A 115,343-nucleotide genomic window follows, 5' to 3' on the forward strand; every position below is an offset into this window, starting at 1 on the left:
ACGAGCTTTCATGGATACTTGGTGAAGAACCAAATAGCCTGTTCACTTCTTGTTTACTTGAAGTGCTTCGAGGGGAGCATAAATCGGTCTATACTGAACCTTATATTCGCATGACTGAAGTGGTTCAGCATGTTATGAAGCGTGTTCCTGAAAAAAAGCCAATTCAAAGGCCCTTTGTCAACCTGCAGTTGTACGACGACTTTATATTGAGTTGTGTTCCCGAGCATTTAGGTGAACGTATTGCTCAATCGGAAATAGTTGAAGGAGGCACGGATAAAAGTACTATTAGTGAAGTCGTCACCACCTTTAGAGAGAGTGATACTGCAAAGAACCTCGTATTATTTGTTCATGGGTTTTCGGGAGAAGCCTCTGACACATTTGGTAATATCCCGGAATATTTGATAAACGATCCCTCTATGGACGGCTGGGATCTCCTTCCCTTAGGTTATTCACAAAATGTCCAGCCGGAGAAAGGGAAAAATGTCTGGGCTTCGGTGGAAGATATCAGCAGAATATCAGACTATTTGCAATCGGCGATCGCACACCGTTTTACACAATACCATCGAATTGCTATCATTGGCCATAGTTTAGGTGGTTTAGCTGTTCAGCAAGCCATATTGCAATTGAACGAAGCCAACAGGAACAGGGTTAGCCATGTAATTTTGTTTGCGACACCAAGTAACGGAATAACTGAAAAAGCGCTACAAGGCCTCTGTAATTGCAACATTTCTGAGCTGAACGAAAAGGGTAGTTTTATTCAATCGCTACGCAAAAACTGGGATTCACAATTTGCTGAAAATATACCATTCAAACTTAAGGTGGTATCCGCTACGGATGATGAGTTTGTACAGATAAACAGTGTATTCGATAATTTTCCTGAGGAAACAAGAGTGACCATTGATGGTAATCATTTTTCACTAGTGCAACCAAAGAGTGAGAAGAGTGACAGTTTTAACCTTATCGTTAAGACGTTGTCAAATTCCGAATTCCACCTGATATATACCAACCAGGAAAATATCAATAACGCACTGGGCGAATACGAGGCAGTGGTTCAGAAATTACTTCCCCAGAAGGAAAGCTTAAAGATCAAAGGACTTCGAAATCTAATTTTTGCTTTGGAAGGCCTGGATAGAAGAGAAGAGGTCATTGACCTGTTGCAAAATCACCCACTGGCGAACGATAATTCGGATCTGCTGGGAATAATGGGAGGTAGGTACAAACGTATGTTCTTAAATAGCCTGTCTCATGAAGACGGTTCCAGGGCGATTGATTACTATAGCAAAGGATTAGAAATAGCAGAAGAAAAGGGAGATCACGAACAGATATATTATCTCGCTATCAATCTTGCCTTCCTACACCTTGTTGCCGAAGAGGACAAACAGGAAATGCGCGATTACGCCATGCAGGCATTAGAAGCTGCAAAAGCCGATCCCTTTGATAGCCTATGGAAACAAGCCACATTGGCGGAGGCGAATTTGTATCTGGGTAAATTCGAAGAAGCAAAAGAGTTGTATGGTTCAGCAGCCAAAATGGCGGGGATACGTGAAAAAATATCCATCCACACCAATGCTTATGGAGCTTATACAACCTTGATGAATACTGAAAATGAAGACGACGCATTTATAAAATTCTTAAAGATGAATTTTTTGTCGTAACTTTTTTTTGAAATAAACACCTGACATGTTGAAATTCAATTCTGATAACCTGCCCCAAATGAATTTCAGAAAAGCAGTCAAGAAACCTATACCTGTTGAATGTGTACAAATCGATGAACCTTTCGAAGTGGAAACTATGGAAGGAACATTAAGAGGCAAAAAAGGGGATTGGTTGATGAAAGGAGTAAATGGAGAATTATACCCCTGCGATCGGGAGATCTTTGAAAAGACTTATGATCTACAATAATTAAACTAACTAAAAAATATATGTCAGATAACAAGATTTTCTTCAGCTATTCAAGGGATAACTCCGATTTTGTTCTCGGCCTTGCCAAAGACCTAAGGGATACGGGAGCCAATGTATGGCTCGATCAGTTGGATATTAAACCCGGAACCCGCTGGGACAAGTCGATTGAAACCGCACTTGAGGATTCCGGAACCTTGTTAGTGGTACTTTCTAAATCTTCCGTGGCCTCTCACAATGTAATGGATGAGGTATCCTATGCATTGGAGGAAGGTAAAACTGTGGTCCCCATCTTACTGGAAGAATGTGATGTTCCATTCAGACTACGACGACTTCAGTTTGCAGATTTCACCCAATCACATGAATCCGGCATGCAAACACTTGTCAGGGCATTACATATTGGTGAGGATAGTACGAGTACACCTGCATCCGATACGGTTAAGTCGAGTCCTCCAGAAAAACCAGCTGCTCCTGTCAGTAAGGAGTCGTCATCTTCGAAAAAGAAGAATAGTAAAACGCTACTTTATGTAATCGGGGGAATTCTTGCAGTTATCGTAATTGTATTTTCCACAGGTGTGATCAATCTTGAAGACTCCAGTGACGAACTGAAGTTAAATGGCGTTGAGACGGCGGCGAACGATGAAGAGGCATGGCAGAACGCACAATCCATCAATACAGCTAAGGCCTATCTCGATTATGCCGCAAAGTATAATGAAGATGGTAAATATGTACAGGAAGCGTACGAAGCTATAGATGGTTTGTACAATTCTAAAGGAATTGTTGAGTATTCTGAAGGTTCAGGAAGCGAGAAGGAGAATTTCTTCTATAGATATAAAGGAGGTCTAGATGATGAGAGTGACGCTCCTGAGAAAGGAGGCTATATTATAGCACTGGACGACTGGCCAGTAAATTTGGATCTGTTAGGGACAAATTCCGGAGCTACCGGCAATATTAGAAAGAATCAAATAGCCACTGTTGTCCAGATCCACCTGGTAGAAGATAAGGTATACTGCACGATCAATTATCATCAGGAGTAATGAAATTGCACCTAAACAAATACGAGGGAAAGCAGGCTTACGGTCGTTATCCCCACTAACGCGAGGATCGTGGTCATAACGGTCCAGCTTCTGAAGGTCTGTTTTTCCGTTAGTCCTAAATACTTACTTACCAGCCAGAATCCGCTGTCGTTCACATGTGACATGATAGACGCGCCAGAAGCGATAGCGATCACCAGCAGTGCTTTTTCAATTTCCCCGGTACTTCCAGTTAGCAAGGGGGCTGTGACCCCTGCAGCCGTAATCATGGCTACCGTGGCCGATCCCTGGAGGATACGAACCAAAGCCGCAACCACAAACGCAAAGAACAGGGTGCTTAGTCCCAGTTCTGAAAAGTACTCCGCCATCATATCTCCGGTTCCTGTGGCGATAAGCATTTCTTTAAAAACACCTCCGGCACCTGTGAGCAGTATAATTATGCCGGCAGGACCCATGGATCTAGTGGTGATCTTCAGTAATTTTTCTTTTGAAGTATTCCTGCGAATTCCGAGTAAGTACCAGGCGATTAGGTTGGCGAGGATCAATGCGGTAAAGGGATGCCCTATCATCGACATCCAGTCTTTTATTTTTTCTGAAACTACATCTTCAGCAATAGGGCTGTTCAAGACGGTGTTACAGACGATGAGAAGTATGGGTAAGCCAATGATAGCCGATATCATTCCTACCGAAGGTCTCGATTCGGAATCACTTGTTTCAGCAATCAATTCAGGGGCGGCCACCTGTATCTTTTTTGAAATATATCGAGCGAATAAAGGTCCTGATGCTATAGCCGTTGGAATACCCACAATGGCCCCGAAGACGATCACCCAACCGAGATCGGCGTTAAGGATATCCGCCACTGCTACCGGTCCGGGAGTAGGAGGGATGAAGGCATGAGTTATCGCAAGTCCCGCTAGCAGAGGAATACCGTACATGAGTAAGGACTTGCCTGATTTCCGTTGAAGTGAATAGATTAGAGGAACCAGTATGATGAAAGCAACATCGAAAAACACCGGGATCGCAATTACAAAACCCGTCGCCATCAACGCCCAGGAAGCACCTTTTTCACCAGCTACTTTCAGCATAAAGGATGCAATGGCCTCGGCACCACCCGAATGTTCCAGGATGGCACCGAACATGGCGCCTAATCCAACAACTACGGCCACAAAGCCAAGGGTGTTGCCCATTCCGGTTTGGATGGTCTTTACAATGGTAAGTGGATCCAGCCCGGCAATGATCCCAACCACTATACTAGAGATAAGCAATGCGATAAAGGCCTGAATCCTGAATTTCAGAATTAGGATGAGAAGAACTGCTATTCCCGAGAAAATAGCAATGAGCAGGGTGCTATCCATTATTTTTCCAGTTGGTGGTGTGGTTATCTTCGGAATCGATCCGCCTGTAGGTGTGTCCGCCAAAATAATCCCGCTGCGCCTGAATCAGGTTGGCCGCCGAATCACCCGTGGTCAAACCGAACCAAAATTGCAAGGCCGCATTCATGCAAGGGAGGGCTATACTTTTTTCGGTGGCCGCTACCACCACCGACTTCATCGCGGCTTCCTTTTTGTGCAATTCACTGATTAATTCGGGTTGTGTCCATATAAAAGGATCTTCCGAAAATCGCTTACTCAGCATTTTCATTAGCTCCGACTTTATAATACAACCTTCCGTCCAGGTCCTGGCGATCTCAGCCAGGTCGAGATGCCAGTCGTAGGCTTCCGAGGCGCTGCGCATGAGTTGGAAGCCCTGGTAATGATTGATGAGTCGGGCAAATTGATAGGCATCCTGTAATGCTTTCAGTTCGATAATTGCGGACGACTTCAATCGATCAAAATCAAGTTCTTTCCGCGTGTGTTTCATATTGGACAAGTAGCGAGCAAACAAGGCATTCGACATCAGGTTAGCGGGTGATCCCAGGTCTATTGCCGCTTTACTACTCCAACCACCGGTTCCTTTATTCGAGGCTTTGTCCAGTATCTTATCCAGCAGGTAATCATCACCATCCTTTACTTTCAGTATCTCGGTGGTGATACCAAGCAGGTAACCTGATAGTTCAGTTTGGTTCCAATGAGATAGGATGTCGGCGATCTGCTCACTCTTGTAATCGTCCTTTAGAAGTGCATAGACTTCGGTGAGCAGCTGCATTTCCGCATATTCAATACCGTTGTGTACCATTTTCACAAAATGTCCCGCTCCTCTTGGACCAACTAAGGACAGGCAAGCTTTATCATTGTCATCCTTTGCTGCGATAGCTGACAGGATCGGTTGTACTTTGTTGTAGGCATCCACAGAACCGCCTGCCATCAGGGAGGGTCCATTCAGGGCTCCTTCTGCGCCACCTGAGATCCCTAGTCCGATGAAATCAACACCAAGCTGCTTGCAATATTCGAAACGGCGGTTACTATGCTTAAAGTGGGAATTCCCACCATCGATGATGATATCGTGATTTTTTAGGTTGGGCTGTAGTTTGTACATAACCGAGTCCACCAAGGGCCCGGCAGGGATCATCAGTAAGATCTTTCGCGGTGTTTGAAGTGACTTTACAAAGGCACGGTATTCTGTAAATCCCTGAACAAGGGGCGTGTCAACTTCAGAAATAAAATCCGAAACCACACTTAACTCATCGCCATCCGCTCGATTATAGACAGAGAGTGAAATTCCCTTGTTGAGAATATTCTTCGCCAGGTTTCTTCCCATCACTCCTAGGCCAACAATACCAAACTCGGAGTGTTTAGGGCCAACCGTATGCTTGAGGATCTCTCCAACAAGGTCTTTCGGACCGGGAGTAATATCCAGGTGAATTCCATATTCGGGTAGTTCCAGATCTTTGAATTGCGACCGCAGCATTTCGAACCCCATGTAGTGACCGCTCCGTTCTTTCAATCTCGTTTCAATAAGTTCGAAGGAGCCGTTCAGCACCACCCACTGAACCGCTGAATTCTGCTGTAATATTTTTCGGTATTCTTCCTTTAAGGCAGAACAGGCGAGGACCGCACCGGTTTCGGACCAGCCGTCGATCTCTTCGGCAAGTGTTCCCAGCCAGGGATAACGATCTTCATCTTCAAGAGGAATGCCCGTTGCCATTTTTCGGATGTTGGTATCAGAATGAAACTCATCGGCATCATAGAAGGGTATGGAGAGCTCTTCGGCCAAAAGCTTACCTACGGCAGTTTTTCCGCTGCCACTTACTCCCATTATGATAAATACCGGTTTCATATAATTCTATTCAGGAGTACCAAAAAATGCGCTCTTAACGCCTTTCACTCCGGGTTTTACGCTAAAAATAGAGCCCGCGAGCGGGTACTTCTCCAATTCCTCTTCGGTCATGTCGATGCGAGCGGTTGTGATATAAAGTATATCCAGGTTTTCTCCACCGAAAGCACATGCTGTGACGTTATGGGCAGGAACTTCGATCTTCTCCATCAATTTTCCATTCTCAGGGTTGAAGCGTGCCACCGCATTGCCATTCCATAGGCCTACCCATAGTTTATCTTCCTCATCGATGGCCATTCCGTCTAGTGTACCGTCTTCCTCATCTACTTCAACTACCACTCGTTCGTTGCTGATTGTGGAGGTTTCAAGGTCGAAATCGTATGCCCTGATTTCCGAAGTAGGAGAGTCTATATAATACATCGTCTTGCCATCCTTGCTCCATACTATCCCATTTGAGATGGTAATATTATCCAGCATCTTGGTAGTTGTACCATCGGGTGCCACTTTATATAAGTTGGCGGCCGGTTCCGTCTGCTCCAGGTGCATGGAACCTATCCACAGGTTTCCGTTCGGATCACACTTTCCATCGTTAAACCGATTGGTCGGAACATCTGCTTCCACGTCTGATAAAGGAGTGAGAAGCCGATTTAAAGTATTCAGGATATATATACCGTTATCCAGCGCAACTACGGCGGTAGAGTCGGTTTGAGGAACTACCGTTCCTACGCGAAAGGGTAGGGGGAACTCTCGATTCGATTTATTTGAAGGGTTGTAGATGTTTACTGACTTCCCCAGGATGTCGACCCAGTACAATTCCTGTTTTTCGTGGTTCCATATAGCACCTTCGCCCAGCAGCGCCCTGAATTTGCGTTCGAGCACTACTTCGCTGCGTTCGGTTTTATCTTCGGAAGCAATTTCGCTTTCTCCCTTCTTTGATGAATCGGCGCAGGAAAATAACAATATGGCTACAAAAAATAAGCTGAAGTATTTCATGGAGAATTGATTTATTCAATTGCCCGTGAAGTTACATATTAATCGGAAAATACAGAAGACTTATTCCTCGCTAAAAGCTAAGTTGATGTAGATATTTACAACATTGCGCTCCCGGCCATCATAGATGGTTATGTTGAAATCCATGGTATTGATAATTGCGGAGCCTATAAGCCTTCCGGGCGCTTTAGTGAAAGTGAAGGTAACAGGCTTGCTTACACCTTTAATAGTAAGGTCTCCTTTAACAACGAATTCATTCTGCTGTCCGCGAATCGAATTGCTCTTGAAGTACAGCCTGGGATATTCTTTTTTATGAAAGTATTTCTTCGACCTAAGATGCCGATCCCTGAACCAGTTATCGGTATCCAGTGTTTCCATAAGCACTGAGCCTGAGATTTCAGAATCTTCCATATCGCTTAAGTCAACGGAACCCGTGAATTGGAAGTCGGAAATTGTTCCCTCCAGCTCTTCATCGGTGAAAACAAACTTCACTGTGGCCTCCTCCTCGTTTATGGCTATTTGCTGCGCATTCAGCAGGGAGAGTGGAACTAGCAGTAAGATGAATAGATTTTTCATACTAAGTTGTGTGTCGGAATTTCCTTCGGAAAATAACAAATATCGTTCCGAAACAGAAGGATTTTCCTCTCCTTTATTTTTTCCGAAGATATAAAAGGATCAAAACCGCGATAGAGGAACAAATGGCAAATCCGATGAAGAGGGGTAGGGATGTCTCGCCCACGAATCTCCCTATCCAAGTACTGATGGGCACCGCCATCATGGTAGCTATAAAACCCGTGACCGCAGAACCTATCCCCGCGATGTGTCCAAGGGGTTCCATAGCGAGGGCGCGAAGATTTCCGAAGAGAAAACCCACACAGAAGAATTGTAATCCGAAGAAGGTAAGCAGCACATAGATACTGGGGTTCTCACTTCCGAAGAACAACACTATATACAGCAGGGATGTGGCGAAATAGCCAACCAATGATAGTGATACCAGTCTCTTCATACCGTATTTAAGTACAAAACTACCATTGAGGAAAATAGCGGTACCGATAGCGATAGCTAGTCCGGCAAAAATGTAGGGAAACTCCTCTTTGAGTCCGTACTGCTCCTGGAAGATCTGTTGCGAACTACTGAGATACACCAGGAAAGAACCTACTACAAGCCCCGAAATAAAGGTATATCCCATGGAAACCTTTTGTCGTAGCACTTCCTTAAAGCCGTTTGTAATAAGCGAAACGGAAAAGCGGATCTTGTTTTCTTCTGAAAGTGTCTCTTCCTGTCGTTTCCAGAACCAGAGGGCAACCAGTAAACTGATGACGATCTGAACATAGAAAATGCCTTGCCAGTTATGGAGTTCCAGTACCAGTTTCCCCATGGCCGGTGCCACGATGGGAACCAACAGGAAGACCACGGTCACGAAGGACATGATCCTTGCCATATAATCACCGGAATACTTATCCCGAATGATAGCAATGGCGATAGTCCTTGGCGAGGAGAGTCCTATTCCCTGTAAGATTCGACCTGCGATCATCACTTCAAGAGAAGTGGCGTAAACACATATAAAACTGGATATTATAAAAATGATAAATCCGAAATAGACTACGGGTTTTCGCCCTATGCTGTCGGACATTGGACCGAAGATGAGCGGTCCAATTCCAAGGCCCAGGAAGATCATGGTAATGAGTAATTGATTGTCTATCAATCTGCTTGTACCAATGGCTAATCCAATGATATCGAGGGCCGGTAAAAGGGCGTCTATTGCGAGGGCAACTACCGACATCAACGCAGCCATCAGGGCGATGAATTCGAACTGCGAAGATTTTGGCTTAGACATTTGGCAAAAGTAGTTTATTATTAGTATATTCATTACGTCATAGCGCTCAATCTACTCAGGAATAGACCCATTTTTTCAGAAACCTAACAAACGTCATATTTTATGATGTTGGAGCAACCTAGCTTTAAGGTTTTAAAAGTAAATCGATTCGATAACCAACAATACTAGTATGAAAGTATTCGACAACAAGCACATAAAGAACGTTGTGTTCGTAGGAGCGCACCGTTCTGGCAAAACAACCTTGTCTGAGACCATGCTTTTCGAAGCTGGTCTTTTAAATAGAAGAGGGACCGTAGAGCAACAAAACACAGTATCCGATTACCATGAAATTGAGCACCAACGCGGTGCTTCTGTTTTTGCTACCCCTTTGCATACGGAGTGGCGAAACTACAAGATCAACATTATTGACACTCCGGGACTGGACGATTTCATTGGTGAGATCATCTCTTCCATTCGTGTGGCCGATTCCATCGTGACGGTGATAAATGGTGAACAAGGGGTTGATATAGGAACGGAGATCATCTGGAATTATATTGATCGCTATCACAAACCAACACTGTTTGTGATCAATAAAATTGACGCCGATATCAACTACGAGGATAATGTGAATAGCTTGAGGGGGCTTGTTGGGAATAATGCAACCCTTATACAGTATCCGATCAAAATTGACGGAGCACAGTGCATCATCGATGTACTTAAAATGAAGTGTTATAAGTTTGGTCCCGAAGGAGGAAAGCCTGAAAAGCTCGAGATCCCCGACGACCAGAAAGAACGTGCAGACGAACTCCACAATATCCTGGTTGAGAAAGCAGCGGAGAACGACGAGGAGTTGATGGAGATGTACTTCGAAAAAGGAACCCTTAATGAGAATGAACTTCTGAAGGGAATCAAGCTGGGGATGCTGAACCACGACCTATTCCCGGTATTCTGCGTTTCTGCGCTGAAAGACATGGGAAGTGGCCGTTTGATGGGCTTTATCGATAACGTAGCCCCATCGGCTCAGGACCTGCGCCCCGAACAAAGCGTGGAAGGTGATGAGATCGCCAGAAACCCGGATGCAGATACTACACTGTTTGTATTTAAAACAATGTTCCAGCCCAACCTGGGAAAAGTAACCTTCTTCAAGGTAAAAGCCGGGGAAGTGAAAGTGAACGACAAGTTGTACAACAACCGAACCGGGGAACTGGAAACACTTAACCAGCTATTCATAATGGATGGTAAGGTGAAGCATTCGGTGGAAAAGCTAACCCAGGGAGATATTGGGGCAACCACCAAGTTGAAAACCACGGAAACCAACGATACTCTGAATACCAAGGAAGACGGGCCAACCATTAAGCCTATCAAATTCCCGCAATCCCGTATTGAGAAAACGGCCATGGCGGTGAACAATTCCGAAGATGAAAAACTAAACGAAGCTCTGAAGAAGATCCATTCGCAGGATCCAACACTTCAGATCCGTTACGATAATGAGACCCACCAGACGGTGATCGGTTGCCAGGGAGAATTACACCTGTCTACCATCGCATGGGCGTTGAAAAACATTTACGAAGTAGAACCGAAGTTTGAAATTCCGAAGATATCCTACCGGGAGACCATACAGCGTTCCGCAACCGCCAACTACCGCCATAAAAAGCAGAGTGGGGGAAGTGGACAGTTTGGTGAGGTACATTTAAAAATTGAACCTTTTTACGAAGGAATGGCGGAACCCGAAGGTTTCAATATCCGTGGAAAGGAAGAAATAGACCTTCCATGGGGTGGAAAACTTGTTTTCTATAACTGTATAGTAGGGGGTGTGATCGATACCCGCTATTTACCTTCTATCATGAAAGGAATACAGGAAGTGATGGAAAGTGGTCCGCTTACGAAGTCGCACGCCCGAGACATTCGCGTTATGGTGTACGACGGAAAGATGCACGCGGTGGATTCGAACGATATTTCGTTCAAGATCGCCGGGGCGCATGCCTTTAAGGAAGCCTTTGTGAATGCGAAACCGAAATTGCTGGAGCCCGTTGATGAAGTGACCATCAAGGCGCCGGAGAGTGTGGTAGGTAATGTAATGACCGACCTGCAATCTCGTCGTGCCATGATACAGGGAGTGGATTCCGAAGACAGGTACCAGATACTGAAGGCACTGATCCCAAAGGGAGAGATGAGTAATTTCTCAACCCAGTTGCGTTCATTGACACAGGGAAGAGCGAATTTCACCTCGACCTTCCACAGTTACCAGGCCGTTCCAACGAACATCCAGGCGAAATTGACCAAGGAGTCGATGGAGGAGGATAAGTAGATTGAATGTCCTGTGTCGGATGTAAGGTCACTGAGTGATCCACCGGATTTCGATACAATTCGTTTTCAACGAATCACTCAATCATCGGCGGATCGTATCGAAGTGACAAGAATGCGAAATACTAATAATCTAAAATTCTAATATACTAACATACTAAAGAAAAATAAGAACCCTAATAACTACAGACTATGCAGACAAAAGTGCGTTATTTAAGTGACTTGAAGTTTAATCTTGAGACCTGGAGACGGGAGTTGCGATTCCATTTTGACGAAATGGATACCTTCCAGGAGAAGCTCGAAGAGATCGCTGCAAGGGAATTTGGCATGGATGCCAGGAAATCACTGGAGAACTTCCAGAACCGAATAATGATAGAGAAAGCTGCGATCGCTAAGCTAAAACACCGATGCAAGGACAAGTTGCGAAATCTACACACCGTAGACCTGAATGAAGAAATAGATGGACGTTTACGCCATGAGCAGTCCGATCTTAAGGGAGATATGCGAACGTATATTCAGATGCATTACGACCTTAAGGAAGAAATGATGGATTATTTTGCAGAGTACCTGACAGAATAAACCATACTACTAACCAAATTCAATTTCCGAAGTCACATTCCGCTTCAGGTGGAGTGTGGCTTTGTTATTCCTGTTTACCAAAATAAAAAGTTGAGATGAAAAAAGAACAAGCAGTATTACAACCATATACCATGGCTGACCTGAAGTTACCCAACCGGGTAGTAATGGCGCCAATGACGCGTAGCCGTGCCGACAACCCTGAAAATGCACCCTTTGAAGGTATGCACGATGTATATTATAAACAGCGCGCTTCGGCAGGCCTTATTATTACTGAAGGATCCCAGGTATCCGAAAGGGGAGTGGGGTATGTTCACACCCCGGGCATCTATAGCAAGGAACAGATTGAGGGCTGGAAGAAAGTTACACGGGCCGTACACGAGGCAAATGGAAGAATATTTATCCAGTTATGGCATGTGGGCAGGGTTTCGCATCCCGATTTCCACGGAGGGGAACTGCCCTTGGGGCCGTCGGCTATTAATCCGCATGGGAAATCGTACACCTATGAAGGATTTAAGGAAACCGAAACTCCCAAGGAAATGACGCTGGAAGATATCGAACGAACCAAACAGGAATTCGTTCAGGCGGCAATAAACACGAAGGAAGCAGGATTCGACGGACTCGAGATCCATTCCAGTAATGGGTATTTGTTTCACCAGTTCTTTAGCAGTAGTAGTAATGTACGCACCGACGCCTATGGAGGGAGTATAGAGAACAGGGCGCGTTTCTTTTTTGAAGTACTTGATGCCATGAAAGCCGTATTCCCGGAAAACAGGATTGGTGTAAGATTTAACCCGTCCCTGCACGGTTTGTGGGGGATCATGGTAAATGAAGATACGCTGCCAACCTTTGATTACATCATTGAAAAGCTGGATGCGGAGTACAATTTGGCCTACGTGCATTTGTCGGAACCCTTTACGGATGTGAGCGAAGTACCCCATGCCGAAACTCAGATCGCGAAGCGATACCGACCCAAATACAGGGGGACCCTGATGATCAACACCAATTTCGACCTGGAGAAGGCCAATAAGGTGATTGAAGATGGCGATGCCGATTTGGTAGCCTTTGGAAAGCCGTACATCTCAAATCCCGATCTTGTGGAACGTTTCAGGGAAGGGGTGGAGCTGAGTGAATGGGACCAGAAAACCTTCTATACACAGGGCGCGGAAGGGTACCTGGACTACGAAAGAAAGACCTAAAGTTTAATTGTCGGATGTCGAATATTAATTATTGTTTATTGTTATTCATTATTGTTGGTCGGGATTCGGGAGTTCGAAGAAAGAAGCTTTTTAACCTTTTAAACACCTAAGCTTATAAACTTATTATTGTCCGGTGACGGGTGTTGGATGATGATTGATTATTATTTATTGTTATTTATTATTGTTGGTCAGAAGCAATGAACTTAGTGTGCGCCAGAACGGAACGGGCAGGGAGTCGAAGGGTCGGATGTCGAATATTAATTATTGTTTATTGTTATTCAATATTGTTGGTCGGGATTCGGAAGTCCGAAGACTTATGTCAGTTCGAGTGATCCGCCAAAGGCGGATTGTATCGAGAACCTGTCACGTTATTCCAATAGTCAAACATTCTAAAATACTATCATTCTTATATACTAACTGTCTAATATTCCGTATCTTAGGAATAGTTTTTGATGCTATAAAAGAAAGAAAGGTTATGAGATCAACTAAATATTTAGTTATATTACTGCTTTTACTAACTGCCTGTAGCAGTGCAGATAAGGCAGTGCAGACGGAAGAAGCAATGGCCACCAAGGCTTTTGTGGAGAATAACGACTACGAGGTACAACTGCAATGGGTGCGTCCGTTGGCCACAAGTGAATTATCACAACTGGCAGCCAGTAATTTACTGCCTATGGATAGCAGATCCGGACAGATCAATTTACGAGGAACACAGAACTTTATTAGAAAATACGGTGACAGCTTGTCCATATATTTACCGTATTTCGGAACGAGGCAGATGACGGTGAATATGGCCGACACAAATGGTGCTATAGAATTTGACGGCGTACCTGAGGATTACAGGGTGACGTATAACGAGAAGCGACAGCGGTCTGTGATCAATTTCTCCATGGATGACGGAACAGAGAATTATAATGTTGCCATTACCGTATGGGCGAATAAGAGAGCCCAGGTAAACGTAAACAGCAGTTTCCGGAATTCCATTTTCTACACGGGGAATATGAAGGCCTTAAAACAGGAGTAGATTCTATACTATACTGAGGTAGAGTGGATTTGGAAATATTCTATTTTACATAATATAAATTATAGTACATTAATAGCAAATGGGCGGATACGCCAGTATTTTACATAATTTTAGATATCGACGGTCACGGCTATATCGTCAACAATTATGTAAAAGCCCATTTGCGCCAGGCACAACTCCTTTGTAGCTATAATTCTATATTATATAAAATAGTACAATCTCCTAAATCGCTTATTCTGTATAGCCTATAAAGATTTTTTAAATAATGAATTCTCGAAGATCCGTCGCTATGTACCATAATTTGCCGTTATGTAAAATTGCCGCGCCCAACCGCTAGATTGTTTTGTAAAAGTAAAATGCTGATCGCATTTTCTTTTTCATCCAATTTTCCATCGCTTGGCCACACCATAAAAAGCAATCACTTTTGCTTTCCTTATAAATCTTCCATTATTCAGATTACTTGTGCTGGAAAAAGTTTTGACCACTTTCTTGATTGCGATTCGCAACAGCATAAAATTTTGCCGTTGTAAAAATTTCTATGCCCTTGCTCGTATCTGCTTCTAAATAAAGCTTTTTAGTAATTGTCTCGAAAAATTATGTCAAATAAAAGTTGATATGCTTCAATAATAAGATTCTTTCCTTTCTTTTTCCTTGATGAAAAAGAAACAAAAAATCAAGAAGAAAATAAGCTTCCACGCGCCCTTTGTGTCTATTGGCTTCGCCACCGGGCGCTCCACGCCCCTACTCACAGCCCGGGACCACGGCTCTATAAGTAAGACACAAATTCACGCCAACGCCGGCCCGCATTTTCTTCAGGCCACTGCGCTCGCCTATTGTTTGAATGAATATTATGATGCTTTCTTATTTCTGTTATTAGAGTGCGGATGAATTCCACCGCCTTTCCATTCCCCTGAAATATGCCAATTCTCATAATGATACAGCCATAAACTTATCCAAGGAATTATACAATCTGCGATTAACATCTTTGAATTAAATTCCTGATACTTTGGGAAATACAAGCATAATTCATTTAATGAGTAAATATGGGGGATTTTTTCATTATTAAAGTTTCTTTTCAACACAGGGTTCAGAATATTAACTTTTGGACGTCTACCCAATTTATATCTTAACTTAAAAGAATAACTGACACTTCTTGAAGTAGGTTTTATTATTCCTTTGCAGACAACACAATCTCTTAAAAGCCTAAGGTTGAATTTCGGGTAACTTTTTTTTAGAGCTATATATTGCTCTGACAAAGTATAATTCTTTTGTTTATTCACCTCCGTAAAATGTATTTTCTTTTATTGGTTTCATGGTAGCTGAAGTTGATCCTGCTATAATACCTGTGGTGGTATTTATCCCAATATTTCTAGTTTTCCTTGCTTTTTCTAGTAAATCTACTTGTGAATCTTGAGCTCTCAAGAAGGCTTTTTCACCAAATAACCCTTTTATTGTTTTAGCTTCCTCGATAACTCCATTCTCGTCTTTTAAAATTTTCCATTGTTCATCTAAATGAAGTATAAACTTTCTAAATTGTTCATACAATTCAGGCTCCTTAACATCATCCCATTTGTCGCTGAAATCTTCTTGAGGGTTAACTGGATTCAAAATTTTCAAACGATTTCCGACTAAACCTGCGGCATTAAAATTTTGTTTTATTTTGATAATAATGTTTTCAATAGCGTCAAAAATCGAATCATCGCCTTGATAAAATTCTCCAGCAATAGTCGTTAGTATTATACTCGACGTTGCCATTTTTGGATTTGTTTTGAAATATTCATCTCGATACATCTTAATTAGCTGAACTGCTCTCTGCAAAGGTTTCTTTTTAGAAAACTCATCAGCCGGCAAATCTTCCATAGCGTAGGCCTTTTCTAGTAAAGTAGTTTTCGCAAGATTAGATTTTTCAATAAACCAATTGCCATACCCTCTAGGATTGCTAGATGTCCAATCTCCTAATTCTCTATCTGGCACGACTAATTTATCTTCATCATAGCTAGTTTCTTGACATCCAGGTAGTATATCCATATGAAAATCACCAGCGTAGTTTAATCGAACACATCTATTTTTTAATTCAACTTTATCCTTATATCTATCACTATTTTGAAGAACTCTTTTTAATTGGTTGTAAATATATTGCGGTGTATAGTTCTTCCAATCTATAACAATATGAACAACTATGTCTAAATCAAATTCATTCTTTCCTGTAGGCTTAACGGTTGTTCCAATACGAACTGAGCCTTGTGGGTATATTTCAAAAGTTGCATCTTTAAAAAACTTATCATCTTCATTAAGTAAACTCTCAATGGCACGATAAGCCGATTCCATCCTTTCTTTTCTTGTGTCGTCTAACTGAATTTGTTCAGCTATTCTAGCTAACAAATCATCTAGTTGTGCGCTTCTATTTTTAAATAATATCATTCTTTACTCCATTTTAAATTTAATACCCATTTAGCATGAGGTCCAATATTGTATTCAGTATTTAAATCATCTCCATTATAGCCTAAACTATTTATTTTTTTGGCACTAGCCCATTTAATATATTCAGTATCGCCTTTGGATAAAAGATCTTTTAATTCCATGAGCTGCGGTTCATTTGGTATCAGCTCTAAAACATCATACTGCAAAATCTCCCAGCAATTCCAACCAGATTCAATTGGCGCTCTTTTTAAAGGAGTCTGGACTGATTTTATAAATCTGTATTTGACAAATGGGAAGTTTTTCTTTTTAAGAACTCGTTTGTCTGCTTTACCACCAAGCAATTCCTCATAAAATTCTCTCCAATGAGATATCTCACGATCTTTTTCGCTGTTAAACCAATCAAGAAACTTTAATGCATTTCTTGCTGGAACGAACACAGCCAAATCTCCTTTTTTTAAGCCACCGGTTTTCATTCTCAAATCATCAGTAGCTCCTAATTTTTTTAAAATGCTATAAGTCTCAGGTAACCTTTTATATTTCCCCCCTACGTGTTGATACCAATTCCAATTTGGATTGGCATTTTGTACCAAAAGAAATTTATCATCAACCTTAATTAAATATTGATATGACATTGAAAATCTAATGTATTTTCCAAATAGGCCGATCCAAAAGGAATGCAATGCCAATTTTAGTCTTCTCCTGTTACCGTAAAAGAAATCAAAACCATCTATGACTAAAACGGTAATAAGCAAAATAAATCCACCACCTACAAACTCAGGATGAAGAGATTCATCTATATTAAGCCCGATTATTATAAGAACTAAAGCAACTAGTATTTTTAGAATAAATCTCTTCATGAAAAAAAATTATCCTTTTGGAGGAAAGTTATCGTTACCAAAACTATCTTTCTGCCTAATTTGGCCTTTTTGGTTATGAACTAAAAGTTCTGATTTTTGATTTTTCGCAATATTTCTAGCTACATTAATTGCTTCCTTTTGAGTAGAAGTAACTTTTGTTGCCTTTTGATTCCCTGCTCCTTTAACTGCCCAACCTTTACCATGTGGAACTACGTGTTGATTCTTTTTCATTATTTACATTTTAAATTTTTATTATACTTTCTACAATTCCTTGTATCTTAAATTCCCTTGTTAATATAATTGGCTGATGCTCTTTAGTTGTTGATTTTGGTAACAATACAATATGGTCTCCATTATTTTTAAATTCCTTTATTGTAGCTTCATCATCAATTAAGGCCACTACTCTATCACCATCTTCAGCATTTAGTTCCTTTCTTATTAATACTAAATCTCCATCATCTATATTCGCTTTGTTCATTGAGTCACCCGAAGCTCGAAGAATAAAATACTTTTTACCCCTTCTAATGAGCTTTGTTGAAACAGAAATTTCCGTTTCAATATTTTCTTCAGCAAAAAGAGGAAATCCACAAGCAACATTTCCTACCACTGGTATGCTTACCATTTTTTCATACTCTTCTTCATCTTCAGCAACTTTCAGATTTGTTGGCTGCATTGAATCATATTTTTCTTTAGAAGTACGGCTTTCTAACAATTCAGCAACTGCAACATCTAATATTTTTGCAATCTTGAACAAATCTTCAAGACTTGGTTGTCTCCTATTTTGGACATAAGAGTTAACCATATTGTAACTCTTTTCTAACCTTTCAGCCAACCAAGTTTGCTTAATACCTTTGCTTTCTAAAACTTCCTTTATACGATTCATTTTAATGTATTGATTTACAGAAACAAATTTAACATTTAGTGTTTTAATATCTCATAGAATGAGATATATTTTGTCAACAAAATGATATAACTTGTTAACAAGAATAAAATATATCATCAATAAAATGGGAAAGGCTCTCTTTCGAGAGCCTTTCTTGCGGAGAGTATGGGATTCGAACCCATGGAACCAATTAAGGTTCGGCTGATTATAAATCAGCTGCATTAGACCGCTCTGCCAACTCCGAAAAGATTATTATTCCTTTCGGAAATGTAGAAAACTAAATCTCCGCAAAAGATGTTTATTAATATTTAAACTACTCATCCAATTCTAATTCTTGTGTTACAAAACCACCGTGTTTTAGTTCATTACCATCAAACCATTTACAGCCAACATCATTACCATTAATTTGATATATGGTCATGCTAGGACCTCCTGCTTTTAAGACAACTACATCTCCAACTTTTAATTCATCCATTATTAATAGTTTTATTATTTATATTCCTTGTATGAGTCAAATTCTATACCAATGAAATATTTTTATCTAATCACAATATAGTGTGACATATTGTCAATATTTAATAAAAATAAATGAATAAATGTCATATTTTAAGTTAATTTATGTCATTCTACACACATTCCCCTTCCCTCCTACCTCGGGTCGGGAAAAGAGTGTTCGATTCGATTTTTTAAGAAGATTTTTTAAGAAAACTTTTTGATAAAGATTGTGCAAATCGATTTTGCTTTTACCCAAGCAAAGTTACATAACGCTGAACATTATAGTACATTTATAGCAAATGGGCGTATACGCCAGTATTTTACATAATTGTAGATATCGACGGCGAGGGCTATATCGTCGACAATTATGTAAAAGCCCATTTGCGCCTCACTAATCCAACTGTAGCTATAATTCTATATTATATCAAATAGAGCCTCATGCATAAATTTAATATTCCGGATAACTTATAAGAATCTTTGAAATATTGCATTCCAGGAGTTCCGTCGCTATGTGCAATTTATACATTGATAGGTTCCACAGTATATTCCCTGAATAAGCCTTGATATGTTAATGGATTTCTAGCTACCCTATGGGCATCCCGCCCAGCTGCTAAGGCTAGAATATCAGCATGCCTGTCGTTAATAGCGTGTAGATGTCCCATTTCATGACAGAGTTCATGAATTATTAGATCTGCCATGCGGTTGCCACTACCGTTAAAAAAATCTTCACACATATGGAAGCGAATCACAGGACTGATATATCTAGCACCTCGACTAGCTCCACGCCTGGTATCGGCGCAGATAAAATCTTCTTGCTCGTGAAATACAACTAAAATTCGCCTGTTTTCCAACCATTTACGAAGTTTTGATACACGTCTCGCTATTCTTCTTAGCCTTCCCCGCTTCTGAATACCTATCCATTTTTTAATTTTACCATAATCATGAATGGCTCTTTTCCTTCTGCGCCGTGGTACGTTCATTAATGCGTTAAAGTCTTGTTCAACCAGACGTTGTATTACTAAAGCATGTCTAAATGCTGCTCTAATAATATTCTTTTGATCTTCAGAAAGGCTGTTTGATCGATCCCTAAATACTATTTTTGCCATGGTACTCAATTTTCAATTTTTTACTTTCTACTTTGGTGTCATTAAAATCGTGGTTGATATACCTAAATGATCAGACATAAAACCAATTTTGTCTAAATCTTTAGCATCTGACGGCCGAATGGTAAATGGACGTCTCGGTCGTGTAAAATCAATAGTGAAAGATGTATTCAATCTACGTCCATTCACAAACACATGATCAATGGCGGTGGGTTTATGCTCAGTAATTCTTGTATTCGGTATAACCTTGTCATCACAATACAATGGAAATTCTGGATCTACCACTGGCCTATTTGACATTAAGGGTGATGTGGTTAAATTACTGGTAAATCCCGGGGTGCCATTTCTAGTTTGCCATAAATCCTTAAAACCAAGGACTAAGAGCAAGTCTCGCATTAAATTAAAACCTGTCTTAGCTCCAATTCGAGTTCTACTCACCGTGCCATTAGGAAGAACTCGACGACCAACAGCTAGTTGCAGATGACTAGGAAGTGATCGCGTTACCGACCAACTTAGTACCTCTTCCGCTCTCAGAAGATTACCACGCTGGAAGCGGTCCAGATTAAAATCTCCACATAAAATATTATTATTAAGACCTTCTCGACCTGGCCTCGAATCGTCACCAACAACCTTATTTTTGGTTTCCCAAATAAATTTAATTAACTCAATTATCTGTTTGTTTTTGGCGTCACCAGCTGCGTTCATATGGGTATTGTAGATATTCAGACTGCTAGGTGTTCTTGAAGAGTCACTTGAGATTGGTGTGAATACAGTTAATAAACAGCCTTTATCAGCACGCTTATCGCTTCCCGATTCATATTTAAACTCATAGAAATGACTTTTCCTTATCTCATGTGTTTTAGACAGAGTTAGCAGTCCCGCAGATTTCAACATACTAAATGCATTAATCATCGCTCCCCTTCCTGATTTATGGGCAACATGAGAATTATCTGGCCATTGTTTTAAGAGATCCTTTCTCTCTTCTTTATGCCAAACTTCGGATAAACAGCAAATATCAAAGTTATCTGCAGTAAAACGGCCTATTTCGGTATCTCTATATTCCACAGCTGGTTTTCTTCCTTTACCCGGAATGTCCATTAAATAGGTATTAAACATGAAGAACTTTTGAACAATTTGATCAGGATGATTATGTCGTCTCCATACTTCTGCATAACCATGACCTTCTTCCAATAAGTGCATGTTGAACAAGTCTCTTAAGCCAGTGGCTGGTTCAACTGGATCCATGAAGGCTGCTATATCTCTAAAATTATCTCTCATGACTTATGTAATTAACGACGCTCTAAAGTGTCAATTCGTCTTTTAAGGGTATCTATTTCGCGTTTCATTGCTGAAATAGTATCGACCAGAGAAGTGTGTCCGTATAGTCTGCGCAACTTATTTAGTTCCAGCGCATCTGAAAATAACTTTCCCTTAATTGTTACACCTCCAGGATAATCGCCATTAAAGTTTATGGTTAGTCCGTCATTTGTGTTATGAACCATTGCTCGCCTGTGACCAGATCCTTGTCTCCTTTTGGGACTATCAAGTTTAATATCATGCGCTTGAATGAATAGTTCGTTTCCTTCAAACTGAAGTGTACCCCGCTTTAATAATTTAATATCGCTTTCCATATTTAAAATGTGTTATTAATTAATGAAAATTCTAAAATCGAAATTAATTCATTATAAATCTGACACTTATAACGTACGTAACAATGATCGTAACATTTGTAACATTCAGGAAATACAGCTAAATAAAGCTTCCTTCGAATAGAATAATCACTGTTCGATCACTGTAGTTCGAGTTTTTAGCTTTAGAATAAGTCGCTTTTATAGTAGCAGTCTGTTCGCTCGCCACTTCCCTATCTTGAGATTTAGGAACTTGCGATCCCTTCTAGTTTTGTAAACATTGTTCAATAAGCTTTTGTGATAAATTCTTGAAAAAACGGTAGTAGGACTTTTAACTTTTAACCAAAGCTCAAGTTACATTTCGGCTTTAATCAGGGTAAACTCCTCCCTCCTTCTCCGCCATAGGCGGATTAGGAGGACAAGCCCTCAATATTTAGACTTCTCTCCTAAGAACTTCGAGGGGAGAGCTCCTTAAGACTGTTCGAATATTACTAAGCCCTATCCCCAACACCAACAACGAGATTCCCGGCAGAAAGACCAGGAAGGGAATTACGGAGGGTACAAAAGGCTCATTAAAGACCAGTACAGCAAGCAACAGGCTGCTTACCAGGGCCAGGAGTATGCCGCCCAGGCTTCCTAAGACTCCTAAGAACAGGTATTCCAGGGCCGAGATCTTTAAGATTTGCTTGTTGGTAGCGCCCAGGGTTCGCAATAAAACACTTTCGCGTATGCGCTGGTATTTGCTGGTGCGTACGGAGCCTATCAAGACAATGATGCCGGTAAGTATGCTAAAGAAGGCCATAAAGTTGATGATCCAGGTGATCTTGTCCAGGATGTCTTCTATGATGTTATACACCTGCCGCAGATCGATCACCGACACATTGGGGTATTTGGCAACCAGCTCACGCTGGAAAGCCGCAGAGGTTTCTTCGTTGGGTGCATTGGTGGTCAATACATTAAACTGTGGAGCGTTTTCCAAAACCCCTTTGGGAAATACGATGGAGAAGTTAAGCTGCAGTCGGGCCCAGTCTACCTCCCGTATGCTGCCCACCGTGGTTTCCATCAACACTCCCTGCACATTAAAAACGATGGTATCCCCTACCTTCACCCTGGCGTCTGCCGCGAGGTTGTCGGAAATGGAGATCTTTACCTGTTCATCCGGACCTTGTTCAGGAACCCACTCCCCTCCTACCAGTAATTCAGAAGGAATAAGCGAATCCCTATAAGTTGTCCTGAATTCATGACTCAGTATCCATCTTCTCACCTGTCGTGTGCTGTCCTGCCTTAACGCATTAACCAATTTCCCCTTAATGCTGTGCATACGCATGGTGACCAGTGGGATATTGTCAATGGCTTTTAGCTCATTGGCATCAAAGATCTCCAATACACCGGCTACCTGTCCGGGCTGCACGTCCAGGGCAATAAGATTCGCATTCGCTGAAGTCTCTCCAATACTGGTCTTGGCCAGCAGGATGTCCTTGGTGAAATACAGGGTGCTTATTAAAAAGGTACCTAAGCCAATGGCCACGATCAATACCAGGGTTTGGTTATTGGGCCTGAATAAGTTCAGTAAACTCTGGCGCACGGTATACTTCGCTCTCTTTGGGAAGAATGTTTTTACCCACTTCATGGACAATTTAGCGATTCCGGCCAGGATGGCAAAGGTCACCAAAACTCCCAGCGTAAAGGCGAGTGCGTACCACATATACCTGAGTAACCAGTAAGAGAATAGGTATAGAAAAATAACGATCACCGTAATTATGATAAAACGGGCTTCCTGAGACTTTTCAGAGGGAGCTCCGCCTATGCGAAGCACTTCCAGTGGCGATACATACCAGGTGCGCATGAGTGGCAGGAGCGCAAACAACACCGACATAAAGAAGCCGAGTAAGACACCCATCACTATGGGCGGTATGGTGATCCTGATCTCAACATCGAAAGGCAGGAATTCCTGTAAAATAAAGGGGAATAGCTCCTGCAGACCAACACCTATACCTGTTCCAATGATCCCTCCAATGATCCCGATCCCTGCTATCTGGAGCAGATAGATCATAAAACTCTGTCGCCTGGAGGCGCCCATGCATTTTAAAACGGCAATGGCCTTTAATTTTTCTTTGATGTAGATATTCACCGAACTAGCGATCCCCACACATCCTAATAGCAAAGCAATAAAAGCTGCTAGGTTCAGGAATTTGCTAACGTTCTCATAACCACGTCCCAATCGGGCACTGGTGCTTGTGTGTGTGTCGAGGTCGGCATTCTCATCGTCCAGTATGGGATCCAGGAACTCATCCATGGCGTCAAGGTCGGCATCAGGGTCCTTGTAGAAGAACTGGTATTCTTTCCGACTGCCAAATTGTATAAGCTCTGTGGCTTCTATGTATCGATGTGGGATGACCACCGGCGGGGCCACCGAAGTGGAAATAGCCGAACTGCCGGGAATGGCTTTTAAGGAGCCGGCTATGGGCAATGTCACCTCCCCTACTTTTATGGAATCACCGGGCTTTACATTGAACTGTAGCATTAGGGTGGCATCTACCAGCGCTCCGCCGGATTGCTGATATGTATCAGCGGCCGCTACCGGCTGAGTGTCGATCTCCCCGTAAAACGGGAAGTCGCCCTGCAGTCCGCGAACTCGCACCAGCTTGGTACCTCCGTTCTTCGGAAAGGCGATCATGGACACAAAATTCACTTCAAAGGCGTCGGGCTCCAATGAATCGATGATAGCCTGTGCCCTTTCGTTGGGTTCCTGCTGACTGTCGATGATGTAATCTGCACCCATCAGCGCTTTGGATTGCCGCTGGATGTTTTCCTTGAGATTTGTACTGAATAGCTGAATAGAAACCACCGCCGCTATACCCAGCACGATCGAAGCCATAAAGAGGAAGAGTCTAACCCTACTCGCTTTTGCATCTCGCCAGGCCATTTTTACCAGCCAGGCAATGTTGTTTTTGGATGTTAGTTGGGGTTGGCTCAAACTATGGCTGTAGGTTCGTTGGTAAGTATTCGTCCGCCTTTGAGTCGGAGGATCTGCTGGGTTCTGTTAGCCAGGTCGAGGTCGTGAGAAATGATAACCAGAGTGGTGCCTGCCTCTTTGTTGAGTTCGAACAGGAGTTGAATGACTCGCTCCCCGGTTTCTTCATCTAAGTTCCCGGTGGGTTCATCGGCAAACAATATGGAAGGGGTGTTCGAGAACGCTCTTGCCAGGGCCACCCGTTGCTGTTCCCCTCCCGATAGTTGGGAAGGATAGTGATGGGTCCGGTCTCCCAATCCAACTTTCTCCAGCAAAGTTTTGGCTCTTTCGGCAGCATCCTTGGCGCCCTGTAGTTCCAAAGGAACACTAACATTCTCAAGTGCGGTAAGGGTTGGCAGCAATTGAAAATTCTGAAAAATAAATCCTACTTCCTTATTCCGCAACTGGGCGCGTTCGTCTTCGTTGAGAGAATTCATATCGTAGCCACAGAGCTCCACGCTGCCTTTATCGGGCTTATCCAGACCAGCACATAATCCCAGCAAGGTGGTTTTTCCACTACCGGATGGCCCGACGATGGAAAATGTTTGTCCTTTCTCCACTTCAAAAGAAACATCCTGCAGGACCGTTAATTCTTTGGAACCGCTGGTATATCGCTTTTCCAGCCCGTTTATCTTTAATATCTTTGACATATAATTGATCTTACCTAAACTGCTTCATTCGATGCCTGAAAATAAACATTTGGATTTAAATCTCACCGCTTCGCCTACCTCTAAAATCATAAAATTTTGTTATTTCATCCTGGTACTGTTCCTACTTGGGTGCGGGAACGATAAAAACGTACAGAAACCGGAGGACACAACGAATAACACGGAAACTGAAACAACAGCTTCAGAAACCAAAACCAAAACCATACTCTGCTTTGGGGATAGTATCACGGCCGGTTACGGACTGGACGATACCAACGATGCGTTTCCGGGGGTACTTCAAACAAGGATCGATTCCCTGGACCTCGACTATGTGGTGGTAAATTCCGGTTTGAGCGGTGAGACTACGGCAGGTGGCCGAAGTCGGATTGAATGGGTACTCAACCAGGATATAGATATTTTCCTTTTAGAACTGGGCGGTAATGACGGCTTACGAGGCGTTCCCTTAACGGAGACCCGTGCTAACCTGCAGGCCATCATGGACGCAGTTCGGGAAAAAGATCCAGAAACCACAATTATACTAGCTGGTATGGAGCTCCCTCCAAATATGGGTCAGGAGTACACTGCGGAATTCAGAGCTATCTTCGCAGAGCTTGCCGAGGCGAACAACGTATTGTTCATCCCTTTTATTCTGAAAGATGTGGGCGGCATAGCGGAGTTAAACCAGAATGATGGCATCCACCCTACTGTTGAAGGCCATGCGATCGTGGCGAATACGGTTTGGGAGGCATTGGAGACTGTAATAGTTCAATAAAATAGAAAGCTTTCAGCAAAACCTTTTCAAGCTATTCCGCTTTATTCCTTGGTTCCCATTTTAAAAAATATTTGAGCAAATTCGCAATTACCCTTAGTTTCTAAAAGTTCTTTGAATTCGTTCTCGGCAAGTGGATTGTCTTCTAAGTTCGCATCCGAAAGAATTTTGTTAAGGTTGCTGCAACCATCAATTTCAGCTAGAGATTGATCGAATTGCTCCAATGTTTTGCCATCTTTCATTATCTGCTCTATTTCACCAGGATTTTCCTCAAGATATTTTGTGAAATTTTCCATTGCTTTTTCCTCACCCAAGGCATCCATTTCTCTCACCATTTCTTTGATCTGAGGGTGTAAGTCGGTCATAAGAGAATTTACACAACCGCAAAGCATATCGATCCTTTCTTCATTAGTATATTGAGTTTCTGAATCGGGTTCTTGTGCTAAATTGTGGTGTGGAAAACTGAATAATGCTAAACCAATAATTAAATAAAGAAGCTGTTTTTTCAAAAGAATAAATTTTTAGTGAGCTGAAAAGTTAGTCATTTCCAACGAATGAAATTGTTTTACGATAAAATTTATCGAAATTTTGATGAGGTTTGATTGCTTTGCTATTCCAATTACAGATAAAAATGGATTGGTTATATTCCCACTCGGAATTCTCCCAGCCAATTAATGGATAAAAAAAAGAAATTCGGAACTTTTGAAGGTGTATTTACGCCTTCCATCTTAACTATTTTAGGCGTTATCATGTATATGCGCCTGGGATGGGTTGTAGGTAATGCCGGCCTTATCGGTACTATTGCCATCATACTAATTGCTCATCTTATCGCGGTTACCACTGGTTTAAGTGTTTCTTCTGTAGCTACTGATAAAAAAATTGGCGCCGGTGGTATTTATTATGTCCTATCGCGAAGTATGGGGGTTCCAATTGGAGGTTCTATAGGTATTGCTTTAGCGGTAGGAACTGCATTTTCAATTGCCTTATATCTAATAGGGTTCGCAGAAAGCCTGAATGCTTTTTTTGGATTTGGCCTCACTCCGAATGATCTTCGATTAACAGGTACGCTGGCACTGGTATCGCTTACTGTGCTGGCATTAATTAGTACGTCACTTGCTCTTAAAGCGCAATACATCATCCTGGCGGCCATCATTGTTTCACTGGTTTCAATCTTTATAGGGTCATCAGAATTTACAGTAGATAGCATCCCTCTTTTTTCCACAACAGATTCGGTCCCGCTCGAGATTGTTTTTGCTGTATTTTTCCCTGCTGTTACAGGTTTTACTGCTGGGATAGCCTTGAGTGGCGATCTTAAAGATCCTAAAAAGTCTATTCCCCGGGGAACGCTATTTGCCATTGGTACTGGTCTCACAGTCTATCTTGGACTTGCAGCTTTCCTCGCTTTTACGGTAGATCCTGAAATGCTTAAAAGCGACTACAATATTTTAATGAAAATAGCATTCTTTGCCCCTGCCGTAGTTGCAGGTATCTGGGGTGCTACCCTATCCTCTGCTCTTGGTGGTATTCTAGGAGGCCCCAGGATTATTCAAGCGATGTCCATTGATAAGATCACACCCAGGCTATTTGGTTTTGGTAAGGGAAAGAATAAAGAGCCGGTAAATGCGCTACTTTTGGTTTTTGTCATTGCTGAAGCGGGTATTTTAATTGGTGAATTGGATATTATTGCTCGTGTGGTTTCCATGTTCTATCTAACTGCCTATGGCTTTATCAATATTTCTTTTTTCCTGGAGAGTTGGGCAAACCCTGACTTTCAACCCTCATTTAAAATTAAGCGCTGGATCGGCCTGTTGGGCTTTATAGCTTGTTTTATCGTCATGTTCAAGCTGGACATGATTGCGATGTTCGTAGCCCTGGCGGTTATTGGAGGTTTATATTTTGGATTGCAACGTAAAGAAGTGAAATTACAATCCAATGATGTGTGGCGTAGCGTTTGGGAAAACATCGTGAACAAGGGATTGAAAAGAATTGATGCACAGGAAGATGAAAACACAAACTGGAACCCGAATATCATACTCTTTAGCGGTGAGAGTGAACACCAGTATTATCTATTGGAACTTTGCAAGACCATTTCCGGTCGGACGGGTATTGTGACCAATTTCAAGCTCATTTTAGACAAGAAAAATACCAAGCCCTTAAAGAGAACCGAACAGGTGATCAGAGATGAAAGATTCGCAGATCTTGGGATCTTTGCCAGACAAATAAAGGTTGATAATATTTATACAGGGATCACTAATATCGCCACTACTTTCGGTTTTTCCGGGGTGGAACCGAATTCCATAATGATGGGTTGGCCCAAAGGCCTTGAGCATTCTACAGAATATGCTAAAATGACAGAAACGCTGTTATACTTAGATTATAATCTATTGTACCTGGATTTCGATAAAAAGAAAAAATTTGGGGAGTATCATACTGTTGATTTTTGGTGGAGGGAGACAGACAGCAAGAATGCCGAAATGATGCTGAATATTGCGCGATTCATAATTGCCTCACCAAGATGGAATAACCCACATATTCGAGTACTCTTTGTTAATAATAACAATGTTGATATTGAAGTTATCCATTCAAAAATTTCGGCAGTGGTGGAAGATTTAAGAGTTAATGTTGAAATTACCATTATCAATAATGCTGTAGAACAAGAAGCATTTTACAGTTTAATAAAACAATACTCCAAAACTACAGAGCTAACAGTAATCGGTATCCCTAACTATCAGATTGAAAAACAAGCAGCTTTTGTACTCAAAACAAATGATTTATTCGAAACCATAGGGTCCACACTCCTGGTGAAGGCAGCTAATAATTTCAATGTACTGGATCTGGATTTTGATTAGAAAGCGCAACTAAAACTGCCGATTGAAGGAAGAACCTGTAAGGCACTAACTAGGTGCTATTAATTACATTTCTTTTCGACCCCTACTCTATGCTGATCCCCAACTTAGCTGCGAGCTCATCGGTAACATTCATGGTTTCCATTCCATATAGAATGGTAGGAACACCATTACCCGAGCTGTTATTGATAATATATGTGAAATTACCTTCACGAGCTACTTCGTCAATCTTTTCTTGTATCCTGTTTGTTATTGGTGCCAGCAATTCTTCCCTTTTTCTTAGGAGTTTAAACTCGGCTTCCTGAGCTTCTTTTTGAATTTCCTCCTCGAGTCTCTGAATTTCTGCTACACGTCGCTGATCTTCATCTGCACTTAAGCCGGATTCCTTCTTTTTGGAATATTCCTGAAGTTTTGACTGGTAATTGGTTTGCTTCACTTGCAACTTCTGTGTGAGGGATGCTTCGAAGTTGCTAAGCTTGTTCTCAACCGATTTCACCTCGGGCATGTAGGCCATTAAAAGTTCCACATTAGTGTACCCCATTTTGGTCTGTGCATCAACTGCAGATACCATCCCAATGACAAGAAGCAATCCCAGTATATAAATTTTTTGTTTCATATTGCTCAAGGATTAATTTCCACTTGGAATTTGGATTCCCAATTCTTTCATTATTTTTTCGGTCATATCATGCTCTTCCGGACCGTATAGTATGGTGGAAACCCCGGCAGAAGTAGTCTGATTCATGATATAGGTAAAACCATTTTCCTCTGCGACCTTATCTATAGCATTCTGTAATTTATTCAGGATGGGCTCAAGCAGTTCCTGTCGTTTAATCATTAGTTGTTGTTCCGATTCCTGTGCGAATTTTTTTACTTCACTATCGAGTTGCATCAGTTCATTTTCCCGTCTCTTTCCTTCCTCTCCTGACAGACCTCCGGACTCCTTTAATTTAAGATACTCGGTGTATTTACCTTTCATATAATCATCCTTGGCCTTTAACTTTTCCGCTAGCTTTTTTTGGAAGGATTGAAGAGACTGCTCCATACTCTTAGCCTCGGGCATATAAGCAAGTAACAATTCAGCATTCGTATAGCCTACCTTTACATCCTGGCCATAGCTGATGTTCATGATTAGCATGCAGGCCAGGCATGCCATCACGGTAGTAAAATTTCTCATAGTTTGAATTTATTTTTATTTCTGAATTAAGCCTTTAATGATTTCATATCGATTACAAAACGATACTTCACATCTGCTTTCAGCATACGTTCATAAGCCGCATTGATGTCCTGCATATTGATCACCTCGATATCCGAAGTAATATTATGCTTGCCGCAGAAGTCCAGTAATTCCTGGGTTTCAGCAATTCCACCGATCAAAGAACCGGCCACAGACCTTCTTCCCATGATCATGGAAACCGTCACCAGCATAGGGTCCAGCGGACCTAAATACCCAACCACTACAAGGGTTCCGTTGGTGCTTAGAGTGTTCACGTAAGGATTGAGATCGTGTTCATAAGGTACCGTGTCGATAATAAGATCGAATCGTCCCATGGCAGCTTCCATCTGGGCGTCGTCCGTAGAAATGATCACTTCATCCGCTCCCAACTTTTTTGCATCGTCTATCTTCCCCGGTGATCGTGAGAAGAGGGTTACATGCGCTCCAAGGGCATCCGCTAGTTTGATGGCCATGTGACCCAGGCCACCAAGTCCAACAACGGCTACTTTGCTGTTCTCGTTTACCTTCCAGTGTCGCAACGGAGACCAGGTAGTAATCCCTGCGCAAAGCACAGGAGCTATTCCCGCTGCATCTAAGTTCTCAGGAACTCTTAGTACAAATTCTTCATCCACAACTATTCGTTCCGAATAGCCTCCATGGGTATTGGTTTGCAAGTGTTTGTCGAAACCTCCGTAGGTACCCACCCATTCAGGGCAGTACTGTTCAAGGTCATCTTTACAATTGTCACAGGTGCGGCAGGAGTCCACCAGGCAACCAACGGCCACCAGGTCGCCTTCTTTGTATTTGCTAACTCCGTCCCCAACACGGGTAACGCGGCCTACGATCTCGTGGCCGGGTACTACGGGAAATTCAGTCATGCCCCAGTCGTTCCGAGCAAAGTGGAGGTCGGAATGACATACTCCGCAGAACATGATATCTATTTCGACGTCTTTAGCCAGTGGCACACGTCGGTCTATTTGTAATTGTTTTAGATCCGCATCGGCAGCTTCCGTGCCGTATGCTTTTATTGATGTAGTTTGCATTTTTGTTGAATTATAAAATTATTGTGAGTTATTTATTGCGCCATATCGTCCTGACCGAGCATCAGGAAGTGATTAGATTCCGAGCCTTGAGTTCGCATCTTCAGGAAAGGCGCATATTCCGGGTCATTCATGAAGTTTGTTGCTGCCTCTTTAGAGGGCCATTCAATAATGACTCTCACCCCGACAGGTGCATCGGTTCCTTCCAGTTGTTCATGGGTAAGCGTTCGGGATAAGTAGGTACCGCCGTGTTTTGCCACCAGCTTTGAAGCGGTGGGTATGTACTTCGGGATCCATTCTTCGGAATTTGGAGTTACGTCTAATACGGAATAATACTTCATTGTATAAGGGAGTTAGTTAGTTTCTCCTAAAACTACGATTTTAATCCCAATCATTTCAGAATTAATAGTATTGAATAGCTAAACATACATTAATACAGCCCTCAATATAATTTAGTATCTTCGCACTCGTTATACCACCGTACAGATTTCCCAATTAATCTTCTGAGAATTTCGATTTAATGATTTTAATAGGTGTGTGCGTAAATCATTTACTACATCGAAAATAAAAAGCTTACCCTCGACTCCCTACTTCAAGTAGATTTTAATATTATCATATGGATCGCCGCACCGGTAATGTTTACACTGGTGGCGCTTGAGTATTACCTGTCTATTAGAAACAACAGGAAACTCTATAACGGTAAAGATTTCCTCGCATCCTCGACCATAGGATTTGGAAACCTGTTCGTAAATGCACTCACAAAGGTGGGCATCTTTTATTTTGTGGTAGTATGCTATAACATTACACCGTGGAGCATACCACATACATGGTGGTCCTATATACTGTGTTTTCTGGCATTGGATTTCACCCGCTACTGGTCGCATAAGATATCGCACGAACAGCGGTTCTGGTGGTCCACGCATGTGGTGCACCACAGTTCCACATTCTATAATTTCTCAACTTCTTTCCGGCTGTCCTGGGTTCAGAACTTAAAACTTGTCTTTTTTATCCCGGTCTTACTGATGAGTTTCGACCCTATCGTTTTTGCCATTATTCATCAAATAGAAGTGCTATATCAATTCTGGATACACACCGAATTGATCCGCAAACTCCCAAGGCCCATCGAATATATCTTTGTAACCCCGTCCCACCACAGGGTGCACCATGCGGTGAACGAGGATTATATCGATAAGAATTACGGTTCTACGCTAATTATCTGGGATAGGATCTTCGGAACTTTTCAACCCGAAAAAGAACAGGCCATTTACGGGATCACTAAGCCGGTGAATTCATACAACCCGGTATACCTGGTGTTTCACGCATGGGGAGACTTATTGAAAGACGTGTGGAAACGCCCCCGAAAAACCTGGACCATACTCTTCGGTAGCCCAACCAAATGGGAACGCGAGCAGGTTAAAAAAACAAAGGAAATACCAGCTTCAGAAAAGATACTTAGCTGATCATAACTACTAAAGTTATTTGATAGCGATCAACTCAAGATCGAATACCAGGTCCTGGCCTGCAAGAGGGTGATTGGCATCAAGCACTATATGTTCTTCGTGGACTTCAGTAATTCTGAATTGCTGTTGTGAACCATCTGGTCTGGAACCAACCAGTCCCATCCCGGCTTTAGGCTCTATGGTATCGGGAAGATCGGATTTCGGTACTTTCTGAAATAACTCATCCATTACCTCACCGTAAGCTTCTGCTTTTGCGATCGTGATGGTTTTCTTTTCAGCCACAGCCATATCCACAAGGGCGCTTTCGAATCCGGGGATCAAATGACCTTGTCCCAGCTGAACCTCCAACGGTTCCCTCTCCAGGGAGCTGTCGAAAATCTCACCACTTACCAATTTACCTGTATAATGTACCTGAACTGTATCGTTCGCCTTCACTTTGCTCATAACTTTTAAATTTAGTTTATCCAGCAAAGGTATAACCAATATAACAGAGAAGAAAATTTGAGAGAAAACTTTGATTCTACCGGGTGTTCCGGGAAATTATTCCTGTAAGCTTACGTTTACAGCATTCAAACCTCTTGGGCCTTTTTCCAGTTCGAAGCTAACCTTGTCATTTTCTGAAATTTCGTCGTTCAGGCGACTCACATGACAGAAGTGTTTTTCTTGTGTTTCGGTATCTATAATGAACCCAAAGCCTTTACTGTGATCGAAGAATGAAACCTTCCCCTTTCGAATAGGATCAAATTCCTCGTCTGATTCTTCCTTTTTGGGTATGCCTAAAATTATTTCAGAAGCTTCTATTTCTTCCTCCTCGTCCCGCTCAGGTGGAGTATCCGTTAAATTCCCGTACTTATCAACGTACGCAAAAGGGATACTTTCGTCCTTATCTTTCGCTTCTTCGCGACGAGCTTCTTTTCTTTTCTGCTTCTCTTCGCGCTTTTTTAATCGTTCTTTTTCTTTTTGTCTTTTACTGTAGGATTGTTGTGATTTTGCCATATAATGTAATATGCCGATAAGTTACGGCATTTTTAGATGAATTTTGTACAGTTCCACTATTTCTTATTCAATATTTTACATTCCATGTGCTGCGAAACTTATTCATACCTTTAAACCAACTATTTACATCTTCAAAATGAAAGAAATATTTTCATTATCGTTCGTTGTTATCTTCTTGTTTACTTCAGGTTATGCTCAAACTAAGGTGACCGGCACTGTTTCAAACAATAAGAACAAACCCCTGAGCGGAGCCATGATCTACCTGGATTCTATCAATTCCAACGTAACAACCGACAAGAAGGGACGCTATTCAGTAATGCTTATGGGAGATGTCAAGACCATTCATGTGTACTCACCTAAGTACGGACTCCTATCCCATGACTACAATGAAGAAGAAAAAATTGACTTTGTCTATATCGATGGTCGACTACCGGCCAATGAGAGGCTTGACACCAAAGACAGGGTTGCTATAGGCTACAATGAAGAGAACGAGAAATATATGGCAATGAAAGTAGAACAAGTGGATGCCGAAGAACGCATAGATGCAACTCGTTTCCTTTCTATTTACGATCTGATCCGCGATCGGGTTTCCGGAGTGCGAGTGAGCAGTGACAATAAGATCACCATTCGCGGGGTGAATTCTTTGATTTCTTCCCAGGATCCTTTGTTCGTGGTGGATGGCAACATAGTTTCCAGCATAGATTATATTCTTCCCGTAGATGTGGATAAGATCAGTGTTTTAAAGGGAACCGAGACTTCAATGTACGGTACACGCGGGGCCAATGGTGTGATCGTAATCAAAACAAAAAAATAAACCCAGCTATTCCTATCTCTCTGAAATTCAAGAGGATATAGCCGGGTTTCCTAAGTTAGTCAGGCTTGCTATTAATCACTAATGTGAGTACCTAACATAGTAGGGCGTTATAGAACCATCTGTTTCGTAGGTAAATCCGGCCGACACCCACTCATCTGCATTCGTGCCGGAACGTCTTGTAGTATGATAATGGCCATAATTATTATAGCTTCGGGAACTTAGTCGGGGATAGTAGATCACAAAATCACCCCATACTCCTACTCCACTACTCGCGTTATATATATCTCCACCAAAAGCGGTAATGATACCTATCTGTCCTTTACGGTTAGTTTCAAAATAAGGATAGGCAAAAGCGAAGTCGGGATTCCATATCTGCATCTGGTTCACCAGGTTCCAGGAGCTGGTATTGATCTCGGCGATCTGAACATGTGTATTTGGAAAATTCCCATTATCTGAAGCATTCCAAGCGAAGATCACATTGTTTTCCCGCGTTGTAGCTGCCCTAACATAGGTCTTCCAGGAAGCATCGTCTAACCAATCGTTGCCATCGGCTGCTATTGAAGACATGGTGCCATTGGGCCAGGAATTGATATTCACTTCACGCCAGCTGTAGGAGTTCTCATTATCCCTCATACTATACACCAGCATCGTACTGTTGTTCTGGTGGCCCGCCCAGTATACGGCATTGTTTCCGTTCTGTGAGACATGCGACCAGTAGGCCGTTGTTGCTCCTGTATACTGGTAGTTAACAGTACCTCCGGCTGCCAGTTCCTGAAGCGGTACTCGGACAACATAGCGGTTCGCTCCTCCTCCTATGCTACTCGTCCAGTATAGGAACTGATTTCCGAAGCTCATATCATTGTAATCCAGCACACCGCCTGAAGCCAGCGCATCATTGGTAAAATCCCAATAGGTCCAGGAAGTTCCGTTGCTGTTTCGCACACCTTGTGTATCCTGAACTGCGATGCGAATGGCATTCTGCCCGGATCCATCCTGTGAATATTGCAAGAGCCAGACGAAGAGATCGAATTCGGGAACATATTGCAGGACCTGGTCGCAGCAGAATCCACCATAATCATTTGGAAATATGGTAGTTGGATTCACACTTGTAAAGGATTGGCCGCCATCTAATGATAAGGATACCCACCAGTTTCCGGTGGTCATAACAGTTTGGCCATTTTCGGCCACACTGGGTTCCGGCAAGGTCATACTGGTATTCGGCGCATCATCGATCTCATCGTATTCTTCGAAGGAGACCGCCTGGCTGGCGCCATCGTCCTGCTTATCTACTTTAAATTCAGGGTTTAAAGGGGCGAGTGTTCCGCGTATCGGGCCATTCGGAACATAATAAGGCTTGGTTTCCTTGTTCAAAGTGTCCTTGGTTGGTGGAAATGCGGGATAGTCTCCTCCTTCGACTCTAAAAGGTTGAATAGTGCCTATCCTTAGCGAATCCCTATATTCACATGGGTCGTCGGATGACGGGTCCACCGGATCGGTTTTACCCGGATCACAATTCACTAAAAGAGCCAGAAGGGCTAATAGTCCTAGAAAGTACTTAATTAGGTTTTTCATATGGGTTAGATTTATAATTACTACTACTGAATTATTCAGCGCAGGGGATATACAAATCTAACTTATTGATAACCAGTTTATTCAAGGAAATACCCCTAATTTACAACGGGAAAATTCTAAGGATAAGAAGGGTTTTTCCTTAAATCTGATTTAGGCGTTTTCGGACTGTGGTTCGGATTTAACCTTTAGGTAGGCTTCGGTCATGTAAAAAGGATTTTCGTTAAAGGCTTTCCAATCCTTATTGAGTTCCTCGTACATATCATCCAGTAGTTTTAATTCTCCTTCGTCCAATTCCAGATCGCGTTTCAGCTCGATAATATAATCCATCAGTTCATAGCAGCTGGTGAATTGTCCGCAAGCAATTAAGGTTTCCATTCGGTTTTTGCGAATATCAGTCTCATCCCACCAAAGTGTGGTTGGAGTCTCCGAAGCTGTTAATCCAACACTTTGCAGCAATTTACCTGGAGGTGGCTTTATCTCTTTGTTGTAATCCAAACCATTGGAATAAGGGGTCTTTTTCCCGTTCAGCGCATAAACTGTAGAGGTTATAATTTTGTTCTTTAAATTTTCTTCGGAATATAGAATTCGATAATTGAGTCGGCGAATTTGTTTCAGAAAAATATCATTGATCATCTTTGCTGATGAAGTCATTCGGTCTATCAACATCCGTTTTATCAAGTCGATCCCAAGTTTCTCAAAACTGAGGACATCATCCAGCAGGGGTTCGGGAACATTTTCCTTAAACAAACGCTTTACACTAGCTATTCCAATTGCCTTTCCGATAGCTAATAATATGCCTGCCACGGTAAGTGTAAGTCCCACGCCTGTAAGCACACTTCCAATGATGTACAATGACGTCCAGGCCTGACCTTTAAATAATTCCAGGGAGTTCAGCACTATGAGTAATACCCCTACCAGCAAGGTGATCCAGTAAAGAGGCTTTACACCAAAATAACCCAACCATGTATTGATACTTGTTTTAAGAGAAGTGCTTTTATCAATTTTCGTAGTATCCTGCTGCCATGGTACCATTTTATAGCTACCTACGTCATTTACAACGATCAGGTCCAGTTCGCGGTCACGGTTTTTTTGTTCACTGATATTGATCATACTACCGATCCCCTGGTTATCGGCAATTCCACCATCCATGATCCCTACCCCATCGGTAAATCGTTCCAGGCTCTTGAGGGCCTTGTATTTAGTTGTGTTTTGATCCTTAAAATAATCATCCGGAAAAACGAGAGGTTCAAATCCCAAAGGAAAACAGGATGAGGACGCAACTATATCTCCCAGTTGTACGTCGTACATCAGCGCATCGACCTCCTTGGTATTTAAAGGATAATTTCCAAATCGCCCGGTATTCTGAAACCGGAATGCCAATCCAAAGGAGAAGTCGGTTGCGTTAAAACAAAGGTGTTTAACATGTTCAGTAGGGCTTTCCCGGAACAGTTCGAAAGCACCGCTGTACAGGTCCATTTCGGCATATGTAAGTGCGAAAGCATTGATTAAAGAGCGCTTTTTATGCGGATTATCTTTCCAAACTGCATCATCCTCCAGTTTTTTAATGGCAGTTTCCAATAGTTTGTCGTTCTCCGGTTTGAACGTATTGTAGACTTCGCGAAAGAAGTCACCAAAGTCGAGATCAGGATCCTGGGCTGCCTTTGCATAGGCAACACCCAGCAAGGTACCTCCACTTACAGTGCTCATAGCCTCTGTTTTTTTTAGCAGGTTACTATCTTTGTACTTTACTTTGTTCAGATATGAAATAACACCAAGTGCGAAGAATGTTGCGCGATATCCACCTCCGCTAAAGCAGAGACCGATACTTTCAAACGGTTTGAAATTCAGGGTTCCCATAGGATAGGTTAGTTTAGAATGATATCAATAAGGCAGGGAGTATTTCAAAGGTAAGGATACTCATTACATTTTTGCTAAGGGTTTTTACTGAAAAACTAGTCAAGCCAATTCCAGCTTATACCCTACCCCGTGTACGTTGGTAAGTTTGATGGTTTCGTCTTGCTGGAGTTTCTTCCGAAGTTTTGAAATATAAGTATCCAGGCTTCTACCAACGATAACACCGTTGTCTTCCCAGACTTTTTTAGTGAGCTCTTCTCGCTTGATCACTTCATTAGGACGCTCCACAAATATGGCGAGCAGTTCGCATTCCTTGCGTGAGAGGCTGATCTCTTCAGATTTTTTAACAAGTTTGTTCTGATCGGGAAAGAAGCGAAAACTCCCCACGGATAAGTGCGGTGGATCTGAGCTTTCGTGCCGGTTTTTATTCTTTCTGAAAAAGAAAAAATCCAGCAACACTATTAACCCTAGAATTACCAGTAAATATCCCCAGTGCAATTCGAGGCTCCGTTCAGCAGGTCGCAAGAGCCTGGCTTCAATTCTATATTCGTCCTCCGGGAGTACGCGCCCCCCACAGGCAACGATGGTCTCCTCTACCCCGGTATTCATCTGATAGCTGTATGCAACTTCCTTGTCTGAAGTTCGTATGACCTCCACTATGTACTCATCGGTAAGCCCGGCATTGTGAAGGCTATTTTCAAAAGTAGAAACCAGCAACCCGGGATCCATGGACAATTCCTTTTCAAATGAGAGCTGGAAAAGGTTGTCCGCAACTTCTTTTATTGGAAGCACCAGGGAAGTTGAATCTCCGTCGGCTCTCAGCATACGATCGCCTACTTCCCGCAGTGCGATCTTACTTTTAGAACTGAAATCGTTAGGAGAAGTGGGGTTTCCAGAGAAAATCCAGGCCACTGCCAATAAAGCAGCACCAATAATATAAAGCAGTATCCTTTTCTTCATTACGAATGTAAATAACATATAATTTGATGATATTTTACAGCTTTTGACATATCTTTTACACTCTTTTGACACATTTGAGATCTGCTTCCCCTAGTTTTACCCCATCATTAATCATACTCCTACGCCAAGGCTTCGGAGTACTATAAAACGAACGATCATGAAATACTTCTTATTCCTTTTTGCTGTCCTAACACTAGTAGGATGTAATACCAATACTTCAGAAACATACAAAGATCTCGCACTCCTTGATAAATCGGAGATGGTTATAGAAGACAAGAAAGATTATACCTATTACTACGATTCCATTGCCACGGATGAATACAAGATCAAGTTCGGGGTTAATGAACTTAAGAAAGAAGAGTTTGAACTGGTCATCAGTATGGAGCTACTCAATGATTCATACTTTGTCTCACCCAATGCCAAAAGAGATTTCAAAGGAAAATTCACAATCCAAACGGATGAATCTTCCGACATAACTTTTATCGGTGACATTGACGAAATACCTCGATCTATAGAGGAATACGACCTGCATCCTTTCGTACGTGGAAAAGTGAACTGGGTGCGAGAAGACACAAAATACTACCTGAAAGTAAAAAGAAATAGCAAGGAAGATTTTACTGTATCAAGTAACTTACAATTCGTGATCGAACCAAAATGCACCTTGGAAGAAATTCCTTTATTCATAAGGAATCAGGGAGGATACTTGAAATTTGAGGTCAGGGGTTGCTAGATTCATCAAAGGATATGGCCCTAAAGTGCTCAATCTCCTTTAATACGCTCCCATAACTGCCCCATAAGGTAAGCTGCGTCTTCCCTTGTTTTGGGATCCTCTGTGGCCATAATCTTCCCATCCTCCTCTGTTAGCAAATACGAGAAGGCAAAGGAGAAGCTGCCATCGCGTTTCGGGATCAACCCGAAACGCAGGTCGTTAAAATGCCATTGCCCATCGCGCTTGTCTATGATATACCAGCCTTCAGAGATCTTTATCAGGCGTTTCACATTGGGCCGTTCCGAGAATTCCCTGGACAACAATCGATCTTTAGCAAAGGGTGTGAAAGTAATGGGCTTATTATCGAAGAATGAATAATCACCTATGAGATAATCTTGCTCGGTATCTACATTGGCGTTCCATAGCACGGTTGTAAATGGGGCGGGGCGTGTTGACATTTCCTTATATTCAATGCCCTGGGTCTCCAGTGCATTTTCAAACTTGCTGAACGCAGCCCATTTCAGAAGGACACATAACAGCAGGTATCCGCTTGATATCCCGATTCCGGTCCAATTCAATTTGCTGCGAATCCCAGATCCCCTTTTATTAAACATGGCCAGAACAAGGAAAATGAGGAAAGGTACAGTGTACATCGGATCTATCACAAAGATGGTGTTGTATGCGAGCCGAAGATCAAATGGCCAGAACAACTGCGTTCCCCATGTGGTAAAGGCGTCGAGTACAGCATGCGTTAGCAATCCCCAGAAGAATAGCCGTGCCCATGGTTTCCAACCGAGGTTCTTTTTTCTTTCGAGCTTGTTGACCAGCCACCCGAAAACCGGTGACATGATAAGGGCAAAAAACACCGAATGACTCACACCGCGATGTAATTCGATGGCGGTAATGGTATCTGTTAAAAAATTAGCCACCACGTCAAGATCAGGTATGGTGCCCGCGATCATGCCATACAACACAGCTTTATTGCCTACCTTCTTTCCTAAAGTGGCTTCTCCAACAGCGCCACCAAGTACCATTTGAGTGATTGAATCCAATCTCGACTATGATCTAATTTAAAACGAGGGTAAAGATAAGAATTGTACTATCAAACTAAGTAGAGCTTTTATAGTTCCAGTTCTTTCCGGATGGCTGGGACATCCAGGGAATTGATTAGCGTGATGATATTGGGATACCAGTTTTCGTGATATCCGAACTCATCGTATCTCAACTCACGAATTGCGTCTTCTTTGGACCAATTCTGAAATACCACCCGATAGGCCGCGGCAACCGCCCCGGTCCTGTCGGATCCATGCCAGCAGTGGATCAATACCGGTTTCTCCGAGTCCTTTATCACGCGCAGGGCCTCCACTAGCTGAGCTTCAGTCAATTCCTTAGTCCTGATGGGTATCCAGTTCAATGTAAGATCGGTAGATCGTGCTTTCCTTCGATCCTCCTTCAACCTTCTGAAGTTGATTATAGATTGAACACCCATGCCTTCAAGCTCCTTAAAACCCTTACGAGAAGGCTGTTCAGAACGAAAAAGAGAATCGTTCAGTTTGTAGAGGTTTTTGAAATTTCGGGATTCAATCTTTTCGAAATCCTGCTGACCCAAAACCATAACGGGGAACAGGAAGATCGCTATTAAAGATGTCTTTAATTGAATATAAAAGTTCATGCGATGGACTCGGGTATGTTACTTTTTAACCGATTGTTTTAGTTCTTCAAAAAGTGTACCTAATTTGAGCAATCGTTGATTCGCGTCCTGCCCGATCTGCTGATCGGCTCCACTAACCATATTCAGTAAATAAGAAATCTGTGATACCATCATTTGCTGAGGATAGGCACCGTCGGCATTTTTAAGTTTGGACAGCGCAGTATTCACTAATTCCAATCTACGTTTGTTCGCCTTTCCTTTCATCTTTTCCAGTTGCTCGACTTCCTTCTCCAGATCTGACTGAAGTATCCGTGCCTCAGAAAGCAAGCTGATCACTTTATTTTGAAAAGCGATCTGTTCTTTGATGATCATCTCCGTAATTCCCGAAGCATTTACCCTGGGATCCATAACGATCTCAAACGGTTGTTCCGAAGTTTGATCCCCAACAGTTAACACTGCGATATAAGTACCCGGCGCCACCATTGGACCGTTCTTAAACCGCCTTCTTTCGCTTGAATGCCAGGCTCCTTTGCTGCGCATATTCCAGGAAAAACGGTGTAGTCCGGGTTTCGACTCTAGTTTTTTATCGGTGTATCTGAAAGTCTGACTCAAATTCATATCTTCCACTACCTCTTCTGAATCAGCCTTACTGGAGGAAGCACTTTCAATAACCGCAACGGTACTTCCCTGGCCATCTCGTATTTCCAACTGAACACTTCCGTCTTGTCCACCAGGGACATAATAATCGATTATAACGGCAGGGTCGGGGTATTGCGGGAACCTGGACCAACTTGATTTTGGCCAACGATAACGAACAGTAGTATCCGGTTTGAACAGGACTGCAGCTACTGCAAGTTCGTTCACGTTCTGCTGTCTCAAGGTGGTAATATTATCGAGTATCCAGAATCCACGGCCCATAGTACTTATCACCAGGTCACCACGATGAATCTTCAGGTCGGTAATGGGTGTCACAGGTAAATTTTGCTGAAAGGCCTCCCAGGATGCTCCGTCATTGAAAGAAACAAAAACTCCATATTCGGTGCCAGCGAATAGTAATCCCGGTCTTACAGGGTCTTCACGCAGTACTCTAGCATTAAAATCGGATGGTATTCCTTCGGAAATCAATTCCCAGGAAGTACCGTAATTGGAAGTTTTATACACATATGGCTTAGAATCACCCATTAGATGGTGATCAACAACCACATAGGCCTTTGCCGCATCAAAATGGGAAGGTTCCACCGATTCCACTCTTCCCCCTTTCGGAAGGCTCCTGGGTGTAACATTCTCCCAGTTTGCACCGCCATCACGGGTTACATGAACCAATCCGTCATTGGATCCTACCCAAAGAAGTCCTTTGGATAGTTTCGACTCACGAATCGAATAGATCGTACTGTAGTATTCTTCCCCGGTGATATCACGAGTGATCGGACTTCCGGAAATAACTTGTTTATCTGCCTCAAAGGCGGTAAGGTCGGGAGAAATGGTTTCCCAACTCAGTCCGTCATTGGTTGTTTTATGAAGGTATTGTGATCCGTGGTACACCACATCGGGATCGTGAGGAGAAACATGAATGGGTGCCACTCTTTGAAAGCGGTATTCCAGGTCCTTCGGATTGTGGCCATAGATGTTAGAAGCTCCCACATAATAGCCCTTTTCGTTCCCTGTGGTCTTGTTGAACACAGAGAAACGTCCTTTGCAGTTTGCATATACAATGTTGTGATTACCGGGTTTCGGTACGGCGGGTCCTGTTTCACACCCCCCCGTGTTGATGATCCATCCCTTTCCAGCCGTTTGCGTTGACGAAGGCGGAAAACTTGGTACGGCAATAGTAGATGAATTATCCTGCATTCCGGCGTACAACCAATAAGGATATTGGTCGTCTACCTCAACCTGGTAAAGCTCTGATGTGGGCTGATTGAACTGGGAAGACCAGGTCTTTCCCCCATTATGGGAAACGTTTGCACCTCCATCGTTACATTGAATGAGAATGTCCGGGTTATCAGGATTGAGCCAAATATCGTGGTTATCCCCATGCGGAACGTCCATACGTCCCCAGGTCTCGCCACCATCAGTAGATTTTAATAAAGGATTTGCATTGGAATAGACAATGTCCGAATCGGTAGGATCGAGTTCAATATTGGTGTAGTAAAAGGGCCGATTTACCAAGCGTTTATCATCTGAGACATGTTCGAAGGTCTTTCCCTGGTCTTTTGATTTATACAAACCCAGTTCTCCATCCGCAGCTTCGATCACGGCGTACAGTATACTTGAATCTATCGGCGAAACCGCAAGGTCAATCTTACCGATAAGTCCTTTAGGGAGTCCTTTTTTCAAACGTTTCCAGTCTTTTCCTCCATTTTCGGATTTGTAAATTCCTCCTTCGGAATTCTTTCCACCCGAATTAATGGACCATGGATATCTTCGGGCCTTCCAGGCGGCGGCGTACACTATCTCCGGATTACCGGGAAGCAACTCGAGGTCGACGAATCCTGTTTCTTCAGAAACAAATAATACTTTTTCCCAGGTCTTTCCACCGTCAATGGTTTTGAAAACCCCACGCTCGGGATTCGCCCTGAATGCATTTCCGATAGCTGCTACCCATACGATATTATGATTATTAGGATCAATCTCAACAGCTCCTATCTGACCCACATTCTTTAATCCGATGTGATCCCAGGTCTTTCCACCGTCCACCGACTTGTACATCCCACGGCCACTGATTACATTGGATCGCAGCCCGTCTGTTCCGGTGCCTACGTAAACGATATTCGGGTCGTTATGTGCGATCTCTATAGCACCAATGGAAGGTGTTTCAAAAAACCCATCCGATACGTTATTCCAGCTAACCCCATAATCGGTTGTTTTCCAAACGCCACCCCCGGTTGCACCCAGGTAAAAGGTGCCAGGTTCCATGACGGTTCCGGTAACGGTTGTTACACGCCCACCGCGCTCGGGGCCAACGGTTCGGTATTGAAAGGACGAAAAGTCCTGAGCGATAATCGGGTTGATAAAGAATAATAGTATCCAGGCTGGGGTTAAGCGAAATATAATTGACATAAATTCAATAAAATGATTGGTAAGAAGCTAAAGATAATGAAGTTTTAGCTTACAATTCAATAACATTTTAGCCGTGGATCCCCATAAGAACTTTTAAAAAACCCTGAGGTAACAGCCCCAGGGTTCTATAACTATTGACAGAGCTCTTCGAGCGTATCTTCAATGTCTCCCGGAGTACTCATTATCTTCATGAAGGTACCCATAGTGAGGTCTGGCCAGTGCAAGGCTATTCGATATTTACCGTGCAACATTGTGGCTTTATTGCCCTGAAGTATGATTTCATAAGGTAGGGCTGCAGCATGGGCTTCGCCAATCTTTGGAAGGAAGTGGGATTCTCCGTCTTCGGAACTACGGAGTCCAACGCCAAATACGGCTACTTTACTGTTTTTATAGACGAGTTTATACACCTGTACCGTATTTCCTTTCTTCTGTTTAAGGTTATTCTCAATAGTTTGCAAGCCTTCTTCAAAAGAGGCAAATTCATTTAGTTCCACGGGATCTGTGAAATAAGGCATCATTATCTTGTAATGATACTTCTTTAATTTGTCGGCTTCTACACTCCCTCCGAAAGGAGTAAATTCAGATCCTAATGGTGCGAAACAAGTACGCAGATCAGAACTGAACGTTGTAAATACATTTTTGTAGGAACTGTAATTATCCATGAGATATGCTCGTAGAATATAATCGGGGTTTGTATAGGACATCACAACCTTATCTCCTTTTTTCACCAACCCAACTTTATAGGCTGCCGCAAGTGCTCCCCTATCCTTAACTTTTACAACGGTGTTCTTTATATCGGACCGTGTAAAGACGATAACCTTAAGTCCGCTCTTACGTGCCGGATTATAAACCCCCAGAACCGAAAATGAATTATCCTTCAAAGCATTTATTACTTTCTCTGAAACTTGATCAATGGTTTCCGAGGATTCCCCTATCTTTATATAGGGTGCTATTTCCTGGGCTGTAGATTGAAATCCAAGACCCAGAATGAGAATGAAACTGATGATTAAATTTTTCATATTTACGGTTTTAATCCAGTAAAATTAAGACCCTTTAATTCTCGTGGCAATGACAATAGTCATAGAGATAAAAGCCACTGCATCTGAGCTTTAACTTGTAAGGTCGTAGTAAGATGAAAATCCATCACAAAATATTATTTGTGCCGCTTTTGGGGATGTTATTATTTGTGTTTTTTTATCTGATTGCTGCGTTTTCATACCCCGGAGGCTCTTATGTAGACCCCACTCATTCGGGTTTTAGTTTTCGCTATAATTATTTGTGTGATTTGCTGGATAATTACGCTATTAACGGCAAACAGAACACAGCCAGGATATACGCCAGGATTTCACTGGGCATACTTTGCAGCAGCATCCTGATCCTCTGGTTATACTTACCCAGATTGTTCGATATTAAACGGTCTGTTGCAGTATTAACAAGTGCTTTCGGTGTATTGTCCATGATAACCACCGGTTTTATGGTATTTGGCGGGCATGATGTAGTGGTTCGCGTCGCGGGTGCTTTCGGGGCGATTGCCCTGCTACTTACTTTCAAGCAATTGTATGATGCCCATTACCGAAAGTTGTTTTTCCTCGGAATATTCAGTTTGATATTATTCCTGGCAAACTATTTTATTTATGAAACCGGTCTAATGATCGAAAATCTCCCGCTCCTTCAGAAGTTCACATTTATTAGCTGTATGGCCTGGTTTGCAATTCTGAACGTGATGCTCATACGCAGGTACAGTTGATTTGAAAACTTTTCCGCAATCCTGACGCAGGTCATTGCCAAAATTTACCACCTGTCCTATCTTTATTTGTTAACCTGAAAACAATCTGTTATGCTAACTGCTGTATCAAATATTAAGATAACACGACTCCCCAAAAGGACGCTTGCGTATGTACGTAATGTTGGGCCTTATATGGGTGATACCGAGCTATTTGGACGATTGTTCAATACGGTCATGGAATGGGCCGCACCTAAAGGCCTGATGACCGAAAAAACCGAGGCAATTACGGTATATCATGACGATCCCTGCACTGTGCCTGAAGAAAAACAACGGATTAGTGTGGGCTTTACCGTTCCGGAAAAAACAATCACTCCTGAAGGAATACATCTAATGACGCTACCCGAAGGAAAATACATCGTGGGTTCTTACGAGATCCTTCCCGAAGAATATAAAAATGCATGGAAGGAAGTCCTGGACTTTATTCGCGATGAAAATATCACACCCACAACGCTTGAATTTGAGTCGTATAAGAACGACCCGAATACGCACCCGGAGGGTAAGCATATAGTGGACATCTGTGTTCAAATTGAATAAACAGATACCGGATGTTTCAAGCCTGTGCAAGTGATGAAAGCAAGCTCCAAACCGAGAAAGAGGCTGTATACAAAGGTATTTTTGCAGTCAAAACGAGTTTGATTTGGTTTCTATAGGTTTTCTAAATCCCAAAATGTTGAGATTCTGAATTAAATTCAGAATCTCATAAATCCAATTTTTTGAGGCAGTCTCTTTCTTTAAATCTGAAGTATCTCTTTACTGCTTCGTTCCGCGTCCGGGTGTATACGGCATTTTGGCTTGTTTGAATGATGCCTCCAATTGTTTTACTTCAACATCTATCAGATTATTGAGTTGCGCAAATAACGAATTCAATTCGGCCTTAGCTATATTATAACTATCCCTGTGTGTCTTGGTAACTTCGGAGGTAGTATATTTTTGCTCATAACTAACGATTCCTAACCTATTTGCAGGAGAAGGCGGTTGATCCATATCAAGTGAACGCTTCACAGGATCGCCATACAACTTATGGTTTATATCCTCCAGTTTGTCCTCCACAGCAATGACTTGCTTTAAAAGGTTTCCATAAGGCTGTTCAGATCGCTTGAGAGCCGATTTCATGTATCGGAGCTTCTCATTGAGTTCGCCCATCTTGCTTTGCATTTCACCTACTTTAGACTCCAATTCACTTATCTCACGCTGGAAAGCCACTTTCTCTCCTCGGTCTTTAGCCGGCATAACCGTATTGTTCAATGCCTTCACCTCAAAGGATTGCGGTGTTACCAGGGGCGTAAACTCACCGTCCTGCTCCAATTGCATGTCAATGGTATAACTGCCGGGTTCAACAAGCGTCCCCTCATCTTTGGATGCCCACGGGTTGTAGAAGGATGGGGTGTAAAAGTCTATTGGATCCTGGAGCGTATACCTCAGATTCCATTTAAACCTGTTGATCCCTCTTGAAGGTTTCTGAAATTCCTTCTTCACAATCTGTCCTTTCGAATCGCGAATAGTAAAGACGAGTTGTGGATCGGCTTCTTCTCTTTCAGCTTTTAGCTCATCATAGGTAGGATATCTAACATCCTTCTTCTCCTTTATCAATTCATTTTCGCTTTCCTTACGGGTATCTTCCAGAGACTTGTGATCCTCGCCGTAGTAATAGGTGATGATCGCCTCCGGACCGAGATTTTCGGCCGTATAAAAATTGTCTCCCTGGAAGGCCTTACCCGGTAATCCTAATGGTGAACTCTGCTCCCAGGTAAGTGCATCGCGAATTGGGAATATCTTTGCTTTCTCCACAGGGACACTGTTCTCAACAGATCGCAATGCTGAATAATCATCAAGCACATAAAAGCCCCTTCCGAAGGTACCCAGCACCAGGTCGTTCTCACGTTCCTGTATTGCAATATCCCGAACAGCTATCGTTGGTAATCCCGCTGAAAGTTCCTTCCATCGTTTACCGCTATTGGGTGAAAAGAATGCAGCAAACTCTGTTCCACAGAAAATAAGATCCTTATCTACCGGATCCTCTTCAATGGCATAAACACTTCCTCTCTCAGGCAGATTGCCACTTATTGATGTCCAACTAGCACCTTTGTCTGCCGATCTAAAGATATACGGCTTAAAATCACCGTACTTATGATGATTAAAAGCAACATAGATCACGTTTTTATCATGACGAGACAGGTAAATGCTATTCACATAGGACATGTTGGGAACACCATTAACCCCGTCAATCTTCCTCCAGCTTTGTCCACCATTCTCAGTTATGTGGATAAGGCCATCATCGGTTCCAATAGCCAGAAGATTGGGGTCAAGTGGCGATTCTGATAAGGCCACGATACTGCCAAACTGAGAGGTTGAACCATTTTTCATCACTGCGTCTATGCTAAGTACTCGATCGAACACTTTCAGTTTATTTCGGTCCAACTTGCGCGACATGTCGTCGCTGATCACTTCCCAACTATTGCCGTAATCATTGGAACGGAACAATTTATCGGCTGCAAAATAGAGTCGGCCAGGTGCATGACGACTTACCACAAGAGGTGAATCCCAGTTAAAATTGTAAGCATTCTCTCCCTTTCGCTCCTTGGGTTGAATTCCTACGATCTCACCACTTTTTCTATCGTAACGAACCAGGAAACCATATTGCGATTGGGCATAAACTATATCCGGGTTGTCCGGATCCACCTGGGATTCAAAGCCATCACCACCATTGGTAATAAACCAATCGAAATTGGTGATGCCGTGGTTTGTCAATACGCGGGAAGGTCCACCAATACTAAAATTATCCTGGGTCCCTCCGTAAATATTATAAAAGGGATAGTCATTATCTACCGCAACCTTGTAAAACTGGGTAACAGGTAAATTTTCTTTGAAATCCCATTGCTTTCCGGAATCGAATGTCTCGTAAATACCGCCATCACATCCCACCAACCAGTGCGCTGTGTTTTTTGGATTTATCCACATAGAATGGTTGTCGACGTGCTTGTAGGTCTCTCCTACTACCTTGAAATTCTTTCCGCCGTCATGACTAACGGACATCCAGGTATCCATGGAGTACAATGTTTCAGGATCTACCGGATCTACTATGATCTCCTGGTAATAGTTTCCACTGGTCACGTGACCGCCTCGCTTTTCCCAGCTGGCACCGCGGTTTGTAGTTCTGAATACACCTCCTTTGCTATCCGCAGCCTCTACTATGGCATACACCAGGTGAGGATCTGCCGGGGTTACGGCCAGGCCGATTCGTCCCAATTCAACACCAGGCAATCCCGTCTGAGCTTTAGTCCAGGTTTCTCCTCCATCGGTGCTTTTATGGATCCCTGAACCAGGGCCACCTCCTACGTATGTATAAACATGTCGTCTTCGCTGATGTGTAGACGCGTATAGAACATCCGGATTAGCAGGACTCATAACCACGTCATTCACACCGGTATGCTCATCAACCGTAAGCACGGCTGTCCAGTTTTTTCCACCGTCTTCCGACTTATAAAGTCCGCGATCTCCTCCTTTGCTCCACAAAGGACCAATGGCCGCTACATAGATCACATCCGAATTATCGGGATGTACAATGATCTTTCCAATATGCTCCGAGTTTTTTAAACCCATGTGGGTCCATGAAGCACCTCCGTCTTCCGACTTGTAAACCCCGTCCCCGTATGCAACGGATCGTTGATTGTTATTTTCTCCGGTACCCACCCAAATCACATTGGGATTGTTTGGATCCATGGTTATACATCCAATGGAATACGATCCTTCATTGTCGAAGATAGGGGTGAAATCGACGCCCGAATTTATAGTCTTCCATACACCACCTGAAGAGGTCGCGACGTAGTATTCAAAAGGATTATCCGGGTTTACGGCGATATCGGATATCCGGCCGGAAGTCAGTGCCGGTCCAACACAACGCCAACTTAGACCGCTGATGTTTAGCGTATCCAGTGCCTGTTTTTCTTCGGATTTCTTTTTTTGTGCTGAAGTATCAACAGGAAGTATAAATAATACAAATGCAAGGAGAATAAAACATTTTTTCATCGGAATAGATTGTTAGTTTTTTAATGCGGAAGCATAAAGATAGTGAACTATTTGAGACCTGTAAGCAAATCACATAGCTGATATGCTTCAGGAAATTGAAGGCTAATCGAAATCTAAAAGAAAGGCCGGGCAGTGCTGTCAGAATAAAATCCTAACTACCTACCCGACCACTCTATTATGGAATTTTACATATCAGTTGAACTGATTTTAATAGCTTTTACGTGAGCGTATATCTTAACCCCATTAATCGTAGCTTCCACGTCGGAATCCATCATTTTAAGTCCTTTAACCTGGTTTACATCCCCAAATGGAGAAATAGAAATTATATTGTAATATTCAAGTCCGTCGTCAATAGCCCTTAAGTGAATTATATTGCCCGTTTTACTCACACCTTTGATAGGTAATTTAAAGCCTTCTTCAGTGATGGCGCGGACATCCATGATCATTCCATCTTCAGTGATGGCTTTCAAAGGGTGGTAACGGTCTCCCTCAATCATGATGAGTTTGATTGGAAGGTATTTTCCATCCACAATTGCTTTCACATTAAGAAGACTGGTATCATCCGAACCCTGAATGGCCTTTACATCGTAGATGTTACCATTACCATCAAAAGCTTTTACCTTTAATAACTTCACATCAGGGTGATAGGCCTTAACCTGCCAAAAAATGTTAGTGGAAATTTCAACTTCCGGCTTAATTAGTGACTCCTGATCCTTGTCGGGAATCTGAGCGTTAACCTGGAGCATAGCGATTAAGGAAAAAACAAGGAATATATTGAAGGTTTTCATAGATCTTAATTTACAGCCTGAAAGCTATTGAAGACCGATGAAAATAAAAATGATAATAATCATGAACAACCACTGTTTTCAATCGTAGAAATCTGGACCCCACTCATGAAACAATGGCCGGTTCAATAAAACTAAGAGTTAATTTCGAGGTGCGATATTCTGGTTAACACTAAATAGATTAGAAGGATCGTATTTCGTCTTAATATCGACCAGGCGTTCATAATTGTGACGGTAACTCGCCTGAACTCGCTCTTGACCCTCATCCATCAAAAAGTTTGAATAAGCCCCACCGCTTGAATATGGATGAAGTGCCTCCCAGTATTCCTTGCACCAATCTGTTATTTTCCGTGCATTTTCAGGATTCGGATCCACACCTACTATAACACCCGCATAGTTGGCATCGCGATATGCCCACGGTGTATCTTCCGCACCTACTCTGCTCGCAGCCCCACTAATTGGGTATAGGTGCATCTGTGATAAAGGTGTAGGGATCTTAGAACCATATTCCAGGTGAGTTGCACGGACTTCTTCTCCTAATTCCTTAAAAAAGTCGGCTCTCCAGTACCATTGCAAACCATGCGGTAGCAATCCGTCGAATAAAGTCTGGATTGCTGGGTAAGGCATTTCACCCACATGTGCAAAAACCGGATTCTTATCCATGACAGGTTTGAAGGCTTCCTCAGCTTTTGATGTATCCCCAGTATAACACCAGACGATACCACAAAACTGTTTGTTGTGTAACTCTTCAGGAAATGGAGGTCCGGGTATGACCATAGTAGCAATAAATCCGTTTATATCATCCTCGGCGCTGTTAATGAAATCATGATACCATTCCATGATCTCCTCGGTCCGTTCAATGGGCCATAAGGTAGGTCCTCCAAATACTGTTTTTACAGGGTGGCCCTGGAATTTAAATGAAGTGACTATGCCGAAATTTCCTCCTCCTCCGCGAATAGCCCAAAAAAGATCGGGATTTTGTGAAGCATTTACAGTGACAAATGAACCATCGGCCAAAACCATGTCTGCCTCAAGTAAATTATCGATTGTTAATCCATACTTCCTGGACAAATGGCCAACGCCTCCTCCTAGGGTCAGTCCACCTACACCGGTTGTTGAAATAATTCCGGCTGGCACCGCAAGACCAAAAGGATGTGTAGCATGATCTACTTCTCCCCATAGGTTTCCGCCTCCAACACGAACGGTATTGTTGGATAAATCAACACGAACAAATTTTATCCCGGACAGATCGATCACCAGCCCCCCGTCGCACAGACCGAGACCTCCTCCATTGTGGCCACCGCCTCTCACGGCGACAAGCAGTTTATGTTCTCTTCCAAAATTAACCGCAGCTATTACATCCGCCACGTCAACACACATTACGATCAGGCCCGGATGCTTGTTGATCATGCCGTTGTAAACCTTACGGGTTTCATTGTAATCCGGATGATTCTCACTTACAAGATCTCCTCTTAGTTGGGACGCAAATGTTTCGATAGCAGACGGGTCCACTTCCTTAATTAAGTTATTCATAATGATGTGATTAGTTAGTTATAAGTTTATTTTCAGCAGCTAAATTAGGCTGCCGAAAATGGGAAGAGTATCACATTCAATTCAAAAACTCATACATATCATGCATGACAAGAAAGCTGATGTTTGATGATTTAGTACGTGTGCTGCTGCAGGTATTTTGATGGTAAGATCCCGTATTTCTCATAAAAACATTTGGAGAAATAAGTCGGGCTGTTGAATCCCGTCTCATAAGCTATTTCAGAAATATTACCCGCTTGATTATGAAGTAAGTCGAGGGCCCTGTGTAATCTGAACTCTCTAATGAATAGATTCGGAGATTTTCCAGTTAGATGCTTTAATTTTCGATATAACTGAGATTTACTGTATCCGAGTGCCGTGCTAAAAGTCGCCACATTAAATGACTGGTTTTTCCAGTGCGCTTCGGTGTAGTCCATCATCTGCGTTATAAATTTCTCTTCGGAAGGACTTAAGGTTCGTATCGTATTCTTATCGATGACAGCATTGCGATTCTCGTTTTCAAACATTGTTTTCACTTCCGAAGAAATAACAAGAGGAAACCTAAGGATTTCACACATTCTGGTGGCAAGAGAAATACCTTCCTGAAACAAACCGGTATTGTCTGTAACAGGCATTCCAACAGTTAGTGCCAGGTCTAACTTTCGCTTCATAAAACTCCCCTTAGGTGTTACATATTTAAATTTAAACTGCATCTTAAGAGCACAATGCACAGCATCGGAAACCGATTCGAAAGAAACCAGGTAATTATTATTGTTATTCCTAACTACGCTCCCGTTAAACTTCGCGATGGTTTTTGAGGCGCTGTTGTGAAATTTCTGAATGAACAAGGAATATTGATCTGCTTCAACCCTATCAAGGTAGTTGCTGATCTCTATCACCATGATCACTCGATACGCAGGTTCGTTTATCACCTGCACTGCCTCTCCATTCTGGTCTACTGGATCCTCCATCCTACCCAGAAAGGACTCAACTAAACTTTCATTAACTTCTATTATACTATGAGGTAAATCACCATGCGCGTGGTTATGCATCTCCTGGATTGCTTCTTTGTTTGGAGCCTCAATGAGGCAGAAGGCAGTTCTTCGTTTTTCATCACACCAGTAGGTCATGCCCTTACAACCGAATAAATGCTGCACCTTCAGGTCTTCCTGGTGCATCTGTGCCACGTGCTCCGCTTTTAAGTCATTTGGGATTTCGTGACGGTCCATGTAAATTGGCATAAAGTATATTTTCAAACAAGTTAGTGATATTAAATCGGTTAACTCGACTAATACACTCCTAAATACTATTGCCGCAATTACATTGAAATAAATAGTAGAATCTTTCGCGGCTGCAACCAATCAATTACAAATCGCCTGTCCCTGCTTCACGATGGATACACCTTCCCTGATAAACATATCCCCGTTTTCCAGCTTATAAATGGGAAAGAATTGCTGGGTTCCCTGCAAACTGACATAATGAATACCATTCAGTCCATTTTGGTTAATGACCTTCCAATTTCCGTATTCCTGCCAATTCGATCGCTGTTCGTTACCCAGAACCGTTTGCTTTACTGTATTACCATAAAGGCCGTAGTAACCATTCGGACAGTAATGTATCTCGAGAAAGTAATAGGTCCCGTACACCGCTTCGCCTTCGCGGTAGGTGACAAGGAGTTGCTGTCCATTGAAGAATTGCTGTAGCTCTTCCACGGATGGGTTAGATTGAGCCTGCACTGTTTCCGAAGCAGAAATACAAACGACAGAGAACAATAGCGCAAATAAGAATCGTTTCATAAAGGTTATGTATATCAAATACCTAAAGTAGTAATATCAAGGTAAATAGATTTTTTTTTCTGAAGAAAATACCCTTAAAATAATCTCAATTCTCCATCCACCACTCAGATTGTGGCTTTGGTAAGTCATTGATAATAATAGGTTCGCCTATCCTTGGTGTAACTAAGGGAATGCCTAATTCCGAGGCCTTTTTCTGAACCCGGATGATCGGATCTGTCCATTCATGTAAGGCAAGTTTGAAGGCTCCCCAGTGAATGGGCATAATGGCCTGGGCCCTAACATCGAGCCCTGCCTGGGCAGTTTCTTCCGGAAACATATGAATATCCGGCCATTTTTCGTTGTACTGTCCGCATTCCATCATGGCAAAATCGAAAGGACCATAAGCATTACCGATGTCTTTAAAGTGCTCACTATAGCCGCTGTCACCACTGAAAAACAGCCGTTCTTTATCCGAAAGTATCACCCATGAACTCCACAAGGTGCTCATGCGGTTGTTGAATTTACGACCAGAGAAATGCTGGGCAGGTGTGCAGGCAAAGGTCAATCCTTTAAACTCTACTTCCTGCCACCAGTCCAATTCTAAAATTCGATCTTCGGGTACATCCCAGGCTTGTAAATGAACCCCCACTCCTAGCGGCACATAGAACATCTCAACGCGGTCCTTTAACTCCTTGATGGATTTGTAATCCAGGTGGTCGTAATGATCGTGAGATATGATGACCGCATCTATTGCCGGGATCATTTCCAGCGCTATGGGTGCTTCGGAATTAAAACGTTTTGATCCTAACATCGGATGAGGAGCCGGAACTTCATCCAGCATGGGATCAATGAGTATTGTTTTGTCTTCCATTTGAAGCAGGAAACTCGAATGTCCGAACCATATCAGGCGTGTCGGACTATTATAATCGGCAATTGCGCTTGAGTCGATTTTCTGCACTTCAAGGTTGTTCTCAGGCCGTGCATTAGGTACTTTTTCGAAGAAGAATTTACGGGCAACTTTTAGCATCTCGCCAAAGCTCATATCCTCGGGAACCCTGTTTTTATTTACAAAAGCACCCTCGCGATGGTTCTCCGAAAGACTGTAGCGTTCTTTATCTGCTTTAGAAACATTACCTCCAAAACTCGGATAAAAATTCACAAATAAGAGGTAGGCAACAACCATCGTTGCAATCAGGATGACAATTGTGATCAGCATTCGTTTTAGATATTTCAGAAATCGTTTCACCTAAAGGTGGCAGCATTTAGTACCTGGGTTAAATGATCACGATCTGAAACCAGGAATTCAGGATAGGATTCTACAATGTAATCTGATAGTTAATAGGAGATATTTAATTCGCCGCTTTCCATAGCCTGCGAATAATTGGCCTGTACAGTTCGCCAATGCCCGAAAAACTTCTTACTGTACAAAGGTTTTAAAGTAACGACAAATACGCCGTTGCCCCTGGATTCAACCTTTGTGATCTTTGCCTCTATCCCAAATACCTGCTTGTAATCTAGCGATCCTGTTTTCTTCTGAATTACATCTGGTTCAGGAAAGTATATATGTTGAAAGTGTTCAGAGGAAGGCGAGTTGACCACAACTACATCCCCTACTTTAGGGACTGTATTATCTGAAAATATCTTTTCTGCCTGAGCAAAAGATAGAGGTAGAATTAGAAGAAGAACTAATAATGGCTTTTGAAGGAATCTCATATCTGGCAATTATTTTTCTAAAAGTACAAATTTGAATTAAAATAAGGAGCTGTCGTCCGAGACAAATGAAAATACGTAACATTTTGAGAAGAAATGCACTAATAAGATAATTCCGGTTAATTCGGAAGATTAATAATTCAAACAAATACATAAATGGGAAAAGGAAAAATAGTAGCATTACTTGGTCTTGCGGGTGGCGCTTTCGCTTACTGGAAATACAAAAATTTAAGTCCGGAAGAAAAGGAACGACTTAAGGAAAAAGCAAAGAAGGTTGGTGACGAAGTAAAAGAAGCGGCTGTAGACATAAAGGATACACTTACCGAGGAATTCGACAAGTTCAGCGGAAACGTAAAAGATTCGTTCAACAACGCGACTGAGTAATTTACACATTAGTTTAAAGTGATGGCCCGCTTATAGCGGGCTTTTTTTATTTTATCAGTATCTTTATGATCCTTTGAAAAAAATATACTAACCGCTTACAACTGCACTTTATGAGATCATTTTTATCCCTTTGGATGGCCGCACTCTTAATCCTCGGTTCATTCCAGTTCGCAAACGCTCAGGAAAAACCTGAAGAATCCAAGAACATTTACAACGGACTCGAACTTAGAAGTCTCGGACCCGCTTTTATGAGTGGCCGTATTGCCGATATCGATATTCATCCTGAAAATGAAAGTATCTGGTACGTGGCCGTTGGGTCGGGAGGCGTTTGGAAAACCGTCAATTCAGGAACTACCTGGACCCCGGTTTTTGATGATCAGCCTTCCTATTCCGTAGGTGCCGTAACCATTGATCCCAACAACCCGGAAACCATCTGGGTAGGTTCGGGAGAAGATGTGGGTGGAAGGCACGTAGGTTATGGAGATGGTGTTTATAAAAGCCTCGATGGCGGTAAAAGCTGGAAGAATATGGGGCTTAAAAATTCCCAACACATTTCCAGGATTTTAGTGCACCCTTTCAATAGCGATGTGGTTTGGGTAACTGCCCAGGGCCCCCTTTGGAGCAAAGGTGGCGACCGTGGATTGTACAAAACCACCGATGGAGGTGAAAACTGGACCAGGTTGCTTGGCGATGATGAATGGACGGGTGCTACCGATATAGCCATGGACCCTCGTGATCCGGATGTGTTGTATGTATTCACCTGGCAACGACACAGAACAGTAGCAGCCTATATGGGTGGTGGCCCGGGAACAGCCCTTTATAAAAGTACTGACGGTGGTGATAGCTGGGATAAACTAACCAACGGACTACCCTCTTCCTGGCTTGGGAAGTGTTCGGTGGCGATATCACCTCAAAATCCGGATGTTGTCTACGCAGCTATCGAATTGGACAGAAGAAAAGGAGGCGTTTATCGCTCTGATGATGCCGGTGGCTCATGGACTCAAATGAGTGAAACCGTATCGGGAGGAACAGGTCCCCATTATTACCAGGAACTGTATGCTTGTCCGCACCACGAGGGCCGACTCTACCTGATGGACAACAATCTTCAGATCTCGGAAGACGGTGGTAAGACCTTCTACCGCATGAACGAAAGCAATAAGCACGGCGATAACCACGCCATAGCATTTAAGCAAAGTGATCCGAACTACCTGATCGTAGGTTCTGATGGTGGTTTGTACGAATCCTTTGACCTTACCAAAACCTGGAAATACGTGGAAAACCTACCGGTTACTCAGTACTACAAAATGGCCGTTGATGATGCCGAGCCGTTCTATCATATCTACGGTGGAACACAGGACAACAGCACACAGCGAGGGCCGTCCAGAACAGATAACGTTCACGGTATTCAAAGTAGTGACTGGAGTGTAATTCTGAATTGGGACGGCCACCAACCGGCCACAGAACCCGGCAACCCTAATATTGTCTATGCAGAACGCCAGGAAGGAACACTTTCGAGAATAGACATGAGCACTGGCGAAGTTGTCGATATTCAGCCACAACCGGGTGAGAATGAAGACTACGAGCGCTACAACTGGGATGCCCCTATTTTGGTGAGTCCGCACTCCCCTACTACGATTTTCTTTGCTTCGCAGCGAGTGTGGAAATCTACGAATCGAGGAGACAGCTGGACGGCAATTTCGGGTGATCTTACCAAGAATGAAGAGCGAATCACCTTGCCTATCATGGGCAAACAACAAAGCTGGGATGCACCATGGGATGTGTACGCCATGTCTAATTACAATACCATCACTTCCCTTGCAGAATCACCCAAACAACAAGGTTTGATCTATGCGGGAACCGATGACGGAATTATACAGGTAACCGAAGACGGAGGAGCTAATTGGAGAAAAATCCCAGTCGGCAACCTACCGGGTGTACCTTCAACGGCTTTCGTGAACGATATAAAAGCAGATCTATTCGATGCGAATACGGTTTATGTTGCCCTGGACAACCACAAGTATGGCGACTTTAAGCCTTATCTTCTGAAAAGTACCGACAGGGGACGAACCTGGACATCACTGGCAGGTTCAATCCCGAACAGGACGCTTGTCTGGCGTTTGGTTCAGGATCATGTGAAGCCTGGCCTGTTATTTATCGCAACTGAGTTCGGATTGTATTTTTCGGTGGATGCCGGAAGAAAATGGACTCAGTTGGAAGGCGGTGTGCCAACGATTTCATTCAGGGATATAGCTATTCAGCGAAGGGAAAATGACCTGATAGGAGCTTCCTTCGGAAGAGGATTCTATGTGTTGGATGACTATTCTGCGCTGCGCGATATTTCAGAAGCTACCCTGAACCAGGAAGCCAAGTTGTTCTCAGTACGCGACGCCTGGTGGTATGTGGAACGGCCTCACCTTAGTTTCGGACCTGGAAAGGGAAGTCAGGGAGATTCACATTTCGTAGCCCCTAATCCTGATTTCGGTGCGACGTTCACCTATTATCTCAAAGAGGCTCCCAAAACAATGGAAGCACAACGAAAAGATTCAGAAAAGAATAAAAACAAGGCAGCCGTTCCTTTCCCAGGATGGGATAAACTTGCCGACGAGGTAAATGAAGTGGATCCAATGCTTGTTTTTGCTATTAGTGATGCCAGTGGTAATGTGGTTCGAAAACTGCACACAAAGCCCAAAAAAGGTGTGAACAGGATAAGCTGGGATCTTCGCTATCCCGACCTGGACCTGGTTCGATTCGATGCGAAGATGAATACCAGCAGGAGTGGATTCATGGCACCTCCGGGTAATTATTCGGTGGAATTGTTTATTTCTGAAAATGGAACGACTAGAAAATTGGATGGCCCTGTTTCGTTCACAGTGAAATCACTACGTGAAAACTCCTTGCCAGGATCTTCGATGAACGAAGTATCCTCTTTCTGGCGATCGTATGAAAGCACTTCGAAGGCTGTTTCGAAGATCAATGCAGACATGGGTAAAGCCATGAAACGAGCCAAGGCAATGCAAGTTGCTCTGGCACGTAGCACTGCTAAACCAGGAACCCTGGACAACGAGCTGAATGCCGTTATCAAGAGTTTACAGGATCTTTCCGCCAGTTATTACGGTAACCCTGCTAAAGGAGAGATCGGTGAAAAAGGCAGACCGACGGTTGGAGAACGCATGTTTGCCATATACCGAGGAATAGAAAGAGCCACCTACGGTCCTACTCCTCAGCACAAGGAACAATTGCAAATCGTGAAGAAGGAAGTGAATTCTGCAGAAGCTAAATTAAGAACGGCACAACAGCAGTTGGATAACCTCTATTCGAAGTTACAGGCTGCCGGTGCGCCATATGTAGAAAACTAGGAAAAATAAATAGTTCAAAAAACCACGGCGCTAGGGCCGTGGTTTTTTATTTCAATTTGTTCCGAAGGTTATTTATGGAAATGAATAACAACGTCTTTCTTGTGATCGCCCTTCTCTAGTTTAATTTTGTAGGTGCGTCTTACAAGGTCAGTGTCGTTGTAACTACTGCTGTAACGATTACTGGTCATTTTCCATTCGTCATTACCTTTGAATACCTCGTCTCTCACTTTGGCTGGTAGTTGTACATCTTTGAAGAATTCGCTGGCCGCGACGATCCTGCCTTTGTTGTCGTAATAAGCATCGATATTACCACTGTTGTTCTTAAATACCATTTCGAAATAGTCTGCTACGTTCTTATCGAATTCCTTATTGGAGCGCACATCATAAGTGGCTGCTTGCTTTTGTAGCATTCTGGCAACAGCAGGTGTGTTTTCATCCTGAACCGTAGCGAGATAAGCAGAATTTGCGGTAACTACTACATCTTCCAATTCATATCTTGTAAGTGGGTCTGGGTCTTGTGCGTAAGCTAGGAATGCAAATCCTAATGCGAATATTGTGATTAAAGTTCTCATAATAAATAATTTAGAGGGTTCGTGATTATTACTCCAAAGGTCTTTATTATGAGGTTGCGATACATAACAGCTATGTTCCGAATGCTTTAAAGTTTAATTTGAATGCTTCTGAATATAATTTGAAGGCTGAAATGCTTATCATCTTTTTAAGCCTGGTATTGCCTCATACGCTAAGTAGTTATTCCACGAGCGGTGAAATCACATTAAAACCGATTTTGTTGTAAAGCTCTAGATAGCGAGGATCTTCCTTTAATGGATTTAACAACGGCTCCTCCTTGAGCCATGTAAGTTCCACTTCTCTATGCTCAAACGACTTATTCAGCCAATAAAAAGAGGTGTCGAATTCCCCAATTTCACAATAATATAAAGCGATGAACCAAGCTGGACTACCTGAGGTATTTTCTTGGTAATTTTTCTTAAGTCTTGACAAATGCTGCTCTACTTCCTGATAATCTCCTTCAATCTGGGCGTGCATCGCTCTCAACCATGTAATAATTGGTGGATAATCTGGAAACCTGGCGAGTAATTTATCCAATTGCTGTTTGGACTTCTCGTGATCCTCTATGTAATAATAGATTTTCGAGGATTCCATGAGGTAAAAGAATTCATTTGAGAATAAGGCCTCGTTTTTATCCAATATTTCCAGAGCTTTTTCCTTATTGCCTTTAAGATAGTTCGCAAATGCTAATCCTGCGATTGTCCCTGATCCAACTTGATTTAAATCAATACCCAAAAGACCATATTCTATGGCTTTATCAAAATTACCCATTTTGCGATGGAACTCAATCAACCCTCCTATTTCCATTGACGACAAGTTATTTTTAGCTTTACCTTCTATTTGCTGGAAGTTGTTGTATAAAAACTGGAAATCCCAATTGTAATAGAAACTACCAAACATCCTTACTATCAGTAACGAATCCTCATAGTCATATTCTTTGCCGGCACTTATTTTTTCAGCTAGCTGCAGATACTTGTTTCCTTTAGTTTTTGCCTCTTCCTGTGATATCCCTCCCCACACTAGCCCGGACACAAAATAGTTACTTGCGAGTCCAAGATATGGCTCTATGAATAGAGAGTCCTGTTCAATAGCACTTTTAAATAACCTTTCTGCAGCTGAAAACCCTAAAGGACTTAAGGTTTCATAGTTGTATTGCGCATTGAGATAAAGTTTATAGGCTTCGGCACTTGAAGTTGGTACAATTTCAAGGGTTTTTCTCTCATTTGATGAAATATCAACTTCCATATTCTCCGCCACATTTTCAGCGATCGCAGCTTGCATTTCAAAGATCTCATCGGTTCTCCAGGCTCCTTTATATTCCAGTGTCCACAGATATTTTTCAGAAGCCGCCTCGATTAAGTTCAAGTTACTCATCACCCTATTTCCCGATAGTTTAAAATTGCCTTCTAAAATGAACTCAACATCGAGCTCTTTCGCAATAGTGTTGGTGGTTTTTTCTGAATTCTTGTAATTAACAACTGTAGAATAAGGCACTACCCTATCTATGTCTGAAATACCAGCCAATCTCGTGATCACTGCATCCGTCATCCCATCACTTACGTATTCCAGTTCGGGATCACCACTCCAGTTCTTAAAAGGCAGTACAGCGATGGTCTTCGATTTATCCGGCAACTCTTCTGAAGCGAAATTACTGGTCGGATCCAAATAATTAAAGGCAATAGCACTAACCACAATAACAGTAACAATGATCAACCAGACTAGGACGCGCCTGATCTTTCCTGATCTCTTCGGAACTTCTAATGATGAATCTACCGATGGTTCGTCGAGCTCAGCGCGATGCTTAACCTCTCCGGGAGGATAGCCGAAATATTCGTTAAAACAGGTGTTGAAATAGGTAGGGCTGTTGAATCCAACCTGGTAAGCCACTTCAGAAGCAGTTATGTCCTCCGTAAAAAGTAGCTTCTTAGCCTCATCCAGGCGAATCTCACGAATAAACTGACTCAATGATTTTCCGCTGGCCGATTTGACCTTTCTATGAAGTTGAGACCTACTCTTGCCGCAAATTTCCACTAATTCACTTACGCCAAATTGTTCGTCGGTGTAGTTGTTCAGAACAATGGCGCGGAGATCTTCAATGAATGGATTGCGCCTGCCCATCTCTTTAGTTTTATGTTCGTGGGAAGCTAACTACTAAAGTTAAGGAATTTTTAATATATAATCAAGGCTAATTATCATCAAATCAATGGGTTTCTATTGAAAAAAGGCCTTTCCAGAAAGTTGTAAGACTTCTTCTCCAACCTATAATACTACTCATAAATACCATGCATAACTGATTTACGGCGCATTTCATCGAATAGTTTCGAAATTCTAATGACACCATCAGGAAATTTCTTACATTTAAACAACCTCATATCTTCATTTCTACTTCCTATGGTTCTTAATGTAAACGAGTATTAACCCGTAAAGGATCGCGTATGAAGAAATTACTACGATTTAAACTTTCTAACAAATGGAATGAACGCTTGAAAGTATGGAACGAAAAGCTCGTGATCTATGCGAGAGCGAGTAGTTATGCCATTCACAGGTAGTGTAAACACATTTGAGAAATGAAAACCCCACGATTTATTCGTGGGGTTTTTATTATACCTCACCTTACTTACGTGTGCAAAGTAGGACCTTGTCTCCCACTTCGAATCAGCTTAATAAACAGTCCCATTTAATTCTGAAGCACATTCTGAATAACTATACCCAAAATAATCAAAATAAAGAAGAGCAACACGCTCCACATCCTGTATCGCTTTTTCTTTTCTGAATGGAACAGGCCGTACACAACAATAATGATACTACTTATCTCCAAAAAATACACAAAATTAATGACTATCAAATGCTTTATTGGCACCTCCAGGTAGGAATAACTCCCAAGGAAATTAGCAACCGAAAACAATACAGCCCATATCAGGGTAAATTGCATCAGCTGAGTGCGGGATGGCGGTTCAGGATACGCTTTCGAATAGGTGAAGGTCACCAGTAAGGTTAAAAGAAAAAAGCTGCCATATCCAGCAGGGATGAGGATTGCGAGATCATTCAGTGATTTAAATGCCGGTACCGACTCTTCCCAAAGGTTAGCAAAAATAGCTGCATGGCAGATAAAATCAATACCTAAAAATAGTAACCAGGCAAAAAATGTATTGATCCAGAGTTTTGACGATCTCATTTCCTAAAGTTACGAAATGTCGCCGGATTAATTCATTTGGCTAACAAGGGTCTCAATGTCCTCTTTCAATCTTCTTCAACATCATGCTTGCATTCTTCCCAGTGGGGCCATCAGGATCCATGGAAAGTGCTTTATTGTAGAGCTCTTTGGCCTTTTCCAAATCACCGGCTTCCATATAGCCTTCCGCCAGGCTATCCCACGCATTAGCCGAGTCCGGGAAAATTTGTGTTATAAAGGAGAAGATCGCTATTCCTGTTTGATGATCTCCTCTAGTGAGTTGCCTGTAACCGGCGTTGTTTAACTCACCTTCAAAATCAAAGAACTTGTAACGTGGATCCTGCACCATTTTCGGAACCTCTGTGGCCAGTTTCTCCTGCTGGCCCGAAGTATACAACATCGTCATATATTCCATCGGATCCAGTACAAAGTCTTCTCCGTCAAAACTCAGGGCCGCCTCAAGCACCGGGTCCTTGTTCGTCTTGTAATCTTCAAAACTCATTTCAACCGCAAGATGAGGCGCTAACCAGTCGTCGTTCTCCCACTGCGGCTTGTCTTGCCACCAGGCGTATGATAGGTACACAGGGAGCTTAGTGTTGGGAAGGAGATGTTCGTTGTTATCTCCATAGAAATTTATATTCTCCCCGGTAGGCTCTCCGATGAACGTGGCATTGGTGTAATTGTCGAGCTCGTTAACAAGATTCTGACAGGCAGAAAAGGTCCTTCTTCCCAGGATTACCATAAGTCCTCCAACCTTGTTTACTTTTTCCGATTGGATGATGCGCGTAACAACATCCTTGTTTTTGTAATTGTTACCTCCTCCATTTAATCGGACATCAAGCACTAAATGCTCTACATCGTTGTTTTCTATAAAATCGAATACCCTGTCGTAAAATTCAGGGATAGTCTCCGAAGGGTCGTCCTGTATCTGACTCTGCCTTACGTATACCGTTTTCTCTTCAGGGATGTATTCGTAATAGTAGATCTTGTCAAGGTTTTTGAGATACAATGGAGTATCCCCGCTCTCCCTGGCATCCAGCCAATCTTCTTGGGTTTCAACAAAACCATAGGTAGTTGGAGCCATCTTACCAGCCGGTAAAGCTGTTAAGGTCCTCGTGAAGGAGTTGCCGTCTTTTTCAAAGGTAATCGGAATGGTTTCCGAATATTCCTTTACTACCCCCTGTGCATGCAATACTTCCGGGCTGTTGAGGTACAGAAAACCATAAGCACGAAAGAATTGTTCGTTTTCTACAGGAACTACCGGGTAGACTTTTTTCAAGGCATCCATAATAGGCATGCCTCCTATGCTGATCACTCTGGCTCCAATTGCTTCGGAATAATCCTTGTGTACTCCCTGAACATAGACACCATCCGAGAAGTGGTACATGTTAATCGGTAGCTGCCTGAAACGAACCGGGTTACCTGTCCAGCCCATTCGGGTGTGACCGTACTTAAACATCCCTATGATGCGGGCAAAACCAACGCTTATCTCGTGTTCTTCTAGATCGGGAATTTCATTGTGAAGCTTCTCTACTGCTGCGTCAAAATCTTCAGCGCTAACCTTTTTGAATAGGAACGGATAGTCTTTATGAACTGTATTCTGAAGAAATCTAAGGTCGTCCTGCCATTGTTTGGCAGTGAATTTGGACTGCGCGTTCAACTGCAGTGCAAGGAACGCCACAAGTACTAAGAGTAATTTTTTCATTTTTTGATTGATTAATGGTTGTTATTAAAAGTGTGCGAAATACCGCAATTGTTACAGTTTTCGAGCATCAATTTGTTGAAAACAATAAGGTTAGATGAAATAAATGTATTTTTATGGCAATTCGATTAATCCAAAAATATCTTTCTAATGAAAAAACTTCTTACTCTCACTTTACTGCTGCTACTTTCTTTTTCCGGATATACCCAAACATCCGATCCTGTTGTCGAAGCCATGATCAATGAGGCCAATGAAAACTCTATGTTGGAACGGCTGGGTCATGAGCTTATGGATATTATCGGACCAAGGCTTGTGGGATCACCTCAAATGCAAGATGCCCACGATTGGGCCGTAGACCGTTATGCGGGATGGGGAATCACTGCTCGTAATGAGAAGTACGGTGAATGGCGAGGATGGCAGCGCGGGATTACCCACATCGATATGGTTCATCCCAGAGTACAGAGTTTGCGCGGAACACAACTGGCCTGGAACCCAAGTACGAGTAAGGAGGGCGTCACTGCAGAATTAGTAGTCCTGCCAACTGTTCAGGATTCATTGGAATTTGCCAAATGGCTGCCATCGGTAAAAGGAAAATTTGTACTGACGTCAATGCATCAGCCTACCGGCCGACCTGATTACAATTGGGAGGAGTATGCCACAGAAGAGTCCTTTGAGAAGATGAAGAAGGAACGTGATGAGCAAAATACCGCATGGAGGGAGAACATGAAGCGAATGGGATATAACTCACGTACCTTGCCAGCTGCCCTTGAAGAAGCAGGTGCTACAGGAATCGTAATGTCCTATTGGTCCAGGGGATTTGGTGTGAATAAGATCTTCAGTGCTCGTACTAAAAAAATTCCTACGCTAGACTTAGAACTGGAGGACTACGGTATGCTTTACAGACTAGTTGAGTCCGGGCAAAAGCCGAAAATTCACGTAGTCGCCCAATCGAAAGAGTTGGGTGTGATGCCTACATTTAATACAATTGCGGAGATCAAGGGAAGTGAAAAACCGGACGAGTATGTAATACTTTCTGCTCACTTTGATTCCTGGGATGGGGCCACCGGGGCAACCGACAATGGCACCGGTACCATCATCATGATGGAAGCCATGAGAATCTTAAAGAAACACTACCCAAACCCTAAACGCACCATTCTGGTAGGACACTGGGGCAGCGAGGAACAGGGATTAAACGGATCACGAGCATTTGTGGAAGATCACCCTGAGATCGTAAAGGGTGTTCAGGCATTGTTTAACCAGGACAATGGTACCGGACGTGTGGTACGCTTATCTGGTGGTGGTTTTCTGAATTCCTACGATTATCTGAACCGTTGGCTGAATGCCGTTCCCAGAGATATCACATCCGAAATTGAAACCACCTTCCCGGGCACACCAGCCAGAGGTGGTTCAGATTACGCATCCTTTCAGGCAGCAGGCGCACCGGCATTTAGTTTGAGTTCGTTGAGTTGGGCGTACTGGAACTATACCTGGCATACGAACCGGGATACTTACGATAAGATCGTATTTGACGATGTGAGAAATAATGTAATACTAACGGCCATACTGGCATATATGGCAAGCGAAGACCCAGAGACAACTTCAAGGGAAAGAGCCGTATTGCCCGTAAGCAGAAGAAGCGGGAAGCAAATGGAATGGCCTACACCCAGGTCACCAGAACGAAAAGGAGGAATGGAATAGAAATAATTCGCCGCAGAACCGGACTAATATAACCTCTCCGGCCCTGCGGCACGCCTAAAATACGAGTAGATCGTATGAACTCCTCCTAAACCTAAGCAGGTTCCTCTTCCTTGCTTCGGTTTTCATAGATCTTCTCGATCATTTCCGGTACTTTTTCGAAAGCAGCAGCAAGACCGTGGGCCTTTCCTGCTTCGATAAAGCTAATTTCTTCGTCTTTTGTGACCAGGAATCCGAGTGGTTCGATGCCCATTCCGGCACCGGCTCCCATTCCATATCCGGTTTTAGCCTTGGTTTTTTTCTCAATACCTTCTCCTTCGCCGGATCCAAATCCCATTCCTATCTTAATAACAGGAACACAGGTAAATTCACCCAAGGTAAATGGTTCTCCGACAACGGTTTCTGTCCGCGCTTCAGTCCTGATAAACTCAGTGATCTGTTTCATTAATTCTTCAAAGTGTAAGACCATGACAAATGTTTAATTGTTAATAAATGATTTCAGAATAAATATCGGTCGGTTTTGTACTTGCAGTGCCAATCGATTCTTATCGTTAAAGTTGATGGCGAAGTCCCCATAAAACCTGTTCAGGAAGAAGAAAACCGGATATAACTTAGCATTTAAGATATAATCCCCGGTATCCAGGTGAAGCAGAAATTGCTTTATTTCGAAAGTCCGCAGCACTCGTAGTGCAATACGCCCGTTTTTCGGATTAAATTTCTTTGTCTTTTTTACTTCGGAATGCCCCTTCTTTTTTTCCGACTTCCCCCAACTTCTCAGTGGGTAGAATTTGAAATTGAGAAACAGAACATTCAACTTTACACGAACAATTTCCTGCTCGTCTCCTTCGATCCTCGCCTTCGCCAACCCTCTCCATTGTACAAAATAATCGTTGGTGTCTGTATCAACCTTGATAATTATTGGGGTCCAAAGCAGAAACCCGATCAGAATGACAACAAGGGTTATTATGACATACAAGGCAGTCATAATCTCAATTTCAGCAAAGGAAGAATTCTCAAGTTTAGATTCCTATGACGCCAGTCATTGACGTACATTTTATAAGCGGTCTAAATAGTATCTGGAATGAAGGATACTATTCGTTTTTATCTCGCTGAAATTCTACAAAAACAACAGGCATCAGATATCGTTTTTTGATCTTACCTTTTCTTTTCTTCAACAGTGTAAGTTCTCGCGTGCTTCGCTTAGGCCCAACCGGAACGATGAGTCTTCCATTCTCAGCCAACTGGTCGATGAGTGGCTGAGGAATATGATCGATACCCGCCGTGATAATGATCGCATCGAATGGTGCATTCTCCGGCCATCCCAGGTAGCCATCACCGATCTTTACAGTCACATTATCATAGCCTAATGATTTCAGGCGGTTGTTAGCTTGATTCCCAAGGGAATCTATGATCTCAATGGTGTATACTTCGGAAACGATCTCGGCCAGTACCGCAGCCTGGTAACCGGAACCTGTTCCAATCTCCAGAACCCGATCGTCTTTCTTTAGATTGAGTTGCTCCGTCATATAGGCCACGATATACGGTTGAGAAATGGTCTGCCCCTGCCCAATATTTAAAGGAGCGTCGATATAGGCCTTCTGCTGTGCAATGGCGGGTACAAAAAGATGTCTTGGTACGGAGCGCATTGCGCGTAAGGTAGCCCTATCCTCTATCCCCCTGGAAATAAGCTGTCCTTTAACCATGCGTTCTCGCCTACCGTCATAATCCGGCTGACAGTTTCCGAAGGAAGTTATGAACAGCAACGCTATGGTAATAAATCGTGTCATTTTTCTGAAATGGATCAACTTATAAGATACGAAAAATCGATGATTTTTCATATTGAACGAGTTCGAAATATTTTAGGAATAAAACTATATCAAACAGTATATCAATGCATTAGGGCAACCGTCATTATTATGGCACACTTGTTGGCTTCCAATGAGTGTTTAACCTAAAATACAGAGTTATGAAAGATCTAAAAAAAATTTGGAGTGATCGACTGAGTAAGTGGAATGTAAAACTTGCTGAATTTGCAAAAGCCAGTAGTTATGCCATCCACAGATAGTTCGAATCGCGCCAACCGGAATCCATAAACCTCCCTGCTGTTCAGGGAGGTTTTTTTATGAACTAACATGACGAATATCATTCCGTCCCTCGGCCATCTTTGTATCTTTAAGCATCTGAATTTCAACGGTTAATTCAGAATAAAAACAAAAGTTATGAATCCAATTGTATTGTTTAGTATCGTATTTGTTGTATTCCTGTTACTGGGGATACGCGTTGTTTTTGAATATAAACGAGCGCTGAAATTTAGATTTGGGAAATACGTTAAGACCCTCCAACCAGGGTTCCGATGGATCATTCCTGTGGTGGAAACCATACAGGTAGTCGATATCAGGGTGATTACTATAAACATTGTTTCGCAGGAAGTAATGACCGAGGATAACGTCCCCTGTAGTATTGATGGCGTAGTTTTCTTCAAGATCAATGATCCTGAAAAAGCTGTCCTCGAAGTCGAGGAATACAAATTCGCGATCTCTCAATTGGCGCAGGCAGCACTGCGTGATGTGTGTGGTAAGGTTGAACTGGACACTATACTTTCCAAACGCGAAGAAATGGGTAAGAACATCAAGGCCATAGTAGAAATTGAGACCAAAGAATGGGGAATTGATATCAACGATGTGAAAATAAAGGACATTCAACTTCCCGAGAATATGAGGCGTATGATGGCCAACCAGGCAGAAGCCGAACGTTCAAGGAGAGCACGTATAATTCTCGCAGAAGCTGAAGAGCAAGCGGCCAACAAGTTGTACGAAGCTGGTAAGATCATCGACGAATCCCCATCGGCAATTAAGTTGAGGTTGTATCAAACCCTCTCTAATATCGCGGCAGAAAAGAACTCAACCATTCTATTCCCGTTCCCGGAAGAAGTTCTTCCAAGGAGAAGAAGAAAAGACAAAGATTAATTCAATAGCTAAATAAATCCGGAGCTGTTTTGACCCCATCGATGAAAAAAGTATCTTCCTCCTCCTAATTATACGATTCATCCATGGAAAAAACGGTTTCGGAAGCTATTGAGTATCGTCGTGCTGTACGTGTTTTCAAAGAGCAGCCCATCGATTCGGAAGAAGTGAAGGAATGCCTTCGCCTCGCCACCCTGGCGGCTACCAGTAGTAATCTTCAGCTCTGGGAGTTCTATCACATTACAAATTCAGAAAAAATAAAACAGCTTGCTAAAGTGTGTTTTAATCAGAATGCAGCCCGTACCGCTCAACAGCTTGTGGTGGTAGTAGCAAGAAAAGACCTGTGGAGAAAGCGTGCTAAAGCTAATCTTAAGTTTCTGGAAGAAGGTTTCGCGAAAGCCGAGATGACTCCCAGGTTGGAGAAGCGAAAAAAGATGGCACTCAATTACTACGGCAAATTAATTCCTTTTACCTACTTCAATTTTCTGGGTATTTTCGGATGGATAAAATACCTCGCTTTCCAGGTGGTAGGACTTTTCCGCCCTATTTACCGCCAGGCTCGAAACAGCGATATGCGAATTGTAGCTCACAAAAGCGCCGGGTTGGCCGCTCAGAATTTTATGATCAGCATGGCAGCCATAGGTTATGATACCTGTCCCATGGAAGGCAGCGATACATTAAGAGTAAAACGCATTCTGAATTTGCCCTATTCTGCAGAGATCAATATGGTCTTAGGTTGTGGTATCAGGGATGAAAAAGGAATCTACGGCCCTAGATTCAGGGTTCCTTTCGAGGAGGTATATTACCCAATAAATTAGAATAATTCTATTGAAATGATATAGGAAATCTACTATATTTACGCTTATGAAAAAACTTTTACTAACCACCGCATTTTTAATAACCATCCATGGTTTTGCCCAGGTAAACAGAACTTACGATGGTACTAACAATAACCCCAACAATCCTAATTGGGGTGCCGCGCTCGAGCATTTTAGAAATTTTGTAACCAACGGTTATAACGACCTTATTAGTGAACCCGGAGGTCAGGACAGACCGAATCCGAGGAAGGTGAGTAACGCCATTGGAAGTCAGAGTGAATTTACACCGAACGAGCTCGGTTTAAGCGACTTCATCTGGGGATGGGGGCAGTTTATAGATCACGACGTAAACCTGAACGACGATAATTTCGATGAACCCAATAATATCCCGGTTCCCAATTGTGAGCCACTTTTCGATCCCGACTGTACCGGAACCATGACCCTGCGCATGTTCCGCTCTAAGTCGGATCCGGCTACCGGAACTTCTATAAACAACCCCAGGAAGCACATCAATGATATAACGAGTTATATCGACGGCTCCTTGGTGTATGGCAGTGAGGAGGATAGAGCCGATTGGCTACGTACTTTTGAGGATGGGAAAATGAAAATGTCTGCGGGCGATCTTTTGCCCTGGAATACTATAGATGGCGAATACGACAGCCCGATCGATCCATCAGCCCCTTTTATGGTGCTGGATGGTTTCCCACTTCCCGAAAAGTTCTTTGTTGGTGGTGACATTCGTGTGAACGAACAACCAGGACTCGCTTGTTTCCACACACTGTGGGTACGCGAACACAACAGATTGTGCGATGAAATAAAGGCCGCTAATCCAAGTTGGAGCGACGAAGAGATCTTCCAGCGTGCCAGAAAAATTGTGGGTGCCTTGATCCAGGCAGTCACTTACGAAGAGTTTCTCCCACATATCGGTATCCAACTGGATCCGTATACCGGATACGATGAAAACGTTCAACCGGACATAACCAATACATTTTCCGCAGCTGCCTATCGATTTGGCCATACAATGGTAAATGGACGTCTCGTTCGATTTGAAGAGAATGGAGACGACTGGATGTTTGGAGCCAAGGACCTGAGAGATGGCTTCTTCCGTCCTGAGATCCTTCGGGATGAGGGTGGTATTGAGCCTTTCTTCAGAGGACTGGCAGCCCAGGAGCACCAGTTTGTGGATCCGCTTATCATGGACGATATCCGAAATTTCCTTTTCGGTCAGCCGGGTGCCGGAGGAATCGACCTGCTATCCATTAACCTGGCAAGAGCGCGCGAACGCGGATTACCAGATTACAATACCATACGTGAGGACCTGCAGCTAACGCCTCACACCGACTTCAACAGTTTAACAAGTGATGGGGATTTGAGTCAGCGCCTGGAAACGGTATACGGAGATATTTCAAAGGTGGACCCGTGGATCGGATTCATGAGTGAAGATCACCTCCCGAATGCGTTGATAGGAGAAGGCCTTCATGAAATGCTGAAGTTCCAGTTCCAGTCGCTTAGAGATGGTGATCGCTATTATTATGAGAACGATCCGGCGTTCACGGCGGCGGAGATCGACGAGATCAAGAACACTAAGCTTTCAGAAGTAATTCTTCGGAATACCATCATCGAGATCTTGCAGGAAGACGTTTTTATCGCTATACCCAGAGGACAGCTGGCTGTAGAGTTATTTCCTTTTCCTGAAGTGCGTTCCATCGAGCTATCAGCTTATCCGAACCCGGTTCAGAAATACTTTAACCTGGTAATAGAAAATGCGCGCCCTTCTAGTGCTACACTCAATATTTACGGTGTTGGCGGACAGGTGGTCTCTACGAGATCGGTTCAGTTGAACCGAGGAAGAAACGAGATCAATTTTGAATTGAGCGACCAGCTTGCCAGCGGGCTTTACGTAATTACTTTGGAATCGGATAGCGGGGCAGGCCAGTTGAAACTGATAAAGCAAGGACGCTAAGATCTCTCGCTTTTTCAAGCAAAACCAAGTAATCCGTGGGAATTGCTCATTGAACCTATAAAAGTTTTAATATTGTAGTTCTAACCATGGAAACCGGCCAGCAAAACATCAAGAAGTTCGGAACCTTCGGAGGTGTATTCACTCCTACCCTGCTCACCATTTTAGGTGTGATCATGTATTTGAGAATGGGTTGGGTAGTAGGTAATGCCGGCCTTATCGGCGCCTGGCTGATCATTATAATTGCCTTTCTAATCACTCTCTGCACAGCTTTGTCAATGTCGGCCATCACAACCAATATACGTATAGGCGCCGGAGGTGCGTACGCGATCATATCACAGTCCTTAGGACTTGAAGTTGGTGGCAGCCTGGGTATTCCCAGGTACATTTCACAAGGATTAGCAGTCACCATGTATATTTTCGGTTTCCGTGAAGGTTGGCTTGGGATATTTCCCCACCACAACGCATTCCTGGTAGATGCCGCCGTATTCGTGGGTCTATTCACTATCGCCTACATTAGTGCAAATCTCGCCATCAAAACCCAGTATATCATCATGATGGTGATCATCGCCTCTTTAATTTCCATAGTGATGGCGGCCTATGAAGGTTCAATGACCATCCCGTCGGATGAAGCCTTGAAGTGGGGAACGTTCAAGGGATCTCCTGAAAATAATTTCAGCGGAAGTAATTTTTGGTTGGTGTTTGCGGTTTTCTTCCCGGCAGCCACCGGGATCATGGCCGGTGCTAACATGTCAGGCGAATTAAAAGACCCCAGGAAAAGTATCCCGATAGGAACTCTTTGGGCCATAGGGGTGAGTTTTGTGATCTATATGCTTCTGGCGTATTGGCTGGCTACTTCTGCTACTGAAGAGGAACTAATATCGAACTACAATATCATTATCGAAAAGGCCTATGTCGGGCCACTGATCATCGCAGGGGTACTGGGAGCTACTTTTTCATCGGCCCTTGCGTCCATAGTTGGGTCTTCACGGATACTCTTTGCTATGGGACAGCACAGCGTATTACCATATTCAAATTTCCTGGCAGGTCAGAGTAAGAACGGGCAGCCCAGGAATGCCATGTTGGTGACCGGTATTTTGATCTTCGGTACTATGCTACTCCGCAATCTGAATGCAGTGGCACCTTTGGTTACTTTATTCTTCCTGGTCACCTATGCCATGATCAATATAGTAGTGATCATAGAACAGAATCTCGGTTTGATAAGTTATCGACCCATATTCAAGATAAAACGCTGGATTCCGTGGTTAGGATTGATCTCTTCGGTATTGGCGATGTTTATAATCAATCCAACGATCAGCCTTATCACCATCGCCATAGTCCTGGCAGTTTATTGGTATCTCTCTCGTCAGAACCTGGAAACTCCGTTTGAGGATGTGCGTTCCGGGCTCTTTGTTTCTTTTGCTGAATGGGCAGCCAAGCACACCTGGGGGATGAAAAAAATGCAGCAGCGGGCCTGGAAACCGAACTTAATGGTACCAGTTCGCGATATTACAGGTGCCAGGGGAAATTTTGAGTTTCTTCGGAATATCGCGAGTCCGAAGGGCTCCATAAAATTATTAGGCATTGCTCCGGATGAGGAAAACGACAGTATGACCTTGGAACTGGACACCCTTGCGGAGTCCTTCAGAACCAAAGGAGTCTTCTCTTCCTGGACAGTGATCAATACCACAGAATTTGCAAAAGGTGTGAATTACGGTAACCAGGCACTTCGAGGGGCTTTTTTCAGACCTAATATTGTATTTCTGAACCTTCAGCAGCACGATGACTACGAAACTGAACTGCGACCAGTAATTCGGGAATGTATCCGTTTGGAGATCGGGGTACTGCTTTATCAGTCTCATCCTACTGCCCTGTTGGGACAGCGAAACACTATCAACGTATGGGTGAGTAACCGACAAAACAACTGGAGCCTGGGTTGGGATATTGGAAACCTTGACCTCTCCACTTTGATCGCCTATAAGCTCAAACGAAACTGGAAAGCACGAATCCGCCTAATTACTGTGATTGACGATGACAAAGAACTGGACAATGCAACGGAATTCCTCAAGAGTCTGATTAACCTTGCCAGGCTACCGGAGACCTTGACTGAGGTATATGTAGGTAGTTTCAAAGAGATTGTGATTAAAGCCCCACAGGCAGATTTGAATATCTTCGGAATGGATGAAAACCTGAGTTTTACCTTTGTACAGGATATGGCGGACAAAACGAACAGCTCATGTCTGTTTGTAAAGGACTCCGGACACGAAAGTATATTAGCATAACTCGAATTTTATTGGGTTGATTTCCAGTTCATTTTCCTACATTTTGAAAATATAATTCCTACAGTATATCATCTATTTCTAAATTTTTTCGATGTAATGCAGTATATAATCGATGTAAAACATATTCTAAAATATTCTTTAACAACTAGTTACTGAATTACACCATATATTTGTAGTACCCAAATTTGTTTTACCTATGAAATCGTATAAAGCCCCCGCTGCGATTTTATTCCTACTAAGCTTGATTGCGAGCGGAACTATTTTTTCGCAAGTAGGAATAAACACTACAAATCCCAGGACCACACTCGAGGTAGCCGGAGATTTAAATATCAGCGATGGTATGGAGATCGGTGACTACGGCGGTCTGAAAGATGCGGACACTTCCACTTTTTTAATTCAGGAATCCAGTAATCAGATCAAATCACTTAATGTAAGCAATCCTACAGGAGTTGCATTGGCTTACATCCAGGAATATGTTATTGAAGACCCTAACCTGGACTGGGTTAAGGATTTTGATACTGGAATAGATGCTACCGATTATATGGTGATCGTGACTTCGGCAAGTTTTAACCAGGAATTAGACCTTACCCCCAACCCTGGTGCAGAAGACAATGCGAGTATTCCATTTGCATCAGCCTTCGTGTCCGGGGGCACATGGCATCTGGTAGCAGACTATCCCCAGGCTGCGAATATAGACGAAACTGCTATGGGTGTGTGGACCATCAGCACTCTAATATTCTCAAACGACGTATCCAAGCAATATGGGACCGTTCCGGTACCTATGGCAGGGAATTCCAGTGCCAGCGCATCTTCACCTATTATAAATTAAGTTGATATTATGAGAAACTATTACTTGATATTATTCTTAGCTGTTAGTTGGTTTACTTCAGCCCAGGTAGGTATAGGCACCTCCTCTCCTTCTGCTAGTCTTCATATAGCTGGTGAACTATTGGTACAGGATGCACTTACAACAAAGAATCTGAACACCGTATCAGCAACAGAAGAGGATTTCAAACTTGTAACCAGGGTAACAAATTCGAGCCCAATGGGTAAGATCACCTTACTGGACCCGGACAATTTGTATGTCGCACCAGTGAATACCGTGAATTATCATTTTACCAACGTATTTCTTGACAATCTGCAGGACGTTGATCTGCAGTATGACGTTAGTAAATATGTTGTTGGGGTAGCTGATTTCAGACATGTTGGTGACGCCATTAAGAAAGTTCCCGGTGGCGATAACTACTCTATCGGGCATTTCGTTGTTCGTACCTTCAAAAGTGGTGGCACATGGCATTTACAGATTAGCAACGAGGAATTAGAACTAGATGCAACAGATTCACTTGAGTACTATATTACTTTAATTGTTTACGATAAAAAATATTTCAGGGACCTGCCGGTGATTACTACAAATCTTGGAGGGTCTAATATAGGAACGGCCTCCTCCATTCCAGTTTTTGAATAAATGACTATGAAACATTTCTACTTTCTCTTCGTAACTGCAATCTTCAGTATCGGACCAATCTTCGGACAGGTGGGTATCAATACCAATACACCATCGGCCACTCTTGATGTAAATGGTGATGTGATGATAGACTCTGGAGTATATCTTGAAAATCCCGGTGAGAATACAAATATCAGGGGATCAAAATTCCTTGTTCGAACTACAACCAATGAGCTATCGCGTTACGATATAAATATCAGTAAATACGGCCCTATGAACTATGTGGAATTAGAATTTCAGAATTTATCGGCTAGCGGACTTCTGAATTACGACACAAAAATCTCTACCGATGATTATTTGGTAAGTATCCAGGGATATTCCTGCGGGATCGCAGGCGCAGGGCGAACAGGAAGTATTATGCCAAGTAGTTCAATTTCAATAGATAACATCGAAGGATACCAAATCTACGCGTATCCGAATCCAATCACAAACACCTGGTTTCTCAGAGCTTTTGTAAATAACTCAACCTGGCAGAAATACGATAGCAGTGTTGGTGACTATGTGGACACAGATATTGATATGTGGCTGAACGTAATGATATACAGAAAGGGATTCATTGCCAAATCACAGAATGATATCACTGTTGATATGGGAAATTCAGCTACGGGAACAGCCAGTCTGCCAACTGGATTTTGATCTAAGAAGTCCTTACATAATTCCTACAATTCATCCATTTTATTCCTACGTGTTTACACGTATATTTGATATTTTTTCGATGTATTGCGCTATATAATCGATATTCAGCATGTTGTAAAATTTTCTTTAACAATAAGTTACGCTGTTGGACTCTATCTTTGTAACACCCAAATTTGTTATACTTATGAAATCGTATAAAGCCCCCGCTGCGATTTTATTCCTACTGAGCCTAATCGTTTGTGGAGACATACATTCACAGGTAGGAATAAACACAACAAACCCGAGGACAACACTGGAAGTTGCCGGAGATGCTTTGATATCAGGAACTATTGAAATAGGCAATTACAACGCCTTGTCCGACGACGAAGACTCCACGTTCCTTATACAGGATAATCTTGATGAAATAAAATCTGTAGATGTAAGCAATCCCACCGGAGAAGCTCTTGCATATGTTCAGGAGTACATTATTACAAATCCTGACGAGGATTGGGTGTTTGATTTCGATACCGGTGTTGATGCAAATGACTTCGTTCTCATCGTGATCTCGTCTTATTTTAATCTTGAACTTAATACCAGTTCTTCCAGCGGAGCCGAGGATAACGCAAGTTTACCATATACTGCCACCTTTATTAAAGGCGGTACCTGGCATATTATTGCTGATTACCCCATGGTAGCGAATCTGGATCCTGCGGAAATTGGAACATGGACACTATCCACCCTTATTTTCTCGAGAGATCTTTCCAAACAACTTGGGAGTATTGATATTCCAATGTCGAATGCGACATCGGGAAGCGCCTCCTCACCTATCATAAATTAAAAATCGTATGAGAACAATTACTACTTTACTCCTGGTTTTCGTGTTTCAGGGGATTTTCGCCCAGGTGGGAATTGGCACTGTAAATCCACAAGCCGACCTCCACGTTGGAGGAGATTTACTCATCCGGGATAATTTTACACTGGGATCGCTTAATACAGTAAATAGCGCTGATGAAGATTTCATGTTACTTTCTCGCTCCACTACATCCACTCCTACAGGTAAGATCACTAAACTCGATGTGAGCGCCCTATCTGTAGCTCCTGTGAATGTTATTGACTATAGTTTTTCAAACATATCCCTCGACAACCTCAGGGATGTAGACCTTCAATACGATGCATCGAAATATATAGTTGGAATTGCTAATTTCAGATATATAGGTGATCCAATTCAAAAAGTGCCGGCAGGTGGGACAAAATCCATCGGGAATTTTGTTGCACACACTTTTATTAGCGGAGGAACATGGCACCTGGAGATACGGAATCAGACCCTGGACCTGGATCCGGTAGATTCGGTTAATTATGAAGTGACCGTAATTGTTTACGACAAATCATATTTCCGCTACCTGGCTCCAATCATGACGGACCTTGGTGGAAACAATACGGGTACAGCCTCATCTGTTCCCAACTTGTATTAAAATATATCGATATGAAAAGACTTCTACTTCTCCTTTTTATAATACTACTTAACTCTAGCCTTTCGGCTCAAGTTGGTATTAATACAACCACTCCGGATTATACTCTTGAAGTAAATGGAACTACCATGATCGATAATGGTCTCTACCTTGAAAAACCGGGAGTTTCTAACCAGATCAGGGGATCGAAACTGCTTATCGCACTTCAGAGTAACGAAATCGTTCAATACGATATCGATCAAAGTAAATACGGACCTATTAACTATGCCGAGTTTATTTTTCGCGATTTATCTAAAGATGGGCTTCAGGATTATGATACCAAAATATCGATTGATGATTATATCGTAACGGTACAAGGTTTTTACTACCTGGAAGCAGGAAGCGGAGATACTGATGTGATGACCAACAGTAATAATGGTAACGATAATATTGAAGGACACCAGATCTATGCTTACAAGAACACTACTACCAATACATGGTTTCTTCGTGCTTTTGTAAATGATTCTGAATTCAGAACAAGATTTGGGACTACCTTTGGTAGTACTCCTGTAGATATGTTCCTCAACCTAATTATATACCGAAAAGGCTTCATTTCGAAAGAGATCAATAGTATATCGGTAGATTTGAGTGGGAACGAAACGGGAATCGCCCCCTTGCCGGCAGGTTTTTAAACGGTATATTTACGGAAAACCAAACTATGTTCAACGCCATTGGCATTTGGCAATTAGTCCTAATTCTAGTTGTAGTTTTTATTATCGTTGGGCCAGTTCTTTTCCTTATCATTAAGGGTAAAAATGATAAAGATAAAAGAAGATGAATCCCCAGGATTATCCGGAAATAAAGGCGCTTAATTTGTTCATCCAAACAACCTCTGCTAAATTTCATGGAAACAATACCATCCCTCCTACTTTAGACCTGGTTGCCGGTTCTTTGATTCTTTCTGAATCAGCCTATCCGGTGTTCATCAACGATGAATATCAAGACCTCGAACTCCCGGATGAGCGAATTGCCATAGTACTGGCTCTTAGAGAATTCGAGATAATCGAAGAATCAACCGATTATCTTCAATGGTGTAAGTTGCAAGGTATTACTGCCCATTCCGAAGAAATCAGAAGTTACTACCAGGAAACCGTAAATAGAATACCGGAACTGAAAAAGCATTTCAATTCGGGTGAACTATCCAGTTTTATTACAGATCTGGATTTCCAGCTGAATGCCGGAGCCATGCAGTTGCTTCGCAGATCTTAGTTATTCAAGACAATTTTCTGAGTCTTTATTACCCCATTTACATTCAGCCTGGCGAAATAAAGACCTTTCGACAATCGGTTCCCTGCAGAACTCCTACCGTCCCAGCGAATCTTTTGGGTGCCGTTCGATGATCCATCGAACAGGGTATTTACCAGCCTGCCTTGAATATCATAGACCTCAAGACTCACAGTACTTTCGGCGGTAGTATAGAATTGTAAGGTTGTTGTTTCTGAAAACGGATTAGGATAGCTTACAAAGCCGAATCCCTCCGCCAGTGCGATATTGTTCACTCCAAGTTTTCCGTCTGGTGAAATTCTCGAATAATACACATCTTGTCCGCCATTCAATGTGTTACACCATGCAAGATGGGCGAAATCGTTATCCGATTTCATATCGAAGTAGTCCCCCATCTTATTCTGATTTGGATAACCGATGGTAGGATCGAACATATCAGACATCACCAGGTAATCGTTCCAGGTATCCCCCTGGTCGTCGGACCAGCAATAGATCAGCCTGGAATCCACAGTTCCCGGATCGGCCGTGCTCGTATCAAGGTATACCACGTCTATTCTCCCATTGGGAGCTACGGACATGGCAGACATCCATTGAAAAGAGGTATCATCATTATCGATATTGATCCGTACCGGTGGCTCGAAGCTAACACCTCCATCTGTACTCCTCGCGAACATCACATCTGCAGGATCATTATTACTACTTCTGAATACAGAACCAAGCACATATACGTTTCCATCGCCCGGTCCGCCGGAATTATCGGTGTCTATCCAAGCCTGTCCAACCAGGCCGGCCGGGTTTACATCGGCCTGTGCGTATACCAATCCACCTAAGTCAACCGAACTCACAAAATCCCAATCCACTACCTGGGCGGGGTTCTTCGCATTGGTGGATTTAACAACCACCATACCCGATCCCTGTCCGTTTCTTCCCACCAGGTACAAATCTCCATTGGTGTCTACTTTCAGTGTCCCCCAGAAAGGAGTGTTATCGATCACTTCGCAATTCTCAAATGAGCTACTTCCATCCGTGGAACGAGTAAACGCTCCCGGAGAGCAGGTCGTGAAGGAAGTATTCCAATACGAATAATTGTGGCCAGCGCTGGCACCTCCACTTTTGTCTATGGTCATCCATTGTTTATCCCCACCAAATGCCGGTACCGGATTCTCCCAGGTTGTTCCACCGTCTGTAATTTTGAATACATCACATTCGAAGGTATCCTGGAGGCTATTGTAGTAGAAGTTTCCTTCTGAATCGAAATCTAATACAGGATCCGATCTGAATACTCCCGGGTCCAGAACACCGGGAAATGTAAATGAGAGTCCGCCGTTCAGAGAATAACCGTATCCTGCCTGACGGAAATTATTTCCAACATCGTCAAATTGCCTCCATCCTATCACGATCCTGTCCGGGTTTGTTGGATCTATGGCGATAGAAGGTTCGTTTCCCGCGTCACCCACGATATTATCACCGTTAGCATCTACATTAACCTGGGTTGTATAAAAGTTAGCAGCCCGAACATTATAAGGAGGAATTCGAGGCTGGCGACTCTTATCCACCTGCACATAGGGATCATCAGGAATTTCGTTGTGCATTTCACGTACCTGTTCTGTTGATTGCGCAGTAGAAACGGAGACTGAGAGAAGGGCAAATGTTGAAAGAATAATTTTAAATGTAATTTTCATAGCGATTCGTGTTGGAAATTCAAAGTTAAAGATAACCTATTGAATTTATTTTTCCGGCTTCAAAAAGGAAGGCAAGTCTTGATTTATAAATACAGGGTGATCAATCCTCGAGCTTTTCCGGGACCTCGTTCTGTGATGTGATCTTCCAATTATCCCCGTAGATACTTTTATACTTTATTACATATTGGAAATCATCAGTACGTGTCATGTTCATAAACTTCATGAAATCATCATAACTTTTCTTAGACCCGCCGATTTTTAAGATTTGTCTTGAAGCTCCTGCGGGCAAGGCAAACCCGGGTTGTAGGGTAGAACTACTAATCACGTTAATACTATCGGTGCCAGGTGCTACGTCTTTCAGAAAATCTACAAACTCCATATCGTATTCTTCTCCTTTGTAATACAACAGACGCTCCTGGATAATGGCTGGCCCTACTCCGTGGTTAACGATCTCGATCTTGAATTCATTTTCATAGGCATTATTTGATGATTCCAGCAATAGATATGGCATGACCGATAAATGGTTCTGCTCTTCGATGATATTAGTTTGTTTTACGAAGATGAACAAACTGAATACACTTACAACTATGGCGACAAAACTCACAACTTTATCGGAGGTCCAGAACTTCTTTTTCATTGATACAGAATAGTTAGTTTCATAACGAATTTACTAAAACTCGGGATACTGGCATTTTTTTTGATTCCAATTTCACATCAACACTAAAACCATCATCTTATGAGAACGCAGAGAAACTTGCCTCGAGTAAACGCAGGAAGTATGGCGGATATCGCCTTCCTGTTGTTGATCTTCTTCCTGGTTACTACAACTCTGGCTAAAGACAAAGGAATTGAACGTAAACTTCCAAGGAAATGTCCACCCGGCCAGGAGTGCGCTGTAAACATCAAGGACAGGAACATCATGCGACTTTACCTCAATGAAACCGGGGAATTATTGGTAAATGATGACATCACGGCTATCGATGAGCTAAAAGTCATGATAATGGATTTTATCGACAATAACGGCGATGGGAGTTGCGAGTATTGTACCGGTCATCAACTAGATGATTCTTCGGAAAATCCAGCAAAAGCTGTTATTTCATTGACTACGGACCGACTTACACCCTATGCTGAATTTATCGCATTGCAAGATGAGATAAGTAAAGCCTACTACGCATTACGCGAACAATACACTCTAAAGTTGTTTGAGAAAAAACCTTCAGAGCTAACGGCTTCAGAATTAAAACAAGTAAAGGAAGCCTACCCGTTTCTCTTTTCCGAAGCGGACGTCAAATAGCAAAAAAATTGTAAGAATATCCCTATCTTGCACAGAAATAAACTGCCGTTATGAGAAAATCGATTTTCGTTAGCATCCTTCTTATACTAACAGTTAATGTCTGTGTTCTGGCCCAGGATCGCCCGGTTAAAATTACAGACGAGCGTGTAAATAATCGTCTGATGATCTATGCTGTGAATGAGAATGAAGTTGACCTGGATGTTTCCATAAAAGTTAAGGGTACCGGATTTCGACAAAGAGGCGGTGTACCTCGTATGCATCGAGTACCTAAGGCCTCCAAGGTGAATATTGCAAGCCTGGTGATAGAGCGAGGCCGCGTTCCTGTTTACACCTACGATCTAACAGTGAAGGACAGCCTATCGAGACGCGTGATACGCAAACCATTTACCAGGATAAAGATCGATCCTAAGAAGAATATATTAGTATACCTTAAGGATGGTTGTACCTCCTGTGATAGCCTTATTCAGAAACTGGACAGCAGCTATTACAAGTACAGAACCATAAACCTGGAAGAGGAAGAGAAAAAAGAGGTTAAAGATTTCCTTATTCGAACTTTTAAGTACACAAAGACTCCTTACGATTCTATTTCGAATCCGATAGTTAGCCTAGGCGGTACTTTGTACTCCGAGATAGACAGCTACGATCAACTACTTGAAAAACTCAATGGAGTTGAAGGGGAAATGAAAGAGGAAGAGGAAGAGGAAAGCCCGAAGGAAAAGAACTAATTCTAGTCGTTCTTCATCACATCTATTATCGCTTTATGACCTGTGAGTAGGTTCCATTCTGCAGCTGAGATCAATTGGCCTTTATCGTTGTACACGTGAAGTTCGGCAGTATTCGGGCCAGAACTTCCCTGGTTCAATGCCTGGAATACGATCTTATTCAAACCGGGTTCCAAAGTAAGCGTAAACCCTCTGAATGCGCCGCCTAGTGAGACATCCGACTGCACCACATCACCATTACAGAACACGCGGATGCGGTCGCCATCTACAAATTCGTGATCGCGGTACTTTACCATAACAAAGCCTCCGGAAGTCCCAACATCACCCAGGTACTGATCGCGTGCATATTCTTCCTTGGCCTCCTTATCTTTTTTGAAAGCCTTCGGAACTATGTTTGAGGTATAATCTATAAGGCCATCATCGGCCGAAAAATCTACCTTATCTTTTTCATCGGAAATATCAAGCGTCGCATTTGGCTTGAATGTCGGGTCCAGATCGGTTAAGGTAGGTTGAGAAATAGCAGGGAGCTCTACCCCTGTAGGATCACTGAAGTCATCCTCCACAGGGTCCAGGTTAAGATCCACGTTTCGGTTATCAATTTGAGCAAATAAGGCCGTTCCCGAAAGAAGAACAGTAACTAAGAATAGGGCTCGCATGTAAACTTTTTCAAATTGCATTGCAATAATTACACCAAATAACTAGATCCGGATCATTTTCTTCACTGTTATCTCTCTTCCTTCTGAATTTACAAGACTTACGAAATAAACGCCAGACGACATTCCGTTGGTGCTTACCTGTAGCGTATTTACCTTCCGTTCTACCGATGGAGCGATTCTTCTTCCGAAGATATCATAGATTACTACCTCGCTCAGTTCGTCCATTATTCCTCCCCTGGCCTCGATGTTGAATCCGCCTGATGAAAAAGGATTGGGGTAAAACCTAACTTCAGATAATGTATTAGACAGCGTTCCAAGTGTGGAGTTATCATAGGTGGTTATTGTGAAATCGTCAAAGTAAAATCCATCACCGGGAAGGAAACCGTCGGTTTCCATAGTAAATCGAAAACGCACATCGGTAAGGCCCACGTAATCGGTTAAGTCGAAATACTCATTCGCCCAATCGTTATTACGTGTATACTGTTTCAAAGTATCCCAGTTAGTACCTCCATCCGTTGATATTTGAAAGAGAGCCTGGTCATCATTTTCGATGGACCATTTACTGGCAAAGGTGACCAGGGGTTTAAAATCTCCATCGAAATTAAAACTTTGGTTCAGTAAAAAAGTATTGTCGGTGTCATTTTCGGCATTACCACCGGGGGAGTCACCAAAACTAAAAAGTCCGCTGTAGGAATCATCCGCCAGTTCTCCCCATGCTATACCATTCCCGGAAGCGGTCCAATTAGTGGAGCCGTTTTCGGCATCATCTGAAAATAGCACTGTTCCTTCTCCCACAGTTATAGGTACCACAATGGACTCGTTCTCCACACCATCCTGGTATGTAGTAACCGTTAGATCGAAAGTCAAGCCTGTAAACGAAGGATCTAAGGATAAAGTGAATGGACTGGCACTATTGTCCTTTTTTGTTCTGGCGGCAACTGTACCGTAGGTATTTGCTGTAGGTACGGTTACATTCGGATTGGAGGTAGACAGGATCACACTGGTGTTCTGAGCACTGGCCCCCACTCCTGTATTTTTAATTTCCACGATGAGTTCGAAGGATCCTCCGGGGATGGCATTTCCAATTTGCTTATGACTTTGAACATCCAGGTACGCTCCAGCGATCCATGACTGGAAAAATAGTGGTCTGATATTCTCGTCCACGAGATCGAAAATTGTACTTGGTGTTGGCCAGAATCCATCACCGTCTATTTCAGGTGTCCAACCATAAATTCCTTCGGAATGCAAGTAATCCCTGGTAGTTCCGCAGCTTGTGTAACCTAACATTTGGAATGTAACTCCATACGGATAATCATTATCTGCCAGGAAGGAAGAGGCCCATTCAGAATAAATCTCAAAATCCGGCGGTGAAGTATCAAATCCATAGGGCATGAGATAGCTGCCAGCCGTAGAATGTGTTGAAAAGGCAGTATTTGGTTCAACCTGGTCAAGGAAATCTCTCACCGCTACAGCTTCCGGTTCAGAGAAAGGTCCGGACCCCCTGTAAATTCCGGAGCATGGATCAGTACTGGAACAGGAACCGTTTGCAGCATACCCGAAACCGTAATTTCTATTGAGGTCGACACCCGGGCAGCCGCTACCACCATTCGGGTTACGGTTCTTTCGCCATAATCCTCCCCCGTTGGGATCCGTAGTTTCATTGTACACATATCCGTCCGGGTTTACGATAGGAACAAAATAGATCTCTCGATTATCCACCAAAAATTTCACTTGCGGGTCCGTGTCGTAGTTTTCAAGCAACCAAAACATATAGTTAATGGTAGTTGCCATAGCCAGTGGTTCCCTGGCGTGGTGAACACCGTCAAAATAAGCAACAGGTTCCGCCTCGTCCACGTTCGGGTTATCGCTGATCTTCACCATCCATATAGGCCTTCCTTCAACCGATGTTCCTATGCTGCTCTTGGTGGTCACCAGGTTTGGATAGTTTGCCTTCATTTCATCCAGTTTGGCTTCCATTTCGGCAAAGGTGTAAAATCCACCCATGGATCCAAGATCAAATCCATCGGCAACAAATTCAGAACGAGTCATCTGTGACTGTTGTGCTGCATCATCCAGTAACATTTGCTGATAATAAGTGCGGAAGTCAGGTATTAAAATTTCATATTGAAATCCATTGAACTGCAATCGGGCTACTTCTTCCGAAGTAAGATAAAGGGAAACATTCCCTTGTTTGTCAAATTCGGGATGATCCACATCCAGATCGAGCCCGGAGAGCCTGTCCAGTTCATGCATATCCGTGATTTCGATAGATACTTTGCTGTAGGTCTCCTGAGCTAGGGTAATTACCGTTGTTCCCAGGAACAAGACACAGCTAACAAAAAATATATTAAGTTTTTTCAATTTATTTTTCTTTTTCCTTTTATAGCCACAAAATACAAAATAACTATCAGCAAAGGAATTATAACATAGATGATCAATTCCGCCGGGTTACTGAGATCCAGGGGACTATTGTTGTCGGGATGCGGCACCCCGGAGGGTATTTGTAAATTGAGAATCAAAACAACAGGTCAATTTTTTTCAGAGTTAAGATAAAGAAATGACCTCTGAGAACAGTTTGTTTTAACAAATATTGTTAAGAATTTTGATTTTTAAATGCAGATAGTTATAATGGGCTATCCTTTCGAACTCCTAAAACTTTCTATGCGACAACTCAAGATTACCAAACAAGTAACAAACCGAGAATCAAAATCCTTAAACAATTATTTACAAGACGTCAGCAAACTTGACTTAATAACAGCCGAAGAAGAGGTTGAACTGGCAAGACGAATCCAAGATGGAGACGAGCTGGCACTCGAGAAATTAGTGAAAGCCAATCTTCGTTTTGTAGTGTCTGTTGCGAAGCAATATCAAAATCAGGGTGTAAGCTTACCAGACCTCATCAATGAAGGAAATATAGGATTGGTAAAGGCAGCAAGGCGTTTCGACGAAACAAGAGGTTTCAAATTCATCTCATATGCTGTTTGGTGGATACGGCAATCGATCTTACAGGCAATAGCAGAGAAATCGAGAACGGTCCGCTTGCCGCTTAATAAAATAGGGTTGATGAATAAGATCAGGAAGGTCTCTCTACACCTTCAGCAGGTAAAAGAAAGACCTCCAACGTACCGAGAAATTGCGAATGAATTGGATCTACCCGTAGACAAAATAAAGAATTCCATCAAGGAATCGGCCAGGGGAATGTCCCTGGATGCTCCTTTTAGTGAAGGTGATAATGAAAACAATTTATACGATGTGATTAGTTCGAAAGACTCCGTTCGACCAGACAAACATCTTATGAGGGAATCACTTGGAGTTGAACTGGATCGTGCACTGAATACTCTATCCGACAGGGAAGCTGATGTGATTCGTTTGAATTTCGGTTTGAACAATCAAGCCCCCATGTCATTGCAGGAAATTGGAGAGACCTATGATCTTAGCCGGGAAAGGGTTCGACAGATCCGTGAAAAGGCCATCCGCAGACTGCGAAGTGAGCAGCGCAACCACATCCTGGTAAAATATCTTGGGTAACTCACTTACCGTGTATGTGTTAATAAGTCTTTTTAATTTAACAAAAGTATAGCACTTCTTACTGAAGAATTTGGCAGCGGCTCAGATACCTTTGTATTACAAACCTTAATACTTAGTAAAATGAAAAAGTTATTTGCACTAGCCCTGCTCTCGGGCGCCGTGATGCTTACTTCTTGTGTATCTAAAAAGAAGTATGTCGAATTAGAAAACCAGTATAACTCCACCCGCTCTACCCTTAGCAAAACTCAGCTTGAGAAAGAAGAGATTGAAGCGAAATACGCCAAAATCGAGGAACGAGTTGCGAGTTACAATGCCAAGATCAATTCCCTGACCCAGGAAAATGTAGACCTGGACAACAGTAGTTTGAGAAATTACGGTAATGTAGTTCTGTCTAAAAACGACAAGGAACAAATGAAGGCCGCCCTGGATAAGGTGGACCAAAACGAACTGGCAAAAGCCGAGACGCTGCAGGATACCATGAATCTCATTGTTTCTTACAACCTGAAGAAGAACCTGGACAACAACCTGGTTGCTGAGGGAGAAGAAGACGATATTAAGATCGATATCGATGAGACTGTTGTTATGATCACCATTTCCGACAAACTGTTATTCAAATCAGGAAGTTATAAAGTAAATCCTAAGGCAGATAACCTGTTGAAAAGACTAGCGGATGTGATCAACAGTGAACCTGCTATGGAAGTGCTGATCGAAGGTCACACAGATGCGAGAACCGTTAAGCAAGGGGCTTACATCAAGGACAACTGGGAATTAAGCGTAGAGCGATCTACAGCCGTGATCAGAAAGCTACAAGAAGATTTCGGGGTTGCTCCTGAAAAACTGATTGCAGCAGGACGAAGCAGTTTTGCTCCTATCGCCGAGAATGACTCGGAAGAAGGAAGATCCAAAAACAGAAGAACACGCATCGTGATCCTTCCGAACCTGGATAAATTCCTTGCCTTGCTTTCTGCAAACTAATTGTTGAAGCGCATAAAATAAAAAAAGTGGCCATTGGCCACTTTTTTTATTTCATCGCACTCGGCGGGATCGAAGGCCTCACCTCAATTTTAGAAGGTAGAGTTCTTGGGTGCATTTCAAGTAAGTCCACCACCAGTTTTCCGATATCCTCGATCTGTATTTTCCAGCTATCCTGGTCATTTGGAATATGATCGTTAAAATAAGTAGCTACGCTTCCCGGCATGATAGTGCTGACTTTGATACCGTGTTTACGCAGATCCAGCATAGCCGCCTGTGTAAAACCGGTTAAACCAAATTTACTGGCGTTATAGGCAGACCCACCGGCGAAGAAATTAGTGCCGGCAAGGCTGGAAATCGTTATGTAATAACCTTTGCTTTCTTTCAGTGCATCCAGGTTTGCTTTTAAAGTGTAAAACGCCCCGGTAAGATTCGTATCGATGGTCTCTTGCCATTGTGTACTCGTAAGAGATTCTACACTACCGAAATGACCGATCCCCGCATTGGCGATCACAACGTCTATCTTTCCGAATTCCGCCATGGTTGCCCTCATAGCACTCTCCTGACTCGCAAGGCTACGTACATCCGCTTCAACACCAATGGCCTTTGCTCCAGAATTAGAGTTATCGTTGAGTTTGGTTGCTGCTGTTTGAGCTGTTTCCTCATTTCTGCCGGTAACCGCCACATGCACTCCCTTTTGCATAAGAGCCTCTGCTATTCCAAAACCAATCCCCTTGGTACCACCCGTTATCAATGCTACCTTACCGTTAATAGTATTCATAGTTTTCTGTTTTTTTTCAAAGGTAACAACTCGAATATTTCTACTAGCCAAATTATCCTTAATTTTAGCCAAGATGCAGCGGTTTGTGAACATCCTGGTTGTTTTATTCCCCTTATTCACCTTCGGGCAAGAGGAACTAGTGGATATGGCCGACCTTTCCACAGAGTTTGAATACGAGGTGCGCTATGCGACTGAGGACAATTTCATAGGAGAAGTTTTGTATGAATGTTCTAAATGTTTACTTCGGAAAGAAGTAGCGGAGGCACTGCTGAAGGCAAATCAGTATTTCTGTGAGAAAGGCTATCGCATCAAATTATACGACTGCTATCGACCCCTGGACATTCAGAAGAAAATGTGGGCTAAAGTGCCCAGGCCGACCTACGTTGCTAATCCCTACACCAAAGGCTCCATCCACAATAAAGGGGCGGCTGTGGATATAACTTTGGTTACTCTTGACGGGTGCTATGTTGAAATGGGTACGGATTACGATTACTTCGGAATTGAAGCTCATATCGACAACTATAACTTTCCGGAGGAAGTGTTAACCAACCGAAAACTGCTTATGGATGGAATGAAAAAGTTCGGATTTAACACCATCCGAAGTGAATGGTGGCATTACAGCTTCCGAAGAAACCGCTCCTATTCCACTCTCAACGAACCTCTGCCTTGCGAAGACTAAAGATCCCTGCTTTCAAGGGCCCTGATCTCGTTTCCGTAGATATCCAATTCAACTACTCTCTTGCCTAATTTCTTGATCTCCTCAAATTGCGAAGCCTTGTCACCCACTACCACATACACCATTTTGTCTTCCTGGATATACTTATCAATGACAGATTTAAAATCTTCGAGATTCATAGACATAAGCTCCTGTTGCTCAAGATCAATATAATTCTTAGGCTTCCCGAACTTATCAATATTAGTGAGTATCCCTAGTTTCGCTCCCAGAGATTCGTATGCCCGTGTATTCTGCTTCACGATCTTGTTTTTGGTAAGCTCCACATCCGCTTCGGTGAAGCCGGGACCATACTCCTGAACCATATTGCGAATGATCTCAAGCGACGGCAAAGTAGCATTCGCGCGCACACTGGAAACGATACTGAACGGGGCTACTTCCGTTCGAGAGGGTATTCTCGAATAGGCTCCATAGGTGTATCCTTTCTCTATCCTCAGGGTTTGGAACAAACGACCGCTAGACCCTCCGCCAAGGATCTCGTTGGCGAAATCGAGACGGGCAGCATCCGGATCATCGGCTGACAAGGCAAGGGAACCTACATAAAGAACAGATTGTTTAGCATTGGGTACATCCACAAAATACAGCACAGATTCGTTTGTTTCCTGAGGTAACTGTTGAGAGGGTATTTCGATCGCCTCACCGCGCCAATTTGTTGCTAAACCTGACACTGCATTTTCAACCTCTTCCTTGCTGATATTCCCAACTACTTTTAGACTGGCACCAATCGGACTTAACATTTCATAGAAGGACTTTACATCATCGAGAGTTACGTTATCTGCCGTCTCAAGGGTTCCCTTTGTTGGTAAGCTTGCGATGTGATCATCGCCGTACATTAGCTTATTGAAGTTTAGTCCGGCAATCGCTCTTGGGTTTGCTTCACGGCCCTTCAGACCGGTTTTCCATTCCTGTTTGAGTCGCTCATAATCCGCCTCATCCCATCGCGGCTGAAGAAGCATTTCTTCAACAAGTGCAAGTGTTGCTTCAAAATTCCTGGACAAACAATTTCCGGTGATATTGATCTCTTCCAGACTACCGTTAAATGAAATACCAGATCCTAATAAGCCAACAGCTTCTTCCAGTTCCGCTGCGGTTCTATTGGCGGTTCCTTCATTCATAAGATCTGCCGTGAATACAGCCAGACCGGCTTTTTCGGCTGGATCCAGCATATGGCCGCCGGGTATGGAGATGGTAAAGGTTACAATTGGTAACTCGTTATTCTCGATCCCCAGAAGTTTCATGCCATTGACGGCACTCGATTCCCAAACATCAGGCATCTTGAACAGTGGCGCTTCCCCAAAGGGTGGTTCGGAACGATCGTATTTTGTCGCTGTCTTATCATATTCGGCCTCCTCACCCTGGGCTACCATTTCATTGGCTTTCATAGCGGTGATCTCCTCCTGCCAAACTGTGGCCTCTACGGCTCCGGAAACAGCCAATTCAGGACTAGTTGCAGGTACTACACTTGTCATCACATAATGTCTGTCCTTAATATATTTTTCGTACACTCTCATCACGTCTTCACGGCTGATCTCCTGTAGATACTTAGCCCGTTTTGTGATATATCCCGGGTCATTTCCGAATTCGTTATCCTGCACCAACTGGAAGGCTTTATTCAGAACAGTAGCCACGCCGTAGTATAGTTGTGTTTCCAATTCCGCCTTGATCCGCTGTAATTCATTATCGCTAAAACCATCGGTTTCAAAACGGTTGAGTCCGTCGTTAATAGCATTCTTCACATCACCTAAAGCAACACCTTCGTTCGCTCTAACCCGGAACACAAACTCGCCGGCCAACTCACTGCTGTTATTATATGAACCAACATTGGGAGCCAGTTTTCCCTCCTCCACAACGGTTTTATAAAGAGGTGACTTCTTACTTCCACTCAATAGCTGACCAAGCACCTGGAGGGCATATTCGTCCTTATTATATTGCTCCACAGATGGGAAGACCATTCTAAGTTCGGGTAGCTTCGCAAAGTTGTCGGCAAAAGAAAGTGATTTCGTTTCGGAAAGGGTAACGGGCATAGGTGTTAAAGGCGCCACTTTCGGACCACTGGGAATTTCCCCAAACCACTTTTCCACAAGTTGTTTGGTCTCCTCAATATTGATATCTCCTGCAATCACAAGTGAAGCATTTGCCGCACCGTAATATTCATTATAGAATTCCTTCACGTCTTCCAGCGTAGCTGCCTGCAGATCGGGAAGAGAACCTATTACCGTCCAGCTATAGGGATGCCCTTCAGGATATAAGTTTTTTCTGATGATCTCATCGGTGTAGCCATAGGGTGCATTGTCTACCCGCTGGCGTTTTTCATTCTTCACCACCTGCTTTTCTCGTTCCAATGCTGCTTCGGTAACGGTGTTGATCATATAACCAAAGCGGTCACTATCGATCCAAAGTATCTTCTCAAAGGCATCCTTCGGAACTACTTCGTAATACACTGTCCCATCGCTCCAGGTGCCACCATTGCGGCTACCTCCCCATTCCGGGATCATCTTTCGATTGGCACCAACAGGCACATTCTCTGAATCATTAAAACTCATGTGTTCGAAAAAATGTGCAAATCCCGTCTTTCCAGGTTTCTCCCGATTGGATCCAACGTGCATCATGGTTGCAACTGCCACAATGGGATCGCTTTTATCCACGTGAAGAATCACTTCAAGGCCATTGTCCAGGGTAAATTTTTCGTATTCAATACTGAATTCTTTGGTCTCGGGATTTCCCGAATTATTGTCTTTACATGACCCCATAAGCAAGATGAAAAGTGTTGAGAAAATGATTGATGAATATTTCATGTCGAAAAATGTTGATTAACAAGCTGGAAGATACTTCCTTTGAGAAAAAAGACTTCCTAAAGATATCTTAAATTTGATATGTCATCCCCTATTGACGTATCTTTGCAAAAAACGTAAACAGTGCAGTTGACCGTAAAGACATTTAAGATCATAAGCACCCTGGAAGCCCTGTCATTTCTAGTGCTTCTGGGTATTGCAATGCCATTGAAATACCTTTGGGACCAACCCGAATATGTGAGTGTGGTTGGGATGGCACACGGTGTTTTATTCATGATGTACCTCTATGGTGCCTGGATCATGAAGGAGAAACTCAATTGGACCTGGCAGATGTTATTTATAGCATTCGCCTGTGCCATTTTGCCGTTTGGACCGTTTTATGTTGAACGAAAATACCTCCAATGAACAAAGATCAATTAATGGAATACGCCGTTTGGCTGCGTGATATTCTCATTGAGCAGGGAGTAGGTTCTTTCTGGGCATCAGTTATCAACACCGCGGTTTTAATCATTATCACTACGCTTGTAGCATTCGTTATAGATGTAATTACGCGAAAAATAATCGTTCAGCTATTCAAAGCCTTCAGTAATCGCTCAAAAACCACCTTTGACGATTATCTGGTTAAAAGCAATTTCCCCCGGTTTGTGGCGCACGCATTTCCGCTTGCCCTGGTCTGGTATTTGATACCCGTCATCTTCGCGGATTTCATGGAGTTGCAACGTCATGTGGAAACCCTGGCTGAAGCCTATCTCGTAATCTTATGTATCCTTGTTTTCAGGTCGATCCTTAGAACTATCACGAATTACCTGCGGGAGACAAATCCGAAGTATGCCGACAAACCCCTGGAAAGTTATGTTCAGGTAATGATGATCTTCGCCTGGGGAGCTGGTATTTTCTTCATCATTAATGCTATCACCGGCTATTCTATTAAGAGTATTGCCACCTTAAGTGCAGTTTCCGCAGTAATTCTATTGATCTTTAAAGATACTATTCTCGGTTTTGTCGCCAGTATTCAGGTTTCGGTGAATGATACTGTACGCATTGGAGACTGGATCACCTTCAGCAAATACGGTGCAGATGGTCTTGTTACTGAAATAACCCTTGCTGCTGTTCGAGTGCAGAACTGGGATAACACCTATACCACCATTCCTACCTATAGTTTGATATCCGATTCGTTTCAGAACTGGCGTGGAATGCAGGAATCTAACGGAAGACGGATTAAACGTTCACTGTACATTAAACAGGCTTCCATAAAGTTTCTTTCTTCTGAAGATATTGAGAAGTTCAAAGCTGTCGAATTGGTACGGCCTTTTATTGAACACAGACAAAAGGTAATCGACAAATACAACGAACGTACGGGTGCCGATAAATCTTTATTGGTAAATGGTAGAAATCAGACCAACCTGGGTGTTTTCAGAAAATACATGGACGCTTACCTGCACGAATCACCGGCCATTAATAAGGATATGTATATGATGGTTCGCCATCTGAACCCAACCGATAAGGGAATACCTATCGAAATAATGTGCTGGAGTTACGATAAAGTGTGGCAAAATTACGAAGCTATACAGGCAGATCTCTTCGATCATTTTATCGCCGCTTCTAAATATTTCGATCTCGAGATATTCGAACTCCCCAGTGGAAAGGACCTGGCTGCCTTGGGCTAGTCGTCTTTAAGCCGATTCGATACAAACTCCACCTCAGTCTTACCATGCGGACGAGGTTTACCTTCTTCATCGAGGCTCACCATGATTATGGAGTCTATAGTAATAATGGTTTGGTGTGTCATCTTGTTTCGCACCTCACATCCAAGAGTTAAAGAACTCGTCCCGAAATTCTTCACCTCAATACCAATTTCAACAATATCCCCTTTTCGTGCCGAGCTCACAAAGTTGATCTCGCTTACGTATTTGGTAACTGTCCTGGGATTCTCTAATTGGATGATAGCGTAGAGTGCGGCTTCTTCATCGATCCATTCCAGTAGTCGCCCTCCGAAGAGTGTACCATTAGGGTTGAGGTCTTCGGGTTTTATCCATTTTCGAGTGTGGAATCGCATATATCTTATTTCTGAAAGGGTAAAGGTAGAAATTCGATAGCTGAAAATTCAGAAAATTTTAACTTATGGCTGTAACAATCAAATGGTCATTAAGACTTACCTTTAAGCTAAACTTAAATAAATACACAATGAAGACCATTAAGACACTGTTTATCTTGCTTTTAATAGCGGCTTTCGTGCCAGCGAATGCCCAGGAAGTAGATGAAATTATAGCCAACTATCTTGAAAATACGGGAGGTGCAGAAAATTGGAGCTCTCTGGAGGGAATAAAACTTGAAGGGACTGTGAGTGCACAAGGTATGAGTATTCCTGTTGAAGTCTACCAAACCAAAGATGGTAAAATGCTTGTTAAGATCAATATACAGGGACAGGAAATGACCCAGGTTTCTTTCGACGGAGAAAAGATGTGGACCACGAATTTTATGACGATGCAACCCGAAGAGGCAGATCCTGATATGACCCACAATATGAAAAACCAGGGTAAGGATTTTCCGGATCCTTTCCTCGACTATAAGGAGAAAGGATATACTGTAGAATTAATAGGCGAAGAGACCATGGAGGGTACTGAAACTTATAAGATCAAACTTACAAGGCTTCCGATACTCGTTGATGGTGTTGAAGAACCCAACGTCACTTTCTACTACTTCGAAAAGGAAAACTTCGTACCAATTGCTACCGAAGCAGAAATTCGGCAGGGCCCCATGAAAGGCCAGACGATGAAAGACACCCAAAGTGATTACCAGGAAGTTGATGGATTGTACTTCCCATTCGCAACAACTATGGGCGGGCAGCCAATTACCTGGACCAATATCGTGCTAAACCCCGAGATTGACGACACCATGTTTGCTATGCCTGAAGTCGCGGAGACTGAAGAGAAGAAATAGAATATATCTTAAACTCAAAAAATCCCCTGTCTATGGGGATTTTTTGTAACCAAATACCAAAAAATGAAAAAGCTAATCATCTTATTTCTAGCGGGATTATTCTTACCATTAACACTACCCGCACAGGAAGTTGCACTTAAAGGAAAAGAACTATTTGGCGATATGCAGGCGCGCCATATTGGGCCTGCACTTATGAGTGGTCGAATAAACGACATGGAAATGCACCCCACAAACACTAGGATCCTTTACGCAGGTACTGCAGGAGGTGGTGTATGGAAATCGAACGACGGAGGTGCCACATTTGTTCCAATTTTCGACGACTATGTACAATCTATTGGAGTGGTAAAACTAGATCCCAAAGACCCCGATAACATTATTTGGGTAGGAACCGGTGAAACCTGGACACGTAATTCTGTTTCTGTTGGAGATGGATTGTACCGCTCAACAGACGGTGGAAGTAATTGGAAAGAGATTCCCGGATTTGAAAATAGCGAGCGCATTGCCTCCATAGTGATCGATCCAAACAATACCGATGTAGTATATGTTGGCGTTCTTGGAGCACTTTGGAGCGACAGTGAAGATCGTGGTGTTTATAAAACCACAGATGGTGGAAAGACCTGGAACAAGATACTATATGTGAATCCATCAACCGGAGCTGCCGATGTTATCATGGATCCCAAGAACCCAAATATCCTGTATGCATCCATGTGGGAGTTTCGCCGTTCAGGTTGGGGATTTAATTCCGGTGGCCCGAATAGCGCACTGTACAAGTCAACAGACGGAGGACAGAACTGGAACAAGATCCATAATGGATTCCCTCCAGGAGACCTGGGTAGAATTGCTGTTCAGGTAGCACCAAGCGACAGCTCTATAGTCTATGCAGTACTGGAAACCGAAGACAAATCAAAGAATGGTTTGTGGAAGTCAACTGATGCGGGCGCCAGCTGGGAACATCTCAATGCCGACTTCGGACTTACGGTTAGACCGTTCTACTTCTCACGAATCACGGTAGACCCAAGGAATCCTGATGTAGTCGTAAAAGGTGGCTTGAGCGGTTCGATTAGCCGCGACGGTGGAAAGACCTTCAGAAATCTTGGAAATATGCACAGTGATATTCACGATGTGACTTTCCATATTAAAGACAGTGATATCATGTATTCCGGAACCGATGGTGGTGTTTACAGATCCTGGAATGGTGGAACCACCTTCGAGATCGTTGAAAACCTACCATTGTCGCAATTCTACCATATAAGTGTTGACGATGCAGAACCATATAATGTATATGGTGGTTTGCAGGATAACGGAAGCTGGTACGGACCTTCCTCCTCGCCCGGTGGTGTGAATGCACGCGACTGGAATAGCGTGGGAGGCGGAGATGGTTTCCGCGTTTTGAAACACCCTGCCAAGAATATTATTTATTCTGAAATGCAGGGAGCAGAGAATGTTTGGAGATACGATGTAGACAGAAACCGAACGAAGACCATTCAGCCATTGCCACGAAAAGGTGATCCGGACCTTCGATTCAACTGGAATGCACCAATGGCAGTGAGCCATCATGTACCGGACAGGTTCTACATGGGTAGCCAGTTTGTACACAAGTCGGATGACATGGGCGACAGCTGGACCATCATTTCACCAGATCTCACCACAAATGATCCTACAAAACAGAACCAACTGGAATCTGGTGGTTTGTCCATGGATAACAGTGGTGCCGAGAATCACACTACTATTTTTACCATCGCTGAATCTCCGCTGGATGAGAACATTCTTTGGGTAGGTACAGACGACGGAAATGTCCAGATCACCACCGACGGAGGGAAAAACTGGATCGACGTAACTGAAAACTTAACAGGTATCCCTGCCAATACATGGGTATATCATATCGAAGCCAGCGTACACGGTAAAGGAACCGCTTATGCGGTGTTTGACGGACATACAACCGGTGATATGAAGCCGTACGCCCTAAAGACAACCGACTACGGTAAAACCTGGAAATCCATCATTTCGGATGACATACAAGAAAATGCTTTCGTTAGAAATATCCAGGAAGATTATGAGAATGAGAACTTGTTGTTCCTCGGTACCGAATTCGGACTATATGTAACTATCGATGGAGGAAATAACTGGTCGCATTTTACAAATAATATGCCTCCGGTTGCAGTTCACTTTATCGACCTTCAGAAGAAAACCAACGATATCGTAATGGGTACCCACGGCCGCGGTGTGATCATCATTGATGACATAAGTCCGTTGAGAGAATTGGGGCAGGAAGTACTGTCGAAAGACGTTCACTTTTTCGCTACAAAGCCATTCACCATGGTGGAGGAAAGTGGTTTTTCAGGAGCTTTCGGAGGAGAGACCCAGTTTGTTGGAGGAAATAAAAGCACTGCTGCCAGGATCATTTACTACCTGAAGAAGCGACACACTTTTGGAAAAATGACCATGGAGGTCCAGGATATGGACGGAAATAAAATTTCCACCTTAACGCCCGGAAAATCGAAAGGAATCAATGTAGTTAACTGGAATTACAACACCTTTGCTCCAAAGATGGCCGAAGCTAAGACCTTGTCTTTTGGTGGGTTTACGCCACCAAGAGTTCCTGCCGGAAAATACAAGGTAGTGCTGAAAAAAGGAAAAAACACTTACGAGCACATTGTAGAACTGGAATATGACGAGAAGTCATTGACCACACTTGAGGAACGTAAAGAACAGCAGAAGCTTACCCGAGTATTGTTCGACATGGTTGAAGACCTGGCCTATACTGTATATGAATTGAACGAAACTCAGGATAAGGCCAAAGAAGTAATGGATAACAATCCGAAAGGAAAGAAAACAGCTCAAAAACTTTACGATGCTTTGGAAGCGCTGAAGAAGGACCTTGTGGTGACCACGGGCGACAATTATGTAGCTTCGGCAGATCCTGAGTTGCGCGAGAAGATGGGAGATCTGTATGCCAATGTAGCTTCCAGCTACGACCGGGTGTCCGGTGCTCAAAAACAAAACTTCGAGCGTATCTCTGAAGAATGGGATGCGGCAAAGGCACGTTACAAATCCATAATGGAAAAAGAAGGCAAGAAGTTTATGAGTTTCTTATCGAAAAACGACATGGAAGCTCCGAAATTGAAATCCAAGGAAGAATTTCTGAAAAAGGATTGATTTCTGAAAAACCCCGCAGCTGCGGGGTTTTTTATTTTTTCTTAAATTAGTTCGCATATTAGGGGAATATGCGCTTCACTTTACTTTTATTCATTCTACTTTCATATTATTCGATAAATGGCCAAAATCCAAATAAACTGGATTCTCTCAAGCGGGCATTGAGTATCCCGCAGTCTACTGATGACAGACTCCGTACGTTGGAGACTATTTATAATATGACCGTCCCGAGGGATATTGAAACTGCTAACATTTACCTGGACCGCATCTTTGCTATAGGCGATAGTTTGGATTATGACATGGCCTATTACATAGGCTGGTACGGACGTGCCTATCAAAATTTTATAAAACGGGAGCCGGACAGTGCAGTGGCTGTACTGAAAAAAGCAATGATTTACGCCAAGCGTTTGGATGATCCCAGAAAAATTGCCGAGATCCATAGCAAATTAGCTTTAAGTTATATAAATTTTAAAGTTGATGCAGACAAAGGAATCGTCCACAATGATTCTGTCATTGCCCTCTCCAAAATACACGATCTGAGATTTCAGGAAGCCAATGCCTATTATTCGAATGCCCTGAGCTTAATGAATCAGGAGCGTTTGGATCGCGCACTCTCCTACCTTATTAAGGCAGATAGCATGGAGAGTGATGAACCCCTTGTGAATAGCATCAAAGGCCATAGTGCCACTGAAGCGGCCAAAATCTTTTCGAATCTGAAGCAATATGACAAATCTATAAATTACTACGAGCGAGCTAGTGAATATTATATGATATCCGGCGATGAGGTTAGTGATTATATAACTAAGAAAAGTCTCGGCAAGACCTATTTAAAGCAAGGCTTGCCACAAAAAGCTTACGATACCCTCTTGATAGTCTACAATTTCTTCAAGCAAACAGATGACCTCTACCAAATTAGTGAATCGGCCATGGCATTATCGGATGCGACTATTTCTCTGGGAAATAAATCCGAGGGATTCCGGTTATTGAACGATGTGCTTGAAATGAAGCTATCCCTGAATGATACCATCAGTGTTTCAGGAACGTATCATAAACTGGGTAGTTATTATCAAAACGAAAACATTTTGGAAAAAGCGGAAGACGCCTATTTAAAATCGATTCGGTATGCCGGTGATTCCCTGAATCTTCAAACCAAATCCGCTACCTATTTGAAGTTGTCAGAATTATATGCCAACAGTGGAAATAATAATGCCGCTTACAAGGCGCTTCGGCAACATCTCAGTCTTAAAGACACCATAGTATCACGCAGAAATTCTGCCGAACTGAACAAGATTGAAGCAAGTTATCAAAATCAATTGAAGGAGAACGAAATAGCAATCCTTGAATCGGAAAATTTAAGGGCTAAGACCGTAGGGAAAAGTCAAAGAAGAATTTTTATCCTCTCTTCTTTATTTTTCCTGATCCTCATAGGATTACTCATCGTTCTCTACTACAACCGAAATAAGGTGAATAAGGAACTTACTCGTCTGAACTCATTGAAATCGAAACTATACACAGACATAGCACACGAAATACGTACCCCACTTACATTGATCAAAGGGCCGGTTGAAAAGCAATTGAACAATGGTGAACTCCCTGAAAATGGCCGTAAGGACCTGGAATTGATAAAGCACAATACGGACAGGATGCTCAGGATGGTAGATCAAATGCTCGATCTTTCGAAAATTGAATCGAATACCTTTACCGATGAAGTTTCGGAAGGGAATCTCGCACTTTTAGTAGATGAACTGGTTTCCTTGTTCCGCTTTAAAGCCTCTGAAAAATCCATCGAGATCGCAAGTTCTTATTCTGGTATTGCAACAGTTCAATTTCAGAGAGAAAGTTTCGAGAAGATCATTTCAAACCTAATTGAAAACGCAATAAAATACAGTCCGAAGGGCAGCGCGATAAATCTTACATCATCATGTGATGAATCAGCATATCAGCTTTCTATTACTAACCCAGTAGCAGATTCGGCCGATGTCCTTCAAATAGAAAAGATCTTTGAGAGACATTATAGAAACGACCAAACTACTGACGGACTCGGGATTGGGCTTTCATTGGTTCGGGAGCTCGTTAGTCGCATTGACGGTACAATTAGTGCCAGGCAGTTACAAAATAATCAGATCTCCTTTGACCTATACCTTCCTGTAACTCTTCCGATTAATGAAGAGGCTGCGATTTCCGATCCTCAGTTCGAAGATTCAATTTCCGAAGACAACAAGCCTCTTATCCTTATTGTTGAGGACAATGAGGAAATTCGAAACTTTACTGCCGATTTATTTAATGATGGCTACAATGTGATCCAGGCAGAGGATGGTGCAGTTGGGATCGAAATGGCAATGGAAAAGGTTCCAGACATCATCATTAGCGATGTAATGATGCCAAAAACGGACGGCGTTGCACTGTGTAAGAAGCTGAAGGCGGCCCAGGTAACCAGTCACATACCGATTATCCTGCTCACTGCAAAGGTTTCAGAAGAGAATGAACTTGAAGGACTACAGGTTGGTGCAGATTCCTATGTTCGGAAGCCTTTCAACCCGGATATCCTCAAACAACAAGTGGTAAACCTGCTCGAATCAAGAGATAAACTGCGCGACAGGTATTCAAGGACCTTATACCTTGAACCTGTTGATACGATTGTTGATTCTTCGGAAGCGATTTTTATTGAACAACTAAAGCAAGCTCTTAAAACCCATCTGAACGAACCCGAATTCAATGCTGCCGCATTTGCTGAGAAACTATCAATGAGCAGGATGCAGTTGCACAGAAAACTTAAGGCGTTATTTGGGCTCAGCACAACTGCCTTTATTCGTACCGAAAGAGTGAAGGCCTCCCTGAAGTTGCTGGAGGATGAGAACCTGACTGTATCCGAAATTGCCTATTCTGTTGGATTTAACACTCCCTCCTATTATATCAAATGCTTTAAAGAAATCCATGGGGTGACGCCGCAGGAGTTCAGTAATAATAAGGCTTAACAAGCCTCGTTACATTTATTCCATCCTTTGTTACATTCCAAGTATCCTTCATTTTAAGGTCTGACTAGTTTTATCCCTGTATTCTCGAACTATATGGGTAAGAAACAATTCAAAGCAGACCTATTACATTCCTGCAATAGTGTATATCTGAATTTAGACAGATTAGCGAACGGCGAGTATTGTTTCTACTTCACAGTAAGAGAAAAAGTGATCAAAACAGTAGAAATTAAAAAGAACCAGTCATGAAACCGATCCTCCATTTTATCGTAGCTTTTTTTGTCCCAATCACATTATTAGCCCAGGTAGGAATTGGAACCACCAATCCCAATGCTTCACTGGACATAATAGCACAGAATCCATCCGCGCCTACATCAGAAGATGGCTTACTAATTCCCCGGATAGACGATTTCCCGGCATCGGATCCAGGTGCCGCCCAGGATGGGATGCTGGTCTTTGCCACTGGAAACGGAACACCGTCAAAGGGATTTTACTACTGGGACAATGGAACCACATCATGGGCGCCCTTTAGCGGTGGAGATGCAGATTGGCACCGGGCCAGTACCACCTCACCACCCGGGAGTATTAACGATAATCTATTCACACTGGGGCAAGTAGCTATAGGGAAGAACAATCCCTCCTATTCACTTGACGTTGAAGCGGAAACTACGGCTTACGATCGATTAGTAAATCTGTATGGAAACACTGATACGAATACCGGAAACAAATACAATATCTTCAACGAAATGGAATACAACGGAGCAGCCATGGGCCAGGCAAGAGGAATGTATAACGTGATCACTGGTGCTGGGAACGGAGAAGTCATTGGGCAGGTAAACGGGATAACCAATTCGGGAGACGGCGAACACGTGGGAGTGGAAAACCGGATTCTGGGAAGTGGATCTGGTGTTCATTATGGGGTAATTAATAGAATGACGGCCAATAGTAACAGTTACATCAATGGAGTCAGAACCTTGATCTCGGGTACTGGCACCGGAACCCAAACCGGCCATTTTAGCTGGCTTTCTGTAGATGGAAGCAATTTACAAACCGGATCCTACAATTTCTTATCCGGGGACGGTACAGGGGTAAGAACGGGGACCGAAAACTTTTTACAGAATAGCAGTTCAGGCGACCAAAATGGAACTTCGAACACCATAAATAATTCGGGTACTGCAGACACCTACGGTGTAAGAAACAACCTGGGTTCGAGTGGAACCGGGATACAACGAGGCATTTATAACAATATAACCAATAGTGGAAATGCAAATCACTATGGACTACAAAATAGTTTAAATGGGACCGGCGCAGGAAATCATTATGGAAGTTATAGTTTTCTGAACGGATCAGGATCAGGAACACATTACGGGGTACTTAATTCTTTAGTCGGAGTAGGGACAGGAGATCAGTACGGAATCAGGAATGATATCTTTAATTCCGGAAATAGTGACCATTATGCCGTCTATAACAATATCGACAACAGCGGCGGAGGTGATCATTATGGTATTTACAATAGATTGCAGGGTAATAGTGCAGGACAGCAAATAGCAATCTATAATTATATGGGTTCCACTTCGGACCTTGCTCAATTCGGAAAGTATACCTTATTTAGCAATTCGGGCAATGGCAATCAGTACGGTGACTATAATAATATGGGAGGAACCGGCTCAGGTGAGACCTATGGAACTTTCAATGCAATAGCAAGTTCAGGAAGCGGAGATAAGTATGGAAGTTACCAAAATTTTTCAGGTAATAATTCTACCACCCAATATGGCACCTACCATAGGTTCCAGGGGACCGGAGGAATAACACATGGATTGTACAACAGGTTCGAAGACTCTGGTAACGATAACCGTTTCGGAGTATTCAACAATATGGCTTCTTCAGGATCTGGTTCTATCTATGGAAACTACACAACAATTTCGGGCGCAGGAGCGGGAACAAAAATCGGAACCTATGTATCAATTCTAACTGGTGTTGGAGGGCAACATTACGGACTGTATTCGGATGTAAGAAAGAGCGGAAGTTTTGCTGGCTACTTTTTAGGACGCGTTTCAATCGGAACCACAGGAACGAACAACTATATCCTACCAGCAGTAAGAGGTACAGCTAACCAGGTGATGCAAACCGACGGCGTTGGAAATGTGAGTTGGGCAACCCTTAGTACTGGGGTAACCGCCAATAACGGACTGAGTGCTTCAGGGAACAATGTAGCCCTGGGTGGTAGCCTTAATCAAAATACAACCATCACTCATAACACCTTTTCGCTCACGCATAACCTAAACAGTTCAGGCGACTTCATCGTACAGGATGCTGGTCTCAACCATTTTGAGGTAAGGGACAATGGAAATACATACCTTGGAGGTGACACTTATTGGTTTGATGAGTCCACCTCCGGTACACTGTTGGCGAGCCTCACCGATCTAGGGGATGATGGGATTTTCACATTATTCAACAACGGAGCCATTCAGCATTATATGCCTGCCTCAGGAAATGTGACTTTCAATGAGCAGGGTCTGGCCACTAATTTCGCTATTGAAAGCGACACCGAACCCTATTTGTTCTTTGTGAGGGGTAACCTGGACCGTATTGGAATAATGACCACAATTCCTACCCACGATCTCACCATTAAACAGTCTAATACCACCCAGGCATCCGCTGGTGGCCTTGGTCTAGAGAGTGCCAGCTCCACGGCCAATTGGAAAGTATATCACTCGGGAAGCCATTTGTCTTTTGCAGAGAATGGCGTGCGCAGAGCTTATGTGGAAGCGGGTACAGGTAACTATGTGATCACTTCAGATAAACGCCTAAAGAAAAATATATCGTCTATGGAAAGTGTGCTATCTAAAGTTAATGATTTAGACGCTTTTACATATCTATACAAAGACCAACAAACGGGATCATCACGCTCCGCTGGTTTTATGGCCCAGGAAGTTAAAACCATCTTTCCGGATGCCGTTAAAATGAACGAGGAAGGGTTCTATGGGATCAATTACGATTATTTCACCGTCATGGCGATAAAAGCAATTCAGGAGCAACAGCTAATCATCGAATCACAGGAAATAAGACTTGAAAAACTCGAACGTGAACTGGGGGTTATAAAGGCTATGCTAAATAAATAGCCATTAGACTACTTGTGCCACCCCGGTTTGCCCTAACCGGGGTTATTACCTTTTAATGTAAACGGTTTTCGTATTTACAAACTCCTTTATCCCATGAGAGCTGAGCTCACGTCCGTAACCACTCTCTTTAACACCACCGAAGGGCAGTCTCGGATCACTTTTTACCAATTCATTGATAAAAACAGCGCCTTCCTCAAACTCCGGGATCATCTCCATCGCTTTGGAAATATCCGTTGTGAATACTGAAACTCCGAGTCCGAATTTTGATTCATTTGAAAGCTCAATTGCTTCTTCAACCGTTTTAAATGTAGTCACGCTCAGTGCCGGTCCGAAGGTCTCTTCCTTAAACATTACCATGTCTGGAGTCACACCACTTACTACAGTAGGTGCATACCAGGCCTCCTCCCTCCTGCCCCCAGTTTCCAGCTTGGCCCCGGCGGCTATTGTATCTTTTACCTGTGATTCCAGTTCCTTCGCAAGGTCTTTCCTTGCCAGGGTTCCTATATAGGTTTCGGGATCTAAAGGATCTCCACTTTTTAATTCTTCAACTCTTTTAACTAGTTTCTGAATAAATTCTTCGGAAATGGACTCCTGGACTAGCAGGCGTTTTCCGGCAATACAACTCTGACCCGTATTCTGAAACCGAGCCTGTATGCAGGTTTCCAGGGTATTTTCCATATCGCAATCCTCCAGAACTATCAAAGCGTTGTTTCCTCCCAGTTCCAGGACACTTTTCTTAATGTTCTTTCCTGCCGTTTGGGCAACTGCAGAACCAGCAGGACCACTTCCTGTTAAAGTGACGGCTTTCACCACAGGATTATCAATAATACTCTCAACTTGATTACTACCCACCAAAAGCGTTGTAAAAGAATGATCAGGGAAACCTGCTCGCCTGAAGACTTCCTCGATCTTTAAGGCACTTCCGAAAACATTGGACGCATGTTTTAACACAGCCACATTTCCGGCCATCAATGTGGGAGCAGCAAAACGAAATACCTGCCAGAAAGGGTAGTTCCATGGCATAACAGCAAGAATCACTCCTAAAGGTTCATGACGCACATAGCTAATATCGGCATCGCTTTCGATTGTTTCATTAGACAACTGAGATTCCGCATTTTCGGCGTAATAATCGCATACCCAGGCACACTTTTCCACCTCGGCAATAGCCTGGGAAATCGGTTTTCCCATTTCATCTGAGATGTTGCTAGCATATAACTTTGCATCCTTTCTCAATATATGGGCGGCTTTCTTCATGAGTTCGGACCTCTCCGAAAAATGAGTTTTCCTCCATTTCAGATAACGCCGGTGCGCCCGCTCTAACAGGGCATTCAGCTGTTCCGAAGAATGTAGTGTGTAAGTGTCTACAACTTTGTTGTTATAAGGATTTATGGATTGAACCTCCTTCATAGCGCTAGTGTTTCAGACCTATAAAAATACATCGAAAGCTGTTGAAAACATAGTTTATAACTTATCCTTCTGAAATTTTTTAAACGACCGTCTTTTCCTACTTTTATTCAAACACCTAGTTATGGAACCACGTGACAGGTCGCTGCTACATTTAAGGCCAGAAATTCCTTCAGCGACCGTGAACCCCGCAATGACTTCAGAAGAAACCTTTCAGAATCAAACGCTACGCCCTGTAGCCAAGCTTCAGAATCAACTTTTACTTGAAGTATTCAGAAATTATGTCCGAAAGCACAAAAATGTGTTTTACGACCTTTCCATTGAGAAACGACTCGATTATATCGAAAACGCTATCCACAAGGATATGAAATTTCGCAATTCACTGAAAGGCATCATCATTGGACAGTTTACAGTTCAGGAATATAAAGAGTATACCTTGAATTCCTCTGCATTGAACAAACGGATGATGAATATCGTTAAGGAAAGACTGAAGAGTAACGTCCAGCTATTGGAATATCAGTACGCGCATTAGGAAGCCTATCACAATCGTTAAGGCAAAACTCATCAATGTTCCTATAAGTACGTATTCGGTTTGTTTACGAGCACCACTCTTACTTTTATCGCTGAATCGAAGTATCGATTTGGCGGCGATAAGGAAGCCAATAGCCGAAAAATTATCAGTTATTATAAAGGTAAGCACAAGAATCCGTTCAAATATCCCGATATACCTGCCGGCCTTATCCAGGCTTTTGATACCATCTTCTTTCTTAATTTCCTTTTGCCAGCCACGTGTAGCCTTTCCTATGATGAATCCAATGGGAAAGATCACCATGAGATAACCTGTTACATAAATGAGGAAGTCTTCAGATGCCAGTGCGGAAGTAACGAACGGGATAAGTTCACCGAAATTCTCTGTGGCATATAACCATACGAGGGCCAGTACAACAATATGAAAGAACTGATCCCAAAGAAAGTACACAAGCGAATCCGATTTTTGATGAAGTTTCCACAGATCGATGAAAAAATGGGTAACGGCGATGATAAGCGGAACTTCCCACAAGCTCCAGTCCTGAACTATTAAATAGGTTAACAGCCCGGCAAGGGCAGCATGAATGTACAGGAATATGGACTTTCCCTTACGATCGCGTTTTTGCTTTATCCACTTTTTGGATTGAAAGACAAAGTCGGTTATTACGTGTGCGAGCAGTAACTGCAAGGCAAAAATCAATTCCTGATTCATACGAATTCACTTTTTATTACTTGTTCAAAACGTTGTAGCAACAAACGAATCTCTTCCCAGCCTGCTGCCTTTTTCCTGTGATTTATTGCAGCCTGGCTTCTATTAAGTTGTTCAGCGATCTGTTTTTCTTTTAATTGCTTCAGAAGAAAATAGACAACTTCAGCAGAGGCCATTGACCATCGGTCGGTGATGCTGTCCAGAAACTTCATGTGTACCCTGAATTCATCATTTATATTGCTATTCGGGGTTGTGAGTGCCATTTTTAACTGCTTGGTTTTCATACTGTCCAGCGTGCGTCCGGATAACTGAAAAGCCTCGCCATTACTCACATTAATCGCATTTACATCGTAGCTTGCTTCTCCTATGCCAATGGAGATTCGTACATCCGACACAGGAATTGTATTCCCTGCCTCCTCACCACTGTCACTAAAACTGTTGATCAAGGCTTTTAATCGCAGTGCGATCTGCAAGGCCTGTGAGGGATCTTCAACGATACCCTGAAAGCTATCACCACGAAACAGGGTAAAAGCGGTGACATCATCCCCGGTTTCCTGACTGATTACCTGAAATTCATTGGTTAAACGTTGAATAATCGTCTGAATCGTATTCTGACTGTATGCCGAGGAATTTACCAGGTCTCCAGTTATTACCGCTACGGTTGCAGTTTTCATTCTTTTTTACTTTGAATAATGAACTATCTCACTACAAATATAACTATTATTACTTATATTTATTATTTATTAGCTTATTTTATTATATTTCTCATGTATAATAAGTAATGATGGTCTATTGATCATTCAGTAGTGATACCCCATTGAGATCGGTGGTTAGTACCTCGCTCATATAATCAAAATAAGGTCGCAACAATCCGAAGTGATGCGCCAGATTGTCCCTAAAATCGGTCGAAAACACCTCCTCATCGGTGAAAGAATGTGTAACAAAGTAGCTTTTTAGTCGAATGAGGTCTATATCGGGATGATCCTTACTGAAACCTTTAGGGGCTGTTTTTACTGCATATTCCTGGTTGAATCCCCCGAATGCCTTCTCGAATTTCTTGTCTGAGAGTATTTCCCTTATTTCTGAAGCATCCATTTCGAATTCCTTCCGAATGCGCAACAGATCTGCCGGTTCCGGATTAAAGAAACCACCCGCCATCAAGGAATTACCGGGTTCTAGCCGAAGATAATAACCTCCTCTTCTATGTGCACCTGCCCTACTAAAACTAACGCTCCGATGAACATTATACGGGGTCTTATCCTTGCTAAAACGAATATCCCTATTAATTCGAAACACCTTTACCTTGGCGATCTCATCGGTTTGATTCAGGGCCGCTTCAACATCAGCATAGAACTGCTTCAACAGTTTTTCATTGGCCTGGTACCGCTTCTTGTTTTCCTGCATCCATTCCCGGTAATTGTTCTTTTTTAGTTGCTTGAGAAAGCTGAAGATCTCTTTGGTGATCACTGTACTCATAGTTCTGTCGCTTAGTGCATTAAAGATACGCTTAATTATTTTTCAGTACATTTATCTATTCAACCCTAAAAACCAATGTATTATGACAACCACCAAACCCAACACTGGCTTTTGGATCATTGCTGTTCTAGCTCTTTTATGGTATCTCTTTGGGGTATTTCAATATCTGGCATCAACACTCATGTACGATACCGTAAAAGACACTATGACAGAAGCTTTAATCGAAATCGTCGATGGGCTTCCCTCCTGGTATAATTATGTGTTCGCCCTGGCGATATTTTCCGGGTTATTTGCCTGCATACTGATGCTGGTAAAAAAGAAACTATCGGTTCCCCTATTTGGGCTCTCCCTGCTGGCAGTCCTGGTTCAAATGTGCTATTGGTTGTTCGCGACCGAAGTAATGGACGTAGAAGGAGCAAAAGCAGCAATAATGCCTATGCTAGTGATCATAGTGGCGATTTTCCTTTACTTCTACAGTAAAGGTGCATCCCAAAAAGGTTGGCTGCGATAAGGATAAGAATAGTTTAAAGCGGGATCATTTCCCGCTTTTTTTATATCCACTTTTTTCTTCTAAAATACCACAACATCAACAAAAACACAAGTAGCATGAGGCCCCAAAGGACAAAATAACCATACTTATATTTCAATTCTGGCATATAATCGAAGTTCATACCATATATGCCCGCCATAAACGTAAGTGGAATAAATATCGAGGCCATAATGGTAAGTACCTTCATGATCTCATTCATGCGATTACTAATGTTCGTCATATGCATATCCATTAATCCCCAGGTCATCTCGCGATATAAATCCAGGCTTTCACTTATCTGAAGGATATGATTGTACAAATCGCGGAGGTAGTTATTCGTTTTTGGGTCGATCATATCAATTTCCGACTTCTCCAATCGGTTGATCACCTCGCGCAAGGGCGTTATGGCTCGTTTGATCTTTAACACCTCTCTTTTGAGTAGCTGTATATCTTTTATTATATCTGAGCCATGTACATCAGAATCAAAGAGAACATCTTCTATTAATTCAATTCTATCACTGAGAGAATCAATTACAGCGAAATAATTATCCACGATCGCATCTAGCAACGCGAACATTAGATAATCTGACCCGGCCCTACGAATCCTTCCTTTATCTTTCAATATTCGGTCACGCACAGTACCAAAAACGTCACCATCCGCCTCCTGAAATGTGACTACGTAACCAAATCCAACTACCATACTTACGTGCTCAATTACTAGCTCCGATGCATCATTATAATACAGCATCTTATAAATAATGAACAGGTAATCCTCGTATTCATCCAGCCTGGGTCGTTGATTGGTGGTAACGATATCTTCCAGAATTAAAGGGTGGAGATTGTAATGTTCTCCCAGCTTTTCAATGACCTCTACATTGCTTAATCCATCAACGTTGATCCAGGTTACTTCCTCGGTTGTTTTAAATCGAAATGCTTCCTCAACACCCTCAGCTATAAAGGAATCTGCATGGGTAGGAGAATAGTCGATAATCTCAACCTGACTCACAGCCGTGTCCTTAGTGCCTATATATTTAACCGTGCCAGGAGAATAGTTCCGCGCCTTGCGCTTTGGCAGGTTTTTAAATTTGCTTAATCGGACTCTGTTGTTTTTGGCCATTTCAATCTTGATTTCGTAAGAAATATACAGAAAAACAAGATTAACTATTCCGAGGAAGGGTTAAACTTATGCCTGGAGCGTAAGGTTTTATCCACATCCCGCAGGTGAAATCCTTTGGTTTGCAGCAATATCAGTGTATGAAACAACAAATCCGCGGCCTCATTCAGAAAGGCAAGATCATTGTCATCTTTCGACTCGATCACAAGCTCTACGGCCTCTTCCCCCACTTTTTGAGCGACTTTATTCACACCTTTCCTGAAAAGTGATGCCACATATGAACCCTCCATTTCCGGGTGATTCTTCCGTTCTTCTATAACATCCTCCAGATAACTTAGAAATCCGAATTTTGGCTGGTTCTTCTCACCCCAACAGGTATCGCTGCCTTTATGACAAACCGGCCCGTCCGGGATCACCTCCGCAAGCAAGGTGTCATTATCACAGTCCGAAGTTAGAGACACGAGGTTCAGGGTATTTCCGGATTCTTCTCCCTTCATCCACAGTGCTCCTTTTTTTCTGCTGAAAAAAGTCACTTTTCTGGTTTCAAGAGTCTGTTTTACTGCTTCCTCATTCATAAAACCAAGCATCAGGACATTGCGTGTTAATTTATCCTGAACTACTACAGGCACCAGGCCGTCTGTGTATTTTTTAAAATCGATTTCCATAGTGATCGTTTTTTATGTACGAACAGGGATTCCCTGTTCTTTTAATTTCTTTTTTAGATCTGATATTTTAATTTCCTTGAAGTGAAAAACACTGGCAGCCAGTGCCGCATCTGAGTTTCCATAGATAAAAGTATCGGCAAAATGCTGCTCATTTCCCGCACCACCGGATGCGATTATCGGAATATTTACGAGTTCAGTGAGCTTAGCCAGTGCCTCATTGGCAAAACCATTCTTGGTTCCATCGTGATCCATAGACGTAAACATGATCTCTCCCGCTCCTCTTTCCTCTACTTCTTTCGCCCATTCGAAGAGATCTACCTCGGTAGGCACTTTTCCTCCTACCAGGTGTACTTTCCATGAGTCATCAATCTTCTTTGCGTCGATAGCGACCACTATGCACTGATTTCCGAAACGGGACGACAGCTCATTCAGTAATTCAGGGCGCTTCACCGCCGCTGAATTTACACACACCTTATCTGCACCGTTCTTTAATAGCACTTCCACATCCTCTACACTCGAAATACCACCTCCCACGGTGAATGGTATCCTGATTCTAGCTGCTACGCGAAGAACGAGGTCGGCCAGGGTTTTTCTTTTTTCTTCTGAAGCGGATATATCAAGGAAAACCAGCTCATCTGCCCCGGAATCACAATAGATTTCGGCCAGTTCAACCGGGTCCCCTGCATCCCGAAGGTTCACGAAATTGATTCCTTTCACGGTCCTTCCATCTTTGATATCCAGACAGGGTATGATTCGTTTAGTTAGCATTCAGTATAAAATTTTCAAGTTGTTTGAGTGAAATTCGCTGCTCATAGATCGCTTTTCCGATAATTACACCCTCACATCCTAAATCCTTAAGTCGGGGTAATTCGTCAAACTTCGAGATACCACCCGATGCGATCAGGTTTATTTCTTCTATTTCATTTAAAATCTTTTCATATAACTGGAAAGATGGCCCCTCCAACATTCCGTCTTTGCTTATATCCGTACAAATGACATACTTAGCTCCACCCTTTCGGTAGTTTCGGATGAAGGGAATTAGCTCTTCTTTCGACTCTTCCAACCACCCGCTGACAGCAACTTTTTCGTCGCGGGCATCCGCCCCCAGGATGATCTTATCACTTCCGTAAGTCTTTAACCATTTCAGAAATATGTCGGGCGATTTCACTGCAATGCTTCCACCCGTCACCTGGTTTGCACCGCTTTCGAAAGCGATATGCAAGTCCTCATCCGATTTCAATCCTCCACCAAAATCAACCTTTAACCCTGTTTTTCCCGTGATACTCTCCAGAACTTTGTGGTTTATAATCCTTCCTCCCTTCGCGCCATCCAGGTCAACAAGATGAAGGTATTCGATACCATGTGCTTCGAACATTTTAGCCACCTCCAGCGGGTCCTCGTTGTAAATCACCTTAGTATTGTAGTCTCCTTTTGTGAGTCGGACACATTTTCCTTCAATTAAATCTATAGCGGGGATGATTCTCATAACGACAAGAAGTTTTTTAATAGTTGTTCTCCTGCGATACTGCTTTTTTCGGGGTGAAATTGGACACCGTAGAAGTTGTTCTTCCGTAGCGCTGCTGAATAGGGTATTTCGTAATCGCAGACTGCTATAGTTTCATCGCATAGAGGCACATAGTAACTGTGTACCAGGTACATAAATTCATTTTCATCAATGCCATCGAACAAATGAGAATTAAGGTCATGAATGCGATTCCAGCCGATCTGCGGCACTTTTACCGCATTTGAAAAGCGTTTTACCTCTTCTGAAATGATTCCAAGTCCTTGCGTATTATTTTCTTCTGAAGTCTCACAAAGCAATTGCATGCCAAGACATATTCCCAGAACGGGCTGGGTAAGTGTTGGAATTACCTTATCCAGACCCGTCTTCCGAAGCTTTTCCATTGCTGAACTGGCCTCTCCCACTCCGGGAAAGATCACTTTATCTGCACTACGAATTTCCTCAGGATCCGAACTCAAAACCGGGCTGATCCCGAACCTCTCAAACGCAAACTGGATGTTCTTCACATTACCGGCACCATAATCTATTTGTACTAGTTTCATCTACAGTGTTCCTTTCGTGCTAGGTAATAATAGTTTATCGGTATCGCGCTTTACAGCAGCTTTGATCGCTTTGGCGAATGCTTTGAATATGGCTTCGATCTTGTGGTGTTCATTGTTGCCTTCAGCCTTGATATTAAGGTTAGCCCGGGCGCTGTCTGTAAACGACTTGAAGAAGTGCATGAACATTTCGGTAGGCATCTTTCCTATCATTTCTCGTTTGAAGTCTGCTTCCCAAACCAACCAGTTCCTCCCTCCAAAATCGATGGCCACCTGTGCCAGGCAATCATCCATTGGTAAACAAAAACCATAACGCTCTATACCCATCTTATCACCTAATGCAAGGTAGAATGCTTCTCCCAGGGCAATCGCGGTATCCTCTATGGTATGGTGTTCATCCACTTCGAGATCTCCCTTAACTGAAATCTCAAGATCAAGCATACCATGACGCGACAACTGATCCAGCATATGGTCGAAAAACGCAATCCCTGTGCTAATGTTGCTCCTGCCCGTACCATCGAGGTTCAGATTTATAGAAATATCCGTTTCATTGGTCTTGCGTTTCACTTGGGAAGTCCTGGCTCCTAACTTCAGAAAGGTAAAGATGGTATCCCAATCGTTGCTTTCCAGGGCTATGTATTCATCTAGCTCTTTTCTTTCAACAGTGATCTCATCAGTTCCGAGATGTGTCTCGTCATTTATGTAGATCCCTTTGGATCCCAGGTTTTTGGCCAGTTCCATATCGGTTAACCGATCGCCAATCACAAAGGAACCTTCAAGGTCATACTCCTGGCCAAAATACTTCGTGAGCATTCCGGTTCCGGGTTTCCTGGTGGGTGCATTGTCTTCGGGAAAAGTGCGATCAATACAGACCTCATCGAAGACCACACCTTCATTCTCAAAGGTCTTAACTATAAAATTCTGGACAGGCCAAAAGGTATCTTCGGGGAAAACATCGCTTCCAAGGCCATCCTGGTTGGTGATCATGACCAATTCAAAATCAAGCTCTAAAGCGATCTTGCTCATGGCGGCTATAGCTTTTGGGTAAAAATCCAGTTTGTCGAACGAATCTATCTGCTCATCGGCAGGTTCTTTAATAAGGGTTCCGTCCCTATCTATAAATAGTACTTTCTTTTTCATCTCAGATGGTTTGTAAGGCTTTGATTAGGAAGTCATTTTCCTCCCATGTTCCTACAGTTATTCGCAAAGTATTTTTACATAAGGGTTGATTACCCCTGTTTCGAACTACAATCCTATGACTGATAAGTTGAGCATATCGCTTATCAGCATCATCAACTCGTACCAGGAAAAAATTTGCTTCACTTGGGAATATATCTTTTACGTATTTTATCTGAAGTAATTGTTTAAGTAATCGGTTCTTTTCTCTTATTATTGAATTCTTTTCATTTTCATATTGATTTCGATTGCTAAGAGCACTTAGCGCTCTTTGCTGACTCAATTCGTTTACATTATACGGAGGCTTTATTCGGTTTAAAACCTCGATAATTTCTTTAGACGCAAAGCACATTCCGAGCCTGATCCCTGCCAATCCATAAGCCTTAGACAAAGTTTGAGTTACAACCAAATTCTTGTATTTCGGCAGCTGCTTCGACCAGCTTTCAGAGGTTGAGAAATCTATATAAGCCTCATCTATGACCACCAAACCATTGAAATTCTCCAGTAATTCAAGAATGACATCAGGATTCATGAGGTTACCGGTAGGATTATTTGGGGAACACAGGAAAAGTAATTTGGTATTAGCGTCTGTCATTTTTTCGATCCCAGGTTTATCCGGCTGAAAATCGGACCTAAGCAAAACCTCCCTGTTCTCTACATTGTTGATGCCAGACAACACCTTGTACATCCCGTAGGTAGGCGGCAAACTGATGCAATTGTCAGTCCCGGGTTCGCAAAACGCCCTGAATAGGAGGTCAAGAACTTCATCACTGCCATTTCCGAGGAAAATATTTGCAGAAGGTACACCCTTGATTTCTGAGATCTTAGCTTTTAACTCTTTCTGATGCGGATCAGGATACCGATTCACACCATTGTCGAAAGGATTTTCGTTGGCATCCAGGAAGACCATCCCGGATTTACCGCCC

The 115,343-nt window shown here is 42.8% G+C and carries 102 protein-coding genes and 1 tRNA gene (2 of these 103 cut by a window edge); 41 read left to right on the top strand and 62 right to left on the bottom strand.

What is annotated here, in order from left to right; translation table 11 throughout:
• The 3 genes in view from J1N09_RS06055 to J1N09_RS06065 are tightly spaced (at most 25 nt apart) and all read left to right on the top strand, a layout consistent with a single transcriptional unit that may run on beyond the window.
• Positions 1-1,655: the 3' portion of a caspase family protein gene (locus J1N09_RS06055; RefSeq protein ID WP_265198936.1), read on the top strand. The gene continues 592 nt to the left of window position 1, outside the view; only the last 1,655 of its 2,247 coding nucleotides appear in the window; its start codon lies beyond the left edge, outside the window; its stop codon occupies positions 1,653-1,655.
• 25 nt (positions 1,656-1,680) lie between these two features.
• A complete protein-coding gene (locus tag J1N09_RS06060; protein WP_265198938.1) occupies positions 1,681-1,902 on the top strand; it encodes a PGDYG domain-containing protein in 222 nt (73 codons plus the stop codon).
• A 20-nt stretch (positions 1,903-1,922) separates the two neighbouring features.
• A complete protein-coding gene (locus J1N09_RS06065; RefSeq protein ID WP_265198940.1) occupies positions 1,923-2,936 on the top strand; it encodes a toll/interleukin-1 receptor domain-containing protein in 1,014 nt (337 codons plus the stop codon).
• A gap of 11 nt (positions 2,937-2,947) precedes the next feature.
• On the opposite strand, the gene J1N09_RS06070 is transcribed toward J1N09_RS06065, so the two are convergent.
• The 5 genes from J1N09_RS06070 to J1N09_RS06090 all read right to left on the bottom strand — a co-directional run bounded on the left by J1N09_RS06070 (position 2,948) and on the right by J1N09_RS06090 (position 8,973).
• Entirely contained in the window at positions 2,948-4,288 is a 1,341-nt protein-coding gene (locus tag J1N09_RS06070; RefSeq protein ID WP_265198942.1) for a GntP family permease, read from the bottom strand.
• Positions 4,281-6,149 carry an NADP-dependent phosphogluconate dehydrogenase gene (gene gndA, locus J1N09_RS06075; protein ID WP_265198944.1) on the bottom strand — a complete coding sequence of 623 codons (1,869 nt, stop codon included), beginning with the start codon at positions 6,147-6,149 and terminating at the stop codon, positions 4,281-4,283. Before gndA ends, J1N09_RS06070 begins: the two co-directional genes overlap by 8 nt.
• A gap of 6 nt (positions 6,150-6,155) precedes the next feature.
• Positions 6,156-7,139 (bottom strand): SMP-30/gluconolactonase/LRE family protein, encoded by a 984-nt coding sequence (locus J1N09_RS06080; RefSeq protein ID WP_265198946.1) that lies wholly within the window; start codon positions 7,137-7,139, stop codon positions 6,156-6,158.
• Between the two features lie 60 nt (positions 7,140-7,199).
• Positions 7,200-7,712 (bottom strand): YceI family protein, encoded by a 513-nt coding sequence (locus J1N09_RS06085; RefSeq protein WP_265198949.1) that lies wholly within the window; start codon positions 7,710-7,712, stop codon positions 7,200-7,202.
• A 73-nt stretch (positions 7,713-7,785) separates the two neighbouring features.
• Entirely contained in the window at positions 7,786-8,973 is a 1,188-nt protein-coding gene (locus J1N09_RS06090) for a multidrug effflux MFS transporter (protein ID WP_265198950.1), read from the bottom strand.
• Between the two features lie 169 nt (positions 8,974-9,142).
• On the opposite strand from J1N09_RS06090, the gene J1N09_RS06095 reads away from it, so the two are divergent.
• From J1N09_RS06095 to J1N09_RS06110, 4 genes are all read left to right on the top strand, one after another.
• Entirely contained in the window at positions 9,143-11,260 is a 2,118-nt protein-coding gene (locus J1N09_RS06095) for an elongation factor G (protein ID WP_265198952.1), read from the top strand.
• 188 nt (positions 11,261-11,448) lie between these two features.
• Complete coding sequence (locus J1N09_RS06100) at positions 11,449-11,835, top strand: hypothetical protein (protein WP_265198954.1); 387 nt, start codon at positions 11,449-11,451, stop codon at positions 11,833-11,835.
• Positions 11,836-11,930: 95 nt separating this feature from the next.
• Positions 11,931-13,031, top strand: a complete 1,101-nt coding sequence (locus tag J1N09_RS06105) for an alkene reductase (protein WP_265198956.1) — start codon at positions 11,931-11,933, stop codon at positions 13,029-13,031.
• A 475-nt stretch (positions 13,032-13,506) separates the two neighbouring features.
• Positions 13,507-14,055, top strand: a complete 549-nt coding sequence (locus J1N09_RS06110; RefSeq protein WP_265198957.1) for a DUF4251 domain-containing protein — start codon at positions 13,507-13,509, stop codon at positions 14,053-14,055.
• 1,272 nt (positions 14,056-15,327) lie between these two features.
• On the opposite strand, the gene J1N09_RS06115 is transcribed toward J1N09_RS06110, so the two are convergent.
• The 11 genes from J1N09_RS06115 to J1N09_RS06165 form a co-directional block, all read right to left on the bottom strand.
• Complete coding sequence (locus J1N09_RS06115; RefSeq protein WP_265198959.1) at positions 15,328-16,476, bottom strand: nucleotidyltransferase; 1,149 nt, start codon at positions 16,474-16,476, stop codon at positions 15,328-15,330.
• On the bottom strand, positions 16,473-17,333 hold the full coding sequence (locus J1N09_RS06120) for a hypothetical protein (RefSeq protein WP_265198961.1): 861 nt from the start codon (positions 17,331-17,333) through the stop codon (positions 16,473-16,475). Before J1N09_RS06120 ends, J1N09_RS06115 begins: the two co-directional genes overlap by 4 nt.
• Before the next feature lie 9 nt (positions 17,334-17,342).
• Positions 17,343-17,564: a DUF2188 domain-containing protein gene (locus J1N09_RS06125; RefSeq protein WP_265198962.1), complete on the bottom strand. Its 222-nt coding sequence runs from the start codon at positions 17,562-17,564 to the stop codon at positions 17,343-17,345.
• A 10-nt stretch (positions 17,565-17,574) separates the two neighbouring features.
• Positions 17,575-18,216, bottom strand: coding sequence for a transcriptional repressor LexA (lexA, locus tag J1N09_RS06130; RefSeq protein ID WP_265198963.1), 642 nt, complete (start codon positions 18,214-18,216; stop codon positions 17,575-17,577).
• Positions 18,217-18,373: 157 nt separating this feature from the next.
• Positions 18,374-18,458 (bottom strand) — tRNA-Ile (locus J1N09_RS06135).
• A 71-nt stretch (positions 18,459-18,529) separates the two neighbouring features.
• Complete coding sequence (locus J1N09_RS06140) at positions 18,530-18,691, bottom strand: DUF2158 domain-containing protein (RefSeq protein WP_265198964.1); 162 nt, start codon at positions 18,689-18,691, stop codon at positions 18,530-18,532.
• A gap of 538 nt (positions 18,692-19,229) precedes the next feature.
• Positions 19,230-19,817 carry a hypothetical protein gene (locus J1N09_RS06145; protein ID WP_265198966.1) on the bottom strand — a complete coding sequence of 196 codons (588 nt, stop codon included), beginning with the start codon at positions 19,815-19,817 and terminating at the stop codon, positions 19,230-19,232.
• A 27-nt stretch (positions 19,818-19,844) separates the two neighbouring features.
• Complete coding sequence (locus J1N09_RS06150; protein WP_265198967.1) at positions 19,845-21,092, bottom strand: hypothetical protein; 1,248 nt, start codon at positions 21,090-21,092, stop codon at positions 19,845-19,847.
• Between the two features lie 11 nt (positions 21,093-21,103).
• Positions 21,104-21,445: a hypothetical protein gene (locus J1N09_RS06155; protein ID WP_265198969.1), complete on the bottom strand. Its 342-nt coding sequence runs from the start codon at positions 21,443-21,445 to the stop codon at positions 21,104-21,106.
• Between the two features lie 430 nt (positions 21,446-21,875).
• Positions 21,876-24,368 carry an ABC transporter permease gene (locus J1N09_RS06160; RefSeq protein WP_265199183.1) on the bottom strand — a complete coding sequence of 831 codons (2,493 nt, stop codon included), beginning with the start codon at positions 24,366-24,368 and terminating at the stop codon, positions 21,876-21,878.
• Positions 24,369-24,415: 47 nt separating this feature from the next.
• Positions 24,416-25,105 carry an ABC transporter ATP-binding protein gene (locus tag J1N09_RS06165; RefSeq protein ID WP_265198971.1) on the bottom strand — a complete coding sequence of 230 codons (690 nt, stop codon included), beginning with the start codon at positions 25,103-25,105 and terminating at the stop codon, positions 24,416-24,418.
• Positions 25,106-25,136: 31 nt separating this feature from the next.
• On the opposite strand from J1N09_RS06165, the gene J1N09_RS06170 reads away from it, so the two are divergent.
• Positions 25,137-25,874: an arylesterase gene (locus tag J1N09_RS06170; protein ID WP_265198973.1), complete on the top strand. Its 738-nt coding sequence runs from the start codon at positions 25,137-25,139 to the stop codon at positions 25,872-25,874.
• 41 nt (positions 25,875-25,915) lie between these two features.
• Here J1N09_RS06170 and J1N09_RS06175 read toward each other — a convergent pair whose 3' ends face one another.
• Positions 25,916-26,380, bottom strand: coding sequence for a hypothetical protein (locus J1N09_RS06175; RefSeq protein WP_265198976.1), 465 nt, complete (start codon positions 26,378-26,380; stop codon positions 25,916-25,918).
• Between the two features lie 165 nt (positions 26,381-26,545).
• Here J1N09_RS06175 and J1N09_RS06180 point away from each other — a divergent pair, with 165 nt between their 5' ends.
• Positions 26,546-28,720, top strand: a complete 2,175-nt coding sequence (locus J1N09_RS06180) for an amino acid permease (protein ID WP_265198978.1) — start codon at positions 26,546-26,548, stop codon at positions 28,718-28,720.
• 82 nt (positions 28,721-28,802) lie between these two features.
• Here J1N09_RS06180 and J1N09_RS06185 read toward each other — a convergent pair whose 3' ends face one another.
• The 4 genes from J1N09_RS06185 to J1N09_RS06200 are packed head-to-tail and all read right to left on the bottom strand — an operon-like array spanning position 28,803 to position 31,311.
• The gene (locus J1N09_RS06185; protein WP_265198979.1) at positions 28,803-29,333 is read right to left on the bottom strand and encodes an OmpH family outer membrane protein; all 531 of its coding nucleotides are present in this window, start codon (positions 29,331-29,333) and stop codon (positions 28,803-28,805) included.
• A gap of 12 nt (positions 29,334-29,345) precedes the next feature.
• Positions 29,346-29,891: an OmpH family outer membrane protein gene (locus J1N09_RS06190; RefSeq protein ID WP_265198981.1), complete on the bottom strand. Its 546-nt coding sequence runs from the start codon at positions 29,889-29,891 to the stop codon at positions 29,346-29,348.
• A 26-nt stretch (positions 29,892-29,917) separates the two neighbouring features.
• Positions 29,918-30,973 carry an NAD(P)-dependent alcohol dehydrogenase gene (locus J1N09_RS06195; RefSeq protein WP_265198982.1) on the bottom strand — a complete coding sequence of 352 codons (1,056 nt, stop codon included), beginning with the start codon at positions 30,971-30,973 and terminating at the stop codon, positions 29,918-29,920.
• 32 nt (positions 30,974-31,005) lie between these two features.
• Positions 31,006-31,311 carry a DUF1330 domain-containing protein gene (locus tag J1N09_RS06200; RefSeq protein ID WP_265198984.1) on the bottom strand — a complete coding sequence of 102 codons (306 nt, stop codon included), beginning with the start codon at positions 31,309-31,311 and terminating at the stop codon, positions 31,006-31,008.
• A gap of 294 nt (positions 31,312-31,605) precedes the next feature.
• Between J1N09_RS06200 and J1N09_RS06205 the strand changes: the two genes are divergently transcribed.
• Positions 31,606-32,430 carry a sterol desaturase family protein gene (locus J1N09_RS06205; protein WP_265198987.1) on the top strand — a complete coding sequence of 275 codons (825 nt, stop codon included), beginning with the start codon at positions 31,606-31,608 and terminating at the stop codon, positions 32,428-32,430.
• A gap of 15 nt (positions 32,431-32,445) precedes the next feature.
• Here J1N09_RS06205 and J1N09_RS06210 read toward each other — a convergent pair whose 3' ends face one another.
• Positions 32,446-32,874 carry an FKBP-type peptidyl-prolyl cis-trans isomerase gene (locus J1N09_RS06210; protein WP_265198989.1) on the bottom strand — a complete coding sequence of 143 codons (429 nt, stop codon included), beginning with the start codon at positions 32,872-32,874 and terminating at the stop codon, positions 32,446-32,448.
• 96 nt (positions 32,875-32,970) lie between these two features.
• The gene (locus J1N09_RS06215; protein ID WP_265198990.1) at positions 32,971-33,426 is read right to left on the bottom strand and encodes a cold-shock protein; all 456 of its coding nucleotides are present in this window, start codon (positions 33,424-33,426) and stop codon (positions 32,971-32,973) included.
• Positions 33,427-33,562: 136 nt separating this feature from the next.
• Here J1N09_RS06215 and J1N09_RS06220 point away from each other — a divergent pair, with 136 nt between their 5' ends.
• Positions 33,563-34,240, top strand: a complete 678-nt coding sequence (locus J1N09_RS06220; RefSeq protein WP_265198992.1) for a TonB-dependent receptor plug domain-containing protein — start codon at positions 33,563-33,565, stop codon at positions 34,238-34,240.
• Between the two features lie 78 nt (positions 34,241-34,318).
• Here J1N09_RS06220 and J1N09_RS06225 read toward each other — a convergent pair whose 3' ends face one another.
• The 3 genes from J1N09_RS06225 to J1N09_RS06235 form a co-directional block, all read right to left on the bottom strand.
• The gene (locus J1N09_RS06225) at positions 34,319-35,812 is read right to left on the bottom strand and encodes a hypothetical protein (protein WP_265198994.1); all 1,494 of its coding nucleotides are present in this window, start codon (positions 35,810-35,812) and stop codon (positions 34,319-34,321) included.
• A gap of 150 nt (positions 35,813-35,962) precedes the next feature.
• On the bottom strand, positions 35,963-37,669 hold the full coding sequence (locus J1N09_RS06230; RefSeq protein ID WP_265198996.1) for a patatin-like phospholipase family protein: 1,707 nt from the start codon (positions 37,667-37,669) through the stop codon (positions 35,963-35,965).
• A gap of 99 nt (positions 37,670-37,768) precedes the next feature.
• Entirely contained in the window at positions 37,769-38,626 is an 858-nt protein-coding gene (locus tag J1N09_RS06235) for a winged helix-turn-helix domain-containing protein (protein ID WP_265198998.1), read from the bottom strand.
• Between the two features lie 157 nt (positions 38,627-38,783).
• Between J1N09_RS06235 and J1N09_RS06240 the strand changes: the two genes are divergently transcribed.
• Positions 38,784-39,356, top strand: coding sequence for a hypothetical protein (locus J1N09_RS06240; protein WP_265199000.1), 573 nt, complete (start codon positions 38,784-38,786; stop codon positions 39,354-39,356).
• Between the two features lie 29 nt (positions 39,357-39,385).
• Here J1N09_RS06240 and J1N09_RS06245 read toward each other — a convergent pair whose 3' ends face one another.
• The 4 genes from J1N09_RS06245 to J1N09_RS06260 form a co-directional block, all read right to left on the bottom strand.
• Positions 39,386-40,387 carry a metal-dependent hydrolase gene (locus J1N09_RS06245; RefSeq protein ID WP_265199002.1) on the bottom strand — a complete coding sequence of 334 codons (1,002 nt, stop codon included), beginning with the start codon at positions 40,385-40,387 and terminating at the stop codon, positions 39,386-39,388.
• Between the two features lie 68 nt (positions 40,388-40,455).
• Entirely contained in the window at positions 40,456-41,007 is a 552-nt protein-coding gene (locus J1N09_RS06250) for a tyrosine-protein phosphatase (RefSeq protein ID WP_265199004.1), read from the bottom strand.
• An 18-nt stretch (positions 41,008-41,025) separates the two neighbouring features.
• Positions 41,026-44,043 (bottom strand): WD40/YVTN/BNR-like repeat-containing protein, encoded by a 3,018-nt coding sequence (locus J1N09_RS06255; protein ID WP_265199007.1) that lies wholly within the window; start codon positions 44,041-44,043, stop codon positions 41,026-41,028.
• Between the two features lie 131 nt (positions 44,044-44,174).
• Positions 44,175-45,062, bottom strand: a complete 888-nt coding sequence (locus J1N09_RS06260; protein WP_265199008.1) for a hypothetical protein — start codon at positions 45,060-45,062, stop codon at positions 44,175-44,177.
• A gap of 266 nt (positions 45,063-45,328) precedes the next feature.
• Here J1N09_RS06260 and J1N09_RS06265 point away from each other — a divergent pair, with 266 nt between their 5' ends.
• Positions 45,329-45,790, top strand: coding sequence for a hypothetical protein (locus J1N09_RS06265; RefSeq protein ID WP_265199010.1), 462 nt, complete (start codon positions 45,329-45,331; stop codon positions 45,788-45,790).
• A 90-nt stretch (positions 45,791-45,880) separates the two neighbouring features.
• Positions 45,881-46,363 carry an AraC family transcriptional regulator gene (locus tag J1N09_RS06270; protein WP_265199011.1) on the top strand — a complete coding sequence of 161 codons (483 nt, stop codon included), beginning with the start codon at positions 45,881-45,883 and terminating at the stop codon, positions 46,361-46,363.
• 216 nt (positions 46,364-46,579) lie between these two features.
• On the opposite strand, the gene J1N09_RS06275 is transcribed toward J1N09_RS06270, so the two are convergent.
• The 7 genes from J1N09_RS06275 to J1N09_RS06305 form a co-directional block, all read right to left on the bottom strand.
• Positions 46,580-49,855: a WD40/YVTN/BNR-like repeat-containing protein gene (locus J1N09_RS06275; protein WP_265199013.1), complete on the bottom strand. Its 3,276-nt coding sequence runs from the start codon at positions 49,853-49,855 to the stop codon at positions 46,580-46,582.
• A 185-nt stretch (positions 49,856-50,040) separates the two neighbouring features.
• Complete coding sequence (locus J1N09_RS06280; protein ID WP_265199014.1) at positions 50,041-50,643, bottom strand: hypothetical protein; 603 nt, start codon at positions 50,641-50,643, stop codon at positions 50,041-50,043.
• 138 nt (positions 50,644-50,781) lie between these two features.
• Positions 50,782-52,173: an FAD-binding oxidoreductase gene (locus tag J1N09_RS06285; RefSeq protein WP_265199015.1), complete on the bottom strand. Its 1,392-nt coding sequence runs from the start codon at positions 52,171-52,173 to the stop codon at positions 50,782-50,784.
• 131 nt (positions 52,174-52,304) lie between these two features.
• The gene (locus J1N09_RS06290; protein ID WP_265199016.1) at positions 52,305-53,411 is read right to left on the bottom strand and encodes a nickel-binding protein; all 1,107 of its coding nucleotides are present in this window, start codon (positions 53,409-53,411) and stop codon (positions 52,305-52,307) included.
• A 120-nt stretch (positions 53,412-53,531) separates the two neighbouring features.
• On the bottom strand, positions 53,532-53,966 hold the full coding sequence (locus J1N09_RS06295) for a hypothetical protein (RefSeq protein WP_265199018.1): 435 nt from the start codon (positions 53,964-53,966) through the stop codon (positions 53,532-53,534).
• A gap of 85 nt (positions 53,967-54,051) precedes the next feature.
• On the bottom strand, positions 54,052-55,191 hold the full coding sequence (locus J1N09_RS06300; protein WP_321160799.1) for an MBL fold metallo-hydrolase: 1,140 nt from the start codon (positions 55,189-55,191) through the stop codon (positions 54,052-54,054).
• Positions 55,192-55,280: 89 nt separating this feature from the next.
• Positions 55,281-55,658, bottom strand: a complete 378-nt coding sequence (locus tag J1N09_RS06305; RefSeq protein ID WP_265199021.1) for a hypothetical protein — start codon at positions 55,656-55,658, stop codon at positions 55,281-55,283.
• A 153-nt stretch (positions 55,659-55,811) separates the two neighbouring features.
• On the opposite strand from J1N09_RS06305, the gene J1N09_RS06310 reads away from it, so the two are divergent.
• A complete protein-coding gene (locus J1N09_RS06310; RefSeq protein ID WP_265199022.1) occupies positions 55,812-56,039 on the top strand; it encodes a YtxH domain-containing protein in 228 nt (75 codons plus the stop codon).
• Positions 56,040-56,149: 110 nt separating this feature from the next.
• A complete protein-coding gene (locus J1N09_RS06315; protein WP_265199024.1) occupies positions 56,150-59,395 on the top strand; it encodes a VPS10 domain-containing protein in 3,246 nt (1,081 codons plus the stop codon).
• Between the two features lie 68 nt (positions 59,396-59,463).
• Here the strand turns inward: J1N09_RS06315 and J1N09_RS06320 are convergent, their stop codons facing one another.
• From J1N09_RS06320 to J1N09_RS06335, 4 genes are all read right to left on the bottom strand, one after another.
• Positions 59,464-59,967: a hypothetical protein gene (locus tag J1N09_RS06320; protein WP_265199026.1), complete on the bottom strand. Its 504-nt coding sequence runs from the start codon at positions 59,965-59,967 to the stop codon at positions 59,464-59,466.
• 178 nt (positions 59,968-60,145) lie between these two features.
• Complete coding sequence (locus J1N09_RS06325) at positions 60,146-62,083, bottom strand: helix-turn-helix domain-containing protein (RefSeq protein WP_265199027.1); 1,938 nt, start codon at positions 62,081-62,083, stop codon at positions 60,146-60,148.
• A 559-nt stretch (positions 62,084-62,642) separates the two neighbouring features.
• Complete coding sequence (locus J1N09_RS06330; protein WP_265199029.1) at positions 62,643-63,140, bottom strand: hypothetical protein; 498 nt, start codon at positions 63,138-63,140, stop codon at positions 62,643-62,645.
• A gap of 52 nt (positions 63,141-63,192) precedes the next feature.
• The gene (locus J1N09_RS06335) at positions 63,193-64,842 is read right to left on the bottom strand and encodes a tetratricopeptide repeat protein (protein ID WP_265199031.1); all 1,650 of its coding nucleotides are present in this window, start codon (positions 64,840-64,842) and stop codon (positions 63,193-63,195) included.
• Between the two features lie 147 nt (positions 64,843-64,989).
• On the opposite strand from J1N09_RS06335, the gene J1N09_RS06340 reads away from it, so the two are divergent.
• Entirely contained in the window at positions 64,990-66,537 is a 1,548-nt protein-coding gene (locus tag J1N09_RS06340; protein WP_265199033.1) for a M20/M25/M40 family metallo-hydrolase, read from the top strand.
• A gap of 91 nt (positions 66,538-66,628) precedes the next feature.
• On the opposite strand, the gene J1N09_RS06345 is transcribed toward J1N09_RS06340, so the two are convergent.
• The 3 genes from J1N09_RS06345 to J1N09_RS06355 form a co-directional block, all read right to left on the bottom strand.
• A complete protein-coding gene (locus tag J1N09_RS06345; protein ID WP_265199035.1) occupies positions 66,629-67,003 on the bottom strand; it encodes a GerW family sporulation protein in 375 nt (124 codons plus the stop codon).
• Positions 67,004-67,012: 9 nt separating this feature from the next.
• Positions 67,013-67,519 carry a hypothetical protein gene (locus J1N09_RS06350; protein WP_265199037.1) on the bottom strand — a complete coding sequence of 169 codons (507 nt, stop codon included), beginning with the start codon at positions 67,517-67,519 and terminating at the stop codon, positions 67,013-67,015.
• A 106-nt stretch (positions 67,520-67,625) separates the two neighbouring features.
• Positions 67,626-68,372, bottom strand: coding sequence for a protein-L-isoaspartate(D-aspartate) O-methyltransferase (locus J1N09_RS06355; RefSeq protein ID WP_265199039.1), 747 nt, complete (start codon positions 68,370-68,372; stop codon positions 67,626-67,628).
• A gap of 381 nt (positions 68,373-68,753) precedes the next feature.
• On the opposite strand from J1N09_RS06355, the gene J1N09_RS06360 reads away from it, so the two are divergent.
• From J1N09_RS06360 to J1N09_RS06410, 11 genes are all read left to right on the top strand, one after another.
• Positions 68,754-69,500 (top strand): slipin family protein, encoded by a 747-nt coding sequence (locus J1N09_RS06360; RefSeq protein ID WP_265199041.1) that lies wholly within the window; start codon positions 68,754-68,756, stop codon positions 69,498-69,500.
• An 83-nt stretch (positions 69,501-69,583) separates the two neighbouring features.
• Positions 69,584-70,315, top strand: a complete 732-nt coding sequence (locus tag J1N09_RS06365; protein ID WP_265199042.1) for a nitroreductase family protein — start codon at positions 69,584-69,586, stop codon at positions 70,313-70,315.
• Between the two features lie 46 nt (positions 70,316-70,361).
• Positions 70,362-72,278, top strand: coding sequence for a peroxidase family protein (locus J1N09_RS06370; RefSeq protein WP_265199044.1), 1,917 nt, complete (start codon positions 70,362-70,364; stop codon positions 72,276-72,278).
• Positions 72,279-72,364: 86 nt separating this feature from the next.
• A complete protein-coding gene (locus tag J1N09_RS06375) occupies positions 72,365-74,557 on the top strand; it encodes an amino acid permease (protein ID WP_265199045.1) in 2,193 nt (730 codons plus the stop codon).
• A gap of 196 nt (positions 74,558-74,753) precedes the next feature.
• Complete coding sequence (locus J1N09_RS06380) at positions 74,754-75,386, top strand: hypothetical protein (RefSeq protein WP_265199046.1); 633 nt, start codon at positions 74,754-74,756, stop codon at positions 75,384-75,386.
• Between the two features lie 9 nt (positions 75,387-75,395).
• Positions 75,396-76,022, top strand: coding sequence for a hypothetical protein (locus J1N09_RS06385; protein WP_265199048.1), 627 nt, complete (start codon positions 75,396-75,398; stop codon positions 76,020-76,022).
• Positions 76,023-76,028: 6 nt separating this feature from the next.
• A complete protein-coding gene (locus J1N09_RS06390; protein WP_265199050.1) occupies positions 76,029-76,697 on the top strand; it encodes a hypothetical protein in 669 nt (222 codons plus the stop codon).
• 184 nt (positions 76,698-76,881) lie between these two features.
• Complete coding sequence (locus J1N09_RS06395) at positions 76,882-77,514, top strand: hypothetical protein (RefSeq protein ID WP_265199052.1); 633 nt, start codon at positions 76,882-76,884, stop codon at positions 77,512-77,514.
• A gap of 7 nt (positions 77,515-77,521) precedes the next feature.
• Positions 77,522-78,148, top strand: coding sequence for a hypothetical protein (locus tag J1N09_RS06400; protein WP_265199053.1), 627 nt, complete (start codon positions 77,522-77,524; stop codon positions 78,146-78,148).
• A gap of 11 nt (positions 78,149-78,159) precedes the next feature.
• The gene (locus J1N09_RS06405) at positions 78,160-78,816 is read left to right on the top strand and encodes a hypothetical protein (protein ID WP_265199055.1); all 657 of its coding nucleotides are present in this window, start codon (positions 78,160-78,162) and stop codon (positions 78,814-78,816) included.
• Positions 78,817-78,958: 142 nt separating this feature from the next.
• A complete protein-coding gene (locus J1N09_RS06410) occupies positions 78,959-79,393 on the top strand; it encodes a hypothetical protein (protein WP_265199057.1) in 435 nt (144 codons plus the stop codon).
• On the opposite strand, the gene J1N09_RS06415 is transcribed toward J1N09_RS06410, so the two are convergent.
• Both J1N09_RS06415 and J1N09_RS06420 read right to left on the bottom strand, forming a co-directional pair.
• Positions 79,390-81,090 (bottom strand): T9SS type A sorting domain-containing protein, encoded by a 1,701-nt coding sequence (locus J1N09_RS06415; RefSeq protein ID WP_265199059.1) that lies wholly within the window; start codon positions 81,088-81,090, stop codon positions 79,390-79,392. The genes J1N09_RS06410 and J1N09_RS06415 overlap by 4 nt on opposite strands.
• Positions 81,091-81,190: 100 nt before the next feature.
• Positions 81,191-81,727: a hypothetical protein gene (locus J1N09_RS06420; RefSeq protein WP_265199060.1), complete on the bottom strand. Its 537-nt coding sequence runs from the start codon at positions 81,725-81,727 to the stop codon at positions 81,191-81,193.
• A 99-nt stretch (positions 81,728-81,826) separates the two neighbouring features.
• On the opposite strand from J1N09_RS06420, the gene J1N09_RS06425 reads away from it, so the two are divergent.
• Both J1N09_RS06425 and J1N09_RS06430 read left to right on the top strand, forming a co-directional pair.
• The gene (locus J1N09_RS06425; RefSeq protein ID WP_265199061.1) at positions 81,827-82,384 is read left to right on the top strand and encodes an ExbD/TolR family protein; all 558 of its coding nucleotides are present in this window, start codon (positions 81,827-81,829) and stop codon (positions 82,382-82,384) included.
• A 50-nt stretch (positions 82,385-82,434) separates the two neighbouring features.
• The gene (locus tag J1N09_RS06430) at positions 82,435-83,109 is read left to right on the top strand and encodes a hypothetical protein (protein ID WP_265199063.1); all 675 of its coding nucleotides are present in this window, start codon (positions 82,435-82,437) and stop codon (positions 83,107-83,109) included.
• 2 nt (positions 83,110-83,111) lie between these two features.
• Here the strand turns inward: J1N09_RS06430 and J1N09_RS06435 are convergent, their stop codons facing one another.
• Both J1N09_RS06435 and J1N09_RS06440 read right to left on the bottom strand, forming a co-directional pair.
• Positions 83,112-83,762, bottom strand: a complete 651-nt coding sequence (locus tag J1N09_RS06435; RefSeq protein ID WP_265199064.1) for a hypothetical protein — start codon at positions 83,760-83,762, stop codon at positions 83,112-83,114.
• Positions 83,763-83,804: 42 nt separating this feature from the next.
• Positions 83,805-86,123, bottom strand: a complete 2,319-nt coding sequence (locus J1N09_RS06440) for a M14 family zinc carboxypeptidase (protein ID WP_265199065.1) — start codon at positions 86,121-86,123, stop codon at positions 83,805-83,807.
• Between the two features lie 300 nt (positions 86,124-86,423).
• Here J1N09_RS06440 and J1N09_RS06445 point away from each other — a divergent pair, with 300 nt between their 5' ends.
• Positions 86,424-87,290: an RNA polymerase sigma factor RpoD/SigA gene (locus tag J1N09_RS06445; protein ID WP_265199186.1), complete on the top strand. Its 867-nt coding sequence runs from the start codon at positions 86,424-86,426 to the stop codon at positions 87,288-87,290.
• Between the two features lie 120 nt (positions 87,291-87,410).
• On the top strand, positions 87,411-88,265 hold the full coding sequence (locus tag J1N09_RS06450) for a flagellar motor protein MotB (RefSeq protein WP_265199066.1): 855 nt from the start codon (positions 87,411-87,413) through the stop codon (positions 88,263-88,265).
• Positions 88,266-88,311: 46 nt separating this feature from the next.
• Here the strand turns inward: J1N09_RS06450 and J1N09_RS06455 are convergent, their stop codons facing one another.
• Positions 88,312-89,043 carry an SDR family oxidoreductase gene (locus tag J1N09_RS06455; protein ID WP_265199067.1) on the bottom strand — a complete coding sequence of 244 codons (732 nt, stop codon included), beginning with the start codon at positions 89,041-89,043 and terminating at the stop codon, positions 88,312-88,314.
• A 73-nt stretch (positions 89,044-89,116) separates the two neighbouring features.
• Here J1N09_RS06455 and J1N09_RS06460 point away from each other — a divergent pair, with 73 nt between their 5' ends.
• Entirely contained in the window at positions 89,117-89,722 is a 606-nt protein-coding gene (locus J1N09_RS06460; RefSeq protein ID WP_265199068.1) for a M15 family metallopeptidase, read from the top strand.
• Here the strand turns inward: J1N09_RS06460 and J1N09_RS06465 are convergent.
• The gene (locus tag J1N09_RS06465; protein ID WP_265199069.1) at positions 89,719-92,571 is read right to left on the bottom strand and encodes a M16 family metallopeptidase; all 2,853 of its coding nucleotides are present in this window, start codon (positions 92,569-92,571) and stop codon (positions 89,719-89,721) included. The genes J1N09_RS06460 and J1N09_RS06465 overlap by 4 nt on opposite strands.
• Before the next feature lie 120 nt (positions 92,572-92,691).
• On the opposite strand from J1N09_RS06465, the gene J1N09_RS06470 reads away from it, so the two are divergent.
• Complete coding sequence (locus tag J1N09_RS06470) at positions 92,692-92,973, top strand: DUF3817 domain-containing protein (RefSeq protein ID WP_265199070.1); 282 nt, start codon at positions 92,692-92,694, stop codon at positions 92,971-92,973.
• The gene (locus J1N09_RS06475) at positions 92,970-94,235 is read left to right on the top strand and encodes a mechanosensitive ion channel family protein (RefSeq protein ID WP_265199071.1); all 1,266 of its coding nucleotides are present in this window, start codon (positions 92,970-92,972) and stop codon (positions 94,233-94,235) included. Before J1N09_RS06470 ends, J1N09_RS06475 begins: the two co-directional genes overlap by 4 nt.
• Here J1N09_RS06475 and J1N09_RS06480 read toward each other — a convergent pair.
• The gene (locus J1N09_RS06480; protein ID WP_265199072.1) at positions 94,232-94,624 is read right to left on the bottom strand and encodes an acyl-CoA thioesterase; all 393 of its coding nucleotides are present in this window, start codon (positions 94,622-94,624) and stop codon (positions 94,232-94,234) included. The genes J1N09_RS06475 and J1N09_RS06480 overlap by 4 nt on opposite strands.
• Before the next feature lie 128 nt (positions 94,625-94,752).
• Between J1N09_RS06480 and J1N09_RS06485 the strand changes: the two genes are divergently transcribed.
• The 4 genes from J1N09_RS06485 (at position 94,753) to J1N09_RS06500 (ending at position 104,755) form a co-directional block, all read left to right on the top strand.
• Complete coding sequence (locus J1N09_RS06485; protein WP_265199073.1) at positions 94,753-95,508, top strand: outer membrane lipoprotein-sorting protein; 756 nt, start codon at positions 94,753-94,755, stop codon at positions 95,506-95,508.
• 63 nt (positions 95,509-95,571) lie between these two features.
• Positions 95,572-98,664, top strand: coding sequence for a WD40/YVTN/BNR-like repeat-containing protein (locus J1N09_RS06490; RefSeq protein ID WP_265199074.1), 3,093 nt, complete (start codon positions 95,572-95,574; stop codon positions 98,662-98,664).
• Between the two features lie 68 nt (positions 98,665-98,732).
• On the top strand, positions 98,733-101,636 hold the full coding sequence (locus J1N09_RS06495) for a response regulator (RefSeq protein ID WP_265199075.1): 2,904 nt from the start codon (positions 98,733-98,735) through the stop codon (positions 101,634-101,636).
• 242 nt (positions 101,637-101,878) lie between these two features.
• Positions 101,879-104,755 carry a tail fiber domain-containing protein gene (locus J1N09_RS06500; RefSeq protein ID WP_265199076.1) on the top strand — a complete coding sequence of 959 codons (2,877 nt, stop codon included), beginning with the start codon at positions 101,879-101,881 and terminating at the stop codon, positions 104,753-104,755.
• 45 nt (positions 104,756-104,800) lie between these two features.
• Here the strand turns inward: J1N09_RS06500 and J1N09_RS06505 are convergent, their stop codons facing one another.
• Positions 104,801-106,162 (bottom strand): NAD-dependent succinate-semialdehyde dehydrogenase, encoded by a 1,362-nt coding sequence (locus J1N09_RS06505; RefSeq protein WP_265199077.1) that lies wholly within the window; start codon positions 106,160-106,162, stop codon positions 104,801-104,803.
• A 121-nt stretch (positions 106,163-106,283) separates the two neighbouring features.
• Between J1N09_RS06505 and J1N09_RS06510 the strand changes: the two genes are divergently transcribed.
• Positions 106,284-106,691: a glyoxalase gene (locus J1N09_RS06510; RefSeq protein WP_265199078.1), complete on the top strand. Its 408-nt coding sequence runs from the start codon at positions 106,284-106,286 to the stop codon at positions 106,689-106,691.
• Here the strand turns inward: J1N09_RS06510 and J1N09_RS06515 are convergent.
• The 3 genes from J1N09_RS06515 to J1N09_RS06525 form a co-directional block, all read right to left on the bottom strand.
• On the bottom strand, positions 106,665-107,399 hold the full coding sequence (locus tag J1N09_RS06515; protein WP_265199079.1) for a DUF3307 domain-containing protein: 735 nt from the start codon (positions 107,397-107,399) through the stop codon (positions 106,665-106,667). The genes J1N09_RS06510 and J1N09_RS06515 overlap by 27 nt on opposite strands.
• Complete coding sequence (locus J1N09_RS06520; protein ID WP_265199080.1) at positions 107,396-108,070, bottom strand: SatD family protein; 675 nt, start codon at positions 108,068-108,070, stop codon at positions 107,396-107,398. Before J1N09_RS06520 ends, J1N09_RS06515 begins: the two co-directional genes overlap by 4 nt.
• A 115-nt stretch (positions 108,071-108,185) precedes the next feature.
• Positions 108,186-108,872 carry a DUF2461 domain-containing protein gene (locus J1N09_RS06525; RefSeq protein ID WP_265199081.1) on the bottom strand — a complete coding sequence of 229 codons (687 nt, stop codon included), beginning with the start codon at positions 108,870-108,872 and terminating at the stop codon, positions 108,186-108,188.
• 82 nt (positions 108,873-108,954) lie between these two features.
• Here J1N09_RS06525 and J1N09_RS06530 point away from each other — a divergent pair, with 82 nt between their 5' ends.
• Entirely contained in the window at positions 108,955-109,383 is a 429-nt protein-coding gene (locus J1N09_RS06530; RefSeq protein ID WP_265199082.1) for a hypothetical protein, read from the top strand.
• 40 nt (positions 109,384-109,423) lie between these two features.
• On the opposite strand, the gene corA is transcribed toward J1N09_RS06530, so the two are convergent.
• The 7 genes in view from corA to hisC are tightly spaced (at most 44 nt apart) and all read right to left on the bottom strand, a layout consistent with a single transcriptional unit that may run on beyond the window.
• Complete coding sequence (gene corA, locus J1N09_RS06535; protein WP_265199083.1) at positions 109,424-110,518, bottom strand: magnesium/cobalt transporter CorA; 1,095 nt, start codon at positions 110,516-110,518, stop codon at positions 109,424-109,426.
• A 44-nt stretch (positions 110,519-110,562) separates the two neighbouring features.
• The gene (gene hisIE, locus J1N09_RS06540; RefSeq protein WP_265199084.1) at positions 110,563-111,180 is read right to left on the bottom strand and encodes a bifunctional phosphoribosyl-AMP cyclohydrolase/phosphoribosyl-ATP diphosphatase HisIE; all 618 of its coding nucleotides are present in this window, start codon (positions 111,178-111,180) and stop codon (positions 110,563-110,565) included.
• Positions 111,181-111,192: 12 nt separating this feature from the next.
• Positions 111,193-111,948 (bottom strand): imidazole glycerol phosphate synthase subunit HisF, encoded by a 756-nt coding sequence (hisF, locus tag J1N09_RS06545; protein ID WP_265199085.1) that lies wholly within the window; start codon positions 111,946-111,948, stop codon positions 111,193-111,195.
• On the bottom strand, positions 111,938-112,666 hold the full coding sequence (hisA, locus tag J1N09_RS06550; protein WP_265199086.1) for a 1-(5-phosphoribosyl)-5-[(5-phosphoribosylamino)methylideneamino]imidazole-4-carboxamide isomerase: 729 nt from the start codon (positions 112,664-112,666) through the stop codon (positions 111,938-111,940). The genes hisF and hisA overlap by 11 nt, the downstream gene beginning before the upstream one ends.
• Positions 112,663-113,244 (bottom strand): imidazole glycerol phosphate synthase subunit HisH, encoded by a 582-nt coding sequence (gene hisH, locus J1N09_RS06555; RefSeq protein WP_265199088.1) that lies wholly within the window; start codon positions 113,242-113,244, stop codon positions 112,663-112,665. The genes hisA and hisH overlap by 4 nt, the downstream gene beginning before the upstream one ends.
• Positions 113,245-114,381 (bottom strand): bifunctional histidinol-phosphatase/imidazoleglycerol-phosphate dehydratase HisB, encoded by a 1,137-nt coding sequence (gene hisB / locus J1N09_RS06560; protein ID WP_265199090.1) that lies wholly within the window; start codon positions 114,379-114,381, stop codon positions 113,245-113,247. It abuts the gene before it with no gap.
• Position 114,382: 1 nt separating this feature from the next.
• Positions 114,383-115,343 carry the 3' portion of a histidinol-phosphate transaminase gene (hisC, locus tag J1N09_RS06565; protein WP_265199092.1) on the bottom strand. Its footprint extends 86 nt past the window's final position, so the window shows 961 of its 1,047 coding nt (coding positions 87-1,047); its start codon lies off the right edge, out of view; its stop codon occupies positions 114,383-114,385.

Origin of the sequence: Aureitalea sp. L0-47 (genome assembly GCF_026126405.1) — a bacterium.
GTDB lineage: Bacteria > Bacteroidota > Bacteroidia > Flavobacteriales > Flavobacteriaceae > Pukyongia.

Bases quoted from the DNA above. Each gene is read 5' to 3' on its own strand.
- J1N09_RS06405 (WP_265199055.1), top strand. From the start codon at position 78,160: ATGAAAAGACTTCTACTTCTCCTTTTTATAATACTACTTAACTCTAGC.
- J1N09_RS06190 (WP_265198981.1), bottom strand. From the start codon at position 29,891: ATGAGAAATTTTACTACCGTGATGGCATGCCTGGCCTGCATGCTAATC.
- hisA (WP_265199086.1), bottom strand. From the start codon at position 112,666: ATGAGAATCATCCCCGCTATAGATTTAATTGAAGGAAAATGTGTCCGA.
- J1N09_RS06480 (WP_265199072.1), bottom strand. From the start codon at position 94,624: ATGCGATTCCACACTCGAAAATGGATAAAACCCGAAGACCTCAACCCT.
- J1N09_RS06350 (WP_265199037.1), bottom strand. From the start codon at position 67,519: ATGACTGCCTTGTATGTCATAATAACCCTTGTTGTCATTCTGATCGGG.
- corA (WP_265199083.1), bottom strand. From the start codon at position 110,518: ATGGCCAAAAACAACAGAGTCCGATTAAGCAAATTTAAAAACCTGCCA.
- J1N09_RS06445 (WP_265199186.1), top strand. From the start codon at position 86,424: ATGCGACAACTCAAGATTACCAAACAAGTAACAAACCGAGAATCAAAA.
- J1N09_RS06250 (WP_265199004.1), bottom strand. From the start codon at position 41,007: ATGAACTTTTATATTCAATTAAAGACATCTTTAATAGCGATCTTCCTG.
- J1N09_RS06435 (WP_265199064.1), bottom strand. From the start codon at position 83,762: ATGCGAGCCCTATTCTTAGTTACTGTTCTTCTTTCGGGAACGGCCTTA.
- J1N09_RS06170 (WP_265198973.1), top strand. From the start codon at position 25,137: ATGCCTGAAAATAAACATTTGGATTTAAATCTCACCGCTTCGCCTACC.
- J1N09_RS06080 (WP_265198946.1), bottom strand. From the start codon at position 7,139: ATGAAATACTTCAGCTTATTTTTTGTAGCCATATTGTTATTTTCCTGC.
- J1N09_RS06325 (WP_265199027.1), bottom strand. From the start codon at position 62,083: ATGGGCAGGCGCAATCCATTCATTGAAGATCTCCGCGCCATTGTTCTG.
- J1N09_RS06370 (WP_265199044.1), top strand. From the start codon at position 70,362: ATGAAAAAACTTTTACTAACCACCGCATTTTTAATAACCATCCATGGT.
- J1N09_RS06530 (WP_265199082.1), top strand. From the start codon at position 108,955: ATGACAACCACCAAACCCAACACTGGCTTTTGGATCATTGCTGTTCTA.
- J1N09_RS06115 (WP_265198959.1), bottom strand. From the start codon at position 16,476: ATGATATTATTTAAAAATAGAAGCGCACAACTAGATGATTTGTTAGCT.
- lexA (WP_265198963.1), bottom strand. From the start codon at position 18,216: ATGAATCGTATAAAGGAAGTTTTAGAAAGCAAAGGTATTAAGCAAACT.
- J1N09_RS06355 (WP_265199039.1), bottom strand. From the start codon at position 68,372: ATGAAAAATCATCGATTTTTCGTATCTTATAAGTTGATCCATTTCAGA.
- J1N09_RS06425 (WP_265199061.1), top strand. From the start codon at position 81,827: ATGAGAACGCAGAGAAACTTGCCTCGAGTAAACGCAGGAAGTATGGCG.
- J1N09_RS06340 (WP_265199033.1), top strand. From the start codon at position 64,990: ATGAAAAAACTTCTTACTCTCACTTTACTGCTGCTACTTTCTTTTTCC.
- J1N09_RS06345 (WP_265199035.1), bottom strand. From the start codon at position 67,003: ATGGTCTTACACTTTGAAGAATTAATGAAACAGATCACTGAGTTTATC.
- J1N09_RS06525 (WP_265199081.1), bottom strand. From the start codon at position 108,872: ATGAGTACAGTGATCACCAAAGAGATCTTCAGCTTTCTCAAGCAACTA.
- J1N09_RS06460 (WP_265199068.1), top strand. From the start codon at position 89,117: ATGCAGCGGTTTGTGAACATCCTGGTTGTTTTATTCCCCTTATTCACC.
- J1N09_RS06365 (WP_265199042.1), top strand. From the start codon at position 69,584: ATGGAAAAAACGGTTTCGGAAGCTATTGAGTATCGTCGTGCTGTACGT.
- J1N09_RS06490 (WP_265199074.1), top strand. From the start codon at position 95,572: ATGAAAAAGCTAATCATCTTATTTCTAGCGGGATTATTCTTACCATTA.
- J1N09_RS06125 (WP_265198962.1), bottom strand. From the start codon at position 17,564: ATGAAAAAGAATCAACACGTAGTTCCACATGGTAAAGGTTGGGCAGTT.
- J1N09_RS06165 (WP_265198971.1), bottom strand. From the start codon at position 25,105: ATGTCAAAGATATTAAAGATAAACGGGCTGGAAAAGCGATATACCAGC.
- J1N09_RS06160 (WP_265199183.1), bottom strand. From the start codon at position 24,368: ATGGCCTGGCGAGATGCAAAAGCGAGTAGGGTTAGACTCTTCCTCTTT.
- J1N09_RS06290 (WP_265199016.1), bottom strand. From the start codon at position 53,411: ATGCCAATTTACATGGACCGTCACGAAATCCCAAATGACTTAAAAGCG.
- J1N09_RS06335 (WP_265199031.1), bottom strand. From the start codon at position 64,842: ATGAAAAAATTACTCTTAGTACTTGTGGCGTTCCTTGCACTGCAGTTG.
- J1N09_RS06185 (WP_265198979.1), bottom strand. From the start codon at position 29,333: ATGAAACAAAAAATTTATATACTGGGATTGCTTCTTGTCATTGGGATG.
- J1N09_RS06360 (WP_265199041.1), top strand. From the start codon at position 68,754: ATGAATCCAATTGTATTGTTTAGTATCGTATTTGTTGTATTCCTGTTA.
- hisIE (WP_265199084.1), bottom strand. From the start codon at position 111,180: ATGGAAATCGATTTTAAAAAATACACAGACGGCCTGGTGCCTGTAGTA.
- J1N09_RS06140 (WP_265198964.1), bottom strand. From the start codon at position 18,691: ATGGATGAATTAAAAGTTGGAGATGTAGTTGTCTTAAAAGCAGGAGGT.
- J1N09_RS06390 (WP_265199050.1), top strand. From the start codon at position 76,029: ATGAAACATTTCTACTTTCTCTTCGTAACTGCAATCTTCAGTATCGGA.
- hisB (WP_265199090.1), bottom strand. From the start codon at position 114,381: ATGAAAAAGAAAGTACTATTTATAGATAGGGACGGAACCCTTATTAAA.
- J1N09_RS06275 (WP_265199013.1), bottom strand. From the start codon at position 49,855: ATGAAAAAATGTTTTATTCTCCTTGCATTTGTATTATTTATACTTCCT.
- J1N09_RS06255 (WP_265199007.1), bottom strand. From the start codon at position 44,043: ATGTCAATTATATTTCGCTTAACCCCAGCCTGGATACTATTATTCTTT.
- J1N09_RS06515 (WP_265199079.1), bottom strand. From the start codon at position 107,399: ATGAATCAGGAATTGATTTTTGCCTTGCAGTTACTGCTCGCACACGTA.
- J1N09_RS06285 (WP_265199015.1), bottom strand. From the start codon at position 52,173: ATGAATAACTTAATTAAGGAAGTGGACCCGTCTGCTATCGAAACATTT.
- J1N09_RS06155 (WP_265198969.1), bottom strand. From the start codon at position 21,445: ATGGAAAGCGATATTAAATTATTAAAGCGGGGTACACTTCAGTTTGAA.
- J1N09_RS06495 (WP_265199075.1), top strand. From the start codon at position 98,733: ATGCGCTTCACTTTACTTTTATTCATTCTACTTTCATATTATTCGATA.
- J1N09_RS06330 (WP_265199029.1), bottom strand. From the start codon at position 63,140: ATGAGATCGTCAAAACTCTGGATCAATACATTTTTTGCCTGGTTACTA.
- hisH (WP_265199088.1), bottom strand. From the start codon at position 113,244: ATGAAACTAGTACAAATAGATTATGGTGCCGGTAATGTGAAGAACATC.
- J1N09_RS06410 (WP_265199057.1), top strand. From the start codon at position 78,959: ATGAATCCCCAGGATTATCCGGAAATAAAGGCGCTTAATTTGTTCATC.
- J1N09_RS06210 (WP_265198989.1), bottom strand. From the start codon at position 32,874: ATGAGCAAAGTGAAGGCGAACGATACAGTTCAGGTACATTATACAGGT.
- J1N09_RS06065 (WP_265198940.1), top strand. From the start codon at position 1,923: ATGTCAGATAACAAGATTTTCTTCAGCTATTCAAGGGATAACTCCGAT.
- J1N09_RS06235 (WP_265198998.1), bottom strand. From the start codon at position 38,626: ATGAAGAAAAGGATACTGCTTTATATTATTGGTGCTGCTTTATTGGCA.
- J1N09_RS06240 (WP_265199000.1), top strand. From the start codon at position 38,784: ATGAAATACTTCTTATTCCTTTTTGCTGTCCTAACACTAGTAGGATGT.
- J1N09_RS06385 (WP_265199048.1), top strand. From the start codon at position 75,396: ATGAGAAACTATTACTTGATATTATTCTTAGCTGTTAGTTGGTTTACT.
- J1N09_RS06395 (WP_265199052.1), top strand. From the start codon at position 76,882: ATGAAATCGTATAAAGCCCCCGCTGCGATTTTATTCCTACTGAGCCTA.
- J1N09_RS06485 (WP_265199073.1), top strand. From the start codon at position 94,753: ATGAAGACCATTAAGACACTGTTTATCTTGCTTTTAATAGCGGCTTTC.
- J1N09_RS06305 (WP_265199021.1), bottom strand. From the start codon at position 55,658: ATGAGATTCCTTCAAAAGCCATTATTAGTTCTTCTTCTAATTCTACCT.
- J1N09_RS06180 (WP_265198978.1), top strand. From the start codon at position 26,546: ATGGATAAAAAAAAGAAATTCGGAACTTTTGAAGGTGTATTTACGCCT.
- J1N09_RS06415 (WP_265199059.1), bottom strand. From the start codon at position 81,090: ATGAAAATTACATTTAAAATTATTCTTTCAACATTTGCCCTTCTCTCA.
- hisF (WP_265199085.1), bottom strand. From the start codon at position 111,948: ATGCTAACTAAACGAATCATACCCTGTCTGGATATCAAAGATGGAAGG.
- J1N09_RS06310 (WP_265199022.1), top strand. From the start codon at position 55,812: ATGGGAAAAGGAAAAATAGTAGCATTACTTGGTCTTGCGGGTGGCGCT.
- J1N09_RS06270 (WP_265199011.1), top strand. From the start codon at position 45,881: ATGCTAACTGCTGTATCAAATATTAAGATAACACGACTCCCCAAAAGG.
- J1N09_RS06520 (WP_265199080.1), bottom strand. From the start codon at position 108,070: ATGAAAACTGCAACCGTAGCGGTAATAACTGGAGACCTGGTAAATTCC.
- J1N09_RS06420 (WP_265199060.1), bottom strand. From the start codon at position 81,727: ATGAAAAAGAAGTTCTGGACCTCCGATAAAGTTGTGAGTTTTGTCGCC.
- J1N09_RS06500 (WP_265199076.1), top strand. From the start codon at position 101,879: ATGAAACCGATCCTCCATTTTATCGTAGCTTTTTTTGTCCCAATCACA.
- J1N09_RS06315 (WP_265199024.1), top strand. From the start codon at position 56,150: ATGAGATCATTTTTATCCCTTTGGATGGCCGCACTCTTAATCCTCGGT.
- J1N09_RS06195 (WP_265198982.1), bottom strand. From the start codon at position 30,973: ATGCAAACTACATCAATAAAAGCATACGGCACGGAAGCTGCCGATGCG.
- J1N09_RS06380 (WP_265199046.1), top strand. From the start codon at position 74,754: ATGAAATCGTATAAAGCCCCCGCTGCGATTTTATTCCTACTAAGCTTG.
- J1N09_RS06150 (WP_265198967.1), bottom strand. From the start codon at position 21,092: ATGAGAGATAATTTTAGAGATATAGCAGCCTTCATGGATCCAGTTGAA.
- J1N09_RS06260 (WP_265199008.1), bottom strand. From the start codon at position 45,062: ATGAAAAATTTAATCATCAGTTTCATTCTCATTCTGGGTCTTGGATTT.
- J1N09_RS06100 (WP_265198954.1), top strand. From the start codon at position 11,449: ATGCAGACAAAAGTGCGTTATTTAAGTGACTTGAAGTTTAATCTTGAG.
- J1N09_RS06225 (WP_265198994.1), bottom strand. From the start codon at position 35,812: ATGAAAAACCTAATTAAGTACTTTCTAGGACTATTAGCCCTTCTGGCT.
- J1N09_RS06105 (WP_265198956.1), top strand. From the start codon at position 11,931: ATGAAAAAAGAACAAGCAGTATTACAACCATATACCATGGCTGACCTG.
- gndA (WP_265198944.1), bottom strand. From the start codon at position 6,149: ATGAAACCGGTATTTATCATAATGGGAGTAAGTGGCAGCGGAAAAACT.
- J1N09_RS06215 (WP_265198990.1), bottom strand. From the start codon at position 33,426: ATGGCAAAATCACAACAATCCTACAGTAAAAGACAAAAAGAAAAAGAA.
- J1N09_RS06205 (WP_265198987.1), top strand. From the start codon at position 31,606: ATGTTTACACTGGTGGCGCTTGAGTATTACCTGTCTATTAGAAACAAC.
- J1N09_RS06230 (WP_265198996.1), bottom strand. From the start codon at position 37,669: ATGGGAACCCTGAATTTCAAACCGTTTGAAAGTATCGGTCTCTGCTTT.
- J1N09_RS06200 (WP_265198984.1), bottom strand. From the start codon at position 31,311: ATGAAGTATTATTCCGTATTAGACGTAACTCCAAATTCCGAAGAATGG.
- J1N09_RS06145 (WP_265198966.1), bottom strand. From the start codon at position 19,817: ATGGCAAAAATAGTATTTAGGGATCGATCAAACAGCCTTTCTGAAGAT.
- J1N09_RS06060 (WP_265198938.1), top strand. From the start codon at position 1,681: ATGTTGAAATTCAATTCTGATAACCTGCCCCAAATGAATTTCAGAAAA.
- J1N09_RS06320 (WP_265199026.1), bottom strand. From the start codon at position 59,967: ATGAGAACTTTAATCACAATATTCGCATTAGGATTTGCATTCCTAGCT.
- J1N09_RS06220 (WP_265198992.1), top strand. From the start codon at position 33,563: ATGAAAGAAATATTTTCATTATCGTTCGTTGTTATCTTCTTGTTTACT.
- J1N09_RS06085 (WP_265198949.1), bottom strand. From the start codon at position 7,712: ATGAAAAATCTATTCATCTTACTGCTAGTTCCACTCTCCCTGCTGAAT.
- J1N09_RS06375 (WP_265199045.1), top strand. From the start codon at position 72,365: ATGGAAACCGGCCAGCAAAACATCAAGAAGTTCGGAACCTTCGGAGGT.
- J1N09_RS06400 (WP_265199053.1), top strand. From the start codon at position 77,522: ATGAGAACAATTACTACTTTACTCCTGGTTTTCGTGTTTCAGGGGATT.
- J1N09_RS06450 (WP_265199066.1), top strand. From the start codon at position 87,411: ATGAAAAAGTTATTTGCACTAGCCCTGCTCTCGGGCGCCGTGATGCTT.
- J1N09_RS06090 (WP_265198950.1), bottom strand. From the start codon at position 8,973: ATGTCTAAGCCAAAATCTTCGCAGTTCGAATTCATCGCCCTGATGGCT.
- J1N09_RS06510 (WP_265199078.1), top strand. From the start codon at position 106,284: ATGGAACCACGTGACAGGTCGCTGCTACATTTAAGGCCAGAAATTCCT.
- J1N09_RS06070 (WP_265198942.1), bottom strand. From the start codon at position 4,288: ATGGATAGCACCCTGCTCATTGCTATTTTCTCGGGAATAGCAGTTCTT.
- J1N09_RS06095 (WP_265198952.1), top strand. From the start codon at position 9,143: ATGAAAGTATTCGACAACAAGCACATAAAGAACGTTGTGTTCGTAGGA.
- J1N09_RS06455 (WP_265199067.1), bottom strand. From the start codon at position 89,043: ATGAATACTATTAACGGTAAGGTAGCATTGATAACGGGTGGTACCAAG.
- J1N09_RS06120 (WP_265198961.1), bottom strand. From the start codon at position 17,333: ATGAAGAGATTTATTCTAAAAATACTAGTTGCTTTAGTTCTTATAATA.
- J1N09_RS06280 (WP_265199014.1), bottom strand. From the start codon at position 50,643: ATGAAAACCTTCAATATATTCCTTGTTTTTTCCTTAATCGCTATGCTC.
- J1N09_RS06430 (WP_265199063.1), top strand. From the start codon at position 82,435: ATGAGAAAATCGATTTTCGTTAGCATCCTTCTTATACTAACAGTTAAT.
- J1N09_RS06110 (WP_265198957.1), top strand. From the start codon at position 13,507: ATGAGATCAACTAAATATTTAGTTATATTACTGCTTTTACTAACTGCC.
- J1N09_RS06475 (WP_265199071.1), top strand. From the start codon at position 92,970: ATGAACAAAGATCAATTAATGGAATACGCCGTTTGGCTGCGTGATATT.
- J1N09_RS06465 (WP_265199069.1), bottom strand. From the start codon at position 92,571: ATGAAATATTCATCAATCATTTTCTCAACACTTTTCATCTTGCTTATG.
- J1N09_RS06295 (WP_265199018.1), bottom strand. From the start codon at position 53,966: ATGAAACGATTCTTATTTGCGCTATTGTTCTCTGTCGTTTGTATTTCT.
- J1N09_RS06505 (WP_265199077.1), bottom strand. From the start codon at position 106,162: ATGAAGGAGGTTCAATCCATAAATCCTTATAACAACAAAGTTGTAGAC.